This window comes from Streptomyces sp. NPDC096193 (assembly GCF_040302905.1).
Lineage (GTDB): Bacteria > Actinomycetota > Actinomycetes > Streptomycetales > Streptomycetaceae > Streptomyces.
In genome coordinates, this window is sequence record NZ_JBEOSJ010000006.1 from 56,750 (window position 1) to 172,092 (window position 115,343).

Below are 115,343 nucleotides of genomic sequence, written 5' to 3' on the forward strand. Positions count from 1 at the left end.
GGGACGGTCCGGCGTGCGACCAGGCGAGCCGGCGGGAGTCGGGCGAGAAGACGAGGCCGGTGGCTTCGCGGTGCTCGCCGCGGTCGACCTCGCGGACCTCCCCCGTCTCGCGTTCGACGAGCAGGACCCGCCCGTCGTGGGCGGCGACGGCCGCCCGGCTGCCGTCCGGCGCGACGGCCAGGCCGAGGACGCGGCCGAGTTGTCCCGCCGCCCACCGGCGCGGCTCGGCGCCTGGCGCGAGACCGGTCGCGGGGGCGAATTCCAGTGCGTCCTCGCCCTCCGCGTCGGTGACCCAGACGACCTGCTCCTCGCCGTCTGCCCGGAAGACGCGGGGCAGCCGGGCCCGGACGCCCGGTTCCACGGCCAGCGCCCGCACGGGCCCGTCGCGGTGGGTGACCCAGTGGATGCCGCCGCGGATCTCCACGGCGCTGCCGCGTCCGGTGTGGTCGGGGGCCGCGGCGCCGAGGTGGCGTTCGGCTTTCACGGGGCGCGGGCGCAGGTCGGTGCGCTGTCCGCCGAGCCGGATGTCGAGACGGCGGGGCGGGGCTCCGTCGAGATCGTCGAGGATCCACAGTTCACCGGCGGAGGCGTACACGACACGGGTGCCGTCGGTGGCCGCGTGCCGGGCGTAGAAGCCGTCGGCGGCGTCCCCGGCGCCGAGTGGCGTGTGGCGCTTCAGGTCCGACCCGTCCGGCTGGGACGAGTAGACGGCTCCGACGCCCTCGTGGTCCGAGAGGAACGCGATCCTCTCGGCCGCTCCGCCGTGGGGGCCACCGACCCACAGCGGGTACTCGATGTTCCCGTCGACGTCCTCGTGGATGCGTACGAACTCCCCCGAGCCGTCCCGGTCGATCCACAACTTGCCCGCGGTGCCTCCCCGGTAGCGCTTCCAGGCCGCGGCCTCGCGGCCCATCGTGGCGGAGAGCAGCAGGACACCGGAGCCGTACGCCACGCCGCCGACCGGTCCGTAGGGCAGCTGTGCCGCGGGTCCACCGTCGAGCGGCACCGCCCGCGCCCAGGTGCGGCGCAACGAGGCCTGACCCTGGGTGCTGATGGCGAGGACCTCGCCCTGGGGGGTCCAGCCGCGTACGGATGTCCTGGCACTGCCCCAGTACGTCAGCCGGTCGGCCGGCCCGCCGTCGACGGCGGCGGCATGCACCTCGGGCGCGCCGTCCCGGCGTGAGGTCCAGGCTATGCGGGTGCCGTCGGGTGAGATACGGGGATGGTCGACGGGCACGTTGTCGGCGCTCACGCGCCAGGAGCGTCCGCCGTCGAGCGGGGCGACCCAGACGTCGTCCTCTGCGGTGAAGGCGATCAACTCGCCGTGGACATGCGGAAACCGAAGGTAGGCAGTCTGCGTCACACCGTCACCCTAGGCAGGCCACGGCCACCGGGTCACGGCTTTGCCAGGGCCTGTCGTGTGGATCAGGCCGGGGTCGGTGAGGGGGGTCCATGCGAGCCCGGCACGATCCGCACGAGAGGCCTCGGGTCACTTCCCCGGCGGGTCGGCCGTCTCGGTGACGGTCACCGTGACGGTGACGGCGGGCCGCGGGTCGGAGCCGGGAGGGGTGGGGCGGGGCGAACTACTGGGCGTGGCCGAGCAGTTGCCGAGGACGGTCGCCTCGAAGACGATCTTGCCGTCCACCCTGGCCATGAGGTCGCCGCGGACGCACCGGCCCGAACGCTCCTCGGTCACCTTGCCCTTGAGCGTGATCTTCTGTCCCGCCTCGGTCTCGCCCTGGCAGTCGACGGTGGCGGCACCCGTCCTGCTGGGCGACGGCGAGGAGTTGCCCGCGTCGTCGAGGGTGGCGGTGCAGCTGAGCCAGCGCACGTCGAAGCCGATCCGCTCCAGAGTGCTGGTGCCCGTGCGGTCCGTGGTGACGGACACGGCGACGGAACTGAGTCCCCCGGTCGCCGGCTCGCAGGCCGCCAGAGCCCCGACCGCCGTGCCCGCGGCGGCGAGCACGGCGAGCGTGCGCCGCAGGCGCGCCCGGCCGGTGCGGTAGGGCGCCGAGCCTCCCGTCCGGGGAAGTGCCGTTCCCCGCCGTGGCGTTCCGTGCGATCCCCTTCCCCGCCCTGTCGTTCCGTGCGGTCCGGTTCTCCGCAGTGCTGTTCCCCGCAGTCTGAGGCTCCGCAGTGTCATTCCCCGCATGAAGCGAGACTGGCACCGGCGGGCGGGAAGCAACAGGGCGGTTGCGGTCAATCACCGCTGCCGGAGACGGCGTCGGGCTCCGTCCCACCCCGCACGAGCGGACGCCCCGACGGCCCACGCACCAGGGCGGTCAGCCCCAGCGCCCCGTGCGGCCCAGCAGCAGCGCCGTCGCCGCCGTGCCCGCCGTCGAGGTGCGCAGCACACTGCGGCCCAGCCGGTACGGCTTGGCTCCCGCCTCCGCGAACGCCGCGAGTTCCTCCGGGGAGACCCCGCCCTCGGGGCCCACGACCAGCACGATCGTCCCCTCGGCCGGCAGCTCGGCGGTGGCCAGCGGTTCCGCGCCCTCCTCGTGCAGCACGGCCGCGAAGTCCGCTGTGGCCAGAAGTGCCGCAACCTGCTTGGTCGTTGCTGCGTCCGCGACCTCCGGGAAGCGCAGCCGTCGGGACTGCTTGCCCGCCTCGCGCGCGGTGGCCCGCCACTTCGCCTGCGACTTCGCGCCCCGCTCGCCCTTCCACTGCGTGATGCAGCGGGCGGCCTGCCAGGGCACGACCTCGTCCACACCGGTCTCCGTCATGGTCTCGACGGCGAGTTCGCCTCGGTCACCCTTGGGCAGCGCCTGGACGACGGTGATACGCGGCGCCGGCTCGGGCTCCGCGGGGAGGTCCCGCACCTCCACCTCCAGCCGGTCCTTGCCCTCGGTCCGCAGCACGACACCGGCCGCCCCGCGCCCGAGCCCGTCGGTGAGGACGATCTCCTCACCCGGCTGGAGCCGGCGTACGGACACGGCGTGCCGTCCCTCGGGACCGTCCAGCGTGACGGCGGAACCGGCCGTGACCCCCTCCAGGGAGTCCACCAGGAAGACGGGTGCGGTCATCAGGAGGCGTCCAGGGCGAGCGCGGCGCGGGCGGAGTCCAGCTCGGCGGCCAGCACCTCCACCAGCTGTGCCGCCGGCAGCTCCCGGGCCAGCCGGTGTCCCTGCCCCGCCCACAGCGCCATCCCCTGGGGGTCGCCGGCCTTGGCCGCCGCCTTGCGCAGGCCGCTCGTCAGATGGTGCACCTGCGGATACGCGGCGGGGGCGTACGGCCCGTGCTCACGCATGAAGCGGTTGACGAGCCCGCGGGCCGGCCGGCCCGAGAAGGCACGGGTCAGTTCGGTGCGGACGAAGAGGGGGTTGGTCATCGCCTGCTTGTGCAGGGCGTTCGCACCGGACTCGGGGCAGACGAGGAACGCGGTGCCGAGCTGCGCCGCCGCCGCCCCGGCCGCGAGCACGCCGGCGATCTGGCCGCCGCGCATCAGTCCGCCGGTCGCGATCACCGGCAGCGGAACGGCCTCGCGGACCAGGGCGACGAGGGTGAGCAGTCCCATCCCGCTGCCGTCGGCCGCCGGGTCGTCGCGGTGCGTGCCCTGGTGGCCGCCGGCCTCCACGCCCTGGACGCACACGGCGTCCGCGCCCGCCCGCTGCGCGGCCTGCGCCTCCTCCGGAGAGGTGACGGTGACGACGGTGAAGGTGCCCGCTTTCGCGAAGGACTGGAGCACGTCCCGCTTGGGGCAGCCGAAGGTGAAGGAGACGACCGGGACGGGGTCGTCGAGCAGGATCGCGAGCTTGGCCTCGTACCCGTCGTCCAGGCCGGAGTCGGGGTCGCCGAGCGGTGTGTCGTACCAGGCCGCCTCACCGGCGAGCTGGTGCCGGTAGACCTCCACGGCGGCGGGGTCGGTCGCACCCGGCTGCGGCATGAACAGATTCACGCCGAAGGGCCGGCCGGTGAGCCCGCGGATCTGTTTGATCTGCTGGTACATGCCGTCCGCGGTCTTGTACCCGGCGGCCAGGAATCCGAGGCCGCCGGCCTCGGACACGGCTGCGGCCAGCTGCGGGGACGACGCGCCGCCCGCCATGGGGGCCTGCACGATCGGATACCGGCAGAGATCGGTCAGTGCGGAGGACATGCAGGCATGGTGCCACGTCGGCCCCGCCCCGCCGAATCGGGCCCGGCGCGGCCCCGGAGACCGGGGCCGCGGCCGGTTCTACCGTCCGTTGAACGCGTCCTTCAGCCGTGAGAACAGGCCCTGCTGCCCCGGCTGGAACTGACCGGTCGGCCGCTCCTCGCCACGCAGCTTCGCCAGCTCCCGCAGCACCCGCTCCTGCTCCGGGTCCAGCTTGGAGGGCGTCATCACCTCGACGTGGACGATCAGGTCGCCCCGACCGCCACCGCGCAGGTGGGTGATGCCGCGGCCGTGCAGCGGGATCGACTGTCCGGACTGCGTACCCGGGCGGATGTCGACCTCCTCCATGCCGTCGAGTGTCTCCAGCGGCACCTTGGTGCCGAGGGCCGCCGCCGTCATCGGGATGGTGACCGTGCAGTGCAGGTCGTCGCCGCGGCGCTGGAAGACAGCGTGGGCCAGCTCGTGGATCTCCACGTACAGGTCGCCGGCGGGGCCGCCGCCGGGGCCGACCTCGCCCTCGCCCGCGAGCTGGATCCGGGTGCCGTTGTCGACACCGGCCGGGATCTTCACGGTCAGCGTGCGGCGCGAGCGGACCCGGCCGTCACCCGCGCACTCCGGGCACGGGGTCGGGACGACGGTCCCGAAGCCCTGGCACTGGGGGCACGGCCGGGACGTCATGACCTGACCCAGGAAGGACCGCGTGACCTGCGAGACCTCGCCGCGACCGCGGCACATGTCACACGTCTGCGCCGAGGTGCCCGGCGCCGCGCCCTCGCCCGAACACGTCGTACAGACGACGGCCGTGTCGACCTGGATGTCCTTCGTCGTGCCGAAAGCCGCCTCGTTGAGGTCGATCTCCAGCCGGATCATCGCGTCCTGGCCGCGCCGCGTGCGCGACCTCGGCCCCCGCTGCGACGCCGTCCCGAAGAAGGCGTCCATGATGTCCGAGAAGTTCCCGAAGCCACCGGCGCCGAAGCCTCCGGCGCCGGCGCCGCCCGCCTGGGACAGCGGGTCGCCGCCGAGGTCGTAGACCTGCTTCTTCTGCGGATCCGAGAGGACCTCGTAGGCCGCGTTGATCTCCTTGAAGCGCTCCTGCGTCTTCGGGTCCGGATTCACATCCGGGTGGAGTTCACGCGCAAGCCGGCGGAAGGCCTTCTTGATCTCGTCCTGGGATGCGTCTCGGCGCACGCCGAGTACGGCGTAGTAGTCCGTGGCCACTTACGACTCCGCCAGGATCTGTCCGACGTAACGTGCCACTGCGCGTACCGCTCCCATCGTTCCGGGGTAGTCCATGCGGGTCGGTCCGACCACGCCGAGTTTGGCAACTGCCTCGTCGCCCGAACCGTAGCCGACCGAGACGACGGACGTGGAGTTGAGGCCCTCATGGGCGTTCTCGTGACCGATCCGTACGGTCATGCCCATACCGCCCGACTCCTCGGCCTCGCCGAGCAGCTTGAGCAGCACGACGTGCTCCTCCAGCGCCTCCAGCACCGGCCGGATCGTGAGCGGGAAGTCGTGTCCGAAGCGGGTCAGATTGGCGGTGCCGCCGATCATCAGCCGCTCCTCGGTCTCCTCGACCAGGGTTTCGAGCAGGGTGGACAGCACCGTCGTGACGGTGCCGCGGTCCTCCGGCTCGAAGGATTCCGGCAGGTCCTGCACCAGCTGCGGCACATCCGCGAAACGACGCCCGACGACCCGGCTGTTGAGCCGGGCCCGCAGGTCCGCGAGGGAGGTGTCGCCGAAGGGCGCGGGGCAGTCGATCATCCGCTGCTCGACCCTGCCGGTGTCCGTGATCAGCACGAGCATCAGCCGGGCGGGCGCCAGGGAGAGGAGCTCCACGTGCCGGACGGTGGACCGGGTCAGCGACGGGTACTGCACGACGGCGACCTGCCGGGTCAGCTGCGCGAGCAGCCGTACCGTACGGCCCACGACGTCGTCGAGGTCGACGGCCCCGTCCAGGAAGTTCTGGATGGCACGGCGCTCCGGCGACGACAGGGGCTTGACCCCGGCCAGCTTGTCGACGAAGAGCCGGTACCCCTTGTCCGTCGGGATGCGGCCGGCGCTGGTGTGCGGCTGGGCGATGAAACCCTCGTCCTCCAGCACCGCCATGTCGTTCCGGACGGTGGCCGGCGAGACGCCGAGATTGTGACGCTCCGTAAGCGCCTTGGAACCCACAGGTTCCTCGGTGCCGACATAGTCCTGGACGATGGCGCGCAGCACCTCGAGTCTGCGTTCACTGAGCACCGCGCACACCTCCAGCTCTGGTTCCTCGGTGGCTGCTTGGCACTCCCCGGGTCCGAGTGCCAGCAATCCCCGTGCCAGTGTACGGCCGTGGGGTACGCCCCTAGCAAGGCGGCCGACCAGGCTACCGCGCGCCTTTGCCGGCCGTTGCCAGTAGCGTCGCGTTATGAACGTCCGTTGGGAAGACTTCGGCTGGGAGCCGCTGGCCGACCGGGTCGGACGGCGCAGGATGCCCGTCTGGGACGCCACCGTGGGGCTGGTCGCCGGTGACGAGGGCGTCCTGCTGTTCGACACGGGGTCCACGCTGCGTGAGGGCGTGGAGCTGCGCACACAGGCGGAGGCGCTGCTGGGCGGCCGCCGAGTGACGCATGTCGCACTGAGTCATCCCCACTTCGACCATGTTCTGGGGACGGCCGCCTTCTCCGCCGTGGAGGTCTTCGGCGCGGTCGCCGTCGACGTCGTTCTGCGCCGGGACCGCGACGAACTCCGGGCCGACGCCGTACGGCACGGCGTGGCGCCGGACGATGCCGCCGAGGCGACCGATCTGCTGGTCACGCCGCAGCATCTCGTCACCGGTGAACGGACGCTGGACCTGGGCGGACGCCAGGTGCTGCTGGCCAATGTGGGCCCCGGGCACACGGGCCACGATCTGGCGGTCCTCGTGCCGGGCAACCGGGAGGTCGTGTTCTGTGGCGATCTGGTGGAGGAGTCCGGGGAGCCGCAGGCGGGTCCGGACGCGATGCCCTCGCGCTGGCCGGCGGCCCTGGACCGGCTGCTCGCGCTGGGCGGCGAGGACGCGCTGTACGTCCCCGGGCACGGCGCGGTGGTGGACGCGGCGTTCGTCCGCCTACAGCGTGACCTGCTGGCGGAGCGCTTCGGGGTGTCGTAGCGTCGCCGAATGCGCAGCTACAGCCCCGATCTGACGCCCCCTTGGAAGAAGCCCTCCGCCGTGCCGGAGGTCCCCGCCGACCGGGATCTGGTCGTGGAGGAGGTCACCACCGGTTTCTGCGGCGCGGTGATCGGCTGCGAGGCGGGGACGGTGACCCTGGAGGACCGCTTCGGCAAGCACCGGGTCTTCCCGCTGGCCGCGCGGGGCTTTCTGCTGGAGGGCCGGGTGGTGACGCTGGTCCGCCCCGGCGCGGGCGCACCTGCCGCGCCCGCCCGCACGGCCTCGGGCTCCGTCGCCGTGCCCGGCGCGCGGGCCAGGGTGGCGCGGGCGGGCCGCATCTACGTCGAGGGCCGCCACGACGCCGAACTCGTGGAGCGGGTCTGGGGCGACGACCTGCGCATCGAGGGGGTGGTGGTGGAGTACCTGGAGGGTGTCGACGACCTCCCCGCCATCGTCGCCGACTTCGCGCCCGGCCCGGACGCGTGCCTCGGTGTCCTGGTCGACCATCTGGTCCCGGGGTCCAAGGAGTCCCGTATCGCCGCCTCCGTCACGGACCCGCACGTGCTGGTGGTGGGCCATCCGTACATCGACATCTGGGAGGCGGTGAAGCCGTCGTCGGTGGGGATCGCGGCGTGGCCCGTCGTCCCCCGGGGCCAGGACTGGAAGACGGGCGTGTGCCGCGCGCTGAGCTGGCCGCCGAACACCGGCGCCGCCTGGCAGCACATCCTGTCCCGGGTGCGGTCCTACCGCGATCTCCAGCCGGAGCTGCTCGGCCGGGTCGAGGAGCTGATCGACTTCGTGACCCTGCCGCCGGAGTGAGGGGCGTGGCCGCGTGAGGGACGCAGCCGCGTGAAGGACGCAGCCGCGTGAGAGGCCGGCGGGGCGGGTCAGTCCACCAGGTCCCGCACGACCCCGTCCGCGAGCAGCCTTCCCCGCAGCGTCAGCACGGCCGAGCCCGCCTCGTAGGCCGCGGGCTCCAGCAGCCCGTCCGCCAGGGCCCTGCCCGAGGCCGCCAGTCCCGCCGGCTTGAGCAGCGACAGCGGTACGCCGTCCTTCAGCCGCAGCTCCAGCAGGATCCGCTCGACGCGCCGGTCCTCCGCCGACAGGACCTCGCGGCCCGCTCCGGGCGAACGCCCCTCGGCCAGCGCCGCCGCGTACGCGCCCGGGTGCTTCACGTTCCACCAGCGCACCCCGCCCACGTGGCTGTGCGCTCCCGGGCCCGCGCCCCACCAGTCGGCGCCGCGCCAGTACAGCTCGTTGTGCAGACAGCGCCCGGCGTCGGAGGTGGCCCAGTTGGAGACCTCGTACCAGGAGAAGCCCGCCTCGGACAGCACGGAGTCCGCGATCAGATAGCGGTCCGCGTGCACGTCGTCGTCGGTCATGGGCACCTCGCCCCGCCTGATCCGCCGGGCCAGCTGGGTGCCCTCCTCCACGATCAGCGCGTACGCCGAGACATGGTCCGGTCCCGCGCCCACGGCGGCCGCGAGCGACGCGCGCCAGTCGTCGTCGCTCTCGCCGGGGGTGCCGTAGATCAGGTCGAGGTTCACATGGTCGAAGCCCGCGGCACGGGCCTCCACGACGCAGGCCTCGGGGCGTCCGGGCGTGTGCGTGCGGTCCAGCACCTTCAGGACGTGCTGCCGGGCGCTCTGCATGCCGAACGAGATCCGGTTGAATCCCCCGGCCCGCAGCTTCTCCAGATACTCCGGACCGACGGACTCGGGGTTCGCCTCGGTGGTGATCTCCGCGTCGTCCGCGAGCCCGAACTCCTCCCGTACCGCGCCCAGCATGGACACCAGGTCGCCGGCGTCCAGCAGCGTCGGCGTACCGCCGCCGACGAACACCGTGCTGACCGGCCGCGGATCGTCGCCGAGCACCTTGCGGGCGAGGCGCACCTCGTCGGCGAGGGTGGCGGCGTAGTTGTCGCGGGAGGCCAGCACACCGCCCGAGCCGCGCAGCTCGGTGGCGGTGTAGGTGTTGAAGTCGCAGTAGCCGCAGCGCGACGCGCAGTACGGCACATGCAGATAGAAGGCGAGCGGCCGGTCACCGGCGCCGTCGAGGGCGGACGCCGGGAGCGCCCCGTCCTCGGGCATGGGCTCACCGTCGGGCAGTACGGAAGGCATGCCCCCCATTGTCCGTCACCGGCGCGAAAGCCCGGACCGCGCGCCGGCCGGGGCTCCGAAGGTCCCGGGAGCAAGCGAGGGCCAGGGATCCGGTGAGGGCAGGGGGCAGGGGGCAGGGGGCCCGGGGCTCCGGGGAGGGCAGGGGGGCCCGGGGCTCCGGCGGGCAGGAGCCGTGCCGTCCCCGGCAGGTCACCGCGCCGCAGCGGTACGCGTCACTGCACCTGGAGCACCAGCAGCGCGAGATCGTCGTCCAGTGGTGTGTCCGAGAAGTCGTGCACCGCCTGTCTGATCCGCTCCCCCGCCCCCTGTGCCGTAAGTCCCACGCATCCGGCGAGAGCCGTGGCCAGCCCGTCACCGTCGTCGAACATCCGCGCCCCCGAGCGCCGCTCGGTCACCCCGTCCGTGACACAGAGCAGCGTGTCACCGGGCTCCAGATCGAAGGTCTGGCTCTGGTACGCGACGTCCTCCACGACCCCGAGCAGGACCTGCGGCTCGGCGACCGTGTGCACCCGCCCGTCGGGCCGCAGCACCAGCGGCAGCGGATGCCCCGCGCTCGCCAGCGTGCACCGCACGCCCCTGCCGGAGGGCAGCGGCACGAGCTCGCCGTACAGCAGGGACAGGAAGCGGGCCTGGGGCCCTTCCGGCACCGTCTGGCCGCCGGCCGCGGCGACGAGCAGCGCGGTCGCCTCCGCCGCTTCCATGGCGTCGTCGAGGAGGAGCCCGTTCAGCCGGTCGAGCACCTCGCCGACCTGGTAGCCCTCGCGGGCGAGCAGCCGCAGCCAGGGGCGGGCGAGTCCGGTGACGACGGCCGCCTCGGGGCCGCTGCCCTGGACGTCGCCGAGCATGAAGGACCAGCGGTCGCCGCTGCCGGCCGGGAAGATGTCGTAGAAGTCGCCCCCGGCGACGCCGTCGTCGCCGGGCTCGTAGACGAGGAAGCGGTCCACGCCGGGGATCTGGCCCACCTTGCGGGGCTGGAGGCCGCGCTGGAGGACCTTGCTGATGGTGGCCTGCCGGGTGTACTGGCGGGCCGCTCCGATCGCGAGGGCCACGCGGCGGGCGAAGTCCTCGGTGAGTGCCGTCACGTCGTCGGGGACGCGCGCGAGGCCCTGCCGGGCGAGGAGGAGGGTGCCCAGGCCGCGTCCGCCCGCGACGAGACGGTAGGCGAGTGCGGCGCCCCCGGCCGCGCCCGGCTCGCGCCCGCTGGGCCACGGGATCGGCACCGGCCCGCCGATCGTGCCCTCCGGCAGCATGGGCGGCTCCTCGACGAGCGCTGCGCGCAGCTGCTCGATCCGTGACTCGTCGGCGTGCCAGACGCGGGCGAGCCGCTGCACGGGGCCCGAGGGCCCCTCACCGCCGACACCGGGCCGGCCGGACTCGCCGTCCAGCCAGATCGCGCACCAGTCGGCCAGCCGCGGCACCAGCAGCTGGGCGGCGAGCGCGGCCACCATGTCCTCGTCGAGCTGCCCGGCCAGCAGATCGGAGGCCTCGGCGAGGAAGGAGAGCGCGCCGCGTCCGGCCAGGCTCTGGTCCGTGCGGTCGTCACGGCCGACGGACACGCGCGGCGATGGCGCCAGGATCTCGGCGGCCCGCAGACCGCGGTCGATGGCCGGTTCGGCGCCGGTCAGCGCGAAGGTGTCCCAGCCGTCGACGGGCAGCCGCGCCCAGACGGTCTTCAGGGCGGAGAGATACGTGATGCCCCAGCGTTCGGCGAGCGCGGCGACGAGGTGCAGACCGCGTCCGTACTCGGGGGTGCCCGAGCGGTCCGTACCGGCGTGGGGCTCGTTGCTGACGGCTCTGGCCGGGTGGTGGTCGGAGACCTCGATCACCAGGGCTGCGGCCTCTCCGTCGGCCGACGGGTCGAGGCGGCACAGGAGTTCGACGGCGGTGCCGGCGTGCACGACGGCGTTGGTGACGAGTTCACTGACGATCACGACGGCGTCGTCCGCGAGCCGGTCGGTGCTGTGCCCGCCGGGCGGGCAGCCGCCCGCCGTACCCCGGCAGTAGGCGCAGGTGGACAGGAGACCGAGGGTGGTCCAGTCGGCGAGGGCCGCCCGGACGAATCTGCGGGCGGCCGAGGGGGCATGGGGGTTCCCCGGCAGACTCGTGCGCATGACCGACCGACCGTCATCCCGGAACGGGAGGAACGGAGTTGAGCGGTGGACGGTTTCGCGCTGCATCGGAATGGACCCCACAGTCCGGCTCCCGGTCGGTTCTCACAATGCGCCGCTTCTGACACCGACAGAGTGACAGACTGAGCGCGCCCATAAGCGCCGAGTCACCGAAGTGGGCGGATATGAACAGAGACCTCGTGCCACCGCCCGCCTCTGCGGCCTCCCCGCCGCCCGCCGGGACGCCGGACGGCGGCGGCTGGATCCGGGCGTCGGAACTGCGCCCGCTGCTGGCCGCGATGACGTCGTTGCGCGACGGCGACTTCCGCGTCCGGGTGGCCGAGACGCACGAAGGCATGCCGGCGGAGCTGGCGGCCGTGTTCAACCAGATCGCCGCGCGCAATCAGCACTTCGCCGACGAACTGACGCGCGTGCGCAAGGAGGTCGTCCGCCACGGGCGGCTCGACGACCGGCTGGCTGCGAGCCCCGGCCAGGGCGCCTGGACCTCGGCGGTGACCTGGACGAACTCCCTGCTGGACGCCCTGGTCGTGCCGGCCGCGAACGCCACGCGTGTCCTGGACGCGGTGGCCGGCGGCGATCTGACCCAGCGGGTCGATCTGCACGACGGGAACCGCCAGTTGCGGGGCGATCTGCGCCGGCTGGGCCGCGCGGTCAACACGATGGTCGACCAGCTGTCGCTGTTCACCGGCGAGGTCACGCGGGTCGCGCGCGAGGTCGGCACCGAGGGCAGGCTCGGTGGCCGTGCCAAGGTCCAGGGGCTGTCCGGGAGTTGGCGGGACGTCACGGAGGCCGTCAACGCGATGGCCTCCCGGCTCACCGCCCAGGTGCGGGACATCGCCGCGGTGACCACGGCCGTGGCGCGCGGCGACCTGACCCGTACGGTGACCGTCGAGGCGACCGGCGAGCTGCTGGAACTGAAGCTCACCGTGAACACGATGGTCGACCAGCTCTCGGCCTTCGCGGACGAGGTGACCCGCGTGGCCCGCGAGGTCGGCACCGAGGGCCGGTTGGGCGGGCGTGCCCAGGTCCGCGGCGTGTCCGGGGTCTGGAAGGACCTCACGGACAACGTCAACTTCATGGCGTCCAACCTCACCAGCCAGGTCCGCAACATCGCCCAGGTCACCACCGCCGTCGCCAACGGCGATCTCTCCCAGAAGATCACCGTCGACGCCCAGGGCGAGATCCTCGAACTCAAGTCGACCATCAACACCATGGTCGACCAGCTCTCCGCCTTCGCCGACGAGGTCACCCGCGTGGCCCGCGAGGTCGGCACCGAGGGCAACCTCGGCGGGCGCGCCCAGGTCCGCGGCGTCTCCGGCGTCTGGAAGGACCTCACCGAGAACGTCAACTTCATGGCCGACAACCTGACCAGCCAGGTGCGGAACATCGCGCTGGTCTCCACGGCCGTGGCGCAGGGTGATCTGGGCAAGAAGATCACCGTCGAGGCGAAGGGCGAGATCCTCGAACTCAAGTCGACCATCAACACCATGGTCGACCAGCTCTCCGCCTTCGCCGACGAGGTCACCCGCGTGGCCCGCGAGGTCGGCACCGAGGGCAACCTCGGAGGTCAGGCTCAGGTCCGCGGCGTCTCCGGCGTCTGGAAGGACCTCACGGACAACGTCAACTTCATGGCGTCCAACCTCACCAGCCAGGTCCGCAACATCGCCCAGGTCACCACCGCCGTCGCCAACGGCGACCTGTCCAAGAAGATCACCGTGGACGCCCGCGGCGAGATCCTCGAACTCAAGGACACCGTCAACACGATGGTGGACCAGCTGCGTGCGTTCGCCGACGAGGTCACGCGGGTGGCCCGCGAGGTCGGCACGGACGGCAGACTCGGCGGCCGGGCCCAGGTGCTCGGCGTCACGGGTCTGTGGAAGGACCTCACCGACAACGTCAACTACATGGCGGACAACCTGACGTCGCAGGTGCGGAACATCGCCCAGGTGGCGACGGCCGTGGCGCAGGGCGACCTGTCGAAGAAGATCGACGTGGACGCCCGCGGCGAGATCCTGGAGCTGAAGACCACCATCAACACGATGGTCGACACGCTCTCGTCGTTCTCCTCCGAGGTGACGCGGGTGGCCCGCGAGGTGGGCTCCGAGGGCCAGTTGGGCGGTCAGGCGCGGGTCGAGGGCGTGTACGGCACCTGGAAGCGCCTGACGACCAACGTGAACGAGCTGGCGCTCAATCTCACGACCCAGGTCCGCGCCATCGCCGAGGTGGCGTCCGCGGTGGCCCAGGGCGACATGTCGCGCTCCATCACCGTGGAGACCCGCGGCGAGGTCTCCGAACTCAAGGACAACATCAACCTGATGGTGTCCAACCTCCGGGAGACCACCCGGGCCAAGGACTGGCTGGAGTCGAACCTCGCCCGTCTGGCCGGTCTGATGCAGGGGCACCGCGACCTGATGGAGGTCGCCGACCTGATCCTGCGCGAGCTGACACCGCTGGTGAACGCCCAGTACGGCGCCTTCTTCCTGGCCGACCCGGACGCCGACGGCACCCCGGCCCGTACGACGTCGACCACCAAGGGACTGGCCTTCATCGCCGGCTACGGCTCCGCCCAGTCGGCCACCATCGACACCACGGGCATGCCGGGTCACGGCCTGGTGCGACAGGCGGCCCTGGAGAAGAAGCGGATCCTGCTGGAGGAGGCGCCGCCGGATTACATCAAGATCAACTCTGGGCTGGGCGAGGCGTCCCCGGCCAGTGTCGTCATCATCCCGATCCTCTTCGAGGACAAGCTGCTGGGGGTGATCGAGCTCGCGTCGTTCTCCCGCTTCTCGGACGTCCACCTGGCCTTCTTCGACCAGTTCGTGAACACCATCGGGGTCGCGATCAACACCATCATCGCCAACTCCCGTACCGAGTCGCTCCTCGGCGAGTCCCAGCGCCTCGCCGTCCAGCTCCAGGAGCGCTCGGACGAACTCCAGCGGCAGCAGGCCGAACTGCAGCGCTCCAACGCGGAGCTGGAGGAGAAGGCCGCCCTGCTGGCCACCTCGTCGCAGTACAAGTCGGAGTTCCTGGCGAACATGTCGCACGAACTGCGCACCCCGCTGAACTCCCTGCTCATCCTCGCTCGGCTGCTGTCCGACAACCCGGACGGCCGTCTCTCCGACCAGGAGGTGCAGTTCGCGACGACGATCCACCGCTCGGGCTCCGACCTGCTCCAGCTGATCAACGACATCCTCGACCTGTCCAAGATCGAGGCCGGTCGTATGGACGTACGGCCGAAGAAGCTTCCATTGATCAAGCTGCTGGACTATGTGCACGCGACCTTCCGGCCGATCACGCTGGACCGCGGGCTGGCCTTCGAGGTCGCGGTCGGCGAGGACGTGCCGCGCGAGATGTACTCCGACGAGCAGCGGCTCCAGCAGATCCTGCGCAACCTGCTGTCCAACGCCATCAAGTTCACCTCCTCCGGCCGCGTCGAGCTGCGCGTCAACCGCGTCAAGGACCCGGACCGCACCCTGGTCAAGGGCGCGGAGGACCTGATCGCCTTCGCCGTCACGGACACCGGCATCGGGATCGCGCCGGAGAAACTGCCGGTGATCTTCGAGGCGTTCCAGCAGGCCGACGGCACCACCAACCGCAAGTACGGCGGCACGGGCCTCGGTCTGTCCATCAGCCGCGAGATCGCGGGACTCCTCGGCGGGCGCATCATCGCCGAGAGCGAGCCGGGCGCGGGCTCCACCTTCACGCTGTACGCGCCCGTGCTCTACCCGGGGCACGTCGCCGCGGAGAACGACGACCTGGGGCCCGGCCACACGGTCCAGGACCTGCGGACGCTGCCGCTGTCCGCGCCCGAGCACCAGCACCAGCACCAGCACCAGCACACCGACCATCTGCCGCGTCCGGAGCTGGACGACGGCTGGCCGACGACGACCGAGCTGGAGGCGTGGAAGTCGGGCAGCACGGGCGCGATCCTCGCGGGCCGCCGGGTGCTGATCGTCGACGACGACATCCGCAACGTCTTCGCCCTCACCCATGTGCTGGGCCGGGTCGGCATGCCCGTGCTGTACGCGGAGAACGGCCGCGAGGGCATCGAGACTCTGGAGCGCAATCCCGATGTCGAGCTGGTCCTGATGGACATCATGATGCCCGAGATGGACGGCTACGAGACGATCGAGGCGATCCGGCGCCGCCCCCTGTGGACCGATCTGCCGATCGTGGCGCTGACCGCGAAGGCGATGCCCGGGGACCGTGAGAAATCCATCGCGCAGGGCGCCAACGAGTACGTACCGAAACCCGTGGACGTCGACCGGCTGCTGACGGTCGTCTGCGCCCTCCTGGACCCCGAGAGCGAGCCGCATGCTTCGGCCGGGCCGCCGCCGCTGCCCGCGGAGCCGCCGGTGCCCGCGGGGCCGTCGGACGGGGATTCCGCTGTACCGGCGCAGCAGGACGGCGAAGGAGAGCCGGCCACTTCGCCGACCACCACGTGAGGCAGACACCATGACCGCACAGGCACCCGCCGATCGCGCGAGCATCCTGCTCGTGGACGACATGGACGACAACCTTGTCGCTCTCGAGGCCGTCCTCGGAGCCCTGAACGAGCCGATGGTGAGGGCCCGTTCCGGGGAGGAGGCGATGAAGGCGCTGCTGCGGCAGCGGTTCGCGGTGATCCTGCTCGATGTCCGGATGCCGGGTATGGACGGCTTCGAGACCGCCTCGAACATCAAGCGGCTGGACCAGACGAAGGACGTCCCGATCATCTTTCTGACCGGGGTGGAGGCCGACAGCAGCTATGCGTTCCGCGGATACGCCACGGGAGCCGCGGACTTCATGACGAAGCCCTTCGACCCGTGGGTGCTGCGGGCGAAGGTGAGCGTGTTCCTCGAACTGCACCGCAAGACCCGCCAGTTGGAGCGGATGCTGGCCGGCGAGCAGGAGCAGCTGGACACCATCGCCGCCCGGCTGAGCGCCATCGAGTCGGAACTCGGCCGGAGCGGACCGACCGATGTCCCGGAGCTGCGGGTCCAGCTGACGCGTATCGAGGAGGGCGTCAGGGAACTGCGTCGCGGGCGGAGCCGGTAGGCCCCGCCCGCGACGGCGTCTGCCGCGCGGGTGCCGTTCCTCGCGCCGCGGAGTGTCCACCGCGTGCGTGCGCGCCGAGGACGCCCTGTGGCGCGGGGCTGCTTCCCGCGCCGGGGGTGGCTACTTCTCGCGCGACCCGTCGTACATCTCGTCGATCAGGTGCTGGTACTCCCGCTCGACGACCGGCCTCTTGAGCTTGAGGCTGGGCGTGAGCTCACCGTGCTCGATGTCCAGGTCGCGCGGGAGCAGCCGGAACTTCTTGATCGTCTGCCAGCGCTGGAGCCCCTCGTTGAGGCGCTGCACATAGCCGTCGATCAGCTGCTGGGCCTCCGGGGTGGCCACGACCTCGGCGTACGACTTGCCACCGAGGCCGTTCTCCTCGGCCCAGCCGAGGATCGTCGGCTCGTCGAGCGCGATCAGAGCGGTGCAGAAGTTACGGTCCGCGCCGTGGACCAGGATGTTGGAGACGAACGGGCAGACGGCCTTGAACTGGCCCTCCACCTCGGCCGGCGCGATGTACTTGCCGCCGGACGTCTTGATCAGGTCCTTCTTGCGGTCCGTGATCCGCAGATAGCCGTCGGCGGACAGCTCTCCGATGTCACCGGTGTGGAACCAGCCGTCGGACTCCAGGACTTCCTCGGTCTTCTCGGGCAGACGGTGGTAGCCCTCCATGATGCCGGGGCCGCGGAGCAGGATCTCGCCGTCGTCGGCGATCCGCACCTCGGTGCCGGGCAGCGGCTTGCCGACCGTGCCGGTGCGGTAGGCCTCGCCGGGGTTGACGAAGGACGCGGCGCTCGACTCGGTGAGTCCGTAGCCCTCGAGGATGTGGATGCCGGCACCGGAGAAGAAGTAGCCGATGTCGGGGGCGAGGGCGGCCGAACCGGAGACGGCGGCGCGCAGCTTCCCGCCGAAGGCCTCCCGCAGCTTGGAGTAGACGAGCGCGTCGGCGACCTTGTGCTTGGCGCCCAGAGCGAAGGGCACGGAGGCGGAGCCGGTACGGCGGAAGTTGTCCTGCGAGGTCTTGGCGTACTCGCGGGAGACGCCCGCGGCCCACTGGAAGATCTTGTACTTCGCGCCGCCGCCGGCCCGGGCCTTGGACGCCACGCCGTTGTAGACCTTCTCGAAGATGCGCGGGACGGCGGCCATGTAGGTGGGCTGCACGACCGGCAGGTTCTCGATGATCTTGTCGACGCGGCCGTCCACGGCGGTGACGTGGCCGACCTCGATCTGGCCGGAGGTCAGCACCTTGCCGAAGACGTGCGCGAGCGGCAGCCAGAGGTACTGCACGTCCTCCTGGCCGACGAGCCCGGTCGACGCGATGGCCTTCGCCATGTACGACCAGTTGTCGTGCGGCAGGCGGACGCCCTTGGGCCGTCCCGTGGTGCCGGAGGTGTAGATGAGCGTCGCCAGCTGGTCGGCGGTGATCGCCCCGACCCGCTCCTTGACCGCCTGCGGGTGCTCCTCCAGGTACCGCGCGCCGCGCGCCTCGAGGTCCGCGAGCGAGAGCACCCAGCCCTCGGGGTCCGCGGCGTCCGGCTCGACGCCCGTGCTGTCGAAGACGACGACATGCTTGAGGTCGGGCAGCTCGGCCCGCCGCTCACGCGCCTTTGCGAGCTGGGATGCGTCTTCCGCGATGAGCACCCTGCTGTCGGAGTCGGAGAGGATGTACGCCGACTCCTCGGCGTTCGTGGACGGATAGACGGTGGTGGTCGCACCGCCCGCGCACATCACGCCGAGGTCGGACAGGATCCATTCGACCCGCGTCGAGGACGCGAGCGCGACCCTGTCCTCGGGCTGTACACCGAGGTCGATCAGACCGGCGGCGATGGCGTACACCCTGCCGGCGGCCTCGCCCCAGCTCAGCGACTTCCAGTCGTCGGGCCCCTCACCGGTGGCGGAAGGCACCGGGTAGCGGTAGGCCTCGGCGTCCGGCGTGGCCTCCACTCGCTCGGTGAACAGGTTCGCCACCGAGGGCGGTCGGTTCTCGATCAGGGTCTGTGTGTCGCTCACGACGTCCTCCGGGCCTGCGGCAGCACTGCACGACTGGCTGGTTTCTAACTGGCGAGTAACCATCGAGCCGTGATCAGAGTAAAGGGCACACTGCCGGCGCGTAAGAGGCAGCGGGCTGCCGCTTGATAACGAACCGAACGGCGGACGGCGGCGCCGATCCGATGATCGGTGTAACGGGCAGCTATTACCTTATTCGTTCTGCGTGCCGTCGCCGCGCGGGGGCTACGCCGCAGCCCGGGCCGGCCCGGAGACGACACAGGCGCCCGGCCGTGGTCCGGCCGGGCGCCTCCGCCCCGAACTGCTGGGTCCAGTGCGCGGGACTCACGGTCCTGCGCGTGGGGCTTCCGTGCGCGGAACCCAGCGGGTCCTGTGCACGGGAGCCGTCGGGTCTACTTCTTGCTCTTGGCGCCGTCGTCACTGGACAGCACGGCGATGAAGGCCTCCTGCGGGACCTCCACGCTGCCGACCATCTTCATCCGCTTCTTGCCTTCCTTCTGCTTCTCCAGCAGCTTCCGCTTACGGGAGATGTCACCGCCGTAGCACTTGGCGAGGACGTCCTTGCGGATGGCGCGGATGGTCTCGCGGGCGATGACCCGGGAGCCGATGGCCGCCTGGATGGGCACCTCGAAGGCCTGCCGCGGGATGAGCTCCCGGAGCTTGGCGACGAGCCGCACGCCGTACGCGTACGCCGCGTCCTTGTGCGTGATGGCCGAGAACGCGTCCACCTTGTCGCCGTGCAGCAGGATGTCGACCTTGACCAGGCTGGACGACTGCTCACCGGTGGGCTCGTAGTCGAGGGAGGCGTAGCCGCGCGTCTTGGACTTCAGCTGGTCGAAGAAGTCGAAGACGATCTCGGCCAGCGGCAGGGTGTAGCGGATCTCGACCCGGTCCTCGGAGAGGTAGTCCATGCCCAGCAGCGTGCCGCGGCGGGTCTGGCACAGCTCCATGATCGAACCGATGAACTCGCTGGGGGCCAGGATCGTGGCCCGCACCACCGGCTCGTGCACTTCGGCGATCTTGCCCTCGGGGAACTCGCTCGGGTTGGTGACGGTGTGCTCGGTGCCGTCTTCCATGACCACGCGGTAGACCACGTTGGGCGCGGTGGCGATCAGGTCGAGACCGAACTCCCGCTCCAGCCGCTCGCGGATCACGTCCAGGTGCAGCAAACCGAGGAAGCCGACACGGAAACCGAAGCCGAGGGCAGCGGACGTCTCAGGCTCGTAGACCAGGGCGGCGTCGTTGAGCTGGAGCTTGTCCAGCGCCTCCCGCAGCTCGGGGTAGTCCGAGCCGTCCAGCGGATACAGACCGGAGAAGACCATCGGCTTCGGGTCCTTGTACCCGCCGAGGGCCTCGGTGGCGCCCTTGTGCAGGGTGGTGATGGTGTCACCGACCTTGGACTGGCGGACGTCCTTCACACCGGTGATCAGGTAACCGACCTCGCCGACGCCGAGACCGTCGGCCGGCAGCATCTCCGGCGAGTTGGTGCCGATCTCCAGCAGCTCGTGCGTGGCGCCCGTGGACATCATGCGGATGCGCTCGCGCTTGTTGAGCTGGCCGTCGATGACTCGTACATAGGTCACGACACCGCGGTAGGAGTCGTAGACCGAGTCGAAGATCATCGCGCGCGCGGGGGCGTCGGCGACACCGACCGGGGCGGGCACCTCACGGACCACCCGGTCCAGCAGTGCCTCGACGCCGAGACCGGTCTTGGCCGAGACCCGCAGCACGTCGTCGGGGTCACAGCCGACCAGGTTCGCCAGCTCCTCGGCGAACTTCTCCGGCTGCGCCGCCGGCAGGTCGATCTTGTTGAGCACCGGAACGATCGCGAGGTCGTTCTCCATCGCCAGATAGAGATTGGCGAGAGTCTGCGCCTCGATGCCCTGGGCGGCGTCCACCAGAAGGACGGTGCCCTCGCAGGCGGCCAGCGAGCGGGACACCTCGTACGTGAAGTCCACGTGGCCAGGGGTGTCGATCATGTTCAGGATGTGGGTCTTGCCCTGGGAGTCGCCCTCGGTGGGCGCCCAGGGCAGCCGAACCGCCTGGGACTTGATCGTGATGCCGCGCTCGCGCTCGATGTCCATACGGTCGAGATACTGAGCACGCATCTGCCGCTGGTCGACCACTCCGGTCAGCTGGAGCATCCGGTCGGCAAGGGTCGACTTGCCGTGGTCGATGTGCGCGATGATGCAGAAATTGCGGATCAGCGCCGGGTCGGTACGACTCGGCTCGGGCACGTTGGTGGGAGTCGCGGGCACGCAGGGTCCTGATTCTTGAGACGCGGGGCGTCTCGTCTCGGGCGATGTCGGATCGATACGTAGCCTCCATGGTCCCATGGGAAGGGGACTGCGCTCGGTTTGGGCCGCTCGGACCACGACTGGTAGCGTGGGCAGCTGTGTCTCGTGCCCCTCTCGGCCCGGGACGCTCATCGAAGATCAACCGAACCTGAGAAGGCTCTTTCGTGGCGAACATCAAGTCCCAGATCAAGCGGAACAAGACGAACGAGAAGGCGCGCCTGCGCAACAAGGCCGTCAAGTCCTCGCTCAAGACCGCGATCCGCAAGGCCCGTGAGGCTGCTGCCGCGGGTGACCTCGAGAAGGCCTCTGTGGCCGCTCGTGACGCTTCCCGTCAGCTCGACAAGGCTGTCTCGAAGGGTGTCATCCACAAGAACGCCGCCGCCAACAAGAAGTCGGCGCTGGCCTCCAAGGTTGCTTCCCTCCAGGGCTGAGTGCTCTTGATTTGACGCCGGAAGGACCCGAGCGGGCCCTCTCTCTCCGCTCCCGACCGGCAACCCGACTCGCACGCGGCCTGCGTTCGCCACGCGGGTGCGAGTCTCCAGCAGAACCTTCGAAGGCCCCGGCCCGCTCTTCCTTCCCCAGGACGAGCGACCGGGGCCTTCGGCTTGCTCGGGGTGGGGGTGGGCGGTCGGTGGGCGGGGGCGAGGGCGAGGGTGAGGACGAGCCGGTACGCGGTCGGGTGGGGCGGAGCGTGGCCGGCTTCGGCCGGGTGCAGGTCGGCGGAGCCGGGTACGGGCGGGGCCGGGTACCGCCGAGCCGGGTACGGACCGGGTACCGCCGAGCCGGGTACGGACCGGGTACCGCCGAGCCTGGTACGAACCGGTAGGCCGAGCTGGCCGGGCCGGGGGCCGGCCGGTACAGGAGCTAGCGGCGGGAGCGGGCTGCTCGGGCGATCGTGACGACCGCCTTCTCCAGCGCGTACTCCGGATCGTCGCCGCCGCCCTTGACACCCGCGTCCGCCTCGGCGACGGCACGCAGGGCCACCGCCACCCCGTCGGGCGTCCAGCCCCGCATCTGTTGCCGGACCCGGTCGATCTTCCAGGGCGGCATGCCCAGCTCACGGGCGAGGTCCGCGGGCCTGCCGCCGCGGGCCGACGACAGCTTGCCGATCGCTCGCACGCCCTGTGCCAGCGCGCTGGTGATCAGCACCGGAGCCACACCCGTCGACAGCGACCACCGCAGCGCTTCCAGTGCCTCGGCCGCGCGTCCCTCCACCGCACGGTCGGCGACCGTGAAGCTGGACGCCTCGGCGCGGCCCGTGTAGTACCGCCCGACCACGGCCTCGTCGATCGTGCCCTCGACGTCGGCGGTGAGCTGGGACACCGCGGACGCCAGCTCCCGCAGATCGCTGCCGACGGAGTCGACGAGGGACTGGCACGCCTCGGGGGTCGCCGACCTGCCGAGCGCCCGGAACTCCGACCGGACGAACGTGAGCCGCTCGGCGGGCTTCGTGGTCTTCGGACAAGCCACCTCCCGCGCCCCGGACTTGCGGGCGGCGTCCAGCAGGCCCTTGCCCTTCGCGCCTCCGGGGTGCAACAGGACCAGAGTGATCTCCTCGGCCGGCGCGTCCAGGTACGCCTTGACGTCCTTGATCGTGTCGGCGGAGAGATCCTGCGCATTCCGCACGATGACGACCTTGCGCTCCGCGAAGAGCGACGGGCTCGTCAGCTCGGCGAGGGTGCCGGGCTGGAGCTGGTCGGCGCTGAGGTCCCGCACGTCCGTGTCGGAGTCGGCGGCGCGCGCCGCCGCGACCACCTGCTGCACGGCGCGGTCGAGGAGCAGGTCCTCCTGGCCCACGGCGAGCGTGACGGGGGCGAGCGGGTCGTCGGTCGAATTCTTCCTGGTGGCCATCGCGGTCCAGCATCCCATGGGCCACTGACACTCCGTCCCGTACCGGAGAATGGCCCGGTGAGTGAAGGACGACATGTACTGGTGCTGCCCGACCGCGACGCCGCCGAGGAGGTGGCACAGGAGCTGGCGGGCCGTTTCGGGGTAACCGATGAGCCGCAGCTCGTACGGGACGCTCTGGCGGGCGAGGACGACGCCGAGGACGCCCAGTGGCTGGTGGTGGTGGACGACCCGGCAGCCCGGCTCGACCCGATGGTGCTCGACGACTTCGTCGCCGAGTACGAGGGCTGGCTGGAAGCACCGTAGCGGCCCGGCCGTTCAGCCGCGGGTGCCCCGCGGGTCGGGCGGCAGTCGGTCGAGCTCCAGCCCGAAGTGGTCGCGGTAGGCCGCCAGGACCGCCGCGTCGTCGGCAAGGGGCTGCTCACGGCGCTCACCGTGTTCGGTGACGACGAGCCTGCGGCCGCTGAGCGTGATGCGGCCCTCCTCAGTGAGCCGCGAGCACACGACGGATTGGGTGAAGTGCGACTCCGGCGATGTGCGGTGCCACCAGGCTCCGGCTCGGAAGTCCTCCAGCGAACGCGGCCGCGTCGCCAGGCGGAACTGTGGCTTGCCGGCGCGGTGGAGGTCGATGTCGCCGAACTCCGTTTCGGTGATCCGGAACGTCCCGGCAGGATCGGCCTGCTCGCCGCGCTCGTCGAACGCCAGCGGATGGTGTGCGTGGTCCCCGAATCCGACGTCCGCCAGCCACCGGCCACTGCCGTCGGCCGGCTCCACCAGGAGTCCGAGGTGGTCGTACGGGATGCCCAGCCGGCCCCCGTCACCGAAGACGCGACCCTGCAGCAGAGTGACGGTGTATCCGAGGTCGCGGAGCAACGCGGCGAACGCGCCGTTGAGTTCGTAGCAGAACCCGCCCCTGCGCCCGTCCACCACCTTGGCGAGCAGCGCCTTGTCCTCCAGCACGATGTCCTCGCCGAAGTGCACGGAGAGGTTCTCGAACGGAACGGTGCGCAGGTGCCGCAGCTGCAGATCGCGCAGCGCTGCGGCGTCGGCGTGCTGCGGGCGGTCTGCACCGATGCGGCGGAGGTAGGCGTCCATGGGAAAAGTGTGACGCGTGGGCGCGCCGTCCACCATGGACCGCTGGTCCTGGACCCGTCGGACGAGGCCGTCCGGTCATGGGGACCGATCGGCTCCCCGCTCGCGAACCCCTTCCGGGCAGGGGTCAGTGGGCCCGCCACGTAGTCCCTGTCCCTGCCGTCCGGCTTCGCCGCATGGCGGCGACGGCGGCGCAGCGCGGCCCGCAGGTTCCGGCCCGCGCCCGTCACCGCGACCGGCCCGTCCGTGTCGGTGCGCAGCACCACCGCTCCCCCGGCCCGCAGCGCGTCCACGGTCCGGGGCGACGGGTGGCCATATGTGTTGTCCCTGCCGACCGAGATGAGGGCAAGACGCGGACGTACGGCATGGATCAGACCGGGATGCTGATGAGCCGAGCCGTGGTGCGCCACCTTGAGCACGTCGATCGGCGGCAAGACCGGGTAGGCCCGCAGAAGCCGCCGCTGGGCCGGTGGTTCGAGGTCACCGAGCAGCAGCACGGTCGGCCCTCCCTGAACACGGACGAACAGCGTGACGCTCGCGTCGTTGGGACCGTCGGGCAGAAATCCGGGGCCTGCGCCGGGCGCGGCGGAGCCGGGCCCGGCCGCCGGCCAGAGCACCTGCCAGGTCAGCCGACCGACCCGGCGCCGCTCCCCCACCACCGCGCGCACCAGAGGTACGCGGGCGCTCGCTACCGCTCGGCGTACGAAGGCGCTCTGCTCACGTGGTTCGTCGAACGTGGTCGTCTGCACCACTCCCACGGATCTGCCGCCCAGCACCCCGGGCAGCCCGCGGACGTGGTCCGCGTGGAAGTGGGTCAGCAGAACGAGCGGGATCCTGGTGACCGCGAGATCCCGCAGACAGCGGTCAACCGGCACGGGATCGGGCCCGGCGTCCACCACCACGGCTCCGCCGTCACCCGTGGCCAGCACCGTCGCGTCGCCCTGCCCCACGTCGCACATCGCGACGTCCCACGCGGCCGGCGGCCAGCCGGTGAGAACCCGGGTGAGCGGTGTCGGGCGCACGACTGCGAGCAGGAACAGCAGGATGCACACGACGATCGCCCACGGATGACGTGTCAGTCTGCGTGCCAGGAGGACGACCAGGCCGGTGAGGGCGGCGAGCAACAGGCCGCCCCGCCAGCCGCCCGGCCAGTCGGTGCGTGCCCCGGGCAGATCGGCCCCAATGCGGGCCACGGACGCGATCCACCCGGCCGGCCAGCCGGCGACCTGAGCCAGCACCTCGGCGACGGGCATCGCGACCGTGGCGACGGCCAGGGCGGCGAACCCGAGGACCGTGGCCGGGGCGACCGCGAGCTCGGCGAGCAGATTGCAGGGAATCGCCACCAGACTCACGCCGGCCGCGAAGACGGCGACCACCGGAGCGCACACGGCCTGTGCCGCGGCGGCGGCAGCCAGGGCTTCGGCGAGCCGCGGAGGCACTCCTCTGCGCTGGAGAGCCTCGCTCCAACCGGGAGCGATGACGAGCAGCGATCCGGTCGCCAGGACGGAGAGAAGGAAGCCGTAACTCCGCGCGAGCCAGGGGTCGTACAGCACCAGCAGGAGCACGGCGGCCGCGAGCGCGGGGAGGAGCGATCGACGGCGCCCCGTGCCGATGGCGAGCAGGGTGACGGCGCCACAGGCCGCCGCGCGCAGCACGCTCGGCTCCGGTCTGCACACCACCACGAAGGCGAGCGTCAGGGCCCCGCCGATGATCGCGGTCCCGCGGAGCGTGATGCCCAACCGGGGTGCCAGACCGCCGCGTTCGGCCAGCAGCGCCCGTCGCGGCGGCCCGATCAACAGGACGAGCACGATGGTCAGGTTGCTGCCGGACACGGCGAGGAGATGTGTGAGGTCCGTCGCCTCGAAGGCGTCCTGAAGCTCCGGTGTGATCCGGGAGGTGTCTCCGACGACGAGCCCGGGGAGCAGCGCGCGGGCGTCGGGGTCCAGGCCGTTGGTCGCCTCGCGAAGCCCGGCCCGGAGCTCACCCGCCGTGCGCTGAAGCGCTGTCGGAGGCCCGACGACTTCCGGTCCGTCCGTCTCACCCGCTCGCAGCACGGCCGCGAACCGGTCGCCCGGATGCGACGGCGGCATCAAGCGCCCCGCCAGCCGCAGCCTGGTCGAAGGCAGCAGCCCCTGCCATGACGCGAGTCTCCGTGCGGGCATATCGGCCCGCACCATCACGAGTAGCGGCGTCCTGGTTCTGGTGACCGCCCCGCCCGATGTGGTGACCAGGTTGGCTTCCGCGTCGAGGAGCAGGAGGCGTCCCGCACTTCCGTCGCCGCGGGCCGGGGTCTGTGGGCGAGTGAGGCGGGGATCTGACGTGACCGTCAACTCGACGGTGGCGTACGCGTATTGATCCGCCAGAGCGGGCAGCGGTCCCCGTCTAAGATCCGCGCCGTGCAGCCCGGCCGAGGCCGCGCCGGCCGCCGCGCACAGCAGGATCCCGGCCAGCGCGGTGACGTTGACGCGCCGCCGTCCCGCCGGTGCGGCGGAGTCGCCGCCGGATGCCGCCCCCGTACCCGCCGGTGCACGACCAGTGGCCGACGTACGTGAGGTGGCGGGTCCGAGGCTGCCGGCCGTCCCACTGATCACGCGCATCACCAGCGGCAGCAGAGCCGCGAGGACGACGCAGACGATCACTCCCGTCACCGTCCACCACCCGTCCACGCCCAGCGCCAGCGCCGACGCGGCCCAGGCGGCCAGGGCCGGCGGAACGAGCCGTAGATCGGCCGGCCCCTCCTGGCGCGGGTCGGACGCTCCCAGCCGGTGTCCCGACGCTGCGTGCACCGCTGGGCGCGTCATGGCCGCACCAGGTTCTGAAGGTCCGCGAAACGGCGGTCACCGATCCCGTTGACCTCGCGGAGTTCGTCGACCGACCGGAAGCCGCCGTGCTGCGTGCGGTAGTCGATGATGTGCTGCGCCAGCACGGGACCCACGCCCGGTAGGGTGTCGAGCTGTTCCGCCGTGGCCAAGTTGAGGCTCACCGGACCCGCGGGCTGAGCACCCGAGCCACCGGCTCCGCCCGCCGAAGCGCCGATGCTCCCACCCGCCGGGCCCGCACCGGCACCGGCCGCCCTCGGCGGGACAGGCAGCCCCACCACGACCTGCTCGCCGTCGATGAGCACCCGAGCCCGGTTGAGTGCGGTGAGATCCGTGCCGGGCTTGACGCCTCCGGCCGCGTGCAGCGCGTCCGCCACCCGTGATCCGGCAGGCAGTTGGAGAACGCCGGGCCGCCTCACCTTGCCGCTGACATCGATGACGATCCGCCCACTCGGAACTGTGGCGGACGGGACCGCCGCTCCTGGCGAAGGGCCCGGTTCGGAGGCGGTGGCGGGAGCCGCCGCGCCCCGCTCGACCAGCTCGGGAGCCCGCACGGTCTCCGGCCGCCCCACCCAGAAGTGCTGGGCGGCGAAGACAGCGGCTGCCACCAGGACGACAGCAAGCGCCGCCAGAGCCCGTGGCTCCAGCCCGCATCTGAGCTGCACCCACAGCGGCAACCTCTCGCGCACGGCGAGCCCGGTCCATCGCCGCACACCCGGACTCGGACCCATGCCGCCACCCGGACCAGGGCCGGCGCCCAGACCCACAACAACACCGACACCCGGCGCGCCACCAGCACCCGTACCCGCGACGCCACCCGGGCTGCCGCCCGCACCCGTGCCCGTGCCCGACGAGCCGGCACCACCATGCGCCGCGCCGACCTCCGAGACACCGGTCCCATCGGCACGCGCGCCCGCACACGCACCCGTCCCGGCGGCACCCGCACCGGCACCGGCACCCGCACCCGCACCCGCACCCGCGAACAACGCGTCCGCCCGTCGCCGTACCGCCGTCGCCTCGCCGGCTGGTACGCGTCTCCCCCGCCCCCCTGCCGTCCCCACCGCGGAGACCGCACCCCGGGCAGCACCCGGACCCGGACCAGGGTCGGAACCAAGCCCCGAGCCGGGCCCCGGACCCGGACTCGCACCCGTACTCGGACCCGGCCCACGCCTCACACGGGCGCGGCCGTCCGACGCCGGGGCGCGCCCCGGCCCACTTGTCGCGGAACGTGAACGTGATCGAAGAGCCATGTCACGAGACGGTAGACACGTCCACCCGAACCCGCGGAGCAGGCCCAATTTCCGTGGAAAACCACCCCGTTGTGGATATCTCCGTCACTCGAAGGGGTCGCTTGGCACCTCAGCGCGGTGAGACGACCGCCGCGAGCAGTCCCGGACCGGTGTGCGCCCCGATCACCGCGCCCACCTCGCTCACATGCAGGTCCGCGAGCCCCGGCACCCGCTCCCGGAGCTTGTCCGCGAGCACCCCCGCTCTTTCCGGTGCGGCCAGGTGGTGCACCGCGATGTCCACGGTGCTCGCGCCCGCTCGTCCGACGACGATCTCCTCCAGCCGGGCGATCGCCTTCGAGGCCGTGCGCACCTTCTCCATCGGCACGATCCGGCCGCCGTCCAGCTGAAGCAGCGGCTTCATCGCCAGCGCCGACCCCAGCAGCGCCTGCGCGGCCCCGATCCGCCCGCCGCGCCGCAGGAAGTCCAGGGTGTCGACGTAGAAGTAGGCGGAGGTACCGGCGGCCCGCTTCTCCGCGGCGGCCACCGCCTCGTCCAGCGTGCCACCGCCCTCCGCCGTCTCCGCGGCGGCCAGCGCGCAGAATCCGAGGGCCATGGCGACCATCCCGGTGTCCACCACCCGCACCGGTACCGGAGCGTCCTTGGCGGCCAGCACAGCGGCGTCATACGTGCCGGAGAACTCCGACGACAGGTGCAGGGAGACGATCTCGGTCGCACCCGCTTCGGCGCGGGCACGGTAGGTCTCCGCGAACACCGCGGGGCTCGGTCGCGAGGTGGTCACCGGACGTCGCTTCTGCAACGCCAGTGCGAGCGAACGCGCCGAGATCTCGGTGCCCTCTTCGAGTGCTTGATCGCCGAGTACGACGGTCAGAGGCACCGCGACGATGCCGTGGCGCTCCATCGCCGGTGGCGGCAGGTAGGCCGTTGAATCGGTGACGATCGCGACATGGCGGGACATGAGCGGGAGGTTACCCGGCGGCGGGGCGGGACGGCAGCCCGGCCCCTCGTCGGCACCCGCGCCACCGCTGCCCACGCCGACAGCCCGTTGCTCTCGTCGACCGCATCGCGCCGCCCCAACCCCCGGACCCGACGGCTCAGTTGGTCGTCTCCGGCCGAGCGGTCTTCTGCCAGGGGTATGTGGTCGCCTGCCGCGGATCACGCGCCGTGATCGCCTGCGGCTGACCCTGCTGCCCCGGCTGAGCCGCGGACGACGAAGGAGCCTCCGCGGAGTCGGCGGCCGCGGCCGATCCCGTCTGCCCCGCCGTGTCCACCTCGGGCCAGGTCTGCCCGGGACCGGCCTGCTCGCCCGCGTCCGGCCAGGCGCCGTCCCGGCTCCCGGCCTGCCCCGTGACCGGTGCCCCGGCGGACGGGTCCTCGACCGACCAGTGCCGCAGCGCCCCGGCCTCCATGTCGATCTGCGTGCTCAGCGCGTCCAGGTCGTCCTCGGCGAACTTCCTCGCCCGGTCCCGCGCCGCCCACCGCAGCGACTCGGCCGAGTGCACGATCCGATCCGTGCGCTCGCGCAGGCCGGGCAGCAGCGAGGCGACCGTCGACCGGTCGGGCTCGCGCTCCAGCCGCTTCAGCTCGTCGTCCAGCTCATGCCCGTGCACGCTCAGCCGCTGGAAGAGGGAGATCGACTCGGACAGCGACGCGTCCTCGCCCGCTCCCGCCTGCAGGGCGTCCTGAGTGGCCCGCATCGATGTCCGCAGGGACAGCCGCAGCTGCGCCAGCTCGCCGACGACCCCGCCCTGTCCGTAGCTCCTCGCCCGCAGCGAGGTCTCCTCGACGGTGCGACGTGCCTGGGTGACCGTGCGCTCCACGCCACGCTTGGCCGCGCCGACGGCCTTCACCGTCACAAACACCCCCAACGCGACAAAGGCGACGAAAAGCAGCGCCAAGATGAGAATCGCGGCTTCCATGAGCGCCCCTTCGGCGTCGGATGTAGTTCCTCCACGGTAAACGGAACGGGCAGGCCGAGGGTTCCATCGGAACCCCCAACCTGCCCGTAGGGGATGCCCCGCACCCCTGGCGAAACCCCCCAGAAGGGGTACTAGGCAGGAACGATGTTGACCAGCTTCGGCGCCCGCACGATCACCTTGCGGATTCCGGCGCCGTCCAGCGCCGCGACCACGGCCGCGTCACCCAGTGCCAGTGCCTCCAGCTCCTCGTCCGAGATCGACGGGGAGACCTCCAGCCTCGCCTTCACCTTGCCCTTGATCTGCACGACGCAGGTCACCGACTCATCAACGACGTACGCCGGGTCCGCGACCGGGAACGGCTGGTACACGACGGAGTCGGTGTGACCCAGCCGGCGCCACAGCTCCTCCGCGATGTGCGGGGCCAGCGGCGCGATCAGCAGCACCAGCGCCTCGGCGACGCTGCGCGGCAGCGGCCCGCCCACCTTGGTCAGGTGGTTGTTCAGCTCGGTGATCTTGGCGATCGCGGTGTTGAACCGCAGCGCCGACAAGTCCTGACCGGCGCCGTCGATCGCCTTGTGCAGCGCACGCAGCATCGGCTCGTCGGCCTCGGTGTCGACGACCGTGACCTCGCCGGTGGACTCGTCGACGACATTGCGCCACAGCCGCTGCAGCAGCCGGTACTGACCCACGACGGCCCGGGTGTCCCACGGCCGGGAGACGTCCAGCGGCCCCATCGCCATCTCGTACAGACGCAGCGTGTCGGCACCGTACTCGGCGGAGATCTCGTCCGGAGTGACGGCGTTCTTCAGGGACTTGCCCATCTTGCCCAGCTCGCGCTTGACCGGCTCGCCCTCGAAGAAGTACGCGCCGTCCCGCTCCTCGACCTCGGTGGCCGGCACCGGGAAGCCTCGGCTGTCCCGGTAGACGTAGGCCTGGATCATGCCCTGGTTGTACAGCTTGTGGAACGGCTCCGCGGAGGAGACGTGGCCCAGGTCGAACAGCACCTTCGACCAGAACCGCGCGTACAGCAGGTGCAGTACGGCGTGCTCGGCGCCGCCCACGTACAGGTCGACACCGCCGTGCGGCATGCTCTCGCGCGGCCCCGTCCAGTACTGCTCGATGGCCGGGTCGACCAGCTTCTCGCTGTTGTGCGGGTCCAGGTAGCGCAACTCGTACCAGCACGAACCCGCCCAGTTGGGCATGGTGTTGGTCTCGCGGCGGTACCGCTTGGGGCCGTCGCCCAGGTCCAGGGTGACGTCGACCCAGTCCTCGTTGCGTGACAGCGGGGTCTCGGGCTGGGTGTCCGCGTCGTCGGGTGCGAACGTCCGCGGCGAGTAGTCCTCGACCTCGGGCAGCTCCAGCGGCAGCATCGACTCGGGCAGCGAGTGCGCGACGCCGTCCTCGTCGTAGACGATCGGGAAGGGTTCGCCCCAGTAGCGCTGGCGGCTGAACAGCCAGTCGCGCAGCCGGAAGTTGACCGTGGCCTCACCGACGCCGCGCTCGACCAGCCATTCGGTGATCCTGGCCTTGGCCTCGGCGACGTCCAGGCCGTTCAGTGAGATCTCGTCGTTCGAGGAGTTGATCGCAGGACCCTGGCCGGTGAACGCCTCGCCCTCCCAGCCCTCGGGCGGCTGCACGGTGCGGATGATCGGCAGCTCGAAGGCCTCCGCGAACTCCCAGTCCCGCTCGTCCTGTCCGGGGACGGCCATGATCGCGCCGGTGCCGTAGCCCATCAGCACGTAGTCGGCGACGAACACCGGGATACGGGCGCCGGTCACCGGGTTCTGCGCGTACGCGCCGGTGAAGACGCCGGTCTTGTCCTTGTGTTCGGTCTGCCGCTCGACGTCGCTCTTCGTCTGCGCCTGCTTGCGGTACGCGGCCACGGCGTCGGCCGGCGTCGCGGCGCCGCCGGTCCAGGCCTCCTTGGTGCCCTCGGGCCACTCGGCGGGCAGGATCGAGTCGATCAGGCCGTGCTCAGGCGCCAGCACCATGTAGGTCGCGCCGAACAGGGTGTCGGGGCGGGTGGTGAAGACCGTGACCGGCTTGTCGCTGTGGCCCTCGACCGTGAAGTCGACGCGGGCGCCATCGGACCGGCCGATCCAGTTGCGCTGCTGCAGCTTGATCGCCTCGGGCCAGTCCAGCGCGTCCAGGTCGTCCAGCAGCCGGTCGGCGTAGGCGGTGATGCGCATGTTCCACTGGCGCAGCTTGGCCTTGAAGACGGGGAAGTTGCCGCGCTCGGATCGGCCGTCGGAGGTGACCTCCTCGTTCGCCAGGACCGTGCCCAGCCCGGGGCACCAGTTGACGGGGGCGTCGGAGGCGTACGCCAGGCGGTACTCACCCAGCACGTCCGCCCGCTCCAGGGCGCTCAGGTCGCTCCACGCGCGCGTGGAGCCCGGAACGGCCCGCTCGCCGCTCTCGAACTGCGCCACCAGCTCAGTGATCGGACGGGCCTTCCCGGCGTCCTCGTCGTACCAGGAGTTGAAGATCTGGACGAAGATCCACTGGGTCCACTTGTAGTAGTCCGGGTCGATCGTCGCGAAGGACCGGCGCTGGTCGTGGCCCAGGCCCAGCCGGCGCAGCTGGGCCTTCATGTTCTCCATGTTGGCCTCGGTCGACACCCGGGGGTGGGTGCCGGTCTGCACGGCGTACTGCTCGGCGGGCAGGCCGAAGGCGTCGAAGCCCAGGGTGTGCAGGACGTTGTGGCCGGTCATCCGCTGATGACGGGCGTAGACATCCGTGGCGATGTAGCCCAGGGGGTGCCCGACGTGCAGGCCCGCCCCCGAGGGGTAGGGGAACATGTCCATGATGAACTTCTTGGGGCGCGCGGCCATGGCGGGATCCCCGGCCAGGTCGCCACGGGGGTTCGGCGCCTCGTACGTGCCCTCGGCGTCCCAGAAGTCCTGCCAGCGTGCCTCGATGTCGGCAGCCATCGCAGCGGTGTAGCGGTGCGGTGCGGCCACCTCGGCAGCAGAATTCGTCTCGCTCATGATCCTTGAAGCTCCATCGGTCGTCTCTGCTCGAGCCCTGTCATCACCCGGGTGAAATGAAAAATCCCCTCGCACAGGAGGGGACGCCGCGCCGATTCCGACCGGATCTTTCATCCGTCGGGACTGATCAGCGCGGCCGGCTAAGCAGAAGGCGTACGGCACGCATAGACGTCAGGGTACCGCAGAGAGCGATCCCGTTGTGTGGCGCAGACCTCTTCGCCGACCAGAGACAATCGGCGTTCCCTTCCGTATCTATCCGTACGGGGATCAGGACTGGCCGCTGACAGGCGGTCCGAACGAGGGCGGGGAGATGTCACGAGAGATGCCGGCATACGCCTGGACAGCCGCCGATCCACCCGGGAGGCACTGGGGTTACCCCGCGTATCGACCCTATCCAGGGCAACCCCAGAGTCAGTTGCCTGTGGTTCCGCTCTCTAAACGCCAAAACGTCGTACCGCCCGGTATGGGTCGCCTTAGCATGCGTCAACGGGACCGCATTCCCCGCACCTTCGGAGTCGCCCCATGAACCCTCGTCGCAACAACCGATCGTCACCCTCACCGAGCGCCGGCCTCAGCCGACAGGCTCAGGGTGGCCTGACGGTCGCTGCGTTCGTGCTCATACCGCTGATAGCCATCCTTGGGAGTGACAGTTTTCGCGCAGCGCTCGACTTCACCACCGGGGTGCTGTCGCTGGTCTCGCTCACCGCGTCCATCGCGTGGGGCCTGATCGCGACGGACCGGCTGCTGCTGTCCCCGCGCCACCGACTGCTCGCCCAGGCGATCCACCGCGGCACGGCGACCGCATCGCTCGGCTTCCTGCTGCTGCACGCGACGGTGAAGGTGACCCTCGGCCATGTGGCACTGATCGGCGCTCTCATCCCGTTCGGGCTGGGCGTCACGGGCACGGACGGCCTGATCGGCATGGGCTCCCTGGCCGGTCTGTTCATGGTGATCGCGGGTGCGACCGGAGCGATGCGCAGCGCCCTGGCCGGCAACATCAAGGCCGCGGGCCGCTGGCGCACGCTGCACATGCTGGCCTATCCGGCCTGGTGCTTCGCTTTGGTGCACGGCCTGTACGCCGGCCGTCCGGCGGCGACCTGGGTGACGACGATGTACTGCCTGGCCCTCGCGAGCGTCACCGGCGCCGTGTCGGTACGGCTGCTCCCGCGTCAGGTGCAGCGGGGTATCGCCGACAGGATCCTCGCGCTGACCGGCCGCCGTGCGGGCGCCGGCCGCGCCGAGGAACCGGGGCTGCGGGACATGGCGACCTCGCCCCTGCCCGGTTCGACAGGGCTGACCGCGCCGGTCGGCCTCAACCGGATGAACGGCATTCCCACGCAGCGCCCGGTCGAGCCCGAGTTCCAGCGCCAGTCCGCGTTCGGACAGCCGCGCAGGCAGCCCCGGCTCGAAGCCCCCTCGCCCCAGCTCTACGAGGCGCCTCCGCCGCCCGAGGCGGAGCCCGTCGTCGGCGCCGGTGGTGTCGGCGCGGGCACCGGGATCTCGGCCGCCTACCGCGCGGTGTCCCTGGCGGGCGATCCGAACGCCCCGCTCGCCGAGCGCATCCCGATGACCGAGGAGATACCGGTGGTGTCGGAGGACGGTCCCGCCCCTGGCATGTGGCCGACCCCCTCGCCCTCTCCGCCCGCGCAGGCCTATCCGGCCGAGCCGGTTCCGCCGCCCGCCACCCCCTCGTACGACACCCCCGCGTACGACCCGGCGGCCTTCCGCACACCGGCCGCCGCCGCACCCCCGCCCGCGTACGACACCGGGTCCTTCCCGACCCCGTCCTACGACACGGGCTCCGTCCCCACCCCGGCGTACGACACCGGCTCGTTCACCGCGCCCGCGTACGAAACGGGCACCTTCCCCACCCCGTCCTACGGCTCCGGGTCGTTCACCACCCCCTCCTACGAGAGCCCCCTCTACGACCCGCCCGCCACGTCCCCGTACGAAGCAACTCCCACCCCGTACGACACCGGTAGTCCCACCACGTACGACGAAACCCGAGCGATGCCCGGACCGCTCTTTCCGCCTCCGGCCGGAGAGCCCTGGAACGCGCCCGCAGGAGACCGACCTTGAACGCCCCCCTCCCCGATGTCCCCGAGGTCCGCGTCGTCGGCCTTCCCCAGCTGACCCAGGGGTTCGACCTGGTCGAGCGCCTCGATCTCCAGATGCACCTCAAGGTGCACGGACCGCTGGAACCGATGACCGGCGAGCGGCTCGCCCAGCTCGCCGAGGAGATAACCCTGCGCGGCCGAGGCGGCGCGGGATTCCCCTTCGGCCAGAAGCTGCGTGCCGTGGCCAAGTCCGCCATCCGGCGCGGGGTGCGGCCCGTCGTCGTGGTGAACGGCAGTGAGGGCGAGCCGGCCTGCCGCAAGGACACCGTTCTGCTCAACCGCGCTCCACATCTGATCCTCGACGGGGCGCTGCTGGCGGCCGAGGCGCTCGGGGCACGCACTCTGGTCGTCGCGGTGACCCGCAACTCCACGGAGATGTCGATGCGCGCGGCTCTCGCCGAGCGCGGTCTGTCCGACCGGCGCGGGCAGCAGCTGCGCGCGCGCATCGTCCGCACGCCCGAGCGCATGGTCTCCGGTGAGGCCTCCTCGGTCATCCGCGCGATCAACGGTGGCCCCGCCCTGCCGCCCGGCCGCCGCGAGCGTGCGTCCGACACCGGCGTCGGCGGCGCCCCGACCCTGCTGTCGAACGCGGAGACCTTCGCGCAGCTCGCCATCGGCGCCCGAATCGGATCCCGCCGCTACAGCAACACCGGAGTGGGCTCCGAGCCCGGCACGGTCATGCTCACCATCTCCGGCGCGGTGGCGCGCCCCATGGTCGTCGAGGTCCCCACGGGCGTCCCGCTGCGGTACGTCCTCCAGCTCGCGGGCGCCCCGCCACTGCCCCAGGGCGTCCTGACCGGCGGCTACCACGGCAACTGGATCGACTCGGTGGCCGTCCACGAATCGCTCGTCTCGCGTGAGTCGCTGGCGGCCGTCGGCGGCTCGCTCGGCGCGGGAGCCATCCTGCCCATCGGACCGGAGACCTGTCCGCTGGGCGAGGCGCTACGGGTGGCCAACTGGCTCGCGGCCGAGACGGCCGGCCAGTGCGGCCCCTGCAAGCTGGGGCTGCCCGCCGCGGCGGGTGGTCTGGCGGACGTCATGAACGGCGGCGGCCCGGCCGCCCTGGAGGCGTTGCGCGAGGTGACGCAGGCCGTGAAGGGGCGCGGCGCCTGCAAGCACCCGGACGGTTCGGCGCGGTTCTTCGCCTCGACGCTGTCGGCGTTCACGGACGATCTGGCGGCGCATGTGCTCCACGGCGGCTGCGGCCGCGAGACGACCGGTGTGCTGCCGCTTCCGCTGCCCGGGTACGAGGAGGCCGAGGAGTCGATCCCGAGTGGCGAGAAGGTCTTCATCGACTGGACGCTGTGCCAGGGCCACGGGCTCTGCGCGGACATCATCCCAGAGCTGATCCGGCTCAACCCGGACGGCTATCCGTCGGTGGCCGACGCGGTCGTTCCGATGCACATGCGCGGTCGCGCGGAGCGGGCCGTACGGCGGTGCCCGGCGCTGGCGATGCGCATCGAGCAGACGGCCGCTCCGGCTCCGAAGGCCCGGGCCGAACTGCCCGCTCCGAACCGCAAGGCCCTCGGCAGCGGCCGCGGTTGACGGACGTGAGCAGGGGTGCGGGTGACCCGATCGGGTCGCCCGCTCCCCTGCTTCGTCACGGGCGCTTCGTCACGCGCGCTTCGTCACCCACGCGGACAAGAAGTCTCGCGCAACAGAAAATCCCGCCGACCGTGACGGTCTGGCGGGATCTTCCGAATGATCGTTCTGTGGAGCTAAGGAGAATTGAACTCCTGACCTCCTGCATGCCATGCAGGCGCTCTACCAACTGAGCTATAGCCCCGTGCGATGTGCCGCCTGATCGAGGGTTTCCCTCGCGGCGACGTCGACAACATTAACGCCCTCCACGGCGCTTCACCAAATCCTTTCCGGTCTGCGCGGATGAGGGCGGTAACGTCCCCCTTCGTGACCGTGATCGCGCTGCTCCGTGCCCGCCGCCACACCCTCACGGCCGCGTCGGTCTGCCTGCTCTCGTTCGCGGCCTTCTGGGCGGCCCAGCGTGCGGCCGGCGTCTCGATGATCGACCTCCTCGTCTACCGGGCCGAGGGGACGGCCGTACGGCAGGGGGCCGACCTCTACGCGCTGCGCGTCACCGAGGCGGGCCTGCCCATGACGTATCCGCCGTTCGCCGCCCTGCTGTTCACCCCGCTCACGCTGGTCGGCGTCCCGGAGATACGCGCTCTGGCCACAGCCGGGAATCTGCTGCTGCTCGTCGCGCTCGCCGCCCTGTCACTGCGCCTCACCCACCCGCACGCCGACCGGCGCACGGGCGCGCTGTGGGTGGCCGCGGCCGCCGTGTGGTGCGAGCCGGTGTGGACGACGCTGCGGTACGGCCAGATCAATCTGCTGCTCGCGGTGGCGGTCCTGTGGGACGTCACCCGCCGTACGGGGTCCCGGTGGGCGGGCGTCGGTATCGGCCTCGCCGCCGCGGTGAAGCTCACACCCGCGCTCTTCGCCGTGTTCGCGCTGATCACAGGGGTGGTTCTGGCCCGCCGGACGGGGTGGAACATGTGGCTCCGGCGGGCGGCGACCGCGGCGGCCGCCTTCTTCGGCGCCACGATCGCGACCGCGCTGCTCCTCCCCCACGACTCGCGGCGCTACTGGACGTCGGCGGTCTTCGCGGCCGGCCGGGTGGGTCATGCCGAGGACACGGCCAACCAGTCGCTTCGCGGGATGCTCTCGCGACTGCTGCACACACCCGATCCGGGGCCGTGGTGGCCCCTGACGGCCGCTCTCGTCACCGTGGCGGGCCTCGCCATGGCCGTGAGCGCCGCACGGCGGGAGAACCACGCCTGCGCCGTCGTCGTCTGCGGGGTGACCGCGCTGCTGATCAGTCCCGTCTCCTGGTCGCACCACTGGGTCTGGTGCGTGCCCCTGGTGCTCGCACTCGCGGCGCGCGGCAGGACGGGATGGGCGGCGACGGTGGGGCTGGTGTTCTGCTCGTACGCGCTGTGGTGGGTGCCGCACGGCGCGCACCGGCCCGAACTCGCCCAGAACGGCGGGCAGATGGCCCTCTCGGCCCTCTACGCGCTGACGGCCGCGGCGGCCGCGGTCACGCTGTGGCGAACGAGTAGAACCGCTTCAGTGTGCAGTGCTCGTCGAGAAGGCGGCCGTAGATCGGCTCGCCTTCCAGTTCCCGGTACGTCTCGATCGGGTCGCCCTTTATGATCAGCGCCCGCGCGCACTCCTCGCACCAGTACTGGTAATCGGGATTGACCGGATCCATGTCCCGGACGATGGGCGTACCACTGCCGCACCAGTCGCATTTACGCCTGTGTGCACCCATCACTCAGCTCCAGCTGTGGCCGCAGGACGTGCACACGTAAGAAACTCCGCCGTTGTCGCCGAGGACCTGGGCAACATGCGCCGATCCGCAGGAAGGGCAGCTGAGGAGAGCGCGTATCTCCGCCGCGGCAAGCAGGTCATCGGCCTCCTTGCTCCTGCTGGCGGACATTGTGCTCCCCTTCCCATCCTGGCCGGTGTCCCCTCCGGCCGTCCGATTCTGCCACGGCATGGCAAGGGGGTCAGCGGCGTTTGCGTACGAGACCGGCCACGGAGCGCAAGATCACCGCGTACGCCGCGTCGTCCTGCCGCACGGCGACGAGTACGCGGGTGCGTGTGGGGCTGTTGGTCCGCCACGAGGCCCGCTCCGGCACCCAGGGCGGCGAGATGCGGAAGCGGGCCACCGTCGCTTCCGTTTCGCGGCAGCGCGGATGTCCGGGGACGACGGCGCGGGGAGCCCGAACGCGCCCGGCACAAGGGCGCTTTGCACAAGTGTCGGCACGAATCGGCGCCGCGTTCACCGGTGCCGGCGACCGGCGCCGGCCAACTGCCCGGTCTTCGCGGGGAGTCCACGGGTGGCGATCACGCCGGGCAGAGATGTGCGCCGGCCGGATGCCCGCGGGCAGTCCGGGGTCTCGGGAAACGCGAAATCCCGCCCCCTGACGAGGACGGGATCCGGATTGTGGAGCTAAGGAGAATTGAACTCCTGACCTCCTGCATGCCATGCAGGCGCTCTACCAACTGAGCTATAGCCCCGCGTGTTCTTCGCGCTCCGCGCTGCGAACAAGAAGAACTTTAGCCTGCGACCTGCCGGAAAGTGAAATCCGGGGGCCGCGGGCCGGGATGCCGGACCGGCGGACCGGTCGTGGCCACGAGGGACCGTCCGCAGGGGGCCGCCCGTGGTCCCCTGCGCCCCTTCGCGGCGCGTCAGTCGTCGTCGCCGAGGACCGGCTCGGGGAGGGTGCCGGCGTTGTGCTCCAGCAGCCGCCAGCCGCGCGCGCCCTCGCCGACCACCGACCAGCAGCAGTTGGAGAGGCCGCCGAGGCTCTCCCAGTGGTGCGACTCCAGGCCCAGCAGCCTGCCGATCGTCGTACGGATCGTGCCGCCGTGGCTGACGACGACCAGGGTGCCGTTCTCCGGGAGCTTCTCCGCGTGATGCAGCACCACGGGAGCGGCCCGGTCGGCCACCTCGGACTCCAGCTCGCCGCCACCGCGGCGCACGGGCTCGCCGCGCTTCCAGGCCGCGTACTGCTCGCCGTACCGGGCGACGATCTCCTCGTGGGTGAGCCCTTGCCAGACACCGGCGTAGGTCTCCCGCAGAGCGGCGTCGTACGAGATGTCGAGGCCGGTGATATCGGCCAGCTCGGCGGCCGTCGCGGCGGCACGCTGGAGGTCCGAGGAGATGATCGCGTCGGGCTTCAGCGAGGCCAGCAGGCGGGCGGCCCGGCGGGCCTGGGCGACACCGTCCTCGGTCAGCTCGATGTCCGTGGTGCCCTGGAAGCGGCGCTCCAGGTTCCACGCGGTCTGACCGTGCCGCCACAGGACGACGCGGCGGCCTGTGCTGCGCTTGCGGGGGTCCGTGCCGTTCAGCTCAGCTCACCATCCGGGTCGCCGGTGAGCCGGGCGTGCTCGTCGGCCTTGCCGCGGGTCTTCAGCGCGTCCTCGGGCAGCGGCAGCTCGGGGCAGTCCTTCCACAGCCGCTCCAGGGCGTAGAAGACACGCTCCTCGCTGTGCTGGACGTGCACCACGATGTCGACGTAGTCGAGAAGGATCCAGCGGGCGTCGCGGTCCCCCTCACGCCGGACCGGCTTCGCCCCGAGCTCCTTGTTCAGCCGCTCCTCGATCTCGTCGACGATCGACTTGACCTGGCGGTCGTTGGGCGCGGAGGCGAGCAGGAAGGCGTCGGTGATCGACAGCACGTCGCTGACGTCGTAGGCGATGATGTCGTGCGCGAGCCGGTCGGCCGCCGCCTGGGCGGCGAGGCTGACGAGCTCGATGGAGCGGTCCGTGGCGGTCACAAGCAGGCTTTCGTCGGCGGTCTGATACCTCACAAGGGTCTCACGGACCACCGACAGCCCACGCCGTGATCATCATGTCGTGATCATCGCGTCACCGCCGGGCGTATCCCGGCAGGCCAGGGCCCCGCCGGAGCGTGCGCGCGTCAGTCCTTCTCGAAGTCCTGGCCGAGGACGACGGTGACGTCGGCGTTCGCCGTGGCGGCGCCCTTCTTCACCGAGCTCTCCGGCAGTCCGAGCGTCTTGGCGACCTCGACGGCCTTGGCCTTCTGCGCCGCGTCCGCGTAGGTGACCGCCGAGGCGGACTCGGTGTCCGCCTTGCCGCTGTCGAGGACCGAGTAGCCGCCGTTGACCAGGGAGATCCGGGCGGTCTCGGTGGCCGAGGTGTCCCCTGTGCCGTTCTTGATGCCGACCCGTACGGCTGCGTCCTTGTCGGGCGCGGTCACCGAGCCGCCCAGGATGTCCTTGACCACGCTGCTGGAGGCCTGCTGCGTGAGCGTGCCGTCCTCCTGGACGGGCAGCAGGGCGGTCTTGTAGTTGCCGCCCTTGGCGCGCTCGGCGAGCTTGGCGAGCGATGCGCCGAGGTCCTTCTCGGTCAGCGACGGGTCGAGGATCTGCGCCAGCGTCTCCACCGTGACGGTCGCGGAGCCCGGCTCGTCGGGGAACTTCTTCAGTACGGCCTGCATCACCTGGCCGAAACGCTGCAACTGCTTGGCCTCGGCCTCGCCGGGTGCCAGGTAGGTGGCGTAGGCGACGGCCGCCCGTCCGTTCAGGGTCTGGTTCTCACCCTTCTTCACGAGCGGCGCCTCGCCCTTCTTGGCGCCGGGGACCTGTGCGTCGGTGGTCAGGTCGATCGTGCCGACCAGCTCCACCAGATTCTCGAGATACGGGGTGTCCAGGCGCCAGGTGCCGGTGATCTTCGCACCGAGCAGGGAGCCGACGGCGTCGCGGGTGCCCGTCGAGCCGTCGTCCTCCACGGACTTGCCGAGCGTGGTGGTGGTCCCGTCGTCGTTGCCGACCGAGAGGGAGTTGGGAAGGAGGACGGTGGTGCCCTGCTTGGTGGTGACGTTGTCGACGAGGAGGGCCGTCGATGTGCCCTGCTTCTTGGTGTTGTGCAGATGCACCACGATGACGTCACGCTTCTGCGGGCCGGCGGCGGCGGTGTTCGCCTTCTCGCCGTCCGAGAGACCGGGGATCTTGCCCGCGTACCAGAGGTAGCCGACGCCGCCCACGACGACGAGCGCGAGGGCGACCGCGAGGGCGACGACGCGGTTGCGGCCGCGGCGCTTGGCCTCCTCGCGCCGCTCGGAGCGGCTCTCGGTGAACTTCAGCCAGTCGATGACATCTTCGGAGTCCTCATCGGGCTCCTCGATGAAGGAGAACTGTTCGGTGCGGTAGTCCCGGTCGTCGTCCGGCCGGCGCTGGCCGGGCACTCCCGGCTCGGGTGCCGCCTCAGGCTCCGGCGCGGGCCTGGCCGGCGACTCGGGGGACGGCTGCTGCTGCGGGACGGTCCACTGCTGGGTGGTGTCGACGGCCGCGGGCTGCTGCCCCGTGTCGTATCCGTAGCCGTGTCCGTCGTAGCCGTAGCCCTGCCCTGCCCGGGTCTGCTGCTGCTGGGGCGCCTGGGCGTAGGGGTCGTACGACTGGGGCTGTGCGGTGCCCTGCTGCTGGTACTCCGCGTACGGGTCGTACCCGTATCCCTGCTCGCCGCCCTGCTGCTGAGCATGATGCTGCTGCGGGGTGTGCTGTTGCTGAGGGTGCTGCGGCTGCTGCTGCGCGTAAGGGTCGTACTGCTGGGGCTGCTGGTAGACCGGCTGCCCGTACTCGTCGTAGCCGATGATCTGCGGCTGCTGGTAGTACGGGTCGTAAGGATTCTGCTGGTCGTTCACCGGTGCCCCTCTCCGTGGCTCATGTGCCGCGGTACAACTGGCGCTTGTCGATGTAGCGCACCACACCGTCCGGCACCAGGTACCAGACCGGATCGCCCTTCACGACTCTCGCACGGCAGTCGGTCGAGGAAATCGCCAGCGCCGGAATCTCCACCAGGGAGACCCCGCCCTCGGGCAGCCCGTCGTCCGTCAGATCGTGCCCCGGCCGGGTCACTCCGATGAAATGGGCGAGCGAGAACAACTCGGAGGCGTCGCGCCACCCGAGGATCTGGGAGAGGGCGTCGGCGCCGGTGATGAAGAACAGGTCCGCGTCGGCGTTGAGATTGCTCAGATCCCGCAGGGTGTCGATCGTGTACGTCGGCCCCGGCCGGTCGATGTCGATCCGGCTCACGGAGAACTGAGGGTTGGACGCCGTGGCGATGACCGTCATGAGGTAGCGGTCCTCGGGCGGGGACACCACCTTGTGACCCTTCTGCCACGGCTGTCCGGTCGGCACGAAGACGACTTCGTCCAGATGGAACAGGGAGGCCACCTCACTGGCGGCCACCAGGTGTCCGTGGTGGATCGGGTCGAAGGTCCCGCCCATGACGCCGAGTCGACGCCTGCCGGAACCGGAACCCGCGGCCACTTCCTGCTCTCCCATGCGTGCAGAGCCTACTGGCACCTCCGGCCGGCCAGGCCTCAGCGGTCGCGGTTGAAGCGGGTGGTGATCCACAGCAGCAGAAGCAGCGCGAGGAAGGCGCCGCCACCGGTGAGGTAGGGACTGAGGCTCTCGTGGTTGCCGCTGTGCTCGGCGCCCTCGGCGAGAGTGACCAGGTTGGCGGCGGTGCTGGCGAGGCTCATCTTCAGCAGGACCCTTATCGATCGGGAGTCGGAGCTCGGGATTCGGAAGAAACAGGGGAACAGCGGGGACGTCGGAAACGGAGCGAAGAGACGTCGAGCACATCGTATGCGGGCCACCCGGGCACGCTCACGCCGACTCAGTCGTTGACCGTGTCGTCGGCGCCGTTTCCGCGGTAGCCGCGCAACAGGAACCAGGCGAGCAGCGCGGCTCCGACGATCGACGCGATCAGGGCCACGCGCAGGGTGTTGCCCAGTCCCTGCTGCCCGGCCGCTGTGGCGAGCAGTGCGGTGGGGTCAGGCATGCGGGGTGCACACCTGACTCCGAAGTTGTCCACAGCCCCCGGCACACGGTAGTCCCAGCACCTACGCTGGGGTCCGTCAGGGGGACGAGCGAACGATTCGCGGACCATCAGGTCAACAGGGGGCTTGAATGACCGAAAGCAATCACGAGAACGTGCCGAGCCGGCAGCGCAAGCGCTTCCCGGGCATCTCTTCTCGGGCGTACGAACATCCCGCGGACCGCTCCGCGCTGGTCGCCCTGCGCAAGCTGAGCGGCTTCGACACCGTCTTCAAGGCACTGAGCGGACTTCTGCCGGAGCGCAGCCTGCGGCTGCTGTTCCTCTCCGACTCGGTGCGGGTGAGCGACGCCCAGTTCGCCCACCTCAACACGATGCTGCGGGACGCCTGCTACATCCTGGACCTGGAGAAGGTCCCGGCGATGTATGTGGCACAGGACCCGAAGCCCAATGCCATGTGCATCGGACTGGACGAGCCGATCATCGTGGTGACCACCGGTCTGGTGGAACTGCTGGACGAGGAGGAGATGCGGGCGGTCGTGGGCCACGAGGTGGGCCATGCCCTCTCCGGCCACTCCGTGTACCGCACGATCCTGCTGTTCCTCACGGGTCTGGCACTGAAGGTCGCGTGGATCCCGCTCGGCAATGTGGCGATCATGGCGATCGTGACCGCGCTGCGCGAATGGTTCCGCAAGTCGGAGCTGTCCGCCGACCGCGCGGGACTGCTGGTCGGCCAGGACCTTCAGGCGTCGATGCGCGGCCTGATGAAGATCGCCGGTGGCAACCATCTGCACGAGATGAACGTCGACGCGTTCCTCCAGCAGGCCGAGGAGTACGAGGCGGGCGGCGACCTGCGCGACTCCGTGCTCAAGATTCTGAATGTGCTGCCCCGGTCGCACCCCTTCACCACGGTCCGCGCGGCCGAGCTGAAGAAGTGGGCCGAGAGCCGCGACTACCAGCGGATCATGGACGGCCACTACACGCGGCGCGACGAGGACAAGGACACCTCGGTCACCGACTCGTTCCGTGAGTCCGCTTCGCACTACGCGGACACGGTGCGCACGAGCAAGGATCCGCTGATGAAGCTGGTCGGCGACATAGCCGGCGGCGCGGGTGACCTGGGCGGGAAGCTCCGCGACAAGTTCACCGGGGCGAACGGCTCGGGCGGCGGCTCGGGTTCGAGCGGCACCAAGGACACCGGCACCGGCGGCACCGGGGCCTGAGCCGCAGTCGGAGTCGGAGTCGGAGTCGGCCGAGGGGGGCACCGGGGTCGCGCGAGCGGGGTGCCGGGGGCGAGGGCCGGGGCGGACGGGCACCGGGCCGGAGCAGGGACCGGCGTCCGGACCTGTCTCCGCAGACGGGCCCGCGCCCCGGCGGGCCCTTGGACGGATACCTGGAGCCGGTGCCCGGAGCCGGTGCCTGGAGTCGAGCCCTGGAGAGCGGGCGCCTAAAGCCCGATACCTGTGCCGTGTCGGCCCTTAGAGCCGGTGCCCGGAGTCGAGCCGGCCCCATGAGCCGGCCGCCTGGAACCCGGCCGGTACCCGGAGCCGTGCGGCCCCGGAGAGCGGGTGCCTCGGCCGGTACCCGGGCCGGTACCTGGAGCCCAGTCGGCCCTCGGAACCCGTCGTGCGGCCGCAGCCCTCTCACTGCCCGGGGCGGGCTGCACGCCCTCAGGGGGTGGGCTGGGCGCTCGGTGACAGGGAGCCGCACAGGGCCGTAGTGGTCTGGCCCGTCGCGTACGGGTCCGTGCCCGCCGGGACGCCAGCGGTGGCCCGCTGTCCGGCGAGCAGCGGCCTCAGCGTGCCGGAGACGTCGTCCGAGCAGGCCTGCGGTCCCGCCTGGACGGAGCTGACCATCAGCTCCGCGCGGTGCTGACGCAGGTCGTCACGGTCGAAGCGCAGGCGCAGCTCGCGGCGGACGGTGAACAGCGAGGCCTCGCCGGCCTTCGCGCCGTTCGCCACCGCCGGGCGCAGCGCGTAGGCGAAGGTGTGGTCCGACGTCACCTCCAGGGCGTCGGGTCCCACCTCGGCTATCCGCAGAGTGCCCCGGACCCGCACCTCGGGGTCGGCCAGGGCGACCTTCGCCGGGTCGAAGCGCACCAGCCAGCCGGTGGCGGCGTGGTGGCCGTCGGCGACCGGCGTGGACATGCTCCGGTCGAACTGCACCTGCTGGTCGGGGTCGAGCAGCAGTCGCACCGGTCGCACCGCGCCGCCCGTCAGGACGTCGGGATCCAGCGAGGACTGCACCAGGTAGTCCTTCGCGATGGTCAGCGCGCTCATCACCTGGCTCTCCGAGAAGTTTCTGGTGGGCCTGGCTCCCGGGAAGTTGATGCCGGAGGCGCCGACGCGGAAGTGCGCGGCGGGGCTGCGGGCGAAGAGCTGCGCGGGGTCGCCCCCGGGGACCGGCCCCTGGGGCGCGAGCGGGATGACGGCGATGCGCAGGGGCTCGGCCTGCTTCGTCGCGGGCGTTTGATACGGATGCCGCACGCCCAGGTAGACGGCGGTTCCGAAGGCGATGGCGACCAGAAGGAGGAGCACCAGGAACTGTTTGGAGCCGCTTCTGCGCGACCAGCCGGGCAGGCTGCGCACAGCGCGTGCGTGATCGGCCATCCGCTCCTGCGCGGAGTACTCCTGAAGCCGCGCAGCTCGTACGAACGATTCGTCGAAGACGACGGACCGGTACTCGTCCTCTCCACCGCCGGGGCGCCCCTCGGGTGTCCCCTCGGGCGGGTCTCCGCGACCAGCCATACTTTCAGGGTAGGTCTGCCGGGCCGTCAGTAAACGCGCTGCCGCTCGACAAACCATGACGAGTTCCCACTCGACCGTTCAGGTGACCACCCCGGGTGATCAGCCGCTGGTCAGCGGCTGGTCAGCGGCTGGTCAGGGAGTGCGGGGACCGGCGGACACCCCGGGCACCGAATATTCGGCGGAGGCGGACGGGCTGCCTACGCGGTCCCCGACGGAGCCGTTCGACGGGGTCGCGTCGACGCCGGTCGTGGCGGGCGGAGGAACCTGGTCCTGGCGGTTGCCCGAGGCGCCCCGGTAGACGGCCGTGAAGGCGAGGGCGACCATCCCTATGCCCATCAGCAGCGCGAGGAGCCAGGCGACCGGACGGTGCCAGCGGGCGCTGCCCCGGTAGGGGCGCAGGGCCCCTCCGTGTCTGCCGTAGGGGCCGGTCTCCTCGTCGAAGTCTCGGGCGTCGTCGTCGTAGCCGTACTCACGGCTGTAGGGGCTGTACCCGTCGTCGTAGAACTCTTCGTCGGGATGGCCCATCCCCGATCCGGCGCGGGCGGCCTCTGCCTCGGCGCGGGCCTGGGCGGCGGCCAGAAGCCGCTCGACGGCGGTTGGTTCATGGATCTGCGCGCCCCTGACGAAGTCCTCGTCGAACACCACGGAGGCGAAGTCCTCGTCCGCGCCTCCGCGGTCGTCGTCGGGCTCCCAGCCGTCCGGGAACGGCCTGCCCCCCACGTCGTCCGGCACGGAATCAGAGTAGACCTGGCCGGTCGGTTTGGGCAGGCGGAAGGGAAAGGTTCCCCACCGCGGGGACGCACCGCCCGGGCGACGACAGACCGCTTCCGATTACCGCGTGTGACCGTCTCCGGTGACGATGTACTTGGTCGAGGTCAGCTCCGGAAGCCCCATCGGGCCGCGGGCGTGCAGTTTCTGGGTGGAGATGCCGATCTCCGCGCCGAAGCCGAACTGGCCACCGTCCGTGAACCGGGTGGACGCGTTCACGGCGACCGTCGTCGAGTCGACCAACTGGGTGAACCGGCGTGCGGCGGCCTGCGAGGTGGTCACGATCGCCTCGGTGTGCCCGGAGGACCACAGCCGGATGTGCCCGACGGCCGCGTCCAGGGAGTCGACGACCGCCGCCGCGATGTCGTACGAGAGGTACTCGGTCTCCCAGTCCTCGGTCGTCGCGGGCACCACCTTGGCCTTGGTGACGTCGGCGTACTCCAGCACCCGGTCGTCCCCGTGCACGGTCACGCCCGCCTCGGCCAGCGCCTCCAGGGCGCGGGGCAGAAAGGCGTCCGCGACGTCCTGGTGGACCAGGAGGGTCTCGGCGGCGTTGCAGACGCTCGGCCGCTGCGCCTTGGAGTTGATGAGGATGTCGACGGCCATGTCGAGGTCGGTCTCGGCGTCCACGTACACATGGCAGTTGCCGGTTCCGGTCTCGATGACGGGGACCGTGGACTCCTCGACGACGGTACGGATCAGACCGGCGCCCCCGCGCGGGATCAGCACGTCCACCAGACCGCGGGCCCGCATCAACTCCGTGACGGAGTCGCGTGATGCGCCGGGCACGAGCTGCACCGCGTCGGCGGGCAGCCCCGAGCCGCCGACCGCGTCCCGCAGGACGCGCACCAGCGCGGTGTTGGAGGAGATGGCGGAGGACGAGCCTCGCAGCAGGACGGCGTTGCCGGACTTGAGGCAGAGGGCGGCGGCGTCGACGGTGACGTTGGGCCGGGCCTCGTAGATGATCCCGACGACTCCCAGGGGGACGCGGACCTGACGCAGGTCGATGCCGTTGGGCAGGGTCGAGCCGCGGACCACCTCGCCGACGGGGTCGGGCAGCGCCGCGACATCGCGTACGTCGGCGGCGATCGCGCGCACCCGCTCGGGGGTGAGGGTGAGCCGGTCGATGACCGACTCGGCGGTGCCGGCCTCGCGGGCGCGGGCGACGTCCTCCGCGTTGGCCTCGACGATCTCGGCGGTCCTCACCTCGAGGGCGTCCGCGATCGCCAGCAGCGCGTCGTCCTTCGCCGAACGCGGCAGCGGGGCGAGGTCGGCGGCGGCGCCGCGTGCCCGGTAGGCGGTCTTGGCGACCGGGGAGAGGTTGTCGTACGGCGAGAGCGGCGAGGACGTCGTCATACCCGCAGGGTAGTGCGCCCGCCGTCGCCGTCCGGCACGTATTCCGCACTGCGAGACAGAACGTCCGAAACCCCGTACGGCCCGGCACGGAGCACGGCCCCGAGCCGTGTGGGCCCGGAGCCTGCCGTCCCCGCGGTGTGCGAGGCCCGGATCCCGGCGCACCGTGTCCCGGGCACGCACCGCATCCCGGCACGCACCCGCCACCCTCATGCACCCGCCGTCGCACCGCGCCCTGACCGGCACGGTCGGGAAGCATCAGAAGGGATGGACCCCCACCGGGGCAGCCGGCGGCGGGCCGTAGCCTTCCGCGATCCGCTGGTGGTAGGTCTGGCGGTCGATGACCTCCAGGCCGACGATCTCCCACGGTGGCAGCCTGGCGCTCGACCGGTGCTCGCCCCACAGCCGCAGCGCCACCGCGGCGGCGTCGTGCAGGTCCCGCGCCTCCTCCCAGTAGCGGATCTCGGCGTGGTCGTTGGCGTAGCGGCTGGTCAGCAGGAACGGATGGTCGTGCGCGAGCTGTTCGAGACCGCGTCGGACCTCCTTCAGCGGGGCTTCCGCACCCGAGACGCTGAGGGTGATGTGCCACAGCTTCGACTGCTCGCGGTCCTCGGCCCGGGAGTCCGACTCCGCCTGCGGGCCGGCGGACAGCTCCGCCGTCTCCTCGGCGTCGTCGAAGTCGGCGCCCGCCTCGACGCTCGTCAGGGTCCGTTCCTCGCCCACAGCCCTCCGGGCATGGGGGACGCCCCCGGTCCCTCGGGGCACATCCCCTGGGCGCGCTCGTCTCACGGGCGGCCTCCTGTTGCATGTGTCGTCCTGCAGTACCCCGTCATTCCCCCGCAACAAAGTTGACCAGTCCCGGGCGGAACGTGGGGCCCTTTTGGTGAAGGTCTCTGCCGGATGGCTGGACTTTCAGCCGTTTCAGGGGTGCAGGACGACCAGATCGTCCCTGTGTACGACTTCTCTCTCGTATGCCGGACCGAGCTCTCTCGCGAGTTCGCGGGTGGACCGGCCGAGGAGCTGGGGGATCTCCTTGGCGTCGAAGTTGACCAGTCCGCGGGCCACGGCACGGCCCTCGGCGTCCCGCAGTTCGACCGGGTCCCCGGCGCTGAACTCGCCCTCGACGGCGGCGATTCCGGCCGGCAGAAGGGACTTCCTGCCGTGCACGACGGCCGTGACCGCGCCGTCGTCCAGGATCAGGGCGCCCTGCGGGGTCGAGGCGTGGGCGAGCCAGAGCAGCCGGTCCGCCGAGCGTCGCCCGGTGCTGTGGAAGTACGTCCCGGTGCCGCGGCCCGCGAGGGCGTCCGCGGCCCGGACGGCGGACGTGAGGACGACGGGGACCCCGGCCGCCGCGGCGATCCTCGCCGCCTCGACCTTGGTGACCATGCCGCCCGTGCCCACCCCGGCCTTGCCGGCCGAGCCGATCTGGACGTGCTCGATGTCGGCGGGGCCGTGCACCTCGTCGATGCGCGCGGTGCCGGGCCGGGAGGGGTCTCCGTCGTAGAGACCCTCGACGTCCGACAGGAGCACGAGCAGGTCGGCGCGGACGAGATGGGCGACGAGTGCGGCGAGGCGGTCGTTGTCGCCGAAGCGGATCTCGTCGGTGGCGACGGTGTCGTTCTCGTTGACCACCGGGACGGCGCCCATGGCGAGAAGCTGGTCCAGGGTGCGGTAGGCGTTGCGGTAATGGGCTCGCCTGCTGGTGTCGTCGCTGGTGAGCAGCACCTGCCCGACGCGTACGCCGTAGCGCGCGAAGGAGGCGGTGTAGCGGGCGACCAGCAGTCCCTGGCCGACGCTGGCGGCCGCCTGCTGGCGCGCCAGGTCCTTGGGACGGCGGACGAGACCCAGGGGCGCGAGGCCGGCAGCGATGGCTCCGGAGGAGACCAGCACGATCTCCTTCTCGCCCGCGCCGCGGACCGTGGCGAGCACGTCGACGAGCGCGTCGACGCGGTCGGCGTCCAGTCCGCCGGACGCGGTGGTCAGCGAGGACGAACCGACCTTGACGACGATTCTGCGGGCCTGCGTTACCTGTTGTCTTGCCACTGTCACACGCCGAATCTATGTCAGGCCTCGCGAGGGGTGCCTGTCCATTTCACCCGCTGGACAGGCGCCGGGACCGCCGGCGGGCCGGTGAACGCGCGGAGCCCGTACGGCGTGGTGCCGTACGGGCTCCGCGGACGGATCGTGCGCGGCGTCAGCGCACCACGGACGCCTCGGACGCCTCGGTGTCGACGGACTCGCTGTCGGAGTCCGACTCACGGTCGAGTTCGCCCAGCAGCTGTCCTCCGATGCGCTGCTCCACCCCGAGGTTGCGCGCCTCCGCGCCGGCCTGGAGCGTGCGCAGCGCGGAGTTGAAGCGCTGCATGGAGGTGGGGTGGTCGGGGCCGAGGAGGTACTCCTTCAGCTCCTGGCGGGCACCCGCCAGCAGGTCGAACTCGGGGGACGTCACGGCGTCCAGGAGTTCATTGAGCTCCTCCGCGCTGTTGGAGAGGATCACGGCGGCCCGGGCGGCGGTGTTCTGCCGCTTGAACTCGTCGACGCCCAGCTCGGCGGAGTCGGTGACGGCATAGGGCTTGCCGCTCGCCATGAAGTCCGAGACCACGCTGGAGATGTCGGAGACCATCGCGTCGGCCTCGTTGAAGCAGTCGTACAGCTTCGGCTCGGAGCCGGTGACGACGCGGTGCTCCCACCAGCCGAAGGAGCGCCAGTAGGCGTCGTTCCACTCGGCGCGCAGCCGCTTGATCTCTTCGAGGCGTACCGGGTCGGCGAGCGAGACCCGGGACACCTCCGACTCGTCCCCGCCGGCCCGGCCGGGCTTGGCGAGGCTGTTCAACTCGGCGGCGATGCGGGTCAGATCGGCCTGGGCCGCGGCGTGCTCCGACTTGGCGTCGGCGGCCTGCGCCGCCCAGCGGGGGTCGGTGGCGCGCTCGACGGCGGCGGCCCGCACCATCGCGGTGATCCGCTCGTGGACGGCCCTGGCCTTCTTGTTGCGGATGCCGGTGAAGGGATGCGGCTTGTAGACGACGCGTACCGGCTTCTCGGCCTCCAGCAGACGGCGGACGATGTTCTCGCCGGCGAGCAGCAGGGAGGTGTTGCCCGGGTTGTCGTCCCAGCCCTCCCAGGTGGGGGCGTACAGAACGGTCGGGATGGGGTTCCTGGCCGCGCCGGTCCAGCTCTGGATGGGGGCCAGTTGCGGGCGCCCGACCTCGACGATGTCCTCGTCGCGCACGCCGACGTCGGCGAGTGCGTACCGGTCGCGGCCGGCGCGGCCGGCCGTCCAGACCTCGTCGTACACCTTGCTGAACGGGTTGACGCTGGCCAGCTTGTCGCTGTCGCCGTGTCCGATGAAGACGTGCTTCATGGTGGGGACGCGCAGCAGGTGGATGTTCTTGCCGACGTTGGCCGGGTAGAGCGCGACGCGGACCGTGGAGAGGTCCAGGTTCATCAGATGCATACCGCCGGGGACGCAGATGACCGGGACGGCGGTCACGTTGAGCTTGGAGACCAGGCTGCGCTCGCGCATGAGGATCAGCGGCCGGCCGTCGACCTGCTCCATCGTGTCGAGCCACATGTTGATCTGGTACGCGGACTCGTCCGAGCCGGAGAAGTACAGGACGACCGTGGGGCGGTACTCGAGCAGCCAGGCGCTCACGGCCTTGAGCACGGCGGGGGCGCCGGGGACTCGGCGGTGGCGGCGCAGGTAGGGCGCGAGCGCCGCGGTGTAGAGCACGCCGAGGAGCAGGGTGGCGGCGACGCCCGCGTAGCCGATGGCGTCCTTGCCGGACACGGCCGCGATCAGCACACCGGCCATGGCGGGGATGTCGAGGTGGAGCATCTTCTCGCCGGAGCGGCGCAGGAGCGCCTTCGGCGGGGCGTCCGGGATGCGTACGGTGCCCAGGTCGACGTTGCGCGTGACGACCGGCATCGTGCGGCGCAGGCGGATCAGCGTCGCGAGAGCTCCGTGGGGCGCCTGGAGGCCGTAGAAGATGAGGAAACCGGCGATGGCGGTGTAGAAGAGCGGGGTCTCCGCGAGGCCCTCACGGGCGAGCAGCAGGACCAGCAGCAACTGGCGCAGCAGGAAGCGGATCGGCAGGCCGACCCGGACCTTGCTGAGGCGGTTGACCAGGTAGCTGCCCTTCTGGTGCAGATACCAGTCCGCCGCGTAGGTCACGGCACCCGCGACCGCGAAGAGCCAGATGCTCGGGACGAGAGCCGCGAGCATGACGCACGGATAGGCGAGTCCCATCAGAGCTGCCGCGGCCAGCTCTGACCTGCTGCCCACGCGTGCCAGACGAATGGCGGTCGAAATCACGAAGAACCTGCTCCAAGGGGTGCCGGTTGATCCTTTTTGCGGGAATTGTGAAGTCACGGCTTCACAAAGTCGAGCTTCCGCATTGCGCGTCGCGGCGGATAACGAAAGCCCGATAAATGCTTTAACGATGGATTATTACATATCTCCCTCGCGGTCCAGGACCGCCGCGAGTGCCTGCTCGAAGCCCGAGGCCTCGCTCGCCTCGCGGGTCGGATCCTGCTGCCGCACATCGATCACATGGCCGGTCAGCTCGGAGAGCAGAACGTCCAGGGAGGTCCTCGCCACCGCTTCGGAGGAGAGGAGAGAGCCGTCGGGTTCGACGCCGAAGGCCTTGGTGCGCATCGGGGTCGCGGTGCGCTCGGGGTTGACGCAATTCACCCGGATTCCGTCGTTCGCCCACTCGTCCGAGAGCGCCTGGGTGAGATTCACCATCGCGGCCTTCGTGGAGGAGTAAAGGCTGTACTCGGCGCGACCGCGTGTATAGCTGGAGGAGGTGTAGAGCAGCAGCTGCCCCTTCGTCTCCGCCAGGTACTTGTAAGAAGCACGGGCAATCTGCACGGGTGCCAGGTAATTGACGTTCAGCGCTTCGCGGATGGTGCTGTTGTCCGTCTCCGCGAGCTTGCCGATACGCAGCACGCCCGCGGTGTTGATGACGTAGTCGATACGGCCGCTCTCGGAGTACGCCTTCGACAATGCGTCGTCGACGTGCTCCGGGTTCTCGACATGCGTGCCGGTGGTGGAGCGGCCCAGCGCATAGACGTTGGCGCCGTACTTCTTCGCCAGTTCGGCGATGTCCGCGCCGATCCCGTACGAACCACCGAAGACCACCAGCGTGCGGCCGGCGAGCAGTTCGCGGTACGCGGCCTCGTCGGCCTGGCGGGGGGCGGCCGTCGAGGCCAGCTGGAACAGCTTGTCGGCGATGAAGACGTCGACCGGCTGCGTCACCTTCATGTTGTACTCGTCGCCCGCGACCACATGGATCGGGACGTCGGGGAGATAGCGCAGGACCACCGAACAGTCGTCGGTGGCCTGGAAGTTGGGGTCGCCCGCCGCGACCTCGTAGGCCTTGCGGATCGTCGACAGCTTGAAGGCCTGCGGCGTCTGGCCGCGGCGCAGCCGTGAACGGTCCGGCACGTCCGTGATGAACTCGCCGTCCTCGCCGTGGGTGCGGGTGACGATGATGGTGTCCGCGGAGGGGATGGCGACATCGACGGCCTGATAGCGGTCGAGCGCGTCGACGCAGTCCTGGATCACTCGCTGTGACAGAAGCGGACGGACAGCGTCATGGAAGAGGACGTTGCGGTCCTCGCCCTCGGCAAGTCCCTCGCTCAGCGCGGCGATGGCGCGCTCGGTCGTCTCGTTGCGGGTCGAACCGCCCTCGATGACCCTGGCCACCTTGGTCAGCCCGGCCTTGGCGATGATCTTCTCGACATCGGGCACGAAACCCGGTGCCATCAGGACGATCACGTCGTCGATGGAGTCGGCCTGCTCGAAGGACGAGAGTGTGTGCTCGATGACAGCCTTGCCTGCGATCTTCAGCAGCTGCTTCGGGATCGACAGACCCACACGCTGGCCGGTGCCACCGGCGAGCACAACGGCTGTGGTGCGGGGTTTGGCTACGTGCGGCACAGACACAGGGACGACCTACCTTGAGGTGAGTGGGGGACGGGGCCGATCGTCGCACTCTCCGTGACCGTCCCGCAAGGCGGACGACCAGCACCCCACACCTCGGCGAAACGCGGTGTTCACCCCGTGGCCAGGGAAATGACTCATGCTTGCCCCGCCCACGGGGTGACTGACACCACAAAGGTCACGATGGGCGCTTCGCTACCCGATCGGTTTGTCCACAACATTCAGGACGAGCTCGTTGGCGGCGCTGTAGAAGACCTTGACGGTGACCTTTTCCCGCGGCCCGACACCGAGTTTGCGTACCATCGACCGCAATACTGTCAGAGATCTCTTCTTCAGCACTTCGATGCCGGGATAGGGGAAGAGAGATCCCTTTTCCACGACATCGTCGAGAATGCGGGCCAGCCGGGCCGGCTCGGCAGCAGGCGAATACCGCAGCCACAGATCCCACACATCGTGCGCGTCGGCCTGCCGGGCCACCGGCTCGGCGACCGGCACGGTGACCCGGAATCCGTCCGCGCCCTCGCGGACGGCGTCGAAGGACAGCTCGAGGGCGTTCTTTCCGCGACGGCGCATGAGCAGGACCGGTGCGCCGTCCGGTACACCCTCACCGAGCAGCCGGCCGTCGATCGTGAACGTCCGCCCGGAGACCCGGATGCCGGCGACCTCCGCGTGGACGGGCCGCGACCAGGAGCGCAGCGACAGCGATCCGTGCCTGACACAGGGGACGAGCTGGCGCACGGCCTTCCCGGGCGCCACACGGTCGGCGGCCCGCATGGCTCCGCGCTGGTCGACGGCGCGCGCCGAGAGCGCCACCCGCTCCCCGTGCTCCCGCTCCGCGTGGCAGGTCCACACCCCTTCCGCGAACTCCTCGTCCGCGGGAACGGTTGCCCGTCCCTCCTTGTCGAAGGGGTGGACACGGTCGGCCACCGCCGCGTCGGGGTGGCTGCACACGAGCCGCAGCGCACCGCCGCCGGGCAGGACCGGACCGCCGTAACCGTGTGCGTTTCGTGGAAGGAGCGTGACGACCAGACCGCCGTCATCGGTCACGACGCAGTCGGCGACCGGGGCGAACTCCCCCTCGTCCGCCGCTTCCCGGGCCGCGGCATGGGCGGTGCCGCGCGAGGCCGTCGTCGCGCCGAGTTCGGCGAACAGTTCCTCGTACTGCTTGGCCACCGGACCGGGATCGAAGCGCCGGGCGTTGCGGCGGGCCGCCGCGCCCATCCGCCGGCGCAGGTCCTCGTCGTCGATGAGGCGCAGAAGGGCGGTCGCGACGGCGTCGGCGTCGCCGACCGGAACGAGGAACCCGTCGACCCCGTCGGCGATGATCTCGCGCGGACCGTAGTCGCAGTCGGTGCTCACCACCGGCAGTCCGCAGCGCATGGCCTCCACGAGCGTCATGCCGAAGGACTCGTGACGGGAGGTGGAAACGGCGATCGCGCCCTTCGCCCACTCCGGTTCGATGGGTGAGCGCGGGCCCATGAGGTGGACGCTGTTGTAGAGGCCGAGTTCGTCGATGCGGCGGCGCAGCCGGTCCTTCTCCTTGCCCCAGCCGCAGATGCGCAGCGTCCAGTCCGGGCGGACCGCCGCGACCTTGCCGAACGCCTCGATCAGGACGTGGTACTGCTTCTCCGAGGCCAGCCGCCCCGCCGCGACGACCGTCCTCCCCGAGGTGTCGGACGGCACGACGACCGGTTCTGGCACGCTGTTGGGAATGGACAGCACCCGGGTGTCCGGCAGCGGCATCTGTTCCCGGTAGGAGGCGGCGTCACCCTCGGAGACCGTCACAAAGGCGTCGAGCCGGGTGAGGTAGGGGTACATCTCGGCGCGCAGCGCGGGCTTGTGATGGTTGTGCGACAGGTGCTCCTGGCCGATGAGCACGGCGCGCTCCGGTCCGAACTGCGCGATGTAGGCGGTCAGTCCGGGCCGGGTGGAGATGATCACGTCCGCGTCGGAGGCGACGTAGTGCTCACGCACCCGCTCGTCGGTGAGCCGACTGTACTCCTTCTGCCGCGCGTCGGTGGCGGGATACAACTCGGCCGGCTGGAGGTGGAGCGGGTGCCTGAGCTCGCTGGTGGGCGAGGCCGGGCGGGTGTCCACCAGCGGTACGACGTCGATGCGCGGGTCGATGGCGAAGAGCGGTGCGTCGCGGTGCCGGAACACCGAGACGATCTCGATCTCGTGCCGGTCGGCGAGTTCCTCCGCCAGATTCAGGGTCGTGCGGATGGTTCCGCCGATCCCGTAAATCGTATGGATGAGGAAAGAAATCTTCACCGTCGCTCCGTTCGGTCTGCTGGGGCTCTTCACCCCACCCCCGCATGGAAGACGATCACTTCGGGCAGGAGGTTGTTTCGCACCATGCACCGAAAATGATCCGGTTCGTCGGAGCCATCAACCTCCCGCCACACCGTCGCGGGGTACAGAAAGAACGACCGGCCGACAGGCCGGGAGCGGGGGAACCCGGCAAGCCTGGACGGGGGCGCGAACCCCGCGGCCAGGACCGGTGAACCCGTCGGCCTAGAACGGGTGGAACTCGTCGTACTCCCGCTGCGGGTCGTCGCGCTCGGCGTCCCGGTCCTTACGGCGCTGAGCCGCGGGTCGGGGCGTGTCGAGGCGGTGGTCCTCACCGCGGCGGCCGAGCATCTCGGCGCCCGCCATCACGGTGGGCTCCCAGTCGAAGACCACGGCGTTGTCCTCAGGGCCGATGGCGACGCCGTCGCCCGCCCGGGCACCGGCCTTCATCAGCTGCTCCTCGACACCGAGGCGGTTGAGGCGGTCGGCGAGGTAGCCGACGGCCTCGTCGTTGCTGAAATCGGTCTGGCGGACCCAGCGCTCCGGCTTCTCGCCGCGCACCCGGAACAGGCCCTCGTCCTCGCGGACGACCGTGAAGCCCGAGTCGTCGACGGCCTTTGGGCGGATGACGATGCGGGTCGCCTCCTCGACCGGCTTGGCCGCGCGCGCCTCGGCGACGATCTCGGCCAGGGCGAAGGACAGCTCCTTCAGACCGGTCCGCGCCACGGCCGACGCCTCCAGGACGCGGTAGCCGCGGGCCTCCAGATCCGGGCGGATCATGTCGGCGAGGTCCTGGCCGTCGGGAATGTCGATCTTGTTGAGGACGACGATCCGCGGACGGTCGTCCAGGCCGCCGTACTGGCGCAGTTCGTCCTCGATCACATCGAGGTCCGAGACCGGGTCGCGGTCGGACTCCAGCGTCGCGGTGTCCAGCACGTGCACCAGCACGGAGCAGCGCTCCACATGGCGCAGGAACTCCAGGCCGAGGCCCTTGCCCTGGCTGGCCCCGGGGATCAGGCCGGGCACATCCGCGATGGTGTAGACGGTCGATCCGGCGGTGACGACACCGAGGTTCGGGACGAGCGTGGTGAAGGGGTAGTCCGCGATCTTCGGCTTGGCGGCGCTGAGCACCGAGATCAGCGAGGACTTACCGGCGCTCGGGTAGCCGACGAGCGCCACATCGGCGACGGTCTTGAGTTCCATGACGACGTCACGGGCCTCGCCGGGCTCGCCGAGCAGCGCGAAACCGGGCGCCTTGCGGCGGGCGGAGGCGAGCGCCGCGTTGCCGAGGCCGCCGCGGCCGCCCTGGCCCGCGACGAACGTGGTGCCCTGTCCGACGAGGTCGGCGAGGACGGTGCCGTCCTTGTCGAGGATGACGGTGCCGTCCGGTACGGGCAGGACCAGGTCCTGGCCGTCCTTGCCGGAACGGTTGTCACCGGCGCCGGGCTGGCCGTTGGTGGCCTTGCGGTGCGGACTGTGGTGGTAGTCGAGCAGCGTGGTCACCGACTGGTCGACGACCAGGATGACGTCACCGCCACGGCCGCCGTTGCCGCCGTCGGGTCCGCCGAGCGGCTTGAACTTCTCCCGGTGAACGGAGGCGCAGCCGTGGCCTCCGTTACCCGCGGCGACATGCAGTTCGACGCGGTCCACGAAGGTGGTCATGGGTGTGCCTCCAGATACGGAAATGTCAGAGAGTACTCAAATGTCTTACTCATAACGCAGCAGAGGCGGACCCGCTTCCCGTGGGGGAAGTGAGGTCCGCCTCCGCAGAAACCGCTCTACAGCAGCCGAATTAGACGGCGACCGGAACGATGTTCACGACCTTGCGGCCACGGTGGGTGCCGAACTGCACCGCACCGGCGTCCAGCGCGAACAGCGTGTCGTCGCTGCCGCGGCCGACGCCCGTGCCCGGGTGGAAGTGGGTGCCGCGCTGGCGGACCAGGATTTCACCGGCGTTGACGACCTGACCGCCGAAGCGCTTCACGCCGAGCCGCTGAGCATTGGAGTCGCGCCCGTTCCGAGTGGACGATGCGCCCTTCTTGTGTGCCATCTCTCCTCAGTCCCTTACTTCGCAGCCGTGGGGATGCCGGTGACCTTGATCGCCGTGTACTGCTGACGGTGACCCTGGCGACGGCGGTAGCCGGTCTTGTTCTTGTAGCGAAGGATGTCGATCTTCGCGCCCTTGTGGTGGTCCACGACCTCGGCCGTGACCTTGATACCGGCCAGCACCCACGGGTCGCTGGTGACAGCGTCGCCGTCGACAACGAGCAGGGTCGAGAGCTCGACCGTGTCGCCAACCTTGGCCGTGGGAATCTTGTCAACCTCAACGATGTCGTCGACAGCAACCTTGTGCTGGCGACCACCGCTGCGCACGATGGCGTACACGCGGATCTCTCTCTCACTCGGAACGGCCCCCTGATGCCAGCCGCTCACACAGGCCGGGGCCTGCGACGATCCGGAAGGACGAGCGGCCTCTCCCGGGCGGCGAACGCCATCGGGAGGAAGTTGCTCAGGGGTAGGTGCGTACGGAAACACACCGAGGGACAAGGTTACGGGCCGCGCTGCGGAGGGTCAAACCGGGTCCGGACCGCCCGCTCCGGCCTCTGCCGGGCCACCACCGCGGCCCACCACTGCGGCCCCCTCCTCATGCCGGAGGTCCGCCGTGCCCCTCTCCGGTGGATCTGGTGGATGTCCGCCCCTGCCTGTTCAATGTTCGCTCGTGCCCCTGCGCTCCCTCATCTCCATGCCTCGCATGCTCCGCCACGGCTCCTCCGTGGGCGCCGATCTGCCACCCGACGAGGCCGTGACCGTCGGCGCCGCCACCGACCCCGCGCTGCGGGCCGCGCTGGTCGCGGCCGGCGCCGGTGACGCCGGCCCCGCCCGTGACCTGCTGGCGGAGACCCGGCTCGGTGCGCAGTGGGAGCGGCGCAGCGGCTGCGTGAGCGCGCTGGCCGAGTGCGCGCTGCACAACCCGGGCTGGCTGGAGGGCTGGCTGGAGGCTGCGCCCGAGGACCCCGACGCGACGCTGGTGAAGGCCGACCACTGCGTCCAGCAGGCCTGGGAGATACGGACCGGCCAACGCGCCGGCCATGTCTCCGAGGACCGGTTCCGGGCCTTCTTCACGCTGCTCGACGACGCTCTGCCGGTGATCGCCGCCGCCACCGAGCTCAACACCACGGACCCCGTGCCGTGGCAGGTCGCGCTCACCCACGCACGCGGCATCCAGGCGCCGCGCGAGGTGTTCGACGCGTACTGGGCCGAGGCCGTCGCCCGCTCCCCGCACCACTACGGCTGCCATGCCACCGCGCTGCAGTACCTGTGCGCGAAGTGGTACGGCTCGCACGAGGAGATGTTCGCCTTCGCCGAGCGGGCCGCCGACGGCGCCCTGCCCGGCTCTCAGCTGAACGCGCTGCCGCTGCTCGCCGCCGTCGAGTACGAGGTCGTCTCCGACGACTCCACACCCGACGGCCCGATCCCCGCGTACCGGGTGGCCGCAGCGATCACGCGGGCCCAGGAACTCTCCGCCTGGTACGAACCGGGCGACCCGGACGCGGCCGGTTTCCGCAATCATCTGGCGCTGATGCTGATCCTCGGCGAGCGCTGGGGCGAGGCGCTGGACACCTTCCGGGCCATCGGGGTGCACGCCCGCGAGTTCCCCTGGGCGTACGTCGGCGACAGCCGCAAGGAGTTCCTGGAGTTCCGGCTCGGCGTCCGCATGCAGGTCGCGTCCCGGACGCCGTTCTTCAGCAGGCTCCCGCAGAGCGCGCCCCCGGCGTCGGCGGCGCCCCCGGTGCCCGCTCCGCGCTCGCTGGCGATCGCCGCGGCCCCGCCGCACCAGGTCGCCGAGGCCGCGCTGATGTGCGGCGTCTCCCTGCGCATCGCCCCCGCGCCTTCCGGAGCGAGCTATGTCGAACTCGTCCCCGACCCCTCCCCCGGCAGGCGCGCGGCCCTCGCCGGCGGCGAGGAGCTGCTGACCGCGGCGGCCGACAACTTCACCACCGCGGAGAAGTGGCCCGCGCTGGTGCTGCGGCGCACCGCGGACCGCTGCAGCTTCACGCTGTTCCACAAGGGCAAGGTGCGCGCCGCACACCTGTGGGACCCCGCCGCCCCGATCGTCGACCACGCGCAGGCCGCCGCGACCGCCCAGGCCGTCGCCGGCGTCTTCCCCGTCACCGATCTGCGCCCGCTGATCACGCTGCTGCGCGGCGGAAACGATCCTGCCCGGCGTCAGACGGAGCTGGTGGCCGTGCTGGGACTGCCGCCCGTCCCGGACGGCTTCGGCGAGCGCGACGAGATCCTGAGGGACCTGCCGGGGGCCCGACTCCTCGCCAGACGTGGGGTGTTGAAGGGCATCCGCGACGCGATGTCGACGGATCTCGGCACCCCCTCGCCGCACGTCCCGCGCTCCCGGCGCTGGTGGACGCTGCGCATCGTGGCCGTGGTGGTCCTCGCCCCGGCGTCGGTGTACGGCTGGCTCTCCCCGGACGTCGGCTGGTACCGCACGCTCGTCCCCACCGCGGCCTCCCTCTTCTACGCGCTCCAGCTCGGGAAGGCCTGGGCCCGCAGACGCTGAATCGGGCCGCTGGTCGTATGCTCGCCGGGCGAAGCCGCGCACCGGAAGGCAGAGAAGTGAACTACAGGGTCCAGCCCACCGCCCAGGTCGACGAGAGTGCCGAGATCGGCGACGGAAGCAGCGTCTGGGAGCTCGCCCAGATCCGCGAGGGAGCACGGCTCGGCAAGGGTTGTGTCGTCGGGCGCGGCGCCTATGTCGGCACCGGTGTGCAGATCGGCGACAACGTCAAGCTGCAGAACTACGCCCTCGTGTACGAGCCCGCCGAGCTCGGCGACGGGGTGTTCGTCGGCCCCGCCGTGGTGCTGACCAACGACCACAACCCGCGTTCCGTGGACCCCGAGGGCAACCAGAAGCGCGGCGGTGACTGGGAGGCCGTGGGCGTGAAGGTCGCCGAGGGCGCCTCGCTCGGTGCCCGGTCCGTGTGCGTCGCGCCGGTGCGGATCGGCCGCTGGGCCATGGTCGCGGCGGGCGCCGTGGTCACCAAGGACGTGCCGGACTTCGCGCTGGTCGTCGGTGTCCCCGCCCGGCACATCGGCTGGGTCGGCAAGAACGGTGTCCGCCTGGTTGAGCGCGAGGGCGAGTCCGGCGTCTGGGAGTGCCCGCAGAGCGGCGCCCGGTACGTGGAGAAGGACGGCGTGCTCGAGGAGCAGGCCGTCTGAGGCCGTTCCGGCGAAGACAGCGGGCCCGGGCTTCCGAGGGGAAGCACGGGCCCGCTGTCGTTGTCGCGTCGCCGGTCCTAGGCGCGGGACGAGGCCGCCAGGGTCCTAGGCGCGGGACCAGGCCGCCAGCGCGAGGCCCGACTCGTCCTTCTGCCGGGTGACCCGCAGCGTTCCGTCCGTACCGAACGCCGCCATCACCACGCGCCCCCTGGCGTTGATCGCCAGCGCGGGCGCGCCGACGCACGGCTCACCGGTGAGCGTCCAGGTGACACCACTGCCCTCGTCCTCCGTGGGGTACGCGGCGAGCGCGGGACGGCCGGTGGCCTCGTCACGGTGGGCCAGGATCGTGCAGTCGTGGCCGTCGACCGGGGTGCGCAGCAAAGCGATCGGCCCGGTGCCCTTGCCGGTGCCGACGGTGACGGGCTCCGTCATCGACGGGCGCCAGGCACGCACCGTGCGGTCCTCGCTCGCGTGCCAGAAGTGGGTGAGCCGGTCGCCCCCGGTGCGCTCGGCCGTCAGCGAGTCGGGCTCGGCACCCGACAGGATGTCGTCGGCGCGCTCGAACTTGACGCCCTTGGTCTCCTGCGTCCAGCGCATGACGCGTTCGGCCGTCGGCAGGGCGAACTCCATCAGCCCTTCGGGGCTGATGGAGACGGAGACCGCTCCGAGACCCTCACTGCCCTTGTAGTCGGCCCACTTGTTCCACTTTCCGGACGGCACCTGGCTGCGTCCGCAGACACCGCCGCCCACATTGCGCACGAAGACATGCAGCGAGCCGTCGCCGTCGACGACCGCGGACGGCAGCCCGATCCGCGCGGCCAGGTCGGCGTCACTGCCGTACGGGGTGCCGAGCGGCGCCCACTCGCGCACCGCGAGACCCGACTGGTACTGGAGGGCGTAGACCACGTCGGTGCCGGTCCGCCCGTCCGGAAGCAACCTGTGCCGCAGCCCGACCAGATGGACATAGCCGTCGGCGCCCTGGGCGACGGAGAGGTAGGGCAGCACACCCGTGGCGGGAATCACGTCGGGGCCGGACCACTCCGGTCCGCCGGGAGCCGTCTCGGTCCACCGCAGCACACCGTCGGTGGTGGGGGCGTACGCCGTGAGCCGGCCGTCCTTGCCCCGTACGAGCCAGTTCGTGGTGGGGGCGAGAGAAGTGTCCACCGTGGGGGTGCGGATCGATTTGGGGCGTGGTGCTTCCTCCGACCGACGCACAGATTTCCGTCCGGACCTGACCGCCATGGCACACCGTCGACTTTCCCGTGACCGCCCCGCGAAACTTGCGCGACGATAGTACGACAGCGGGACGTGGCCGAATCCGGCACCGGTACCCCTGTGAGGTGGCCGGTTACGCCCCCATCGTCCCACTGTGCAGGCCTCGTTCACTCAATCGTTATCCAGGCGCTCCCTGCCGGGGTATCGCCGTCTGACCACGGGCGGGAGAGCCCCCGCGCACGGTGCGCCGACCGGCCGCGGGCCTGTCCACCTCGGCGGTTGCCTACCATTGCGCCTGTGACACCCCCCGCCAATGACCTGACCCAGAAGAAGAGTGTTCAGTGAAAGTCATCAGCATCGTCGGTGCCCGTCCCCAACTGGTGAAGCTCGCGCCCATCGCGGCAGCGTTCGCGGGAACCGAGCACGAGCACGTCATCGTGCACACCGGGCAGCACTACGACGCCGACCTCTCCGACGTCTTCTTCGAGGGCCTCGGCATCCCCGACCCCGACGTCCACCTCGGTGTGGGGTCCGGCAGCCACGGCGTCCAGACGGGTTCGGTGCTCACCGCCCTCGACCCCGTCCTCGAACGCGAGCAGCCGGACTGGGTCCTCGTCTACGGCGACACCAACTCCACCATCGCCGGTGCCCTCTCCGCCGTGAAGATGCACTTCCCGGTCGCGCACCTGGAAGCCGGTCTGCGCTCCTTCAACCGGCGCATGCCGGAGGAGCACAACCGCGTCCTGACCGACCACTGCGCCGACGTCCTGCTGGCCCCGACCGAGGAGGCCATGCGCCACCTCGCCGACGAGGGCCTGAAGGACCGTGCCGTGCTGGCGGGCGACGTCATGGTCGACATCTGCCTGCGCATCCGTGACGCGGTGCTGGCCGGCGAGCACGCCGCGCCGCAGCTGCCCGAGGGCATCGACCCCTCGCAGCCGTTCCTGCTGGCGACGCTGCACCGGCCGGACAACACCGACGACCCCGAGCGCCTCGCCGCGATCATCGGCGCGCTGGCCGCGCTGCCGGTCCCGGTCGCGCTGCTCGCGCACCCGCGTCTGGTCGCCCGCGCCACCGAGCACGGCATCAAGCTCGACCAGGGCTCGGTCCACGTCGGCCGTCCGCTCCCCTACGCCGGTCTGGTCGCCGCGGTGCTGGCCTCCTCCGGTGTGGTCACCGACTCGGGCGGCCTGCAGAAGGAGGCGTTCCTGCTGGAGCGCATCACCACCACGATCCGTCCGGAGACGGAATGGGTGGAAACCGTCGACACCGGTTGGAACGTCTTGGTACCCGACCCGCACGAGCTGTCCGCCGACGAATGGGCCGCCACCGTCACCCGCGCCGTACCCACGGGTGACCCCGGCACTCCGTACGGTGACGGACGAGCCGCGCAGAACGTTGTCCGGATCATGGAAGAGTGGAAGGGGGGAAGCCGGCACGCGTGACGGACCTGGAGGGCCTCGGAGCAGGCCCGAGTCCGTATACGTCACCGTGCTAGCGTCACCGCTTATGTCAGCGTCTCCCAGGTCCGGGCTGCCCTCCGACGGCTCGCGGCCTCATGTCATCTACCTCGCCATCGGCTTCCCGCCGGCTGCGAAGAGCAGTGCCTACCGCATGCGCGAGACGGCGAACCAGTTCTGCAGGGCGGGCTGGGACGTCACCGTCGTCAACATCGCCCAGGAGTCCTGGGAGCGGGATTCCGGCGTCGACCTCACCCTTCTGGAGCAGGTCGACCCCCGCGTGAACATCGTGGAGCTGCCGCTCTCCCGCGAGGACCTGGAAACGGACATCCGCCTCTTCGACGAGGAGCGCGCGCTCAACCCCAACAAGTGGGTCACGCAGCTGCGCAAGCGGCAGCAGAAGACGTTCCCGGAGCCGAACTTCGGCGAGTGGCGCGGAGCGCTGGAGCAGGCCGTCCTCGACATCCACCGGGAGCACCCGGCGGATCTGCTGGTGGCCAGCTGCGTTCCGTACGTCAACCTCGCCGCGGCCTGGAAGCTGTGGGAAGAGGCGAAGGTCCCGTACGCGGTCGACTTCCGCGACGGCTGGTCGATCGACGTGATCACCGGCATCGAGGCCTTCACCAAGGACTCGGAGATGGGCCGCTGGGAGCAGAAGGTCCTCGACCACGCGGTCAGCCTGTGGGTCGTCAACGACCCGATCGCCGACCACTACCGGGCCCGCTACCCCGAGTTCGCGTCCCGCGTCGAGGTCGTGCGCAACGGCTACGACGCCGACAGCTCGCCCGGCCGCGCCCACCGCCCGGACCCCGAGAGCGGTCTGGTCTTCGGCTACCTCGGCACGGTCAACTTCACGCCCGCGCATCTGGAGACGGTGCTCAACGCCTGGCGCGCGGCGCGCGAACGCGAGCCGCTGCTCGCCAACGCGCGCTTCGAGGTCCGCGGCCACATCGGCAACGGTGCGGGTCGCGAGGCGAACAAGCACTCCGAGATGCTCAAGCAGGCCGAGGCCGACGGCGTCTCCTTCGGCGGCCCTGCCGCCAAGGCCGAGGTCTCCTCCATCTACGCCCGCTGGGACGCGATGGTGCTCATCCTGATCGGCGGTCGCTTCGTGACCTCCGGCAAGGTGTACGAGTACATGGCCACCGGACTGCCGATCGTCTCCGCGCACGTCGTCGAGCACGACGCCTCCAACGTCCTTCAGGGGCACCCCCTGTGGACCGGTGCCGTCGGCATCGACGAGGAGGGTCTCGCAGAATCGTTCGTCAAGGCCGCGCACATGGCCGTCGAGACGAGCGACGAGGTGCACGCCGAAGCCATGGCGCACGCCGACCAGTTCACCCGCGAGGCGCTGATGTCCGTGGCCGTGAAGAACCTGGTGGGCCGGCTCGCCGAGTGGCCCGCGGCAACCCCGGGGGACAAGACCTCCACCACGGACGTGGACAGCCTCTCATCGAAGTCGATCGTCGCCGGAGGGCCCACCTCGTGACCGATGTGCTTTTCGTCGCCGCATCCCAGCCGCAGTTCGGCGTACTCGCCGACGCGGTGAAGAAGTTCCGCGCCCAGGGCGCGCGAGTGCACCTCGCCTGCCTCTTCGACGCGCGGGCCTGCCTGGAGGACCTGGACAAGCTGGAGCTCGACGGGTTCCAGCAACTCCCCTACGGCATAGGGCATCTGAGCATCGGCACCCGCCGCAAGCTCAAGCGGGTGCCGCACGGCCGCCGGCTGTGGGTACAGATCCGCAGGAACCCCTGGCTGCGCCGGCACGGACTGGCCGCCAAACACCTCGTCGCACTCGACGCGAACGCCGTCTACACGGTGTGGCGCCTGTCGCAGTACAACGCGGACGCCGGTGCCTCCTTCGGTATCGCGCCGGCCCTGCGCGCCATGGAGGGCGAGGCGTCCACGCCGCAGCCCGTCACCCGGCGCCGGAACGTGATAATCCCTCCGCGCACCCTGATCGCCGCCGACGTACGCCGTCATGCCAAGGCGCTGCCCCTCACCGTGATGCGGACGGCCACCGCGCGCCCCGTGATGCGCAGTGCCGTCGGAGCACGGCTGTGGCGCACCGCGCTCGGCGCGCCCGGTGTGCCCGCGGGTTTCCGGGCCGCGCTGTCCCGGCAGGTCGCCGAGGGCATGCGCTGGGCCGGACGGCCGGGCGGCGCGACACTCGCGCTGACCACCGCCGCCCGCCGCATCCAGAACCGCGAGATCCGGACCACGCTGCTGGACGAGGCGGTCAGGACCGAGCTCAACAAGGGCATCGCACCGCGCGCCCTCGACAGCACGGTCCAGGAGCTGTTGACGCAGGCCGACGACTCGTACCGGGACGGTGACCCGGCCGCGGCGGCCAGCGCGCTGGACCGGGCCCTCGTGCTCGGCTTCCACCGCGTCGTCCACATCGACCAGCTCAGCTCCCCCCTCGCGGCCGACCCCACGGCCTTCTCGGCGCCGGTGCACGCCTCCGCGGTGATGAAGAAGATCGGGGAGCCCCGCGGCCGGCAGACCCCGGCGGCCACGCCGCCGTCGGACCGCCCGCTGCGGCTGCTCGTCACCACCAGCGCCAACGACAACTTCCTGAAGCTGGTCCTCTCCCACTACGAGGACCACCCGGGCGTCGAGGTCCGCTACCTGGACCTCGCGGCGACTCCCGCCATGAAGCGGCTCTCCTGGGCCGGCCGGCGGATGATAGAGAACCGTCTCGGGGGCGACGCCCTCTACGCGGAGCAGGTCGAGCAGCTCATGCGGCCCCATCTGGACTGGGCCGACACCGTGTTCCTCGACTGGTGCGTGGCACCGGCCGTGATGCTCACGACCATCGACCCGGGCGACACCCGGATCGTGGTGCGGCTGCACAGCTACGAGGCGTTCACCCGGTGGCCGCACCTCGTGGACTTCTCCCGCATCGACGACCTCGTGTACGTGGCGGACCATGTGCAGGACCTGACCACCTCGCTGGTGCCGCAACTGCGCGGCGAGGCGGCTCCGCGCACGCACATGCTGCACAACGCCATGGACCTGAGCGGCTTCAACCGCGAGAAGCCGGCCGACGCCCGCTTCAACCTGGGTCTGATCGGCATCTCGCAGGTCGCGAAGGACCCGCTGTGGGCCGTGGACGTCCTGGAGCGGGTGCGCAAGCAGGACGAGCGCTACCGGCTGATCCTGGTCGGCGGTGACATGGACCGCAAGACCAGCCGGGCCACCAAGGACTATCTCGTCGCGTTCGAGAAGGCGCTGGCTCCGTTGGAGGAGTCCGGTGCCGTCGTACGCCTCGGTCCGACCGACGACGTGCCCGGCAAGCTCACCGAGATCGGCACGATCCTCAGCTCCTCGGTGCGCGAGGGCTGCCACGTCGGTTTGATGGAGGGAGCGGCGAGCGCCGCGGTCCCCGTGGTCCGTGACTGGCCGTTCTACGCCGGACGCGAGCACGGTGCCCGCACGCTGTACCCGGAGAACTGGGTCGTCGCCTCTCCTGAGGAGGCCGCCCGGCGCATCCTGGAGACCACGGCGACGGAGGAGAGCTGGCGCAACGCCGGCAAGCTCGCCTCCGAGCACGCGCTGTCGGTCTGGGACTGGCCGGTGGTCAGCCGCACGTTCGACGAGCTGTTCCTCGGCGAGCGGTCCGGTCACTGACACCACGCACACGAGTGAGGGCCCCCGGAACAACCGGGGGCCCTCATTCGTGTCCCGGGCGGGCCCGGGGACATTTCAGGCTCGGACGCGGGCCTCGGGGTGGCGCAGGCACCAGCCATCCCAGGCCGACGCGACCATCGCGCGGATGTCGTGACGGGCCTGCCAGCCCAGCTCCGCGCGGATCAGTTCGGCGGACGCCACCACACGGGCCGGGTCGCCCGGACGGCGCTCGACGACGGCTGGCGCAGGCTCCCGCCGGCCGGTGACGTCCTGGATGGTGCCGACCATCTCGGCCACCGAAACACCCTCGCCGCGGCCGATGTTGAGGACGAGCGAGGCCGACGCGTCCTCGGCGAGCCGGCGGGCGGCCGCGACATGGGCGGTGGCGATGTCCTCGACATGGATGTAGTCGCGGATGCAGGTGCCGTCGGGCGTCGGGTAGTCGTCACCGAAGACCCGCGGGGCCTCGCCCGCCGTGAGCCGCTCGAAGACCATCGGCACCAGGTTGAAGATGCCGTCGTCGCCCAGCTCGGGCGAGGCCGCGCCCGCGACGTTGAAGTAGCGCAGCGAGGCCGTGGCCATGCCGTGTGCCGCGCCCACGGCGCCCACCAGCCACTCCCCCGCCAGCTTGGTCTCCCCGTACGGGCTCATCGGCACGCACGGGGTCCGCTCGGTGACCAGGTCGACGTCGGGCATGCCGTACACGGACGCCGAGGAGGAGAAGAGGAACCGCCGCACACCGGCGTCCGCAGCCGCCTCCAGCACGCTGCGCAAGCCCTCGACGTTCTCGTAGTAGTAGTGCAGCGGCTTCTCGACCGACTCGCCGACCTGCTTCTTGCCCGCGAGGTGCACGATCCCGGTGACGGCGTGCTCGCGCAGGACACGGTCGACCAGCTCACGGTCCAGGACCGTGCCGATCTCCAGCGGGACCCGGCCGGGGACCCGGTCCTTGCTGCCGGTGCTGAGGTCGTCGAGGACGACGACGCTCTCGCCGCCGTCGGTCATCGCCTTCACCACGTGCGATCCGATGTAACCGGCACCGCCGGTGATCAACCACGTCATGCCAAATGCCTCTCGCAGGACGGCCCTGTCCCGCGGAGTCCGCGGGACAGGGCCACTGTTCTGTGCGTGTGCAGGGGGCGTCAGCCGCCGATGACGACCCGGCGTACGCCTTCCCAGCGGGCCGGGTCGGTGGTGCGCCGGCCGTCGACCAGGACCCGGACCTCCGGCAGGTCGGAGGCGGCGAGCTCGCGGTACTCCGCGTGGTCGGCCTGGAGGATCGCGGCGGTGACCGGCTCACCCGCGTGCGGGGTCAGGCCGTGCGCGGTCAGCTCGGCGGCCGTGTACATCGGGTCCGACACGAACGGGACGGCGCCCCGGGCCTTGAGCGCCTCGACGGTCGGGAAGACGCCGGAGAAGGCGGTCTCCTTGACGCCGCCGCGGTACGCGGCACCGAGCACCAGGACGTTGACGTCCTTCAGATCGCCGTAGGCGGCGGCCAGCAGGTCGACGGCGTACTCCGGCATGGCGGCGTTGGCCTCGCGCGCCGAGCGCACAACGGTCGCCTCCGGGTCGTTCCACAGGTACATCCGCGGGTAGATCGGGATGCAGTGACCGCCGACGGCGATGCCGGGCTGGTGGATGTGGCTGTACGGCTGCGAGTTGCAGGCTTCGATGACCTTCTTGACGTCGATGTCGTTCTTGTCGGCGAAACGGGCGAACTGGTTCGCCAGGCCGATGTTGACGTCGCGGTAGGTGGTCTCGGCGAGCTTGGCGAGTTCGGAGGCCTCGGCGGTGCCCAGGTCCCACACGCCGTTCGGCTGTGCCAGGTCGGCGCGCTCGTCGAAGTCGAGGACCTTCTCGTAGAACTCCACACCGTGCTTCGTGGAGGCCTCGTCGATGCCGCCGACGAGCTTGGGGTAGCGGCGCAGGTCGGCGAAGACGCGGCCGGTCAGGACGCGCTCCGGCGAGAAGACCAGGTGGAAGTCCTCGCCGGCGGTCAGGCCGGAGCCCTCCTGGAGCATCGGCGCCCAGCGGGTGCGCGTGGTGCCGACCGGCAGCGTGGTCTCGTAGGAGACGAGGGTGCCGGGCTTGAGGCCCTTGGCGATGGCCTTGGTGGCGGAGTCCATCCAGCCGAAGTCCGGGGTGCCCTCGGCGTCTACGAACAGCGGGACGACGACCACGACGGCCTCGGATCGGGCGACGGCCGCGGCGGTGTCGGTGGTGGCACTGAGCAGCCCGGCGCCGACGGTCTCCTTGAGCAGCCGGCCGAGGTCGTGCTCACCGGGGAACGGCTCGGTGCCGGCGTTGACCAGCTCGACGACCTTCTCGTTGACGTCGGCGCCGATGACCTTGTGGCCCTTGGCCGCGAACTGCACGGCGAGCGGAAGCCCGATCTTGCCGAGCGCAACTACACAGATATTCATCGGGATACTTTCCTCTTCACACGGACCAGCAGGGGCCGCACACGCGACCACCATTTGTCGGAGGGCGGGAACAGGAGGCCGGTCACGACCACCATCCGGCCCTTGGCGTTCACACGCGCGGCCACTCGGTAGGGGGTGCCGCTGCGCCAGCGCCGGGCCAGCGGCATGGGCTTGTCCTGGGCGCGTACGGGGATCTCGTACGTCCAGCCCGCGATGTCCATATGGACGCGCACACCGAGCGTGGCCGTACGGGCCGCCACGGGGATACGGGCCCGCAGGACGGTGCCCGCACCGTCGGCGGTCACTTCCTGGGTGAACTCCCCGACGGGAGGCGGGAGTTCCTGCCCGGCAGGCAGCCTGCGTCCGCCCGCCTTGTCGGCGCTCCTGGGCATGGCGCCCTGGACGAGGCGCACCACGGCCGACTCGGTGTCGCCCGTCAGCGCGGTACGCACCGCGACGGACAGGAACAGCTCGTCGCCGCTCTGCTCCCACTCGGCCGAGATCAGTTCCGTACCGGCCGCGACTGCGGCGGGCACCGACTCCCCGAGCACCTCGTAGACCCGGTCCGGGATGCCCACGGCGGGGTCCCGGAAGCCGGTGTACGCGGCGAAGGCGCGGTCGCCCTCCAGGTGGAAGGGGGGCGGCGCGCCGTTCTCCTCGGCCTCGATCGCGGCGACGAGCTCGTCGACCATGCCGCGCTGGGCCAGCGTGAGCCGCACCCGCCGCATCACGGGCAGCGAGTCGGCCAGCGGCTCGGTGAGGTACGCGTCGGCCAGCTCGGCGATCCCGGCGCACACCTCGCGCCTGGTCTGCTCGTCGAGCGCGGGGAAATCGCCCTGGACGAGCTTGGCCAGCTCCCAGGTGAAGTGGCGCTGGAAAACGGTGTCCCGCCGCGGACCGGCCTCGATCAGACCGGCCGCGTGCTCCAGGATCCGCGCGGTGCACCGCAGCCGCGACAGATGGTTGGCGCGGTAGGTGATGTTGCTCGCGTCCCCGCGCTTCACCGCGTAATAGCACGTGTAGTCCGCGAGGACCGAGATCTTCCGAGCCTTGACGCACGCCTCGATGGTGAACGGCTGGTCGCTGCCGACCGGCAGGTCCTCCGGGAACCGCAGCTTGTGCCGCTCCACCAGATCACGGCGGAACAGCTTGGTGTTCGCCAGCGTGAAGGGCAGCGCCGAGTCGTAGAGGCTGACGTCGGGGTTGCTCTTCTTGAAGAGCGCCTGGTGGACGTAGCGGCCGTTGGTGCCGACCATCTTGCCGATCACGATGTCGGAGTCGTGCTTGTCGGCGTACTTCACCATCCGTGCGAGAGCCTCTTTGCCGAGGTAGTCGTCGGAGCCGATGAAGTAGACGAAACGCCCGGTGGCCACCTCCAGCGCCCTGTTGCTGGGCGCTGCGGGGCCACCGGAGTTCGCCTGGCGAATCACCTTGACGGTCTTCGGGTACTTCTTCGCGAAGCGGTCGAGCTCCGCCCCGCTGTCATCCGTGGAACCGTCGTCGACGGCCACGATCTCCAGCCTGTCCAGGCCAATGCTCTGCCCGACAAGAGAGTTAAGGCATTCCGTCAGATACGGCATCGTGTTGTACACGGCCACAACGACGGTGACATCAGGACTGGTCAAGGCTCCTCGCCCTACTGGGCCGCGGTGTACGCGGAGAGATCGACGGTGACTCCGCCGGCGGCGGACTCCAGCACGGCTGCCGCGACCTCGACGGTACGAAGACCCTGCCGCAGTGTGCAAATGTCGTCGGACTTGCCGAGCACCGCGTCCCGGAAGAGCTCGTGCTCCACCAGCAGCGGCTCGCGCTTGGCGATCGCGTAACGGATCATGTCGCCCTCGGCGACACCGCGGAACGCCTGGACCGCTTCCCACTCGGTGGCCTGGGAGGCGTTCGCGTAGAAGGTGAGGTCGGCGGTGAGGGTGTCCGCGATGAAGCAACCCTTCTCGCCGGTGACCGAGGTGAAGCGCTCCTTGAGCGGGCTCAGCCAGTTCACCAGGTGGTTGACCATCGTGCCGTCGGAGAGCTGGCCGACGGCCGACACCATGTCCTCGTGGGGACGGCCCGACTTGGAGACCGTGCGCGCCGAGATCGAGGTGTAGGTCTGGCCGGTGACCCAGCCGGTGAGGTCGATGTCGTGGGTGGCCAGGTCCTTGACCACGCCGACATCGGCGATGCGGTGCGGGAAGGGGCCCTGGCGGCGGGTGACGACCTGGTAGACGTCGCCCAGCTCACCGGCCTCCAGACGCTGGCGCAGCGAACGCAGCGCGGGGTTGCAGCGCTCGATGTGACCGACACCGGCCACCAGACCGCGGGACTCGAAGGCCTCGACGAGCCGGCGGGCGCCGTCCACGGTGTCCGCGACGGGCTTCTCGATCAGGGCGCCGATGCCGGACTCGGCCAGCTTCAGGCCGACTTCCTCGTGCAGGGCGGTGGGGCAGGCCACCACGGCGTAGTCGATGCCGAGGGCGATGAGCTCCTCGACGGTCGACAGCACGGGGGCACCCTGCGCCCAGCCGTTCTTGTCGCCCATCGGGTCGACGACGCCGACGAAGTGGACGCCGTCCAGTCCGGCCAGCACACGGGCGTGGTGGCGGCCCATCGAGCCGAGGCCGATCAGGCCGGCCCGCAGTCCCGGAGCGGTGGTCACAGGTTCTCTCCCAACTCGTTCACGGCGGCGACAATGCGCTCGAGGTCCTCCGCGGTCAGCGAAGGGTGCACCGGCAGCGAGACGACCTCGGCGGCCGCGCGCTCGGTCTCGGGCAGGTCCCAGTTGCGGCCGGCCTTCTGGTCCGGCTCCCAGTACGGCTTCAGCCGGTGGATCGGGGTCGGGTAGTAGACGGCGTTGCCGACACCCGCCTCGGTCAGCTTCGCCATCGCGGCGTCGCGGTCCCCGCTGACGCGGATCGTGTACTGGTGGTAGATGTGACGCGCACCCTCGGCGACGGTCGGCGTGGTCACGGCCGGCGCGGTGATGTTCTCGGTGAGGTACGCGGCGTTGGCGATGCGCTGCTCGGTCCAGCCGTTCAGCTTCGCCAGCTGCACGCGGCCGACGGCGGCGGCGACATCGGTCATGCGCATGTTGGCGCCGACGATCTCGTTGGCGTACCGCTGCTCCATGCCCTGGTTGCGCAGCAGGCGCAGGGTGCGGGCGATCTCGGCGTCGGCCGTGGAGATCATGCCGCCCTCGAGGGAGTGCATGTTCTTGGTCGGGTAGAAGCTGAACGTTCCACCGGAGCCGAACGCGCCGACGGGGGTGCCGTTCAGCGCGGCCGCGTGCGCCTGGCAGGCGTCCTCGACGACGGCCAGCTTGTGCTGGGCGGCGATGGGCATGATCTTGTCCATCGCCGCCGGGTGGCCGTACAGGTGCACCGGCATGATCGCGGCCGTGCGCGGGGTGATGGCGGCCTCGACCGCGGCCGGGTCCAGGCAGTAGCTGTCGGCCTCGATGTCGGCGAAGACGACATCGGCGCCGACCAGACGGACCGCGTTCGCCGAGGCGGCGAAGGAGAACGAGGGAACGATCACCTCGTCGCCCGGACCGATACCCAAAGCCAGCAGAAGGAGGTGCAGCGCGGAGGTACCGGAGTTGACGGCCACGCAATGACGGCCGTCGACCAGGTCGCCGAAGCTCTCCTCGAATGCGGCCACTTCGGGGCCCTGCACCACGCGACCGCTGCGCAGTACGCGTACCGCGGCCTCGATTTCTTCCTCACCGATGACCGGGCGGGCAGCGGGAATGGGCTGCCGATTGCTGCTCGTCATGGACGTCCTCCTTGAACACCGCAAGACTTCTTTGTGGCAGAGGTCTGGGGCGGTGCGGACGTCTTGCGAGGCCGCGCACACCCCTCCGGCGCAAAGCCAACGCCCTACCGAGGAACTGGGACCGGTCGTGTCCCGAACCGGGTCGGTCACCTACCGTAGTGTCCGGAACGGGAGTCTCACCCGGCAGCGACCGCCGTCACATTATCAGGGATTTCCTAGTCAATTTCGGGGCTGTTAACGCAGCACTGCATCGATTCGGAGACAAAGGCCGTGTCCCACCCCTGAGCCTGTGGGATGGGACACGGCTTGTTCACTGAGGGCTCATCAAGTGTTCAGCTCTCGGTGGTGGCCGTCACTGTGGGCAGCGACTGCTCGGCCGCGGCGGTCTTCTTCGCACCGGCCTTCTTGGTGGTCGTCTTCTTCGCCGTCGTCTTCTTGGCCGCCGCCTTCTTGGTGGCGGTGGCGGCCTTCTTCGCGGTGGCCTTCTTGGCCGTCTTGCGGGCCGCCTTCTTGGCGGGGGCCGCCGGCTCCGCGTCGTCCGCCGGCGTCTGCGGCTGCGCACCGTTCTCGGCGGCGGCGACCACGACGACCGCGGCCTCCTCCGCACCCGACGGCGAACCGGCCGGGGCGCTGACCTTGCGGGTCGCCCGGCGGCGTGCCCGCGGCGGGGCCACCGGCGGAGCCTCTTCGGCCGCGGGGGCCTCGGGCTCGGCCACCGGCTCCTGGACGGGCTCGGCAGGCGCCTTCACCAGCGTCTCCACGACGGTGGAGTCGGTGGTGGGCGGAGGACCGGCGGGCGCGGACGCCTTACGGGTGGCCCGGCGGCGACCACGGCCCGCGGGGGCCGCCTCCTCGACGGGGGCCGCGGAGGCGACCGGCTCCGGCTCGGCCTGGGGCTCGGGCCGCGCCGCCGGCTCCGGCGCCGGCTCGACGACGGTCTCCGCCGCCGCGCTCTGCGCCTCGGCCGACCTCGGGGCACCGCTCGGCGCCGAGGCCCGACGGGTCGCACGCCTGCGGCCACGGCCGCGCGAGGCGGCCGCCTCGGCCTCGGCAGCGCTGCTGTAGAGGTCCTCGTCGGGCTGGAACTCCGGCTCGGGCAGCGCGGCCGGGGCAGCGGTCTCCGCTGCGACCTCCGCCTCGCTCTCCGTCTCGCCCTCGGTCTCGGCAAGCGCCTCGGCCGTGGTGTCGAGCTCGTGCTCGTGGACGTGCTCCGAGCCGCCGCGGCCGCGCTTCTTGGAGCGCTTGCCGCCACCGCCACCGGCGGCCGTCGGCTGCTCCATGTGCACGATCACACCGCGCCCGTTGCAGTGGACACAGGTCTCGGAGAAGGACTCCAGCAGACCCTGGCCCACCCGCTTACGGGTCATCTGGACCAGGCCCAGCGAGGTGACCTCGGCGACCTGGTGCTTGGTGCGGTCACGGCCCAGGCACTCCAGCAGCCTGCGCATAACCAGGTCACGGTTGGACTCGAGCACCATGTCGATGAAGTCGACGACGACGATGCCGCCCAGGTCGCGCAGCCGCAGCTGACGGACGATCTCCTCGGCCGCCTCCAGGTTGTTCCTGGTGACGGTCTCCTCGAGGTTGCCGCCCTGACCGGTGAACTTGCCGGTGTTGACGTCGATCACGACCATGGCCTCGGTCTTGTCGATCACCAGCGAACCACCGGACGGCAGCCAGACCTTGCGGTCCAGCGCCTTCATGAGCTGCTCGTCGATCCGGTACGTCGCGAAGACGTCGACCTCGCTCGTCCACCGCTGAAGGCGGTCGGCCAGGTCGGGAGCCACGTGCTGGACATAGCCGTGGATCGTCTCCCAGGCCTCGTCACCGCTGACGATGACCTTCGAGAAGTCCTCGTTGAAGATGTCGCGGACAACACGGACGGTCATGTCCGGCTCGCCGTACAGCAGCGACGGCGCGTTCGAACTGCCGCCGCCCTTCGACTTCTTCTGGATGTCCTCCCACTGCGCCTGAAGCCGCTCGACGTCACGGCGCAGCTCGTCCTCGCTCGCGCCCTCGGCGGCGGTGCGCACGATGACGCCCGCGTCCTCGGGAACGATCTTCTTGAGGATGGTCTTCAGCCGGGCCCGCTCGGTGTCGGGCAGCTTGCGGCTGATACCGGTCATCGAGCCCTCGGGCACGTAGACCAGGTAACGGCCGGGCAGGGACACCTGGCTCGTCAGACGCGCGCCCTTGTGACCGATCGGGTCCTTCGTCACCTGGACGAGCACCGACTGGCCGGACTTGAGCGCGGCCTCGATACGGCGGGGGCCGTTGGCCATGCCCAGCGACTCGAAGTTGACCTCACCGGCGTACAGGACGGCGTTGCGGCCCTTGCCGATGTCGACGAACGCGGCCTCCATGGACGGCAGGACGTTCTGCACCTTGCCCAGGTAGACGTTGCCGACGTACGAGGTCGCCTGCTCCTTGTTGACGTAGTGCTCGACGAGCACGTTGTCCTCGAGGACGCCGATCTGGGTGCGCTCGCCGCTCTGGCGGACGACCATGACGCGCTCGACGGCCTCGCGGCGGGCGAGGAACTCGGCCTCGGTGATGATCGGGACGCGGCGGCGGCCCTGCTCGCGACCCTCACGGCGCCGCTGCTTCTTCGCCTCCAGACGCGTGGAGCCCTTGATGGACTGCACCTCGTCGGAGGGCTCGTCGCTCTTGGCGCGGGCCGGACGCGGCTCGCGGACCTTGACGACCGTGCGCTCCGGGTCGTTCGTACCGGACTCGTCCTCGGACGTCGGCTCACCGCTGCGACGACGCCGGCGACGACGGCGACGGCTGCTGGAGCTGCCGGCCGAGGGGGCGTCGTTGTCGCCCTCCTCGTCGTCCTCGTCCTGCGTGTCCTCGGCGGCGGCCTCGTCGGACTGCTCGTCCGACGGCTCGTCGGCGTCGGGGGCCTCGCCACGACGGCGGCGACGGCCACCACGGCGGCGACGGCGCGAGGGGCGGTCGCCGTACTCGTCGGAGTCCTCACCGTCGCCGGCCTCGGCGTCCTCGTCGGACTCCGTCTCGGCGGCGGGCTCGGGCTCCTCGGCGACGGGGGCCTGGGGCTGCTCGACGGGCTCACCGCGACGGCGGCGGCGGCGACGGCCCGCCGGCTCCGGGGCGGCCTCGGCGACCGGCTCGGCCGTGACGTCGTCCGCGTCGGCCTCGTCAATCTCCTCGTCCGTGTCGAGGGCGGCAGCGGCGGCGGCCGTCTCCGGGGTCTGGAACATGGGCTCGGCGAAGACCGGGGCCTGGAAGAGGGCCACGGCGGGCCGGGCCGCACGGCGGGTGCGCGTGGGGGCCTCGCTCTTCGCGGTCTCCTCGCGCGGCGCCTCCTCGGCGGCCGGCTGCGCGGTGGTCTCGGGCGAGACGGCGCGGCGGCGCGTACGGCCACGGGTCGCGGCCTTCTCGGCTGCCGCGACCTCGTCCTCGCGGGAGGTGATCTGGGCGACGGCGCCCTCGGGCAGGCTCTCGCCGGACTCGACGGCGTCCTCGTCGGACTCCTCGATCTCGGCGGTCTGCGGAGCGGCGGCGGGCGCCGTGGCCTTCCGGCCGGCGCGACGGCGGCTGCGACCGGCCGGCGCGGCCTCGGGCTCGGCGGCCTCGGCCGGAGCGCCATCGGTCGAAGCGGCCTCGGGCTCGGCGTGCGCGGTGGGGGCACCGGCGGGCGCGGAGGCGCGGCGACGGGTCCGGCGCGGGGCGGGAGCCTCGGCAGGGGTCTCGGCGGGGGCCTCGGCAGGCGCTTCTTCGGCGGCCTGCGGGGCGACGGCGGGCGCGTCCTCGACGGCGGCGGCGATCTCGGCGCCCTCCGGCGCACTCACCTGGCGCGTGGCACGGCGGCGCTTGCGCGGCGCGGGAGCCTCGGCGGGCGTCTCCTCGGTCACCTCGGGCGTGACCGTCTCGGCCACCTCTGCCGCAGCGGCGATCTCAGCCGCCTCGGGCGCACCGGCAGGAGCCGTCGCCTTACGCGTGGCACGGCGACGCGCACGCGGCGGGCGCGTCTCCTCGGCAGCGGCGGGCGCGACGGCCTCGTCGGCCTCCTGCACGGAAGCCGCCACGTCGGCGCTCTCCGCGGAGGCCGCTCCGGCCGGCGGACCGGCGGGGCGCGAAGCTGCGCGGCGCCGACGGCGCGGCGGCAGCTTGTCGCCAGGGGTGTTGTCGTTCTGTTCGTTGTCTCCGGCAACGCCGGATTCAGTCGGCTCGAGCATGCGGGCGGTTCTCCCGTCACGCTCCCGGGCGCCGCGCCTCATTCCGGTCCGGCCGCGGCCCGCGTGATGTGCGCGGTGCCGCCGTCCGGGGCGCGGGCGCCGCACGGGAGCTGTTATGTCTGGCTCGCCGGTTCCGTACGCGATGTACGCACGGCCTGGCGAAAGTCTCCTGGTCCTTGCGCGGCCCGACCCAGGTGGCTCCCGGATGCGAGAGCCGCGCTACAACGACTGCTCCAACGCGGCGGGACCTTCGGGCGCCGTCGCGGGGTGTCCCCCCGGCGAAGCTAGGGGGAGGCTGTTCCGACGGCCGTGGGTGAAGCGGCCGGAACTGCCTCGCGGTCGAGCGCGAGCGGGTCGGTCACCGTGCCGGACTCCTCGTCGAAGAGCCCCTGCGCCAGCCTGGTCACCGCTGCGGGGACCGGCGGCGCCAGGTCGGCCACAGCGTGGAGACCGGACAGGACGTCGTCGGGTCGCACGGCAGGTGTCACGTGCCGAACAACCAGCCGCAGTATCGCACAGGGCTCGACCCCGGGCCTATCAGGCTGTGACGGACCCGCCTGCAGATCCGCCACGGCACCCCGCGCGTCGAACGTCCGTACGCCGTTCTTGGTTTTGCGCCGGACGTCGACGGCGTCGGCCGCGAGGAAGGCCTCGACGGCCTTCTCCGCGTCCTCCGGACGCACCCCGTCGAGCCGCAGCTCCCACACGGACGCGGTGAGCCGGTCGGCGAGCCCGGACGTACGGGCCTCGACGGCCTCGGTGATGTCCAGACCGGTCGGCAGCGACTCGTCGAGCAGTTCGCGCAGCGTGTCGGGGTCGCGGTGCTCGCTGAGGGCGATCTCCAGATACTCGGCCTCGCTGCCCGTGCCGGTGGGTGCGGCATTGGCGTACGACACCTTCGGATGCGGGGTGAAGCCCGCCGAGTACGCCATGGGCACCTCGGCGCGCCGCAGCGCCCGCTCGAAGGCGCGCTGGAAGTCACGGTGGCTGGTGAACCGGAGGCGGCCGCGCTTGGTGTAGCGCAGACGAATGCGCTGCACCGCAGGTGCGGGCGGCGGGCCTTCGGGCTGTCGCTTGCCCAGTGGTTCTTCTCCTCGGTGCGGGACGGGCGCGGGGGGCGCGCCGCCCTCGTCGATGCGGGGTGTCCCGTGGGGGCCCGCCCGGCTCACCCCTGCTTGTGCAGGGAGATCTCGGGCTCGGCCGCCGCGCCGGGGACAGTCGTTGTACTACCCAGAGTACGCGCCTGAGGCACGAGCGGTTCCCCAGGTTCCGCATACCCCGGTCCGCCCACCAGTGCACGCCAGGCGTCACGCCTCGCCTGCCGGATCGTTTCCCTCGCCGAACGGACCGCTGACACGGCCGCCCGGCCGGCCTCGACAGCGGCTCTCTTCGCCGGACGCCAGACACCGTCCCGCACGGCGTGGCCGACGGGAGTGCACACACTCCCGTAGAACCAGCGCACCGGCCGGACCACCAGCTGGACGACGAGCCACCGCACGGAGCCGCCGACCGCGCTCGGCACATAGCCGGCAACCCGCCAGGCGACGGCGAAGGCCGCACCGATCTCACGGCCGAGCGGCACCAGCACCCGCCGGAAGATCCACCCGAGCGGTGCGACGACAAGCGTGCCCACCAGCCACACCACCGGCGCGACCAGCAGAGTCAGCACGATCCAGGTGACGGCGGTCCACAGGCCGCGGCCGAGGACGGCCAGTCCGTGCCAGAGGCCGGCCGCGAGCCGGACGATGCCGTGCCCCAGCGGCGTCAGCACCTGCCGGTATGCCCAGACCGCCGGAACAACCAGCCCGTACGTCACCACCGGCACCACGACATAGCGCCACAGCCCCACCCACGGCCAGACGAACACCACCTTGCCGAGCACCACCGCCAGCCACGCCAGAGCGTGCCCGACCGGCGTCAGCAGCGAACGGTGGAGCAGGCGCGCGGGAGCCACGACGAGATTGCGGACAAGCAGGCCGATCCCACGCCCCAGCGTCCCGAGCGTCCATCCGATGCCGCGCCCGAGGCCGCACAGCACCCAGGCGACACCCAGACCCACCGGCGTCAGCACGTGCCGGTATGCCCAGACCGCCGGAACCACCAGGCCGTACGTCACCACCGGCACCACGACATGACGCCACAGCCCCACCCACGGCCAGACGAACACCACCTTGCCGAGCACCACCGCCAGCCACACCAGAGCGTGCCCGACCGGCGTGAGGACGGAGGCGTACACCCACGCCAGGCCGCGCCCGACCGGTCGCAGCACCGTGCGGTGGAGGGCCCGGCCGCAGAGGGCGAGCAGATCCCACAGCATGCGCACCGGTACGACCACGACGAGCACCACGATCCGCACGGGCACCCGCACGAAGGTCGTCAGACATCCCTCGCCCGGCTCGTACCCCGTCGGCGCCTGATGCCCGCCGTACCCCTGACTCCGGCGAGCCGGCGTGTGTGCCGGCGCCCGCTTCTCCACATCCATGTCAGGCAGGACGCATCACAGGTCCGTCCGGATCCAGTACCTGCGTTTTCCACCCCGCTCGTCCTCCAGAACACCACCGTTGGCCTCGATCACCTTGCGCGAGGCGGTGTTGGCGAGGTCGCAGGTGAGCAGCACCGAGTCGATGCCGATCTCACGTGCGTAGGGAAGGGCCTGGCGCAGCATCGCGGTGGCGTGTCCCCTGCGCCGGGCGCACGGCCGTACCGCGTAGCCGATGTGCCCGCCCAACTCGTGGAGGAACGGCGTGAGTCGATGCCGGATCGCCAGCCGCCCGAGGAAGACGTCGCCGTCCAGGAACCAGAGGTTGGTATGCGGCACCCAGCCCTCCGGACGCGGGGTCTCCTCCAACGCCTCGGCCCGCAGCCGCCCCACGTACTCGGCGAACGCGTCCGCCCGGTGCCAGACGCGGCCGAACTCCTCGATCTCGTGCGCGAGCAGGGTGTTGGGGTCGGCCCCCTCGGCGAGGAACTCGTCGATGGCGGCGAGGAACGAGCTGTGGACGCCGGTGACGGGCGAGGTGAGCTGCGGCATCGCCCCATTGTGCCCACACGCCGATGGGCCCGGCCACGCGGCTTCCCACGCGACCGGGCCCATCCCGAGAGCTACTTGACGACGGTCAGCGGCAGAAGCTTCTTGCCCGTCGGGCCGATCTGGATGGAGGTGTCGAGCTGAGGACACACCCCACAGTCGAAGCACGGCGTCCAGCGGCAGTCCTCGACCTCGGTCTCGTCCAGCGAGTCCTGCCAGTCCTCCCAGAGCCAGTCCTTGTCGAGACCGGAGTCCAGGTGGTCCCAGGGCAGGACCTCCTCGTACGTACGCTCGCGGGTCGTGTACCAGTCGACGTCCACGCCGAATTCGGGGAGCGTCTTGTCCGCGCAGGCCATCCAGCGGTCGTACGAGAAGTGCTCGCGCCAGCCGTCGAACCGGCCGCCGTCCTCGTAGACGGCGCGGATGACGGAGCCGATGCGGCGGTCGCCGCGCGAGAGCAGGCCCTCGACGATGCCGGGCTTGCCGTCGTGGTAGCGGAAGCCGATCGAGCGGCCGTACTTCTTGTCGCCGCGGATCTTGTCGCGCAGCTTCTCCAGCCGTGCGTCGGTCTCCTCGGCGCTCAGCTGCGGCGCCCACTGGAAGGGCGTGTGCGGCTTGGGGACGAAGCCGCCGATGGAGACGGTGCAGCGGATGTCGTTCTGGCCGGAGACCTTGCGGCCCTCGGCGATGACCTTCACGGCCATGTCGCCGATCTGCAGGACGTCCTCGTCGGTCTCGGTGGGCAGGCCGCACATGAAGTACAGCTTCACCTGGCGCCAGCCGTTGCCGTACGCGGTGGAGACCGTGCGGATCAGGTCCTCCTCCGAGACCATCTTGTTGATGACCTTGCGCAGGCGCTCGGAGCCGCCCTCGGGAGCGAAGGTGAGGCCGGAGCGCCGGCCGTTGCGGGTCAGTTCGTTGGCCAGGTCGACGTTGAACGCGTCGACGCGGGTGGACGGGAGGGACAGGCCGATCTTGTCCTCCTCGTACCGGTCCGCCAGGCCCTTGGCGATGTCGCCGATCTCGCTGTGGTCCGCGGAGGACAGCGAGAGCAGGCCGACCTCTTCGAAGCCGGTCGCCTTCAGGCCCTTGTCGACCATGTCGCCGATGCCGGTGATGCTGCGCTCGCGCACCGGACGGGTGATCATGCCCGCCTGACAGAAGCGGCAGCCGCGGGTGCACCCGCGGAAGATCTCGACGGACATGCGCTCGTGGACGGTCTCGGCGAGCGGAACGAGGGGCTGCTTGGGGTAGGGCCACTCATCGAGGTCCATGACGGTGTGCTTGGACACGCGCCACGGGACACCGGACTTGTTGGGTACGACGCGGCCGATGCGGCCGTCGGGCAGGTACTCGACGTCGTAGAAGGCCGGGACGTATACGCTGCCGGTCCGGGCGAGGCGGAAGAGGACCTCCTCGCGGCCGCCGGGGCGTCCTTCCGCCTTCCAGGTGCGGATGATCTCGGTCATGTCGAGGACAGCCTGCTCGCCGTCGCCGATGATCACGCAGTCGACGAAGTCGGCGATCGGCTCGGGGTTGAAGGCCGCGTGGCCGCCCGCGAGCACGATCGGGTCGTCGAGGGTGCGGTCCCGCGACTCCAGCGGAATGCCGGCGAGGTCGAGGGCCGTGAGCATGTTGGTGTAACCCAGCTCGGTGGAGAAGCTGAGGCCGAAGACGTCGAAGGCCTTCACCGGGCGGTGCGCGTCGACGGTGAACTGCGGCACCCGGTGTTCGCGCATCAGCTCTTCGAGGTCGGGCCACACGCTGTAGGTGCGCTCCGCCAGCACGCCGTCCCGCTCGTTCAGTACCTCGTAGAGGATCATGACGCCCTGGTTGGGGAGTCCGACCTCGTACGCGTCGGGGTACATGAGCGCCCAGCGGACGTCGCAGGCGTCCCAGTCCTTGACGGTGGAGTTGAGTTCTCCTCCGACGTACTGAATCGGCTTCTGGACGTGCGGGAGAAGCGCTTCCAGGCGTGGGAAGACCGACTCGACAGGCATCGTGGTGTCTCTCATGAGCGGGTTGGGTGACCATCCAGCGTACCCCCGATGCTCACCCGGTCAGCGCAGTCCGAAGATCCTTCTTGGCGGCCTTGGACCATACGCCGGGCAGTTCCCGTTCCAGATCGGCCGCCTCGCTCTCCTCCCGGCCGTAGAGGAGTCCCCAGGTGAAGGCGGACTCTCCGGCGGCGTGGGCGTGGATTCCGAGGTCCCGCAGGGTGCCGCGGGCGACGACGCTGTCCTGGTGGTCGCCGAGCAGGGACTGCACGTTTTTCATGGCCTTGGCGAAGCGCTTCGCCGGCTTGCCGAGGGCGGGCCTGGCGGCCTCTCCGGCGTAGCGGGCGCGCTTGGCGGCCTTGCGGGCCTCGTGGAGGGCGACGTCCCGTTCCTCGCCGGGTTCCATGCCGAGGGCGGGTTCGACCCGGCCGGCCAGGCGCTCGTAGTCCTTGGTGATCGCCTTGGGGAGGACGTCGGAGGGGTCGCCTGCGGCGGCCTTGCGCAGCGGCGGGTCGGCCAGGAGCGCGTCCAGGGTGTCCAGAAGGTCGAGGTAGCGCGTGCTGTCCAGGGCGCCGACGGCCCGGCGGCGGGAGTCGGAGCCCTGTGAGGCGTTCCAGACCTGGAGCCGTGCGCGCACGGGTCCGAGCAGCAGTGTCTGCGGTACGGCGGCGATACGGGTGTCCAGCCGTGCGGCGAGTACTTCCTGGTCGCGGGCCACGCCGAGTTCCGCGGCCAGCCACTTCAGCTCGTCGCCGACGGGGTCGGTGACGGAGCGGTCGAGGATCTTGCGGTAGGTCTTGAAGGCGCTGCGGAGCCTGCGGGTGGCGACGCGCATCTGGTGGACCGCGTCGGGGAGGTCGCGGCGCACGGCGGGGTCGTAGGCGAGGATGGCCTCGATCTGCTCGCGGGCGTAGCCGAGGATGTAGTCGCCCGCGCTGCCGGGTGGGACGAGGGGCCCGGCGGGCTTCCCGCTCGCCTGCTGCTCGGTGGAGTCCTCGTCCGGGGCGGTCTCCTCCAGTGCGCGGGCCAGTTTGGAGGGGCTCGCGGCCCGGACGATTCCGGCCTTGCGGAGCTTCTTGTCGATCGCGTCGAGAAGGGCCGGATCCTTGCCGTCGGCGAGTTCGACCTCGATCTCGTCCCACGCGGCGGTGCGCAGCTCGCCCGGGGCGAGCCGCTGTGCGTGGACGGTGTCCTTGCTGAGCTCGGCCAGGAGGTCGCCGTCCTCGTCGACCAGATGGTGGACGTCGCGGGCGGTGCGCAGGCGGACGACGGGGACGAGGTCGGCTCCGCGGACGTGGGCGGTGACGAGCTTCGCGATCTCGTCGGGGACCTCGTCGGAGAGGGGCGCGTGGATCTCGTCGCGCACGTCGGGCGCGACGGGGAGCTTGAGGTGCCAGCCCGCGTCCGCGCCCCCGGTCCTGCGGCGCAGGGTGATGGAGGCTGCGGAGAGCCGCAGGTCGGCGGTGTCGTAGTAGACGGCGTCGAGCTCGGTGACGCCCTGTTCGAGCGTTCCGGCGACTCCGCTGACCTTGGTGAGGTCGGGCAGCTTGGTGTCGGGGGCGGCCTCGTACTTGCGCTCGATCTCTCGCTTCGTGTCCACCATGAATCGAACTTACCCATGATTGGGTTCGCCAGACCCGCCCAGGCAGGCACTACGCAGTTATCGGCCGTTGCACGCGGATGGACTGGAGCAGCCCGACGGCGACCCAGACGGCGAACATCGACGAGCCTCCGTAGGACACGAAGGGCAGTGGCAGACCGGCGACCGGCATGATGCCGAGGGTCATGCCGACGTTCTCGAAGGACTGGAAGGCGAACCAGGCGATGATGCCGGCGGCGACGATGGTGCCGTAGAGCTCGGTGGTCTCGCGGGCGATCCGGCAGGCGCGCCAGAGCACCACTCCGAGGAGCAGCAGGATCAATCCGGCGCCGAGGAAGCCGAGTTCTTCGCCGGCGACGGTGAAGACGAAGTCGGTCTGCTGCTCGGGGACGAACTGGCCGGTGGTCTGAGAGCCCTTGAAGAGGCCGGTGCCGCTCAGGCCGCCGGATCCGATGGCGATCCGGGCCTGGTTGGTGTTGTAGCCGACTCCGGCGGGGTCGAGTTCGGGGTTGGCGAACGCCGCGAAGCGGTTGATCTGGTACTCGTCGAGGACGCCCAGGGCCGCGACGGCGACGGCGCCGATGACGCCGGTGCCGAGGAGTCCGAGGATCCAGCGGTTGGACGCGCCGGAGGCGAGCAGGACGCCGAGCACGATGACGGCCATCACCATGACCGAGCCGAGGTCGGGCATCAGCATCACGATGGCCATCGGCACCAGCGCGAGGCCGAGGGACTTGGCGACCGTGCGGTGGTCCGGATGGACGAGGTCGCCCGCGTCGACGCGGGCCGCGAGCATCATCGCCATGCCGAGGATGATCGTGATCTTCACGAACTCGGACGGCTGGATGGAGAAGCCGCCGCCGAGCACGATCCAGGCGTGCGCGCCGTTGATGGTCGCGCCGACGGGCGTGAGGACGAGCAGGACGAGGACGACGGAGATCCCGTACAGCACGGGCACGGCTCCGCGCAGGGTGCGGTGTCCGAGCCAGATCGTGCCGACCATCAGCGCCAGGCCGATGCCGGTGTTGAGGACGTGCCGGAACAGGAAGTAGTAGGGGTCTCCGTGGTTGAGTGCCTCGCGGTTGCGGGTCGCGGACCACACCAGCAGCGATCCCACGAAGGAGAGGGCGATCGCGGAGAGCAGCAGGGGCCAGTCGAGTCTGCGCACGACGGAGTCGCGTGAGGACAGACGGGTCCACATGCCGCCGCGCTGGGGCCCGTATCCGGAGACGGAGAAGCCATTGCCGGCCATGTCTCAGTCCCTTCGCGCGGGCGGTCCCGCGAGCTGTTGTTCGGCCGGGGCCTCGGGCTTCTTCGGCTGGTACGGCTCGACCTTCGGGGCGTCGATGGAGCCGTCGGGCTGGATCTTCGGCAGTGCGGTCTGCGGGGCGGGCATGAGGGCCCTCTTGAGGTCCTGGGCGCCCTTCTCGTCGAGTCCGTACATGGCTTCGTAGATCTTGCGGACGGCGGGTCCGGACGCTCCGGAACCCGTACCACCCTGGGAGATCGTCATGATGATCGTGTAGTCGTTCGTGTAGGAGACGAACCACGAGGTCGTCTGCTTGCCGTAGACCTCGGCCGTACCCGTCTTGGCGTGCATCGGGATCTTGTCCTGCGGCCAGCCGCCGAATCGCCAGGCGGCGGAGCCGCGGGTGGTGACTCCCGCGAGGGCGGCGTCTATCTGCTTCCGGGTCTTGGTGTTCATCGGCAGCTTGCCGTGCGAGGTGGGCTTGATCTGCTCGACGCTCTTGCCGTCCGCGCTGATGATCGCCTTGCCGATGGTGGGGTTGAAGAGAGTGCCGCCGTTGGCGATGGCCGCGTAGATGGTGGCCATCTGGATCGGGGTGACGAGGGTGTCGCCCTGGCCGATCGAGTAGTTGACGGAGTCACCGGCGCGCATCCGGTTGCCTTCGAGGCAGTTCTCGTACGCGATCTTCTCGACGTAGTCGCCGTTCTTCTTGCCCTGCTTGCACCAGCCGTCCTTGTTCGCCTCCCAGAAGCTCTGCTTCCACTGGCGGTCGGGGACGCGTCCGCTGACCTCGTTGGGGAGGTCGATGCCGGTCTCCTTGCCGAGGCCGAACTGGTGTGCGGTCTTGTAGAACCAGTCGTTGGGCTTCTTCTTGGGCTTGGTGCCGCCGTCCTTCTGCCATTCGCGGTGGGCGAGGCCGTAGTAGACGGTGTCGCAGGAGACTTCGAGGGCGCGGCCGAGGCTGATGCTGCCGTAGCCCTTGGACTCGAAGTTCTTGAAGACCTGGCCGCCGACGGAGTACGAGCTCGGGCAGGGGTAGTTGCCGTTGAAGTCGTATCCGGCGTTGACCGCGGCGGTGGAGGAAATCACCTTGAAGATCGAGCCGGGTGCGGCCTGGCCCTGGATGGCGCGGTTGAGCAGGGGGTAGTTGGAGGACTTGCCGGTGAGCTTGGCGTAGTCCTTGCCGGAGATGCCGCCGACCCAGGCGTTGGGGTCGTAGGTCGGCTGGGAGGCCATCGAGATGATCCGGCCGGTCTTGTTCTCCATGACCACGACTGCGCCCGCGTCGGCCTTGTAGTTCTCGTTGGTGTTGCGGTCGTGCTCCTTGCGGGCTTCCTTCATCGCGAAGTTGAGCTCGAACTCGGCGACGGCCTGCACCCGGGCGTCGATGGAGGTGACGACGTTGGCACCGGGCTGGGCGAGGTCCTTGTCGGCCTGGCCGATGACGCGGCCGAGGTTGTCCACCTCGTAGCGGGTGACGCCGGCGTTGCCGCGCAGGGCCTTGTCGTAGGTGCGTTCGAGTCCGGAGCGGCCGACCTGGTCGGAGCGCAGGAACGGCGAGTCGGTGTCCTTGGCCTTCTCGATCTCCTCGTCGGTGACGGGCGAGAGATAGCCGAGGACCTGAGCGGTGTTGGTCTTGCCGGGCGCGGCGTAGCGGCGTACGGCGGTGGGCTCGGCCGTGATGCCGGGGAAGTCCTCGGCGCGTTCACGGATCTGGAGGGCCTGCTGGGTGGTGGCCTCGTCGGTGACGGGGATCGGCTGGTAGGGCGAGCCGTTCCAGCAGGGCTGCGGGGTCTTGGAGTCGCAGAGCCTGACCTTGTCCATGACGTCCTTCGGCTTCATGCCGAGGACCGCGCCGAGCCGGGTGAGGACGGCCTTGCCGTCGTCCTTCATCTTCATCAGCTCGGTGCGGGACGCGGAGACGACCAGGCGGGTCTCGTTGTCGGCGAGGGGGACGCCGCGGGAGTCGAGGATCGAGCCGCGGACCGCGGGCTGGACGACCTGCTGGACGTGGTTGTTCTTCGCCTCGTCGGTGTACTCCTGGCCGTTGCGGATCTGGATGTACCAGAGGCGTCCGCCGAGCGTGAGGAGGAGGGAGAAGACCAGGACCTGGATGACGACGAGCCGGATCTGGACCCGAGGGGTCCGGCCGGTCTCGGGGATGTTGCTCATGCTGCGTGTGCCCCCTCGTTCACAGTCGCTTGACTCCCTTGATGCGGCCCGCGCGGGCCGCCCTGGTCCTGGCCGCTTTCAGTCGCAGGCCGCCGCGCCGGCTGCCGATCCGCAGGCCGGTGCCGGAGGCGAGCCAGCCGGAGGCGACGTCCCCGGCGTTGTTGGTCTGGCTGTTCTCGAGCGGATCGTTGTCGGCGCGTCTGGCGAGCGCCATGATCAGCGGCACGGTGAAAGGCGCGAGGAGCAGGTCGTAGACGGCGGCCGTGAACAGCAGGCTGCCGAGGCCCACATGGCGGGCGGCGGTGTCGCCGACGAGGGCGCCCACTCCGGCGTACAGCAGGGTCGATCCGACGGCGGCAGCGACGACGACCAGCATCGGTCCGGTGGCGGACCTGAACCGGCCGGTGTCCGGGCGGGCGAGGCCCGCGAGGTAGCCGATCACGCAGAGCACGAGCGCGTAGCGTCCGGCCGCGTGGTCGGCGGGCGGCGCGAGGTCGGCGAGGAGTCCGGCGCCGAAGCCGATGAAGGCACCCGCCATGTGGCCGTAGACGAGCGCGAGTCCGAGGACGACGAGCAGCATCAGGTCGGGAACGGCACCGGGCAGCTGGAGGCGGGCGAGGACGGAGACCTGGATGACGAGAGCGACCACGACGAGCGTCGTCGAGAGAAGCATCCGGTTGAAACGCATGACGGATCAGCTCCTACTGCTGGTCGTTCTGGTCGTCGGCACTGCCGGAGTCCTCGCCGCTGCCGGCGCCGGGCGTGACGGTCACGGTGACCGTCGGGGTGGGCCTGGGCGCCGCGGGTTTCGGCGGCAGCACGGTGTCGCGCGGGTCGGAGCGCGGGGCTACGACGACCACGCCGACGATGTCGAGCTTGCTGAAGCCGACGTAGGGCCGGACGAAGATGTTGCGGGTCAGGTCGCCGCCGGAGGGGTCGACGCGGACCACCTCGCCGACGGGGACGCCCGGCACGAACGGCTTGTCGGCCTGGGAGCCGAAGGTGACCAGCCGGTCGCCCTTCTTCACCTTGGACTTGCCGTTGAGCAGCTGGACGGAGAGCGGTCGGTCGCCCTGGCCGGTGGCGAAGCCGAGCTCGTCGGTCTTCTCCATCCGGGTGCCGACGGTGAAGTCCGGGTCGTTGGCCAGCAGTACGGTCGCCGTGCCCGGGCCGACGGTGGTGACGCGGCCGACGAGTCCGTCGCCGTTCAGCACGGTCATGTCCCGCTTGATCCCGTCGTCGGAACCGACGTCGATGGTGACGGTCCATGAGAAGCCCTGGGCGGCTCCTATGGCGATGACCTCCGCGCCCTTGATGCCGTACTGGCCGGCTCCCGCCGTCTTGAGCATCTTGTCGAGCTCGCGCGCTCGGCTGCGGTTGCGGTCGTCGCTTCCGAGTCTGGCCTTGAGCGCGGCGTTCTCACGCTCCAGCACGGCGATGCGGTCGTGTCGCTCCCCGGAGTCCCGTACGGCTCCGATGGCGTTGCCGATCGGGTCAACCGCTGCGGCCACGCCGTTCTCGACGGGCCCGAACGCCGAGGCGGCGGCCTGCCGGGCGCCGTCGACGGGTGAGTCCTCGCCCCCGCGGATGTCCACCGTGATCAAAGCGAACGCGATGGCGATCAGCAGCACCAAGAGCAGCCGGCTCTCTCGTGTGTCCCTCACGTGCGGCGGCCGTGCCTTCCTCGTAGGAATGTTGATGTCTGTATATCAACGATCTGCCGTATGGGTTGGCAGGCACCCGAACAGGGGACCCCCCGGGGCCCCGTGGGCCCAGAGGGGCAGATCGACTCCCCCGGGGCCCGGCACCGCGGGCCCCCCGAGCAGACCTGGGGCCTGTGTGTGGATCCTGCCAGGCTCGATCCACACGACAGACCCAGGGACTCTCGTTCGGATCCTGCCGGGCTCGCGTGCCCCGGCCTCGTCCGAACGACAGACCTAGCGGCGGGGCTGGGCGTCCAGCACCTGCTGGAGCGCCTCGAACTCCTCGACGCACTTGCCGGATCCGAGGGCCACCGAATCCAGCGGGTCCTCGGCGATGTGGATCGGCATACCGGTCTCGCGGCGCAGCCGTTCGTCCAGGCCGCGCAGCAGTGCGCCACCGCCGGTGAGGACGATGCCGCGGTCCATGACGTCACCGGACAGCTCCGGGGGGCACTTGTCGAGCGTGGTCTTGACGGCGTCCACGATCGCGTTGACCGGTTCCTCGATCGCCTTGCGGACTTCGGCGGCCGAAATGACGACGGTCTTGGGCAGACCGGACACGAGGTCACGACCGCGGATCTCGGTGTGCTCGTCCTTGTCCATGTCGTACGCGGAACCAATGGTGATCTTGATGTTCTCGGCGGTCCGTTCGCCGAGCAGGAGTGAGTACTCCTTCTTGATGTGCTGAATGATCGCGTTGTCCAGCTCGTCGCCGGCGACGCGAATGGACTGTGCTGTGACGATTCCGCCGAGTGAGATCACGGCGACTTCGGTGGTGCCGCCGCCGATGTCGACGACCATATTGCCGGTGGCTTCATGAACCGGGAGTCCGGAGCCGATGGCCGCGGCCATGGGCTCCTCGATGATGTGCACCTGACGGGCGCCCGCCTGCGTCGAGGCCTCGATGACCGCGCGGCGCTCAACGCCCGTGATGCCGGAGGGCACACAGACGACGACACGCGGCCGGGCGAGGTACCGGCGCTTGTGGATCTTCAGGATGAAGTAGCGGAGCATTCGCTCGGTGATCTCGAAGTCGGCGATGACGCCGTCCTTCAACGGCCGGACGGCAACGATGTTGCCCGGCGTCCGGCCGATCATCTTCTTCGCCTCGGCGCCGACCGCGAGAATGCCGCCCGTGTTGGTGTTGATGGCGACGACGGACGGCTCGTTGAGGACGATCCCCCGGCCCCTGACGTACACCAGCGTGTTGGCGGTCCCGAGGTCGACAGCCATGTCACGGCCGATGAACGACATGTTGTTCCCCATGAGGATGCGTCTGGCCTTCCCAAATCGAGCGTTGATGGCTTTTTAGGACGGCGAGGTGGGTGCTGTGGCGTGGAGGCTTCCATCGTAGTGCCGCCTGCACGGACACGGCGCGGTGGTCCACCTCTCTATAGGTGACGAGGTGTCGCAGCGATGCGTTCCCGAATTGCGCTGGCATATACCGAAGGGCGACCGAAATTCCTTCGGTCGCCCCAGGTCATGAGCGCTGTTCGGCTGACGCCCGGTCAGGAAAGGCCCGGGAAGAAAAGCTTCAGTTCCCGAATGGCGGACTCCTCCGAGTCCGAGGCGTGGATCAGGTTCTCCCGGACGATCGTCCCGAAGTCTCCACGGATGGAGCCCGGAGCCGCGGCGATCGGGTCGGTCGGACCGGCGAGCGCACGCATGCCCTCGATGACCCGCTCGCCGTCGACGACCAGCGCGACGACCGGACCGGAGGCCATGAACTCCACCAGCGGCTCGTAGAAGGGCTTGCCCTTGTGCTCGCCGTAGTGCTGCTCCAGGATCTCCGTGTCGAGCGTGCGCAGCTCCAGCGCGCTGATGGTCCAGCCGGCCTTGGCCTCGATACGGCCGATGATCTCGCCGATCAGACCGCGGCGTACGGCGTCGGGCTTGAGCAGGACGAGCGTGCGCTGGCTCACGGATCGAGCTCCTTCAGTGCAGTGACGAGTGCGAGTGTTCAGAGGCTACAGGGCCGAACGGGGCCGAGATCACTCAGCGTCAGGCTCGGGGGTTCAGTCCGGGACCGGGTCCTGGGCCGCCCATCGCGCCTTCGCCTCGTCGATCTTGCGGCCGTAGTGCACGGAGGCCCACCACAGGCCCGCGAACACGGCGCCCAGGAAGAACATCGTCGGCACCACGAACCCGCTCGCGATCAGCGCGATCTGCAGCGCCCAGCCGAGCTGGATCCCGCCGGGGCGGGTGATCATCCCGCACAGCAGCACCGACAGCACCATCGCGATGCCGCACACCGTCCAGACGGTGGTCGTCGACAGGTCGTCCGACTTCATGGCGACCAGGCCGGCGAAACCGATGACGAAGAATTCACCGATGAGGGTGGAAGCACAGAGCGTTCGCATCAGGGTCAGCCCCTCTTCAGCAGCAGTCGGGCTTCACCGACCGTGATCACCGAGCCGGTCACCAGCACACCCGCGCCCGCGTATTCGGCTTCTTCCTCGGCGAGCGTGATCGCCGCCTCCAGCGCCTCGTCCAGCCGTGGCTCGACCACCACCCGGTCGTCGCCGAAGATCTCCACGGCCACCCCCGCCAGGGTGTCGACGTCCATCGCCCGATGACTGCTGTTCTGGGTGACGACGACCTCGGCGAAGATCGGCTCGAACGCCTCCAGCAGTCCGCGCACATCCTTCTCGCCGCTCGCGCCGACCACACCGATGAGCCGGGAGAACCCGAAGGCCTCGGTGACCGCTTCGGCGCTCGCGCGCGCTCCGGCCGGGTTGTGCGCGGCGTCCAGCACGACGGTCGGGCTGCGGCGCACGACCTCCAGCCGACCGGGCGAGGACACGGCGGCGAACGCCTTGCGGACGGTGTCCGCGTCCAGCGCACCCGCCTGCTCGGCGCCGACGCCGAAGAACGCCTCGACCGCCGCCAGCGCCACCGCCGCGTTGCGCGCCTGGTGGGCCCCGTACAGCGGGAGGAAGATCTCGTCGTACTCGCCGCCGAGGCCGCGCAGCGTCAGCTGCTGACCGCCGACCGCGACCTCCCGGGACACGAGACCGAACTCCATGCCTTCGCGGGCCACCGTGGCGTCGACCTCCACGGCCTTCTTCAGCATCACCTGCGCGGCGTCCACGGGCTGCTGCGCCAGGATGACGGTCGCGCCCTCCTTGATGACGCCGGCCTTCTCGGACGCGATCTCCCCGGGGGTGGAGCCGAGCCGGTCGGTGTGGTCCAGGTCGATGGGGGTGATCACGGCGACCGTGGCGTCGATGACGTTCGTCGCGTCCCAGCTGCCGCCCATGCCGACCTCGACGACCGCCACGTCCACGGGCGCGTCGGCGAAGGCGGCGTACGCCATACCGGTGAGCACCTCGAAGAACGAGAGCCGGAACTCCTGCGACTGGTCGACCATCTCGATGTACGGCTTGACGTCCTCGTACGTCTCGATGAAGCGCTCGGCCTCGATCGGGGCACCGTCGAGGCTGATCCGCTCGGTGATCGACTGCACGTGCGGCGAGGTGTACCGGCCGGTGCGCAGCTCGAAGGCGGAGAGCAGGGCCTCGATCATGCGGGCGGTGGAGGTCTTGCCGTTCGTTCCGGTGATGTGGATCGAGGGATACGCCCGCTGGGGCTCCCCCAGCACATCCATCAGCGCGGCGATCCGGGTGACGGACGGCTCCAGCTTGGTCTCGCCCCAGCGGCCGGCCAGCTCCTGCTCCACCGCGCGGAGCGCCTTGTCCACCTCCGGATCCGCGGGCCGGGCGGGTGCGGCGTCACCCTGGGGCACGCCGGCCTGCGCGCGCAGGGTACGGCTGCCGGCCTCGATCACCGCCAGGTCGGGGTCACGGTCGGTCTCGGCGTCGACGATCTCGTCGAAAGGGTCGGGCTGCTCACTCACAGGGCCAGTCTACGGAGCCGCCGGCCCGAGACGGCGCTCCGCCCCGGACCCCCGTGTTCTCGGGGTCCGGGGCGGAGCCGTGGACGTCAGGCCTGCGGCAGGCGGTCGAGCTGTTCGGTGATCCGCTCGATGTCCTCCTCGGCCTTGGCGAGCCGGGTACGGATCTTGTCCACCACGTTGTCCGGGGCCTTGGCCAGGAACGCCTCGTTGCCGAGCTTGCCGTGCGCCTGGGCCTTCTCCTTCTCGGCCGCCGCGAGGTCCTTCGCGAGCCGCTTGCGCTCGGCGGCGACGTCGATGGTGCCGGACAGGTCGAGGGCGACCGTGGCTCCCGCGACCGGGAGGGTCGCGGTCGCGCTGAAGGCCTCGCCCTCGGGCTGGAGCCGCAGCAGCTGCCGGATCGCGGCCTCGTGCGGCGCGAGCGCGGTGCCGCTGAGGGTGAGCCGGGCGGGCACCTTCTGACCGGGCTGGAGGCCCTGGTCGGAACGGAAGCGGCGGACTTCGGTGACGACGCGCTGGAGGTTCTCGATCTCCCGCTCGGCGGCGTCGTCGCGGAAGCCGCTGTCGGCCGGCCAGTCGGCGATGACGATCGACTCACTGCCGGTCAGCGTGGTCCACAGCGTCTCGGTGACGAACGGAACCACGGGGTGCAGCAGCCGCAGCATGACGTCGAGGACCTCGCCGAGGACCCGGCCGGATGCCTTGGCCGCCTCGCCACCGCCGAAGAAGACGGTCTTGGACAGCTCGACGTACCAGTCGAAGACCTCGTCCCAGGCGAAGTGGTAGAGGGCGTCCGACAGCTTCGAGAACTGGTAGTCCTCGTAGTACGCGTCGACCTCGGCCACGGTCTTGTTGAGGCGCGACAGGATCCACCGGTCGGTCGCCGACAGCTGCTCGACCGGCGGCAGTTCGCCCTCGATCGTCGCACCGTTCATCAACGCGAAACGGGTGGCGTTCCAGATCTTGTTGGCGAAGTTCCGCGACGCCTGGACCCAGTCCTCGCCGATCGGGACGTCGACGCCCGGGTTGGCGCCGCGGGCCAGGGTGAAGCGGACGGCGTCGGAGCCGTAACTGTCCATCCAGTCAAGCGGGTTGACGGCATTGCCGAACGACTTCGACATCTTCTTGCCGAACTGGTCGCGGACCATGCCGTGCAGGGCGATGGTGTGGAACGGCGGTGTGCCGTCCATCGCGTACAGGCCGAACATCATCATCCGGGCGACCCAGAAGAAGAGGATGTCGTAGCCCGTGACCAGGACGGAGTTCGGGTAGAACTTCGCCAGGCTGTCGGTCTGCTCGGGCCAGCCGAGCGTCGAGAAGGGCCACAGACCCGAGGAGAACCAGGTGTCCAGGACGTCGGTGTCCTGCGTCCAGCCGTCGCCACTCGGCGGCTGCTCGTCGGGGCCGACGCAGACGACCTCGCCGTTCGGGCCGTACCAGACCGGAATGCGGTGGCCCCACCACAACTGGCGTGAGATGCACCAGTCGTGGAGGTTGTCGACCCAGTCGAAGTAGCGCTTCTCCATCTCCTGCGGGTGGATCTTGACGCGGCCGTCACGGACCGCGTCACCGGCGGCCTTGGCGAGCGGGCCGACCTTGACCCACCACTGCATCGAAAGCCGCGGCTCGATGGTGGTCTTGCAGCGCGAGCAGTGGCCGACGGAGTGGGTGTAGGGACGCTTCTCGGCGACGATCCGGCCGTCCGCGCGCAGGGCGGCGACGATGGCGCTGCGCGCCTCCAGCCGGTCCAGACCCTGGAAGGGGCCGTGGGCGGTGATGATGGCGTGCTCGTCCATGACGGCGAGGTTCGGCAGCCCGTGGCGCTGACCGATCTCGAAGTCGTTCGGGTCGTGGGCGGGCGTCACCTTGACGGCGCCGGTGCCGAACTCGGGATCGACGTGCTCGTCGGCGACGACCGGGATACGGCGGCCGGTGAGGGGCAGCACGATCTCGGTGCCGACGAGGTGCTTGTAGCGCTCGTCGTCGGGGTGAACGGCGACACCGGTGTCACCGAGCATCGTCTCGGCGCGGGTGGTGGCGACGACGATCGACGCCTCGCCCTCTCCGTAGCGGATGGAGACGAGTTCACCCTCGTCGTCCTGGTACTCCACCTCGATGTCCGAGATGGCGGTGAGGCAGCGCGGGCACCAGTTGATGATGCGCTCAGCGCGGTAGATCAGCTCGTCGTCGTAGAGCCGCTTGAAGATGGTCTGGACGGCCTGGGACAGGCCCTCGTCCATGGTGAAGCGCTCCCGCGACCACGCGACACCGTCTCCGAGGCGCCTCATCTGCCCGGAGATCTGACCGCCGGACTCCGCCTTCCACTGCCAGACGCGCTCGACGAACTCCTCGCGGCCCAGGTCGTGACGGGACTTGCCCTCCTTGGCGAGTTCGCGTTCGACGACGTTCTGGGTCGCGATGCCGGCGTGGTCCATGCCGGGCTGCCACAGCGTCTCGAACCCCTGCATCCGCTTACGGCGGGTGAGGGCGTCGATCAGGGTGTGCTCGAAGGCATGGCCCAGGTGCAGGCTTCCGGTGACGTTCGGCGGCGGGATGACGACGGTGAACGGCGGCTTGTCGCTCTTCGCGTCGGCCTCGAAGTAACCGCGCTCCACCCAGCGCTCGTACAGCTTCCCCTCTACCTCGGCCGGCGCGTACTGGGTCGGCAGTTCGGTGATGGGCGCTGGGTTCTGCTGCTGAGAGTTCTCGGTCACGCGCCCAGTTTAGAGGTGTCACAGGCCCGTACTGAAACGGGAATCTTCGGTAACGGTGTGGGCCCCGCTGCCCCACGATGCGGGCGCTTGGGCCAGGATGTTCGGAACACATAAGTATCTGGAGGGGAACCCAGTAATGAGCTACAACCAGCCGGGCCCGTACGGCGGCCAGCCTCAGCAGCCCGGACCGTACGGTCAGCCGGGTCCCTACGGCCAGCAGCCGCCGCAGGCCCCGCAGCCCGGCTACGGGTACCCGCAGCAGCAGCCGCCGCAGCCCGGATACGGCTACCCGCAGCAGACCCCGCCGCAGGGCGTCCCCCAGCAGCAGGGCCAGTGGGGCCAGCCGCAGCAGCCGGGCCCGTACGGCCAGCAGCCCTACGGCGGCGGCCAGGTCCCGCCCCCGCCGGGTGCCCCGAAGAAGAAGACGGGCCTGATCGTGGCCGCGTCGGTGGTGGCGCTCGCGGTGATCGCGGGTGGGGCGTACTTCTTCCTGGGTGGCGGCGGCAGCAGCGACGTCGCGGACGACGGCGCGCACAAGCTGACGACACCGGCCACGGTCCTTGGCGAGTACAAGAAGGCCGACAACGGCGGCGGCTCGAGCGACGACGACTTCCTCAAGGACGCGGAGAAGAACGGCGTCAAGAACGCCAAGCAGGTCGAGGCCGCTTACCAGGTCAAGGACCCCAACAACCCGCTGGCGGGGAAGCTGTTGCAGTTCGGCGGCGTCTACGGCGAGATCGACGACCCGGAGAAGGTCGTCGACGGTGTGTTCGCCAGCATCGAGGCAGAGTCCAAGAAGGAGAAGGACTCGGACACCGAGCTGGTCGGCGAGCCGAAGGCCTACACCCCTGCGGAGGCCGAGGGCGCTGTGCTGAAGTGCCAGGCCATCAAGTCGACGCCGCCGCAGGACTCCGATGCTCCCGCAGCCGGGCCCAAGGAGCTGACGATGGTTGTGTGCGTCTGGGGCGACCACAGCACGCTCGGTTTCGCGATGCCGATGAACATGGCCGACGTTCTGGCCGGCAAGAGCCTGCCGGCCGAGGAAGCGGCAAGCGTCACCGCGAAGCTCCGCAAGGAAGTGCGCGTCAAGCTGTAACCGGGCGCCCGGTTCCGGGGCCCTCCACAGGGCCCCGGAACCAGCCCAACACGACGGTGGGCCCGGCCAGTTCCGGCCGGGCCCTCCGTGTGATACGCGCAGAGCGTGGCCCGCAACCGTCGAGCCGGGCTCACGCGCAGCACGCCGAAGGGGCGCCCGGCCAGTCGCTGGCCGGGCGCCCCTTCGGCGTATGTACAGGTGTTACGCCGACTTCTCGTGGCGCCCCTCGTTCTTCACTACCCGCGGCACCAGCGTCGGGTTCACGTTGTTGTGGACCACGTCCTCCGTGATGACGACCCGGGCCACGTCCTTGCGGGACGGGACCTCGTACATCACCGACATCAGGACCTCTTCCATGATGGCCCGCAGACCACGCGCGCCCGTGCCGCGCAGGATCGCCTGGTCCGCGATCGCCTCCAGGGCCGGGCGGTCGAAGTCCAGCTCCACGCCATCGAGTTCGAACAGCCGCTGGTACTGCTTCACCAGCGCGTTCCGCGGCTCGACCAGAATCTGGAGCAGCGCCTCGCGGTCCAGGTTGTGGACCGAGGTCAGTACGGGGAGGCGGCCGATGAACTCCGGGATCATCCCGAACTTCACCAGGTCCTCCGGCATGACCTCCTGGAACTGGTCGCTCGCCTCGATCTCGCGCTTCGAGCGGATCGTCGCGCCGAAGCCGATGCCCTTCGCTCCCGCGCGCGACTCGATGATCTTCTCCAGGCCGGCGAACGCGCCGCCCACGATGAAGAGCACGTTCGTCGTGTCGATCTGGATGAACTCCTGGTGCGGGTGCTTGCGGCCGCCCTGGGGCGGGACCGAGGCCGTCGTGCCCTCCAGGATCTTCAGCAGCGCCTGCTGGACGCCCTCACCGGACACGTCCCGCGTGATCGACGGGTTTTCGCTCTTACGGGCGACCTTGTCGATCTCGTCGATGTAGATGATCCCGGTCTCGGCCTTCTTGACGTCGTAGTCGGCCGCCTGGATCAGCTTCAGCAGGATGTTCTCGACGTCCTCGCCGACATATCCCGCCTCCGTCAGCGCCGTCGCGTCGGCGATGGCGAACGGGACGTTCAGCATGCGGGCGAGCGTCTGGGCCAGCAGCGTCTTGCCGGAGCCCGTGGGACCCAGCAGGAGGATGTTGGACTTCGCGAGCTCGATCGCGTCGTCCCGGCCCGCGCCTCCGCCGTTCTCGCCGGCCTGGACGCGCTTGTAGTGGTTGTACACCGCCACCGAGAGGGCCTTCTTGGCGGGCTCCTGCCCGACGACGTACCCCTCGAGGAACTCGTAGATCTCACGAGGTTTGGGAAGTTCTTCCCAGCGGACCTCGCTCGTCTCGGCGAGTTCCTCCTCGATGATCTCGTTGCAGAGGTCGATGCACTCGTCGCAGATGTACACACCGGGCCCTGCGATGAGCTTCTTCACCTGCTTCTGGCTCTTTCCGCAGAACGAGCACTTGAGCAGGTCGCCGCCATCACCGATGCGTGCCACGAGGTGCTTCCCCTTCGCCTGGGAGCAGCTTGGTTCAGCCGGCTCCTGGTGCCTCATATCCGACGGTACCTTGCCGGGCCCCTCGTTCGGGCCCCCCTTGGCGCGGTTCACATTGTCGTGCACCGCGCCAAAGGCTCCGCACCGGTCAGGCGGCCGCTGCGGCCGTGCTCTTGCGGGTGGAGACGATCTGGTCGACAAGACCGTACGCGAGGGCGTCCTCGGCGGTCAGGATCTTGTCGCGCTCGATGTCGTCGCGGACCTTGTCGATCGGCGTGGTGGAGTGCTTGGCCAGCATCTCCTCCAGCTGCACACGCATGCGCAGGATCTCGTTGGCCGCGATCTCCAGGTCGGAGAGCTGCTCCCGGCCGGTCTGCGAGGACGGCTGGTGGATCAGCACACGGGCGTGCGGCAGGGCCATCCGCTTGCCGGGGGTGCCGGCGGCGAGCAGCACGGCCGCGGCGGAGGCCGCCTGGCCCATGCACACGGTCTGGATGTCCGGCTTCACGAACTGCATCGTGTCGTAGATGGCCGTCAGGGCCGTGAACGAGCCGCCGGGGCTGTTGATGTAGATCGAGATGTCGCGGTCCGGGTCCATGGACTCCAGGCACAGCAGCTGCGCCATGACGTCATTGGCCGATGCGTCGTCGATCTGGACGCCGAGGAAGATCACGCGCTCCTCGAACAGCTTCGCGTACGGGTCGTACTCACGCACACCCTGCGACGTGCGCTCGACGAAGCGCGGGACGACGTAGCGGTTGTCCACCTGCGGGCCGGTGTAGAGGCCGCTGGCGGAGGCGCCGGGGTAGTTGCTCATATGGGTGTTCACCATCCTGGTGGCGTACTGCGGGCTTGGGTGGCTGGGGGCGGGTCGTCCGGCTGCGGGCTCAGGCGCCGGTGCCGCCGCCGCCCGGAACGCCCGATGCGGCGGAGATGATCTCGTCGATGAGGCCGTAGTCCTTGGCCTCCTCGGCCGTGAACCAACGGTCGCGGTCGCCGTCGCGGATGATCGCCTCGACGGTCTGGCCGGAGTGGTGGGCGGTGATCTCCGCCATGCGCTGCTTCGTGCGGAGCAGGTACTCGGCTTGGATCTTGATGTCGGAGGCGGTGCCGCCGAGTCCGGCCGAACCCTGGTGCATGAGGATGTCGGTATTGGGAAGCGCGAAGCGCTTGCCGGCCGCGCCGCCGGTCAGCAGGAACTGGCCCATCGAGGCCGCCATTCCCATACCGATGGTCACCACGTCGTTCGGGATGTACTGCATGGTGTCGTAGACCGCCATGCCGGCTGTCACCGAACCGCCGGGGCTGTTGATGTAGAGGTAGATGTCCTTGTCCGGGTCAGCGGCAAGGAGCAGCATCTGCGCCGTGATCTTGTTGGCGATGTCGTCGTCGACCTGCTGGCCGAGGAAGATGATGCGCTCGCCGAGCAGCCGGTTGTAGACATGGTCGCCGAGGCCACCACCGATAGACGGCTCACCGGCGGCGTTAGGCATCAGATTCGTCACGTATCCACCTGCTCGTCTCTGACGGCTGCCTGCCGTCTCAGCGTCTTCGTAACCAAGGGCGGGTACTCCCCTGCCCTCGTACTCATGGACCCTAACGCGCTGGTCGGCGGGACCCATCCCGGTTCCCGAACTGTTCGCTGGGAGCGCAAGGTGGTTGGGGTACGTGCGTACGACGACGGGCCCCGGGCGCAGTGCGTCCGGGGCCCGCCACAGGGCTCACAGTGTGGCTCAGGCCTCGGTCTTCTTGTCCTCGGCCCGGTCCTCGGCCGCGTCGCCCTCGGCGGCGGCCTCGACCGTCTCAGCGGTCTCGTCCTCGTCGTCCAGGTCGACCGTCTCACCGTTGGTGTCGACGACCTTGGCGGCCTCGACCACGACGGCGAGCGCCTTGCCGCGGGCGACCTCACCGACGAGCATCGGCACCTGGCCGCCTTCGACGACGGCCTGGGCGAACTGGTCGGGGCTCATGCCGGAGGAGGCCGCACGCCGCATGAGGTGCTCGGTGAGCTCCTCCTGGTTGACGTTCAGCTTCTCCTTGTTGACCAGCTCGTCGAGGATGAACTGGGTCTTGATGCCCTTGACCGCCTGCTCCTTGGTCTCGGCGTCGAACTCTTCCTCGGTCTTGCCCTGGATCTCCAGGTACTTGCCGAGGTCGATGCCCATCTGACCGAGCTGGTGGTGCTCGAGGTTGTGCTTGCGGGTGTTGATCTCGTCCTCGAGGAGCTTCTCGGGGATCGGCACCTCGGCCAGCTTCAGCAGCTCGTCAAGGACGCGCTCCTGGGCCTGGGTGGCCTGGTCGTACTGCTTCATGTTCTCGAGACGCTTGCGGCTGTCGGCCTTCAGCTCGTCGAGGGTGTCGAACTCGCTGGCCATCTGCGCGAAGTCGTCGTCGAGCTCGGGGAGCTCGCGGGCGGAGACGGCGGTCACCTTGACGGTGACCTCGGCGTCCTTGCCCTCGGCGGAGCCGCCCTTGAGCTGCGAGGTGAAGGTGGCCTCGCCGCCGGCCTCCAGGCCCGTGACGGCCTCGTCGATGCCTTCGAGCAGCTCGCCGGAGCCGACGGTGTACGAGACACCGCTCGCGACGCCGTCCTCGAGGACCTCTCCGTCGACCTTGGCCTCCAGGTCGATCGTCAGGACGTCACCCTCGGCGGCGGCACGCTCGACCGGCGAGGTGGAGGCGAAGCGCTCACGGAGCTGCTCCACCGACTTCTCGACGTCCTCGTCGCTGACCTCGACGGCGTCGACGGTGACCTCGATGCCGGAGTAGTCCGGGATCTCGATGGCGGGGCGGATGTCGACCTCGGCGGTGAAGTTCAGCGTCTCGCCGTCCTTCAGCTCAGTGATGTCGACCTCGGGCTGGCCGAGGACGTTGATCTCCGCCTCGTTGACCGCCTCGGTGTAGAACTTCGGGAGGGCGTCGTTGACGGCCTCCTCCAGCACAGCACCACGGCCGAACCGCTGGTCGATCACCCGGGCCGGGATCTTGCCCTTTCGGAAGCCCTTGACCGTGACCTGCTGGTTGATCTTCTTGTACGCCGCGTCGAGGCTGTCCTTGAGCTCCTCGAAGGGCACCTCGACAGTGAGCCGAACCCGAGTCGGGTTCAGGGTCTCCACGGCGCTCTTCACGGTTCGGTCTCCTTGATGGCTGATTCTGGGATTCTGCTGCTCCGCCGCACAGGAGGCGGCTCAGCTGATCGACCCGGGTCTTTTTGTCCCACTCGGTCCAGACACACGGGCACGCAGCTTGCATAGTAGCCGCAAGCAGGATGGGCCCCACAATGCGATCTTGCAGAGGCCCGGTGATGGTGGTCGGGGTGGCCGGATTCGAACCGACGACCTTCCGCTCCCAAAGCGGACGCGCTACCAAGCTGCGCCACACCCCGTCGGTGCGACACGTAGGGTACATGCCCGCAGGCAGTGGGGGCCGCCGCATTCTCCGGCGCGGAATCGGGTGTGCGGCACCGGCCTCGGACCCGCTACGATGCTGTCCGTACCGCGGCCCACGTGACCTGCGGTGCGATGTGTGCGGGCGTAGCTCAATGGTAGAGCCCTAGTCTTCCAAACTAGCTACGCGGGTTCGATTCCCGTCGCCCGCTCTCGATGACTCAGGGCCAGGCCGGAGGTTCGTTCCCCCGCCTGGCCCTGAGGCGTTTCCGGGCCCGCTGAGCGCTCCGGGCGTCAGGAGGCGGTGGTCAGGACCATCCGGAACCGGGCGGCGTTGGACATCATCTTCTGGTACGCCTCGTCCGCCGCGCTCGTCCCCGCCGTGCTGGCACCGCCCGTACGAGTCCGGGGCCCGGCTGCGGGGCTTCACGCTCGGCGATCCCCCGACGGGCCGCCAGGGGAGGCGACCCGTGCAACCCGCACCGTCGTAGCGATCACTCCCGTACGACGAATCCCCCGGAGCCAGCACACCGCCTCCGGCGCGATCAGGCGCGACGGAGCAGCGCATCACTGCCAGGTCAGAAGTTGATCTGGTTGATGGTGTCCGCTATCGAGTTGAGAAATCTGTTGATCGACGGCGCCATGCCCGTCGATGCCAGGAAGAAGCCGAACAGCACGGCGACTATCGCCGGTCCGGCCTTGATCGAGCCGCCGCGGATCAGCACCACCAGGATGATCGCCAACAGAAGCACCACAGACAGCGAAATGGCCACAACTGATCACACCCTCGGTCGGTCCGCCTTGCCGGCCCGGGGGCACACGACCCAGCACACCCCCGCCATGAACATCGTGCCACCAACGGGGCGATGCATGCCGCCTCCTGACGAATCATCGACGGCGGGATCACGCCATCCGCACGCGCGCACGGATGCCGCACGCGTGACCGGTCGTCCGGGGGAGTGAAATGCGGGACGTAATTCGACCCGATCGTTTCGATGTGTACACACACTCGTCACGGCAATTTCGAAGTTAAACGGTGAGGTAATTCACTCTCTCGTCCAGGCGTGCCGATATGCCCTGTTTAAGCGGTATCAATCGGGGCATAGCGTCCGGTTGGCGGTGGTTTCAGATTCGAATAGGAGAAGCGCGGAGGGCGTTTTACCAAATCCGTTCCACGCGGCTAAGGTGCCTCGAATGTTCCACGCTCCGCTTGGATATCGCAGGGCCCCGCTCCCCCAGGTCCGGGACACGGAGCCCGCTCCTACCCCATCGAAGGCGGCCACTTCCGCCCCCTCCGCGCCCGCCGAGCAGTCTGCCCCGAAGTCCAGCAGGCGAGACGCGTACTTCGACAACGCCAAATATCTGGCCATCGTGCTGGTGGCGCTCGGGCACTTCTGGGAACCGGTGATGGACGGCAGCCGGGCCACCCGGTCGCTGTACATGCTCGTCTACACGTTCCACATGCCCGCCTTCATCATCATCTCCGGCTACTTCTCGCGGAGTTTCACCGGCCGGCCCGACCAGCTCAAGCGATTGCTGACCGGCATCGTCGTGCCGTACGTCGTCTTCGAGGTGGCGTACTCCCTGTTCAGGCGCTGGGCCGAGGACGCCCCCGACCAGCCGATCAGCCTGCTCGATCCCTTCTATCTGACCTGGTTCCTGGCCGCCCTGTTCATCTGGCGGCTGACGACCCCGCTGTGGAAGGTGATCCGCCGGCCGCTGCCCGTGGCACTGGTGGTGGCCTCGCTCGCCGCGCTGACGCCGGGCATCGGGGCGGACCTCAACCTCCAGCGTGTACTGCAGTTCCTGCCGTACTTCGTGCTCGGCCTGACGCTGAAGCCCGAGCACTTCGAGATGGTGCGCAGGCGGGAGGTGCGACTGATGTCGATTCCGCTGTTCGCCGGCGCCGCCGCCTTCGCCTACTGGGCCTCGCCCCGGATGAACTTCACCTGGCTCTACCGCTCCAACAGCGCGCAGGAACTGGGCGTTCCGTGGTGGTCCGGGGTCGTGATGACCCTCGCCTTCTTCGGGTGCGCGGTGCTCCTCACGGTCGGATTCCTGGCGTGGGTGCCGAGCCGCAGGACCTGGTTCACGGTGCTCGGGGGCGGCACGATCTGCGGCTATCTGCTGCACGGGCTGCTGATCAGGGGTGCCGACTACGGGCACGTCTTCGAGAACCACCCGTGGCTGAGCGACCCCGGCGGCGAGATCCTGCTCACGGTGATCGCGTTCGTCGTGGTGACGCTGCTGTGCACGCCGCCGGTGCGGCGGGCCATGAAGTGGGCGACCGAGCCGGACATGGCGTGGGCGTTCCGGCGGGACACGACTCAGGTCGGCCGCAAGAGCTGAGCGGAGCGGGCCGGACGGCTCAGGAAGCGCCGTCCGGCAGGCCCAACAGGGCGCGTAGCGTCGCGTACTTGGCGGTCAGCCGCTCGCGCGTCTCCTCGTCGAGCAGGGCGAGTCGCGCCGGGTCGGCATTGTGCGCGAGATCGGCCTCTTTGACGAGACGTGCGCCAGGTGTGGCGAGAATGCGCCGGGTGTAGTCCTCCAACGACTCGTCCTCGCCCTTGCTGAGCGCGAGGACCATGTCCTTGACCGACTGCGGCAGCGGGGCCTCGTCCAGCCAGGTGCGGCTCAGGACGCCGTCCTCGACGGTGTCGTGCAACCATCCGGCGGCCACCTGTTCGTCGCTGCCGCCCCGCGCGCGTACGCCCTCGGCGACCGCGGCGATGTGCTCCGCGTAGGGGCGGCCCGCCTTGTCCCGCTGGCCCTCGTGAGCCTTGCGTGCGATGGCCTCGACCTCGGCCGGTGTCAGGTACTGCTGGGACATGGTTCCGACTCTACTCGCCACCACCGCGGTGAGGCTGGTGATGAACCTGCCGGCCGGAGTGGCCGCGGCCCGCGTCACCGGCTTCGGCAGGGGCCCGCCGCCACCATCTCCACGACGCCGCCGGACCGCGGAGGGTTGCTGATCCTCGCCACGTCGCGGCGGCGCGGGCCCGGACGAGCGGCTCGCGCCGTTCGTCGCCGGCCATGTGCCGGTCCTCGCGGTCCTCGCGGTCCTCGCGGTCCTCGCGGTCCTCGGCCCGCCGACCACGGGACGGTGGCATCGGCCCGCGCGCATCCTGCCGGGGCCGGGACGACGGGAGCGGGAAGCGGGCGCGAGCGCAGGCGCGGCAATACCGCCGTCGTCAGGCCTGCCGGCACAGCAGAAGCAGTGCCCGGTCGTCGTTGACGTCCTTGGCGACCGCCTCGATCAGATGCCAGGCGGCGCCCTCGAAGCCGGAGGCCACATAGCGGTCGGCCTCGCCCGTGAGGCGGTCGATGCCCTCGCTGATGTCCTTGTCCGACGCCTCCACCAGGCCGTCGGTGTAGAGCATCAGCACGTCCCCGGGGCGCAGGGCGCCCTTCACGGGGTCGAACTGCGCCCCCGCGTAGATGCCGAGGAGCGGCCCCTCCGCGCCCTTCTCCTCCCAGCGGCCGCTTCCCGCGTGCAGTTGCATGGCCGGCAGATGCCCGGCCGACAGCAGTTCGTAGTCGCCGGAGTCCAGGTCCAGGACGAGATGGATCGAGGTCGCGAAGCCCTCTTCCCAGTCCTGCCGCAGCAGATAGCCGTTCGCCGCGGGCAGGAAGCCGTGCGGCGGCAGTGAGCCGAGCAGTCCGCCGAAGGCGCCGGACAGCAGCAGTGCGCGGGAGGCCGCGTCCATGCCCTTGCCCGAGACGTCGGTGAGGACGACCTCCAGGGTCCGCCCGCCGTTCGTCCGGGCGGCGACGACGAAGTCACCGGAGAAGGACTGACCGCCCGCCGGGCGCAGCGCCATCTCGCGGTGCCAGCCCTTCGGCAGCCGCGGCAGGGCGCTCTGTACCCGGATGCGTTCGCGCAGGTCGAAGAGCATGGTCCCGCCGCGCCGCCAGGGCACACCCACGCGCGCCCGGAACTGCGCGATCAGCAGCCCGAAGAACCCGCAGGCGGCGACCACCAGCACGGTGCCGGGAGTGACCCGGGCCGCGCCCTCGGTGTACGGGCCGAGGGCGACCGACTCGACGATGAGTCCCGCGGCGCAGGCGGCGTACAGCCCCAGCAGGCTCGCGGGCCGCAGCAGCAGGGCGCCGGCCACGATCGGCAGCACCAGGGCGGCCGGCGAGACCCACACCGGCATCGCGATCGTGCCCCAGGTGAGCGCGGGCACGGTCAGCATCAGTCCACCGAGCGCGATCCAGTCGGAACCGTCGCCCCGGAAGTAGTCGACTCCCGACTTGCGCAGCGCGATGCGTGCCCGGTGCACTGCCTTGTGCATCCGGGCCCTGAGGGTGTCTGCTGCATTGCCGTGGGCCATTGTCGTGGACCCTATCCACCCGTTCGCCATCCGTGCAGGGGGACCCCGGTGACAATGCGTTCGAAATCGGGTCGCCGTGCCGCTCCTGCCCTGGTAGGCATGGCTTATGACGACAGAGCTACGGGTCCTGCGCCCGGCCGAATGGGACGCGTGGTACGGGGAGTTGGAACTGGCATTCGGGGGTGCTGGTGAGGCTCCCGAGGAACGCGAACTGTGGCAGTCACTGACCGAGTACGAGCGGTCGATCGGCGCCTGGGACGGCGGGGACTGCGTCGGGACCGCGGGGGCGTTCACCTTCCGCCTCTCGGTGCCGGGCGGCGCCCTGGTGCCGGCTGCCGGCGTGACGATGGTGAGCGTCGCGGCGACCCACCGCCGCCGCGGAATCCTCACGGCGATGATGCGCCGCCAACTCGACGACGTCCGCGGCCTGGGCGAGCCCCTGGCCGTGCTCACGGCATCGGAACCGGGCATCTACGGACGGTTCGGGTACGGGGTCGCGACCTGGCAGCTCAAGGCGGAGATCGACACCGTACGGGTACGGCTCTCGGTGCCGGAGGGCACCGACCGGATCCGGCTGCGGCGGGTGAAGCCCGCGGACGCGCGGGCCGAGTGCGAGGCCGTCTACGCCCAACAGGTCACCGCCCGGCCCGGGATCCCGGCCCGCCGGCCCGGCTGGGAGCGGCTGCCGGTCCTCGACCCGCCTGCGGACCGGGAGGGCGCGTCACCGCTTCAGTGCGTGCTCGCCGAGCGCTCGGGCGAGGTCGTGGGCTACGCGCTGTTCCACAACAAGGCCTCGTGGACCTCGGCGGGGCCCGACGGCACGATCCTGCTCCAGCATCTCGACGCCCTGGACCCCCAGGCCTACGCGGCGCTGTGGCAGTTCCTCTTCGGCATCGACCTGACGGCGACGGTGCAGGTGATGAACCGCCCGGTGGACGACCCCTGGCAGCATCTCGTCTCCGACGTCCGCCGGTGCAACGTACGGCTTCGGGAATCACTGTTCGTACGGCTCGTCGACCTGGGTGCGGCTCTGGAGGCGCGGACCTACCGGACGCCCGTCGATGTCGTCCTGGACGTCGAGGACACCTTCTGCCCGTGGAACGCCGGACGCTGGCGGCTGACCGGCGATGCCAAGGGCGCGTCCTGCAAGCGGACGGAGGAGGGTGCCGATCTGGCCTTGTCCGTACGGGAGTTGGGCTCGGCCTATCTCGGCGGGATCTCGCTGACCGCACTGGCCGGCGCGGGCCGGGTGCGCGAACTGCGGCAGGGGGCGCTGGCGGAGGCGTCCTCAGCGTTCGGCAGCGACGTGGCGCCCTGGCTGCCGCACGGGTTCTGACCCGCCGCCCGGCCGGTCGGGGTCGCCGCGCGCGGCGGCCCGGGATCACCGTGTCTGGCAGGCCGGGCACCAGAAAAGATTGCGTGCGGCGAGACCGGCGGTGCGGATCTCGCCGCCGCAGACATGGCAGGGCTGTTGAGCCCGACGGTAGACATAGACCTCGCCGCCGTGGTCGTCGACGCGCGGCGGGCGGCCCATGGCCTCCGGGGTGTGCTCGGGGCGAACCGTGTCGATGCGGTTGTTGCGTACGCCCTCGTGCATCAGCTCCACGAGGTCGGCCCAGACGGCGTCCCATTCGGCGCGGGTGATGTCCCTGCCCGCGCGGTAGGGGTCGATGCCGTGCCGGAAGAGGACCTCGGCGCGGTAGACGTTGCCGACACCGGCGATGATCTTCTGATCCATCAGCAGGGCGGCGATCGTGGTGCGGGAGCGGGAGATGCGCGCCCAGGCCTTCTCCGGGTCGTCGCCGTCCCGCAGCGGGTCGGGGCCCAGGCGGTCGTGTATCGCCGCCTTCTCACCGTCCGTGATCAGCGAGCAGGTCGTGGGGCCGCGCAGATCGACGTACGCGTCGGCATCCGCGAGGCGCAGCCGGACGGTGTCGGTGGGCGGCGGAGCGGGTGTCGCGCCGAAGTCCACGCGCCCGAAGAGGCCGAGGTGGATGTGGATCCAGCCGCTCACGCCGAAACCGAGGAAGAGGTGCTTGCCGTGCGCCTCGCAACGGTCCATGACCTGGCCGTCGAGCAGCGTCGCGGCATCGGAGAACTTGCCCTGCGGGCTGCTGACGCGGACGGGCCGGTCCAGGAAACGCTCGCGGTGATCCGCCGCAAGGCGGTGAATCGTATGCCCTTCGGGCACGGCGGGTCTCTCCTGTGAACGGGCAGGCCGGAAGCGGCCTGCCCGGCGGTCGTGGGCCGGATCGCGTGGGGCGGTGGGGTGGGCCCCCTGTCACCGCTCCGGGTGGTGCGCGGGGATCGGGGGCAGTTCGCCGGTCGCCTCGTACGCGCTGAGCATCTCGATGCGGCGGGTGTGGCGCTCCTCACCCGAGTACGGGGTGTTGAGGAAGATCTCGACGAACTTCGTCGACTCCTCCGTCGTGTGCATCCGGCCACCGATGGAGATGACGTTGGCGTCGTTGTGCTCCCGGCCGAGCGCGGCGGTCTGCTCGCTCCAGGCGAGGGCCGCGCGGACACCCTTCACCTTGTTCGCGGCGATCTGCTCGCCGTTGCCGGAGCCGCCGATCACGATGCCGAGGCTCCCGGGGTCCGCGGCCGTCTTCTCCGCGGCGCGCAGGCAGAACGGCGGGTAGTCGTCCTGGGCGTCGTAGATGTGGGGACCGCAGTCGACGGCCTCGTGGCCGTGAGCGGTGAGCCACTCGACGAGGTGGTTCTTGAGTTCGAAGCCGGCATGGTCGGAACCGAGGTACACGCGCATGTTCCGAAGTGTGGCACGCGAGGGGCCGGGTAGCCGTCAGCGGGGTCAGGACCCACTGGGGCCGCCGGCTTCCGCTTATCACCCCGACCTAACGATCCGGAGACAGGTCTTCCGCGATCCGACGACGCGGGTTTGAATGCGGGGGCTCGTGACCCGAGTGCTCTCAAACCTAAGGAATCGTCCATGACCTCGCAGCAGACCCTTACGAAGGAAGGCGGAAACCCCGAAGAACCGGGGAACCCGCAGCCTTCGTCCGGTCTCCAGGCCGGTCTCAAGAACCGGCATCTGTCCATGATCGCCATCGGCGGCGTGATCGGCGCCGGGCTGTTCGTCGGCTCCGGTTCCGGCATCGCCGCGGCGGGTCCGGCCATCCTTCTGTCGTACGCGCTCGTCGGCACGATGGTCGTCTTCGTGATGCGGATGCTGGGCGAGATGGCTGCCGCCAACCCGACCTCCGGGTCGTTCTCCGCCTACGCGGACCGGGCGCTCGGCCGCTGGGCCGGCTTCTCGATCGGCTGGCTGTACTGGTTCTTCTGGGTCGTGGTGCTGGCGGTCGAGGCGACCGCCGGTGCCGTGATCCTGGAGAGCTGGATACCCGCCGTACCGCAGTGGGCATGGGCACTGATCGTGATGGTCGTGCTGACCGCGACCAATCTCGCGTCGGTGGCCTCGTACGGCGAGTTCGAGTTCTGGTTCGCGGGCATCAAGGTCGTCGCGATCGGCGCCTTCGTGGTCATCGGCCTGCTGGCCGTCTTCGGCGTGCTGCCCGGCTCCGACAACCCGGGCGCGGGCTTCGCGCATCTCACCGATGCCGGCGGATTCTTCCCCGAGGGATACGGAGCGATCCTCACCGGTGTGCTGATGGTCGTCTTCTCCTTCATGGGAAGCGAGATCGTGACGCTGGCCGCGGGCGAGTCCGAGGACCCGCAGAGGGCCGTCACCAAGGCGACGAACAGCGTGATCTGGCGGATCGGCGTCTTCTACCTGGGTTCGATCTTCGTCGTGCTGACGCTGCTGCCGTGGAACGACAAGTCGATCGTCAAGGACGGTTCGTACGTCGCCGCGCTGAACTCGATCGGTATCCCGCACGCGGGCCAGATCATGAACGTCATCGTGCTGACCGCGGTGCTCTCCTGCCTCAACTCGGGTCTCTACACCGCATCGCGCATGGCGTTCTCGCTGGGCCGGCGCGGGGACGCCCCGAAGAGCTTCGCGAAGACGAACTCCCGTGGTGTGCCGAAGGTGGCCATCCTGTCCTCGGTGGTCTTCGGCTTCGTCGCCGTCTTCTTCAACTACCAGTGGCCCGACACCGTCTTCGCGTTCCTGCTCAACTCCTCCGGTGCGGTCGCCCTGTTCGTCTGGCTCGTGATCAGCGTGACCCAGCTGCGCATGCGCGGCATCATCGAGCGCGAGTCGCCCGAGAAGCTCGTCGTGAAGATGTGGCTCTTCCCCGGCCTGACCTGGGCGACGATCGGCATGATCTCGTTCGTGCTCGTCTACATGCTGTTCGACGACGCCGGGCGGGAGCAGGTGCTGCTGTCGTTGCTGGTCGCGGCCGTGGTCATCGCCATCGCCGTCGGGCGTGAGTTCTTCGGACGCCGCGGCCGGTCCGCCGGGCCCGAGGACGCCGCCATCCCCCATCAGAGCGGTGTGAACGACTCCGTCACCCGGTCGTAGGCAGCCGGGCGGCCCGCTGGGAGGCGATGTCGTACCGGACGCCGAACCGGTACGACGTGCCTCCGGTGGTGCAACCGGGCCGGCGGGCACGCCGGTCGGAGCCGTCCTGCGTGAAGAAGTACTCCCGGACGATCGCCGGGTCACCACGGACGTGGTGCGCTCCAGGCGGATCCTGCGGCAGACGGAGCGTCGTGACTGTCGCGCTCGAACTGCTCCCGCCGGGTCAGGAGATCGCCGCCTCGTGCACGTGCGGACGAGGCGGCGATTTCCTGTTGTCCTCGGGCGAGCGGTGGTGGATGTTCGACGGGCTCCTCGCGGTGCGCGGCCGGCTCCGTGACCGGGAGCGAGGCCAGGCCCCCGGCCAAGGGCCCCGCACAGGACGGGACTTCGGGCTCCTCGTCGAAAGCCGCAGGAGTCGCCGTGGACGCAGAAAGAGGCTCGCCCGGGTCGGCGTGACGACCCGGGCGAGCCTCTTCGCGTCAGAGGTGCCGACTCAGCCGCGGCGGCCGATGAGCTTCCAGGCGGTGGGCAGGGCACCCATGGCCAGCGCGGCCTTGAGCGCGTCGCCGATCAGGAAGGGCGTCAGGCCCGCCGCGACGGCCTGGGACAGGCTCATGCCGGTCGCCAGAGCGAGGTAGGGGACGCCCACGGCGTAGATGATCACGGAGCCGACCGCCATGGTGCCCGCGGTGCGCAGCACGGACCGGTCGGCGCCTCGGCGCGCGAGGCCGCCGACGACCGTGGCCGCGAGCAGCATGCCGAGGATGTAGCCGAAGGAGGGCATCGCGTAGCCGGAAGCGCCCTCCGCGAACCACGGCATACCGGCCATGCCGACGACCGCGTACAGCGCGAGGGAGAAGAAGCCGCGGCGGGCTCCGAGCGCGGTGCCGACGAGCAGGGCGGCGAAGGTCTGGCCGGAGACGGGCACCGGGGAGCCGGGGACCGGCACCGAGATCTGGGCCGCTATGCCGGTGAGCGCGGCGCCGCCGACGACAAGGGCGATGTCACGCGCCCGGGAGGCGGGCAGCAGGTCCGCGAGGACCGCTCCCGGGCGGGAGGTGACGGAAGCAGTGCTCATCGGAACTCCGCGGAGGGTGAGGGCAGGCAGGAACAGGCTGACCGTAGCCCAGAGTCGATCTCCCGATCACCGTCAGCCGTCGACAAAGGGCGACGCGTCGCCGTGGTGGGAACCGCACAAAGGACATAGGCCATGTGCTACTTGGCGTGATGCTCGTCACTGAGGTCGCAGGGTGAGGGGGGCGTTTTGCCGTCGAGGGCACGCCCCGGGGAGACTGTAGGGTCCCACCAATCCATCGGAGAGTACGCGCACCATGCACGAGGCCCTGACGACCGACGAGCCGCTCGCCCATCGGCTCAAGCAGCGTCATCTGACCATGCTGGGCCTCGGCGGGGTGATCGGCGCCGGACTGTTCGTGGGTTCGGGCGCGGGGATCGCGGTCGCCGGCCCGGGCATCGTCGTGTCATATCTGATCGCCGGCACGATCGCGATGCTGGTGATGCGGATGCTCGGTGAGATGTCCGCGGCCATGCCGGCCTCCGGTTCGTTCTCGGTGCACGCCGAGAAGGCGATCGGCCGCTGGGCCGGGTTCACCGTGGGCTGGCTCTACTGGTTCCTGCTGGTGGTCGTTCTCGCCGTGGAGGCGACGGCGGCGGCCCGGATCGCGCACGACTGGGCGCCCGCGCTGCCCCAGTGGGGCTGGGTCCTGGTCTTCATGGTGCTCTTCACGCTCGCCAACCTCACCGCCGTGCGGAACTTCGGCGAGTTCGAGTTCTGGTTCGCCGCGCTCAAGGTCGGCGCGATCGTGCTCTTCCTGATCCTCGGCACGCTCGCCGTCTTCGGACTGCTCCCGGACACCGACCCGGTGGGCCTGACCCATCTCACCGGCGACGGGGGCTTTCTGCCCCACGGCTGGGGCGGAGTGATCTCCGGCGTCCTGGCCGTCGTCTTCGCCTTCGGCGGTCTGGAGGTCGTCACCATCGCCGCGGCGGAGACCGACGACCCGGCGCGCGCGGTGGGGCGCGCCGTGCGCAGCGCGGTCGTCCGCATCCTCTTCTTCTATGTGGGCTCGATGCTGGTGATCGTGACCCTGCTGCCGTGGACCGCGCAGCAGGCGGGGCTGAGTCCGTACGTCACCGTGCTCGACTCGATCGGTATTCCGCACGCCGGGCAGATCATGAACATCGTGGTGTTCGTGGCGCTGCTCTCGGCGCTCAACGCCAATCTGTACGGGGCATCCCGGATGGTCTTCTCGCTCGCCGAGCGCGGCGAGGCCCCGCGCGGGCTGCTGAGGATCTCGGGCGGGGGTGTGCCCCGGCGGGCCGTCCTCGCCTCGGTCGCCTTCGGCTTCGTGTCCGTGCTGCTCAATCTGAAGTGGCCCGACTCCGTCTTCCTCTATCTGCTCAACTCGGTCGGTGCGGTACTGCTGTTCGTGTGGGCGCTGATCGCGGTGTCACAGCTGCGGCTGCGGCGGCGGATCGAACGTGAGGCGCCCGGCACCCTGACGCTGCGGATGTGGGCGTTCCCCTGGCTCACCTGGGCCACCCTGGTCGCGATGTGCGGTGTGCTGGTGCTGATGCTCACCGACGACACCGCCCGCCCTCAGGTGCTCTGGTCCGGTGGCGCCGCGGTGGTGGTGCTGATCGTCGCCGGCGTGCGGGAGCTACGGGCACGTCGTGGGTGAGTGTTCACCTTGTGTGAGCATCGTGCCCGTATAGCGGACATGTGTTCCCCGTCAGCGGGTGCTTGCCCAGACTGTGCTGCGCTCCCCCGTCTCAGCTACTGATCAGGGCACGCCCATGTCTCGGACTTCCGCGCCCGCGCCCGCCGACCGTCAGGACGACGTCGCGCTCTCGCACGGACTCAAGCAACGCCACCTGTCGATGATCGCCCTCGGCGGCGTCATCGGCGCCGGTCTCTTCGTCGGGTCCGGTGCGGGCATCGCCGCCGCCGGCCCGTCCATCGTCATCGCCTACGCACTGTCGGGTCTGCTTGTCATGCTCGTGATGCGCATGCTCGGCGAGATGTCCGCGGCGAACCCGGCCTCCGGCTCGTTCTCGGTGCACGCCGAGCGGGCGATCGGCCCCTGGGCGGGCTTCACCGCCGGCTGGTCCTTCTGGTTCCTGCTCTGCGTCGCCGTCGGGCTGGAGGGCATCGGCGCCGCGAAGATCATGACGGGCTGGATGCCCGGCACGCCCGAGTGGGCCTGGGTCGCGCTGTTCATGCTGGTGTTCTGCGCGACGAACCTGGCGGCGGTGAAGAACTTCGGCGAGTTCGAGTTCTGGTTCGCCGCGCTCAAGGTCGGCGCGATCGCGCTGTTCCTCGGTATCGGCGTCCTCGCGATCACCGGCGTCCTGCCGGGCACGGACGCACCGGGAACCGTCAATCTCACGGGAGACGGCGGCTTCCTGCCCAACGGCACCGACGGGCTCGTCGTCGGTCTGCTCGCCTCCGTCTTCGCGTACGGCGGTCTGGAGACGGTCACCATCGCCGCGGCCGAGTCCGAGCACCCGGTCCAGGGCGTCGCGAAGGCCGTCCGCACGGCGATGTGGCGTATCGCCGTCTTCTACATCGGCTCCATGGCCGTCATCGTCACCCTGGTGCCGTGGGACGACCCGAAGGTCGTCGAGAAGGGCCCGTACGTCGCGACCCTCGACCATCTGGGCATCCCGGCGGCCGGTCAGATCATGAACGTGGTGGTGCTCGTCGCGCTGCTCTCCGCGATGAACGCCAACATCTACGGCGCCTCCCGCATGGCCTGCTCACTGGTGGCACGCGGCCAGGGCCCGAAGGCGCTCGGCCGGACGTCCGGCGGGGTGCCGCGTACAGCGGTGCTGGTCTCCTCGGTCTTCGGCTTCGGGTGTGTGCTGCTGAGCTACTGGCGGCCGAACGACGTCTTCATGTGGCTGCTCAACATGATCGGCGCGATCATCCTGGTGGTCTGGATCTTCATCGCGGTCTCCCAGCTGGTGCTCCGCCGCCGGACGGAACGCGAGGACCCCTCGCGGCTGGTGGTGAAGATGTGGCTCTACCCCGTGCTGACGTGGGTGGCACTGG

The 115,343-nt window shown here is 70.4% G+C and carries 86 protein-coding genes, 4 tRNA genes and 2 pseudogenes (2 of these 92 running past the window's edge); 22 read left to right on the forward strand and 70 right to left on the reverse strand.

Translation table 11 applies throughout. The annotated features are described in order from the left end of the window. From ABTX78_RS11930 to hrcA, 6 genes are all read right to left on the reverse strand, one after another. Nucleotides 1–1,363: the start of a S41 family peptidase gene (locus tag ABTX78_RS11930; protein ID WP_352206665.1), read on the reverse strand. Its footprint begins 1,868 nt before the window's first position; only the first 1,363 of its 3,231 coding nucleotides appear in the window; the start codon lies at nucleotides 1,361–1,363; the stop codon falls past the left edge of the window. Between the two features lie 126 nt (nucleotides 1,364–1,489). Beyond that, the gene (locus ABTX78_RS11935; RefSeq protein ID WP_352206666.1) at nucleotides 1,490–1,966 is read right to left on the reverse strand and encodes a hypothetical protein; all 477 of its coding nucleotides are present in this window, start codon (nucleotides 1,964–1,966) and stop codon (nucleotides 1,490–1,492) included. Between the two features lie 316 nt (nucleotides 1,967–2,282). Beyond that, complete coding sequence (locus ABTX78_RS11940) at nucleotides 2,283–3,026, reverse strand: 16S rRNA (uracil(1498)-N(3))-methyltransferase (protein WP_352206667.1); 744 nt, start codon at nucleotides 3,024–3,026, stop codon at nucleotides 2,283–2,285. Further along, on the reverse strand, nucleotides 3,026–4,096 hold the full coding sequence (locus ABTX78_RS11945; protein ID WP_352206668.1) for a nitronate monooxygenase: 1,071 nt from the start codon (nucleotides 4,094–4,096) through the stop codon (nucleotides 3,026–3,028). Before ABTX78_RS11945 ends, ABTX78_RS11940 begins: the two co-directional genes overlap by 1 nt. A 78-nt stretch (nucleotides 4,097–4,174) precedes the next feature. Then, entirely contained in the window at nucleotides 4,175–5,311 is a 1,137-nt protein-coding gene (dnaJ, locus tag ABTX78_RS11950; protein ID WP_352206669.1) for a molecular chaperone DnaJ, read from the reverse strand. Then, nucleotides 5,312–6,337 (reverse strand): heat-inducible transcriptional repressor HrcA, encoded by a 1,026-nt coding sequence (hrcA, locus tag ABTX78_RS11955; protein WP_352206845.1) that lies wholly within the window; start codon nucleotides 6,335–6,337, stop codon nucleotides 5,312–5,314. Nucleotides 6,338–6,500: 163 nt separating this feature from the next. Here hrcA and ABTX78_RS11960 point away from each other — a divergent pair, with 163 nt between their 5' ends. Together ABTX78_RS11960 and ABTX78_RS11965 are read left to right on the forward strand one after the other, a co-directional pair. Beyond that, entirely contained in the window at nucleotides 6,501–7,223 is a 723-nt protein-coding gene (locus tag ABTX78_RS11960; protein ID WP_352206670.1) for an MBL fold metallo-hydrolase, read from the forward strand. Between the two features lie 9 nt (nucleotides 7,224–7,232). Beyond that, nucleotides 7,233–8,042: a DUF3097 domain-containing protein gene (locus ABTX78_RS11965; protein ID WP_352206671.1), complete on the forward strand. Its 810-nt coding sequence runs from the start codon at nucleotides 7,233–7,235 to the stop codon at nucleotides 8,040–8,042. A gap of 68 nt (nucleotides 8,043–8,110) precedes the next feature. Here the strand turns inward: ABTX78_RS11965 and hemW are convergent, their stop codons facing one another. After that, complete coding sequence (gene hemW, locus ABTX78_RS11970; RefSeq protein WP_352206672.1) at nucleotides 8,111–9,352, reverse strand: radical SAM family heme chaperone HemW; 1,242 nt, start codon at nucleotides 9,350–9,352, stop codon at nucleotides 8,111–8,113. Nucleotides 9,353–9,555: 203 nt separating this feature from the next. Continuing rightward, nucleotides 9,556–11,520, reverse strand: coding sequence for a SpoIIE family protein phosphatase (locus tag ABTX78_RS11975; RefSeq protein WP_352206673.1), 1,965 nt, complete (start codon nucleotides 11,518–11,520; stop codon nucleotides 9,556–9,558). Between the two features lie 230 nt (nucleotides 11,521–11,750). On the opposite strand from ABTX78_RS11975, the gene ABTX78_RS11980 reads away from it, so the two are divergent. After that, entirely contained in the window at nucleotides 11,751–15,917 is a 4,167-nt protein-coding gene (locus ABTX78_RS11980) for a HAMP domain-containing hybrid sensor histidine kinase/response regulator (protein WP_352206846.1), read from the forward strand. A 10-nt stretch (nucleotides 15,918–15,927) separates the two neighbouring features. After that, on the forward strand, nucleotides 15,928–16,509 hold the full coding sequence (locus ABTX78_RS11985) for a response regulator (RefSeq protein WP_352206674.1): 582 nt from the start codon (nucleotides 15,928–15,930) through the stop codon (nucleotides 16,507–16,509). Between the two features lie 120 nt (nucleotides 16,510–16,629). Here ABTX78_RS11985 and ABTX78_RS11990 read toward each other — a convergent pair whose 3' ends face one another. Further along, nucleotides 16,630–18,519, reverse strand: coding sequence for an AMP-dependent synthetase/ligase (locus tag ABTX78_RS11990; protein ID WP_352206675.1), 1,890 nt, complete (start codon nucleotides 18,517–18,519; stop codon nucleotides 16,630–16,632). A 389-nt stretch (nucleotides 18,520–18,908) separates the two neighbouring features. Continuing rightward, a complete protein-coding gene (gene lepA / locus ABTX78_RS11995) occupies nucleotides 18,909–20,774 on the reverse strand; it encodes a translation elongation factor 4 (protein ID WP_352206676.1) in 1,866 nt (621 codons plus the stop codon). A gap of 203 nt (nucleotides 20,775–20,977) precedes the next feature. On the opposite strand from lepA, the gene rpsT reads away from it, so the two are divergent. Next, nucleotides 20,978–21,244, forward strand: coding sequence for a 30S ribosomal protein S20 (gene rpsT, locus ABTX78_RS12000; protein ID WP_313946374.1), 267 nt, complete (start codon nucleotides 20,978–20,980; stop codon nucleotides 21,242–21,244). Nucleotides 21,245–21,677: 433 nt separating this feature from the next. On the opposite strand, the gene holA is transcribed toward rpsT, so the two are convergent. Next, the gene (holA, locus tag ABTX78_RS12005) at nucleotides 21,678–22,664 is read right to left on the reverse strand and encodes a DNA polymerase III subunit delta (protein ID WP_352206677.1); all 987 of its coding nucleotides are present in this window, start codon (nucleotides 22,662–22,664) and stop codon (nucleotides 21,678–21,680) included. Between the two features lie 57 nt (nucleotides 22,665–22,721). On the opposite strand from holA, the gene ABTX78_RS12010 reads away from it, so the two are divergent. Then, a complete protein-coding gene (locus ABTX78_RS12010; protein WP_313946372.1) occupies nucleotides 22,722–22,967 on the forward strand; it encodes a hypothetical protein in 246 nt (81 codons plus the stop codon). A 12-nt stretch (nucleotides 22,968–22,979) separates the two neighbouring features. Here the strand turns inward: ABTX78_RS12010 and ABTX78_RS12015 are convergent, their stop codons facing one another. From ABTX78_RS12015 to leuS, 6 genes and pseudogenes are all read right to left on the reverse strand, one after another. Next, nucleotides 22,980–23,756: an arylamine N-acetyltransferase family protein gene (locus ABTX78_RS12015; protein WP_352206678.1), complete on the reverse strand. Its 777-nt coding sequence runs from the start codon at nucleotides 23,754–23,756 to the stop codon at nucleotides 22,980–22,982. Between the two features lie 185 nt (nucleotides 23,757–23,941). After that, nucleotides 23,942–26,554: pseudogene (locus ABTX78_RS12020) on the reverse strand (ComEC/Rec2 family competence protein); the annotation flags it as partial. After that, nucleotides 26,551–27,303, reverse strand: coding sequence for a ComEA family DNA-binding protein (locus ABTX78_RS36140; protein WP_502993853.1), 753 nt, complete (start codon nucleotides 27,301–27,303; stop codon nucleotides 26,551–26,553). The gene ABTX78_RS36140 and the pseudogene ABTX78_RS12020, both read right to left, overlap by 4 nt. 628 nt (nucleotides 27,304–27,931) lie before the next feature. Continuing rightward, on the reverse strand, nucleotides 27,932–28,777 hold the full coding sequence (locus ABTX78_RS12030) for a DegV family protein (protein WP_352206680.1): 846 nt from the start codon (nucleotides 28,775–28,777) through the stop codon (nucleotides 27,932–27,934). 136 nt (nucleotides 28,778–28,913) lie between these two features. Further along, on the reverse strand, nucleotides 28,914–29,738 hold the full coding sequence (locus tag ABTX78_RS12035; RefSeq protein WP_352206681.1) for a hypothetical protein: 825 nt from the start codon (nucleotides 29,736–29,738) through the stop codon (nucleotides 28,914–28,916). A 131-nt stretch (nucleotides 29,739–29,869) separates the two neighbouring features. After that, nucleotides 29,870–32,725 (reverse strand): leucine--tRNA ligase, encoded by a 2,856-nt coding sequence (gene leuS / locus ABTX78_RS12040; protein WP_352206682.1) that lies wholly within the window; start codon nucleotides 32,723–32,725, stop codon nucleotides 29,870–29,872. Between the two features lie 612 nt (nucleotides 32,726–33,337). Here leuS and ABTX78_RS12045 point away from each other — a divergent pair. Together ABTX78_RS12045 and ABTX78_RS12050 are read left to right on the forward strand one after the other, a co-directional pair. After that, entirely contained in the window at nucleotides 33,338–34,804 is a 1,467-nt protein-coding gene (locus ABTX78_RS12045; RefSeq protein ID WP_352206683.1) for a ferric reductase-like transmembrane domain-containing protein, read from the forward strand. Beyond that, nucleotides 34,801–36,387, forward strand: coding sequence for a ferredoxin (locus ABTX78_RS12050; RefSeq protein WP_352206684.1), 1,587 nt, complete (start codon nucleotides 34,801–34,803; stop codon nucleotides 36,385–36,387). Before ABTX78_RS12045 ends, ABTX78_RS12050 begins: the two co-directional genes overlap by 4 nt. A 168-nt stretch (nucleotides 36,388–36,555) precedes the next feature. On the opposite strand, the gene ABTX78_RS12055 is transcribed toward ABTX78_RS12050, so the two are convergent. Beyond that, a tRNA-Ala gene (locus tag ABTX78_RS12055) sits at nucleotides 36,556–36,628 on the reverse strand. Nucleotides 36,629–36,750: 122 nt separating this feature from the next. Between ABTX78_RS12055 and ABTX78_RS12060 the strand changes: the two are divergent. After that, nucleotides 36,751–37,917: pseudogene (locus tag ABTX78_RS12060) on the forward strand (glycosyltransferase 87 family protein); the annotation flags it as partial. Here the strand turns inward: ABTX78_RS12060 and ABTX78_RS12065 are convergent. From ABTX78_RS12065 to ABTX78_RS12105, 9 genes are all read right to left on the reverse strand, one after another. Next, complete coding sequence (locus tag ABTX78_RS12065) at nucleotides 37,898–38,131, reverse strand: hypothetical protein (protein WP_030494108.1); 234 nt, start codon at nucleotides 38,129–38,131, stop codon at nucleotides 37,898–37,900. The pseudogene ABTX78_RS12060 and the gene ABTX78_RS12065 overlap by 20 nt on opposite strands. A gap of 238 nt (nucleotides 38,132–38,369) precedes the next feature. Continuing rightward, a complete protein-coding gene (locus ABTX78_RS12070; RefSeq protein WP_352206685.1) occupies nucleotides 38,370–38,531 on the reverse strand; it encodes a hypothetical protein in 162 nt (53 codons plus the stop codon). Between the two features lie 279 nt (nucleotides 38,532–38,810). Further along, a tRNA-Ala gene (locus tag ABTX78_RS12075) sits at nucleotides 38,811–38,883 on the reverse strand. Between the two features lie 171 nt (nucleotides 38,884–39,054). Then, complete coding sequence (locus tag ABTX78_RS12080; RefSeq protein ID WP_352206847.1) at nucleotides 39,055–39,717, reverse strand: histidine phosphatase family protein; 663 nt, start codon at nucleotides 39,715–39,717, stop codon at nucleotides 39,055–39,057. Beyond that, complete coding sequence (gene rsfS / locus ABTX78_RS12085; protein ID WP_352206686.1) at nucleotides 39,714–40,145, reverse strand: ribosome silencing factor; 432 nt, start codon at nucleotides 40,143–40,145, stop codon at nucleotides 39,714–39,716. Before rsfS ends, ABTX78_RS12080 begins: the two co-directional genes overlap by 4 nt. A 143-nt stretch (nucleotides 40,146–40,288) precedes the next feature. Beyond that, nucleotides 40,289–42,031: an LCP family protein gene (locus ABTX78_RS12090; RefSeq protein WP_352206687.1), complete on the reverse strand. Its 1,743-nt coding sequence runs from the start codon at nucleotides 42,029–42,031 to the stop codon at nucleotides 40,289–40,291. 19 nt (nucleotides 42,032–42,050) lie between these two features. After that, complete coding sequence (nadD, locus tag ABTX78_RS12095; protein ID WP_352206688.1) at nucleotides 42,051–42,674, reverse strand: nicotinate-nucleotide adenylyltransferase; 624 nt, start codon at nucleotides 42,672–42,674, stop codon at nucleotides 42,051–42,053. A 38-nt stretch (nucleotides 42,675–42,712) separates the two neighbouring features. Beyond that, the gene (locus tag ABTX78_RS12100; RefSeq protein ID WP_352206689.1) at nucleotides 42,713–42,874 is read right to left on the reverse strand and encodes a hypothetical protein; all 162 of its coding nucleotides are present in this window, start codon (nucleotides 42,872–42,874) and stop codon (nucleotides 42,713–42,715) included. 137 nt (nucleotides 42,875–43,011) lie between these two features. Beyond that, the gene (locus tag ABTX78_RS12105; RefSeq protein ID WP_352206690.1) at nucleotides 43,012–43,176 is read right to left on the reverse strand and encodes a hypothetical protein; all 165 of its coding nucleotides are present in this window, start codon (nucleotides 43,174–43,176) and stop codon (nucleotides 43,012–43,014) included. Nucleotides 43,177–43,304: 128 nt separating this feature from the next. Here ABTX78_RS12105 and ABTX78_RS12110 point away from each other — a divergent pair, with 128 nt between their 5' ends. Next, on the forward strand, nucleotides 43,305–44,393 hold the full coding sequence (locus tag ABTX78_RS12110) for a M48 family metallopeptidase (protein ID WP_352206691.1): 1,089 nt from the start codon (nucleotides 43,305–43,307) through the stop codon (nucleotides 44,391–44,393). 447 nt (nucleotides 44,394–44,840) lie between these two features. On the opposite strand, the gene ABTX78_RS12115 is transcribed toward ABTX78_RS12110, so the two are convergent. The 11 genes from ABTX78_RS12115 to rplU form a co-directional block, all read right to left on the reverse strand. Next, on the reverse strand, nucleotides 44,841–45,917 hold the full coding sequence (locus ABTX78_RS12115) for an SCO2583 family membrane protein (RefSeq protein WP_352206692.1): 1,077 nt from the start codon (nucleotides 45,915–45,917) through the stop codon (nucleotides 44,841–44,843). Between the two features lie 132 nt (nucleotides 45,918–46,049). Continuing rightward, complete coding sequence (locus ABTX78_RS12120; RefSeq protein WP_352206693.1) at nucleotides 46,050–46,649, reverse strand: SCO2584 family spore wall biosynthesis protein; 600 nt, start codon at nucleotides 46,647–46,649, stop codon at nucleotides 46,050–46,052. A 99-nt stretch (nucleotides 46,650–46,748) separates the two neighbouring features. Beyond that, on the reverse strand, nucleotides 46,749–48,041 hold the full coding sequence (locus tag ABTX78_RS12125) for a glutamate-5-semialdehyde dehydrogenase (protein WP_352206694.1): 1,293 nt from the start codon (nucleotides 48,039–48,041) through the stop codon (nucleotides 46,749–46,751). Between the two features lie 255 nt (nucleotides 48,042–48,296). Next, a complete protein-coding gene (locus ABTX78_RS12130; protein WP_352206695.1) occupies nucleotides 48,297–48,827 on the reverse strand; it encodes a DUF8830 family protein in 531 nt (176 codons plus the stop codon). A 132-nt stretch (nucleotides 48,828–48,959) separates the two neighbouring features. Beyond that, complete coding sequence (gene proB, locus ABTX78_RS12135) at nucleotides 48,960–50,087, reverse strand: glutamate 5-kinase (RefSeq protein WP_352206696.1); 1,128 nt, start codon at nucleotides 50,085–50,087, stop codon at nucleotides 48,960–48,962. 145 nt (nucleotides 50,088–50,232) lie between these two features. Next, nucleotides 50,233–52,350, reverse strand: a complete 2,118-nt coding sequence (locus ABTX78_RS12140; RefSeq protein ID WP_352206697.1) for a hypothetical protein — start codon at nucleotides 52,348–52,350, stop codon at nucleotides 50,233–50,235. Between the two features lie 135 nt (nucleotides 52,351–52,485). Beyond that, nucleotides 52,486–53,985, reverse strand: coding sequence for a D-ribitol-5-phosphate cytidylyltransferase (locus ABTX78_RS12145; RefSeq protein WP_352206698.1), 1,500 nt, complete (start codon nucleotides 53,983–53,985; stop codon nucleotides 52,486–52,488). 192 nt (nucleotides 53,986–54,177) lie between these two features. Continuing rightward, complete coding sequence (locus tag ABTX78_RS12150; RefSeq protein ID WP_352206699.1) at nucleotides 54,178–56,253, reverse strand: glycosyltransferase family 4 protein; 2,076 nt, start codon at nucleotides 56,251–56,253, stop codon at nucleotides 54,178–54,180. A gap of 243 nt (nucleotides 56,254–56,496) precedes the next feature. Further along, nucleotides 56,497–57,933, reverse strand: coding sequence for a GTPase ObgE (obgE, locus tag ABTX78_RS12155; protein ID WP_352206700.1), 1,437 nt, complete (start codon nucleotides 57,931–57,933; stop codon nucleotides 56,497–56,499). Nucleotides 57,934–58,063: 130 nt separating this feature from the next. Then, nucleotides 58,064–58,321 (reverse strand): 50S ribosomal protein L27, encoded by a 258-nt coding sequence (gene rpmA / locus ABTX78_RS12160; protein ID WP_313946349.1) that lies wholly within the window; start codon nucleotides 58,319–58,321, stop codon nucleotides 58,064–58,066. Nucleotides 58,322–58,335: 14 nt separating this feature from the next. Continuing rightward, on the reverse strand, nucleotides 58,336–58,656 hold the full coding sequence (gene rplU / locus ABTX78_RS12165) for a 50S ribosomal protein L21 (protein ID WP_223774625.1): 321 nt from the start codon (nucleotides 58,654–58,656) through the stop codon (nucleotides 58,336–58,338). Nucleotides 58,657–59,014: 358 nt separating this feature from the next. Between rplU and ABTX78_RS12170 the strand changes: the two genes are divergently transcribed. Together ABTX78_RS12170 and ABTX78_RS12175 are read left to right on the forward strand one after the other, a co-directional pair. After that, nucleotides 59,015–60,844: a hypothetical protein gene (locus ABTX78_RS12170; RefSeq protein WP_352206701.1), complete on the forward strand. Its 1,830-nt coding sequence runs from the start codon at nucleotides 59,015–59,017 to the stop codon at nucleotides 60,842–60,844. 56 nt (nucleotides 60,845–60,900) lie between these two features. Further along, nucleotides 60,901–61,503, forward strand: a complete 603-nt coding sequence (locus ABTX78_RS12175) for an acyltransferase (RefSeq protein WP_352206702.1) — start codon at nucleotides 60,901–60,903, stop codon at nucleotides 61,501–61,503. 105 nt (nucleotides 61,504–61,608) lie between these two features. Here the strand turns inward: ABTX78_RS12175 and ABTX78_RS12180 are convergent, their stop codons facing one another. Beyond that, nucleotides 61,609–62,667 carry a PLL family lectin gene (locus ABTX78_RS12180; RefSeq protein WP_352206703.1) on the reverse strand — a complete coding sequence of 353 codons (1,059 nt, stop codon included), beginning with the start codon at nucleotides 62,665–62,667 and terminating at the stop codon, nucleotides 61,609–61,611. Nucleotides 62,668–63,059: 392 nt separating this feature from the next. On the opposite strand from ABTX78_RS12180, the gene wecB reads away from it, so the two are divergent. The 3 genes from wecB to ABTX78_RS12195 all read left to right on the forward strand — a co-directional run bounded on the left by wecB (nucleotide 63,060) and on the right by ABTX78_RS12195 (nucleotide 67,811). Further along, entirely contained in the window at nucleotides 63,060–64,163 is a 1,104-nt protein-coding gene (wecB, locus tag ABTX78_RS12185; protein WP_352206704.1) for a non-hydrolyzing UDP-N-acetylglucosamine 2-epimerase, read from the forward strand. Between the two features lie 169 nt (nucleotides 64,164–64,332). Beyond that, nucleotides 64,333–65,667 (forward strand): glycosyltransferase, encoded by a 1,335-nt coding sequence (locus ABTX78_RS12190; protein ID WP_352206848.1) that lies wholly within the window; start codon nucleotides 64,333–64,335, stop codon nucleotides 65,665–65,667. Beyond that, nucleotides 65,664–67,811, forward strand: coding sequence for a glycosyltransferase family 1 protein (locus tag ABTX78_RS12195; protein WP_352206705.1), 2,148 nt, complete (start codon nucleotides 65,664–65,666; stop codon nucleotides 67,809–67,811). Before ABTX78_RS12190 ends, ABTX78_RS12195 begins: the two co-directional genes overlap by 4 nt. A 75-nt stretch (nucleotides 67,812–67,886) precedes the next feature. Here ABTX78_RS12195 and galE read toward each other — a convergent pair whose 3' ends face one another. From galE to ABTX78_RS12295, 20 genes are all read right to left on the reverse strand, one after another. Continuing rightward, nucleotides 67,887–68,873 carry a UDP-glucose 4-epimerase GalE gene (gene galE / locus ABTX78_RS12200; protein WP_352206706.1) on the reverse strand — a complete coding sequence of 329 codons (987 nt, stop codon included), beginning with the start codon at nucleotides 68,871–68,873 and terminating at the stop codon, nucleotides 67,887–67,889. 80 nt (nucleotides 68,874–68,953) lie between these two features. Continuing rightward, complete coding sequence (locus ABTX78_RS12205; RefSeq protein WP_352206707.1) at nucleotides 68,954–70,237, reverse strand: nucleotide sugar dehydrogenase; 1,284 nt, start codon at nucleotides 70,235–70,237, stop codon at nucleotides 68,954–68,956. Further along, nucleotides 70,234–71,862 (reverse strand): glycosyltransferase family 2 protein, encoded by a 1,629-nt coding sequence (locus ABTX78_RS12210; RefSeq protein ID WP_352206708.1) that lies wholly within the window; start codon nucleotides 71,860–71,862, stop codon nucleotides 70,234–70,236. Before ABTX78_RS12210 ends, ABTX78_RS12205 begins: the two co-directional genes overlap by 4 nt. A gap of 11 nt (nucleotides 71,863–71,873) precedes the next feature. After that, nucleotides 71,874–72,890, reverse strand: coding sequence for a Gfo/Idh/MocA family protein (locus tag ABTX78_RS12215; RefSeq protein WP_352206709.1), 1,017 nt, complete (start codon nucleotides 72,888–72,890; stop codon nucleotides 71,874–71,876). Beyond that, complete coding sequence (locus ABTX78_RS12220; RefSeq protein WP_352206710.1) at nucleotides 72,887–74,005, reverse strand: DegT/DnrJ/EryC1/StrS family aminotransferase; 1,119 nt, start codon at nucleotides 74,003–74,005, stop codon at nucleotides 72,887–72,889. The genes ABTX78_RS12215 and ABTX78_RS12220 overlap by 4 nt, the downstream gene beginning before the upstream one ends. 332 nt (nucleotides 74,006–74,337) lie before the next feature. Further along, nucleotides 74,338–78,207 carry an Rne/Rng family ribonuclease gene (locus ABTX78_RS12225; protein ID WP_352206711.1) on the reverse strand — a complete coding sequence of 1,290 codons (3,870 nt, stop codon included), beginning with the start codon at nucleotides 78,205–78,207 and terminating at the stop codon, nucleotides 74,338–74,340. A 284-nt stretch (nucleotides 78,208–78,491) separates the two neighbouring features. Then, nucleotides 78,492–79,247: a TIGR03936 family radical SAM-associated protein gene (locus tag ABTX78_RS12230; protein ID WP_352206712.1), complete on the reverse strand. Its 756-nt coding sequence runs from the start codon at nucleotides 79,245–79,247 to the stop codon at nucleotides 78,492–78,494. A 125-nt stretch (nucleotides 79,248–79,372) separates the two neighbouring features. After that, nucleotides 79,373–80,689, reverse strand: a complete 1,317-nt coding sequence (locus tag ABTX78_RS12235; RefSeq protein ID WP_352206713.1) for a hypothetical protein — start codon at nucleotides 80,687–80,689, stop codon at nucleotides 79,373–79,375. Between the two features lie 15 nt (nucleotides 80,690–80,704). Further along, nucleotides 80,705–81,238, reverse strand: a complete 534-nt coding sequence (locus ABTX78_RS12240) for a GNAT family N-acetyltransferase (RefSeq protein WP_352206714.1) — start codon at nucleotides 81,236–81,238, stop codon at nucleotides 80,705–80,707. 71 nt (nucleotides 81,239–81,309) lie between these two features. Beyond that, nucleotides 81,310–83,235 (reverse strand): TIGR03960 family B12-binding radical SAM protein, encoded by a 1,926-nt coding sequence (locus ABTX78_RS12245; RefSeq protein WP_313949013.1) that lies wholly within the window; start codon nucleotides 83,233–83,235, stop codon nucleotides 81,310–81,312. A gap of 52 nt (nucleotides 83,236–83,287) precedes the next feature. Beyond that, nucleotides 83,288–84,835, reverse strand: a complete 1,548-nt coding sequence (locus ABTX78_RS12250) for a CYTH and CHAD domain-containing protein (RefSeq protein WP_352206715.1) — start codon at nucleotides 84,833–84,835, stop codon at nucleotides 83,288–83,290. A gap of 49 nt (nucleotides 84,836–84,884) precedes the next feature. Next, nucleotides 84,885–86,084, reverse strand: a complete 1,200-nt coding sequence (rodA, locus tag ABTX78_RS12255) for a rod shape-determining protein RodA (protein ID WP_352206716.1) — start codon at nucleotides 86,082–86,084, stop codon at nucleotides 84,885–84,887. A gap of 3 nt (nucleotides 86,085–86,087) precedes the next feature. Then, entirely contained in the window at nucleotides 86,088–88,253 is a 2,166-nt protein-coding gene (gene mrdA, locus ABTX78_RS12260; protein WP_352206717.1) for a penicillin-binding protein 2, read from the reverse strand. Between the two features lie 19 nt (nucleotides 88,254–88,272). Next, complete coding sequence (gene mreD / locus ABTX78_RS12265) at nucleotides 88,273–88,941, reverse strand: rod shape-determining protein MreD (RefSeq protein WP_352206718.1); 669 nt, start codon at nucleotides 88,939–88,941, stop codon at nucleotides 88,273–88,275. 13 nt (nucleotides 88,942–88,954) lie between these two features. Then, complete coding sequence (mreC, locus tag ABTX78_RS12270; RefSeq protein WP_352206719.1) at nucleotides 88,955–89,917, reverse strand: rod shape-determining protein MreC; 963 nt, start codon at nucleotides 89,915–89,917, stop codon at nucleotides 88,955–88,957. Between the two features lie 273 nt (nucleotides 89,918–90,190). Beyond that, nucleotides 90,191–91,210 (reverse strand): rod shape-determining protein, encoded by a 1,020-nt coding sequence (locus tag ABTX78_RS12275; protein ID WP_142218247.1) that lies wholly within the window; start codon nucleotides 91,208–91,210, stop codon nucleotides 90,191–90,193. A 254-nt stretch (nucleotides 91,211–91,464) separates the two neighbouring features. Further along, complete coding sequence (gene ndk, locus ABTX78_RS12280; RefSeq protein WP_352206720.1) at nucleotides 91,465–91,878, reverse strand: nucleoside-diphosphate kinase; 414 nt, start codon at nucleotides 91,876–91,878, stop codon at nucleotides 91,465–91,467. Between the two features lie 93 nt (nucleotides 91,879–91,971). Continuing rightward, nucleotides 91,972–92,316, reverse strand: coding sequence for a DUF4233 domain-containing protein (locus ABTX78_RS12285; protein WP_352206721.1), 345 nt, complete (start codon nucleotides 92,314–92,316; stop codon nucleotides 91,972–91,974). A 5-nt stretch (nucleotides 92,317–92,321) separates the two neighbouring features. Then, nucleotides 92,322–93,812 carry a bifunctional tetrahydrofolate synthase/dihydrofolate synthase gene (gene folC / locus ABTX78_RS12290; protein ID WP_352206722.1) on the reverse strand — a complete coding sequence of 497 codons (1,491 nt, stop codon included), beginning with the start codon at nucleotides 93,810–93,812 and terminating at the stop codon, nucleotides 92,322–92,324. A gap of 86 nt (nucleotides 93,813–93,898) precedes the next feature. After that, on the reverse strand, nucleotides 93,899–96,523 hold the full coding sequence (locus tag ABTX78_RS12295) for a valine--tRNA ligase (RefSeq protein WP_352206723.1): 2,625 nt from the start codon (nucleotides 96,521–96,523) through the stop codon (nucleotides 93,899–93,901). 136 nt (nucleotides 96,524–96,659) lie between these two features. On the opposite strand from ABTX78_RS12295, the gene ABTX78_RS12300 reads away from it, so the two are divergent. After that, nucleotides 96,660–97,619: a hypothetical protein gene (locus ABTX78_RS12300; RefSeq protein ID WP_352206724.1), complete on the forward strand. Its 960-nt coding sequence runs from the start codon at nucleotides 96,660–96,662 to the stop codon at nucleotides 97,617–97,619. 201 nt (nucleotides 97,620–97,820) lie between these two features. Here the strand turns inward: ABTX78_RS12300 and clpX are convergent, their stop codons facing one another. From clpX to ABTX78_RS12325, 5 genes are all read right to left on the reverse strand, one after another. After that, entirely contained in the window at nucleotides 97,821–99,104 is a 1,284-nt protein-coding gene (clpX, locus tag ABTX78_RS12305; protein WP_313946325.1) for an ATP-dependent Clp protease ATP-binding subunit ClpX, read from the reverse strand. 145 nt (nucleotides 99,105–99,249) lie between these two features. Continuing rightward, entirely contained in the window at nucleotides 99,250–99,933 is a 684-nt protein-coding gene (locus tag ABTX78_RS12310; RefSeq protein WP_352206725.1) for an ATP-dependent Clp protease proteolytic subunit, read from the reverse strand. Nucleotides 99,934–99,988: 55 nt separating this feature from the next. Beyond that, nucleotides 99,989–100,594, reverse strand: coding sequence for an ATP-dependent Clp protease proteolytic subunit (locus tag ABTX78_RS12315; RefSeq protein ID WP_352206849.1), 606 nt, complete (start codon nucleotides 100,592–100,594; stop codon nucleotides 99,989–99,991). Between the two features lie 240 nt (nucleotides 100,595–100,834). After that, nucleotides 100,835–102,229, reverse strand: coding sequence for a trigger factor (gene tig, locus ABTX78_RS12320; RefSeq protein ID WP_352206726.1), 1,395 nt, complete (start codon nucleotides 102,227–102,229; stop codon nucleotides 100,835–100,837). A 180-nt stretch (nucleotides 102,230–102,409) separates the two neighbouring features. Then, a tRNA-Pro gene (locus tag ABTX78_RS12325) sits at nucleotides 102,410–102,486 on the reverse strand. Nucleotides 102,487–102,628: 142 nt separating this feature from the next. Here ABTX78_RS12325 and ABTX78_RS12330 point away from each other — a divergent pair. Next, nucleotides 102,629–102,699 (forward strand) — tRNA-Gly (locus ABTX78_RS12330). Between the two features lie 366 nt (nucleotides 102,700–103,065). On the opposite strand, the gene ABTX78_RS12335 is transcribed toward ABTX78_RS12330, so the two are convergent. Next, entirely contained in the window at nucleotides 103,066–103,260 is a 195-nt protein-coding gene (locus ABTX78_RS12335) for a hypothetical protein (protein WP_313946321.1), read from the reverse strand. A gap of 421 nt (nucleotides 103,261–103,681) precedes the next feature. Here ABTX78_RS12335 and ABTX78_RS12340 point away from each other — a divergent pair, with 421 nt between their 5' ends. Beyond that, entirely contained in the window at nucleotides 103,682–104,836 is a 1,155-nt protein-coding gene (locus ABTX78_RS12340) for an acyltransferase family protein (RefSeq protein ID WP_352206727.1), read from the forward strand. Between the two features lie 19 nt (nucleotides 104,837–104,855). Here the strand turns inward: ABTX78_RS12340 and ABTX78_RS12345 are convergent, their stop codons facing one another. Next, the gene (locus tag ABTX78_RS12345) at nucleotides 104,856–105,317 is read right to left on the reverse strand and encodes an HD domain-containing protein (protein WP_352206728.1); all 462 of its coding nucleotides are present in this window, start codon (nucleotides 105,315–105,317) and stop codon (nucleotides 104,856–104,858) included. A gap of 361 nt (nucleotides 105,318–105,678) precedes the next feature. Continuing rightward, entirely contained in the window at nucleotides 105,679–106,824 is a 1,146-nt protein-coding gene (locus tag ABTX78_RS12350) for a PP2C family protein-serine/threonine phosphatase (RefSeq protein WP_352206729.1), read from the reverse strand. Between the two features lie 106 nt (nucleotides 106,825–106,930). Here ABTX78_RS12350 and ABTX78_RS12355 point away from each other — a divergent pair, with 106 nt between their 5' ends. After that, nucleotides 106,931–108,160, forward strand: coding sequence for a GNAT family N-acetyltransferase (locus ABTX78_RS12355; protein ID WP_352206730.1), 1,230 nt, complete (start codon nucleotides 106,931–106,933; stop codon nucleotides 108,158–108,160). Between the two features lie 45 nt (nucleotides 108,161–108,205). Here ABTX78_RS12355 and ABTX78_RS12360 read toward each other — a convergent pair whose 3' ends face one another. Continuing rightward, nucleotides 108,206–109,015, reverse strand: a complete 810-nt coding sequence (locus ABTX78_RS12360; RefSeq protein WP_352206731.1) for an Fpg/Nei family DNA glycosylase — start codon at nucleotides 109,013–109,015, stop codon at nucleotides 108,206–108,208. 90 nt (nucleotides 109,016–109,105) lie between these two features. Next, nucleotides 109,106–109,591, reverse strand: a complete 486-nt coding sequence (locus ABTX78_RS12365; RefSeq protein ID WP_313946315.1) for a ribose-5-phosphate isomerase — start codon at nucleotides 109,589–109,591, stop codon at nucleotides 109,106–109,108. Nucleotides 109,592–109,774: 183 nt separating this feature from the next. On the opposite strand from ABTX78_RS12365, the gene ABTX78_RS12370 reads away from it, so the two are divergent. Further along, nucleotides 109,775–111,268, forward strand: a complete 1,494-nt coding sequence (locus ABTX78_RS12370) for an amino acid permease (RefSeq protein WP_352206732.1) — start codon at nucleotides 109,775–109,777, stop codon at nucleotides 111,266–111,268. 493 nt (nucleotides 111,269–111,761) lie between these two features. Here the strand turns inward: ABTX78_RS12370 and ABTX78_RS12375 are convergent, their stop codons facing one another. Beyond that, a complete protein-coding gene (locus tag ABTX78_RS12375; RefSeq protein WP_352206733.1) occupies nucleotides 111,762–112,346 on the reverse strand; it encodes a biotin transporter BioY in 585 nt (194 codons plus the stop codon). Between the two features lie 253 nt (nucleotides 112,347–112,599). Here ABTX78_RS12375 and ABTX78_RS12380 point away from each other — a divergent pair, with 253 nt between their 5' ends. Both ABTX78_RS12380 and ABTX78_RS12385 read left to right on the forward strand, forming a co-directional pair. Then, nucleotides 112,600–113,970 (forward strand): amino acid permease, encoded by a 1,371-nt coding sequence (locus tag ABTX78_RS12380; RefSeq protein ID WP_352206734.1) that lies wholly within the window; start codon nucleotides 112,600–112,602, stop codon nucleotides 113,968–113,970. A gap of 115 nt (nucleotides 113,971–114,085) precedes the next feature. After that, nucleotides 114,086–115,343: the 5' portion of an amino acid permease gene (locus tag ABTX78_RS12385; RefSeq protein ID WP_352206735.1), read on the forward strand. 140 nt of this gene lie beyond the right edge of the window; 1,258 of the gene's 1,398 nt are visible here — the first part of the coding sequence; its start codon is at nucleotides 114,086–114,088; its stop codon lies beyond the right edge, outside the window.

Coding starts and splice junctions, on each gene's coding strand:
- ABTX78_RS11940 (WP_352206667.1), bottom strand. CDS start 3,026: ATGACCGCACCCGTCTTCCTGGTGGACTCCCTGGAGGGGGTCACGGCC.
- rpmA (WP_313946349.1), bottom strand. CDS start 58,321: ATGGCACACAAGAAGGGCGCATCGTCCACTCGGAACGGGCGCGACTCC.
- rodA (WP_352206716.1), bottom strand. CDS start 86,084: ATGGCCGGCAATGGCTTCTCCGTCTCCGGATACGGGCCCCAGCGCGGC.
- ABTX78_RS12030 (WP_352206680.1), bottom strand. CDS start 28,777: ATGTCCCGCCATGTCGCGATCGTCACCGATTCAACGGCCTACCTGCCG.
- ABTX78_RS12340 (WP_352206727.1), top strand. CDS start 103,682: ATGTTCCACGCTCCGCTTGGATATCGCAGGGCCCCGCTCCCCCAGGTC.
- ABTX78_RS11965 (WP_352206671.1), top strand. CDS start 7,233: ATGCGCAGCTACAGCCCCGATCTGACGCCCCCTTGGAAGAAGCCCTCC.
- ABTX78_RS12370 (WP_352206732.1), top strand. CDS start 109,775: ATGACCTCGCAGCAGACCCTTACGAAGGAAGGCGGAAACCCCGAAGAA.
- obgE (WP_352206700.1), bottom strand. CDS start 57,933: ATGACCACCTTCGTGGACCGCGTCGAACTGCATGTCGCCGCGGGTAAC.
- ABTX78_RS12115 (WP_352206692.1), bottom strand. CDS start 45,917: ATGGCTGGTCGCGGAGACCCGCCCGAGGGGACACCCGAGGGGCGCCCC.
- ABTX78_RS11985 (WP_352206674.1), top strand. CDS start 15,928: ATGACCGCACAGGCACCCGCCGATCGCGCGAGCATCCTGCTCGTGGAC.
- ABTX78_RS12275 (WP_142218247.1), bottom strand. CDS start 91,210: ATGTCGTTCATCGGCCGTGACATGGCTGTCGACCTCGGGACCGCCAAC.
- ABTX78_RS12310 (WP_352206725.1), bottom strand. CDS start 99,933: ATGGTGAACACCCATATGAGCAACTACCCCGGCGCCTCCGCCAGCGGC.
- ABTX78_RS12100 (WP_352206689.1), bottom strand. CDS start 42,874: ATGAGCCTCGCCAGCACCGCCGCCAACCTGGTCACTCTCGCCGAGGGC.
- ABTX78_RS12205 (WP_352206707.1), bottom strand. CDS start 70,237: ATGAATATCTGTGTAGTTGCGCTCGGCAAGATCGGGCTTCCGCTCGCC.
- ABTX78_RS12350 (WP_352206729.1), bottom strand. CDS start 106,824: ATGGCCCACGGCAATGCAGCAGACACCCTCAGGGCCCGGATGCACAAG.
- ABTX78_RS11960 (WP_352206670.1), top strand. CDS start 6,501: ATGAACGTCCGTTGGGAAGACTTCGGCTGGGAGCCGCTGGCCGACCGG.
- ABTX78_RS12250 (WP_352206715.1), bottom strand. CDS start 84,835: ATGGTGGACACGAAGCGAGAGATCGAGCGCAAGTACGAGGCCGCCCCC.
- ABTX78_RS12125 (WP_352206694.1), bottom strand. CDS start 48,041: ATGACGACGTCCTCGCCGCTCTCGCCGTACGACAACCTCTCCCCGGTC.
- leuS (WP_352206682.1), bottom strand. CDS start 32,725: ATGAGCGAGACGAATTCTGCTGCCGAGGTGGCCGCACCGCACCGCTAC.
- ABTX78_RS12105 (WP_352206690.1), bottom strand. CDS start 43,176: ATGCCTGACCCCACCGCACTGCTCGCCACAGCGGCCGGGCAGCAGGGA.
- ABTX78_RS12355 (WP_352206730.1), top strand. CDS start 106,931: ATGACGACAGAGCTACGGGTCCTGCGCCCGGCCGAATGGGACGCGTGG.
- ABTX78_RS12015 (WP_352206678.1), bottom strand. CDS start 23,756: ATGGACGCCTACCTCCGCCGCATCGGTGCAGACCGCCCGCAGCACGCC.
- ABTX78_RS12300 (WP_352206724.1), top strand. CDS start 96,660: ATGAGCTACAACCAGCCGGGCCCGTACGGCGGCCAGCCTCAGCAGCCC.
- ABTX78_RS11980 (WP_352206846.1), top strand. CDS start 11,751: ATGACGTCGTTGCGCGACGGCGACTTCCGCGTCCGGGTGGCCGAGACG.
- mrdA (WP_352206717.1), bottom strand. CDS start 88,253: ATGAGCAACATCCCCGAGACCGGCCGGACCCCTCGGGTCCAGATCCGG.
- ABTX78_RS12170 (WP_352206701.1), top strand. CDS start 59,015: ATGCCTCGCATGCTCCGCCACGGCTCCTCCGTGGGCGCCGATCTGCCA.
- holA (WP_352206677.1), bottom strand. CDS start 22,664: ATGGCCACCAGGAAGAATTCGACCGACGACCCGCTCGCCCCCGTCACG.
- ABTX78_RS12375 (WP_352206733.1), bottom strand. CDS start 112,346: ATGAGCACTGCTTCCGTCACCTCCCGCCCGGGAGCGGTCCTCGCGGAC.
- nadD (WP_352206688.1), bottom strand. CDS start 42,674: ATGGGAGAGCAGGAAGTGGCCGCGGGTTCCGGTTCCGGCAGGCGTCGA.
- ABTX78_RS12110 (WP_352206691.1), top strand. CDS start 43,305: ATGACCGAAAGCAATCACGAGAACGTGCCGAGCCGGCAGCGCAAGCGC.
- ABTX78_RS12235 (WP_352206713.1), bottom strand. CDS start 80,689: ATGGATGTGGAGAAGCGGGCGCCGGCACACACGCCGGCTCGCCGGAGT.
- ABTX78_RS36140 (WP_502993853.1), bottom strand. CDS start 27,303: ATGGGTCCGAGTCCGGGTGTGCGGCGATGGACCGGGCTCGCCGTGCGC.
- ABTX78_RS12285 (WP_352206721.1), bottom strand. CDS start 92,316: ATGCGAACGCTCTGTGCTTCCACCCTCATCGGTGAATTCTTCGTCATC.
- ABTX78_RS12245 (WP_313949013.1), bottom strand. CDS start 83,235: ATGCCTGTCGAGTCGGTCTTCCCACGCCTGGAAGCGCTTCTCCCGCAC.
- ABTX78_RS12365 (WP_313946315.1), bottom strand. CDS start 109,591: ATGCGCGTGTACCTCGGTTCCGACCATGCCGGCTTCGAACTCAAGAAC.
- hemW (WP_352206672.1), bottom strand. CDS start 9,352: ATGGGGGGCATGCCTTCCGTACTGCCCGACGGTGAGCCCATGCCCGAG.
- ABTX78_RS11975 (WP_352206673.1), bottom strand. CDS start 11,520: ATGCAGCGCGAAACCGTCCACCGCTCAACTCCGTTCCTCCCGTTCCGG.
- ABTX78_RS12035 (WP_352206681.1), bottom strand. CDS start 29,738: ATGGAAGCCGCGATTCTCATCTTGGCGCTGCTTTTCGTCGCCTTTGTC.
- ABTX78_RS12225 (WP_352206711.1), bottom strand. CDS start 78,207: ATGCTCGAGCCGACTGAATCCGGCGTTGCCGGAGACAACGAACAGAAC.
- ABTX78_RS12380 (WP_352206734.1), top strand. CDS start 112,600: ATGCACGAGGCCCTGACGACCGACGAGCCGCTCGCCCATCGGCTCAAG.
- ABTX78_RS12220 (WP_352206710.1), bottom strand. CDS start 74,005: ATGACGAGCAGCAATCGGCAGCCCATTCCCGCTGCCCGCCCGGTCATC.
- ABTX78_RS12315 (WP_352206849.1), bottom strand. CDS start 100,594: ATGCCTAACGCCGCCGGTGAGCCGTCTATCGGTGGTGGCCTCGGCGAC.
- galE (WP_352206706.1), bottom strand. CDS start 68,873: ATGACGTGGTTGATCACCGGCGGTGCCGGTTACATCGGATCGCACGTG.
- ABTX78_RS12190 (WP_352206848.1), top strand. CDS start 64,333: ATGCGCGAGACGGCGAACCAGTTCTGCAGGGCGGGCTGGGACGTCACC.
- mreD (WP_352206718.1), bottom strand. CDS start 88,941: ATGCGTTTCAACCGGATGCTTCTCTCGACGACGCTCGTCGTGGTCGCT.
- ABTX78_RS11945 (WP_352206668.1), bottom strand. CDS start 4,096: ATGTCCTCCGCACTGACCGATCTCTGCCGGTATCCGATCGTGCAGGCC.
- ABTX78_RS12345 (WP_352206728.1), bottom strand. CDS start 105,317: ATGTCCCAGCAGTACCTGACACCGGCCGAGGTCGAGGCCATCGCACGC.
- ABTX78_RS12240 (WP_352206714.1), bottom strand. CDS start 81,238: ATGCCGCAGCTCACCTCGCCCGTCACCGGCGTCCACAGCTCGTTCCTC.
- ABTX78_RS12065 (WP_030494108.1), bottom strand. CDS start 38,131: ATGGGTGCACACAGGCGTAAATGCGACTGGTGCGGCAGTGGTACGCCC.